The 113,024-nt window shown below is 74.3% G+C and carries 97 protein-coding genes (2 of these 97 cut by a window edge); 42 read left to right on the top strand and 55 right to left on the bottom strand.

From position 1 onward, the window contains the following. Both ACGFSC_RS06050 and ACGFSC_RS06045 read left to right on the top strand, forming a co-directional pair. Positions 1-1,035 carry the 3' portion of an Ig-like domain repeat protein gene (locus ACGFSC_RS06050; RefSeq protein WP_359898378.1) on the top strand. The gene continues 156 nt to the left of window position 1, outside the view, so 1,035 of the gene's 1,191 nt are visible here — the last part of the coding sequence; its start codon lies off the left edge, out of view; it ends in the stop codon at positions 1,033-1,035. Positions 1,036-1,396: 361 nt separating this feature from the next. Next, positions 1,397-2,125 carry a prolyl oligopeptidase family serine peptidase gene (locus tag ACGFSC_RS06045; RefSeq protein ID WP_359898442.1) on the top strand — a complete coding sequence of 243 codons (729 nt, stop codon included), beginning with the start codon at positions 1,397-1,399 and terminating at the stop codon, positions 2,123-2,125. Here the strand turns inward: ACGFSC_RS06045 and ACGFSC_RS06040 are convergent. Further along, positions 2,103-2,654, bottom strand: a complete 552-nt coding sequence (locus ACGFSC_RS06040) for a hypothetical protein (RefSeq protein ID WP_359898377.1) — start codon at positions 2,652-2,654, stop codon at positions 2,103-2,105. The two genes, ACGFSC_RS06045 and ACGFSC_RS06040, sit on opposite strands and share 23 nt — an antisense overlap. Positions 2,655-3,204: 550 nt before the next feature. Between ACGFSC_RS06040 and ACGFSC_RS06035 the strand changes: the two genes are divergently transcribed. The 4 genes from ACGFSC_RS06035 (at position 3,205) to ACGFSC_RS06020 (ending at position 7,380) form a co-directional block, all read left to right on the top strand. Beyond that, on the top strand, positions 3,205-4,749 hold the full coding sequence (locus ACGFSC_RS06035) for an MFS transporter (RefSeq protein ID WP_359898376.1): 1,545 nt from the start codon (positions 3,205-3,207) through the stop codon (positions 4,747-4,749). A 141-nt stretch (positions 4,750-4,890) separates the two neighbouring features. After that, positions 4,891-5,280 (top strand): SCO5389 family protein, encoded by a 390-nt coding sequence (locus ACGFSC_RS06030; RefSeq protein WP_359898375.1) that lies wholly within the window; start codon positions 4,891-4,893, stop codon positions 5,278-5,280. Positions 5,281-5,555: 275 nt separating this feature from the next. Continuing rightward, entirely contained in the window at positions 5,556-6,599 is a 1,044-nt protein-coding gene (locus ACGFSC_RS06025; protein WP_359898374.1) for an LLM class flavin-dependent oxidoreductase, read from the top strand. A gap of 139 nt (positions 6,600-6,738) precedes the next feature. Further along, positions 6,739-7,380, top strand: a complete 642-nt coding sequence (locus ACGFSC_RS06020; protein WP_359898373.1) for a hypothetical protein — start codon at positions 6,739-6,741, stop codon at positions 7,378-7,380. A gap of 1 nt (position 7,381) precedes the next feature. On the opposite strand, the gene ACGFSC_RS06015 is transcribed toward ACGFSC_RS06020, so the two are convergent. Further along, positions 7,382-7,858, bottom strand: coding sequence for a Uma2 family endonuclease (locus ACGFSC_RS06015; protein WP_359898372.1), 477 nt, complete (start codon positions 7,856-7,858; stop codon positions 7,382-7,384). 110 nt (positions 7,859-7,968) lie between these two features. Here ACGFSC_RS06015 and ACGFSC_RS06010 point away from each other — a divergent pair, with 110 nt between their 5' ends. Then, complete coding sequence (locus ACGFSC_RS06010; protein ID WP_359898371.1) at positions 7,969-8,985, top strand: NADP-dependent oxidoreductase; 1,017 nt, start codon at positions 7,969-7,971, stop codon at positions 8,983-8,985. A 145-nt stretch (positions 8,986-9,130) separates the two neighbouring features. Here ACGFSC_RS06010 and ACGFSC_RS06005 read toward each other — a convergent pair whose 3' ends face one another. The 3 genes from ACGFSC_RS06005 to ACGFSC_RS05995 all read right to left on the bottom strand — a co-directional run bounded on the left by ACGFSC_RS06005 (position 9,131) and on the right by ACGFSC_RS05995 (position 14,201). Beyond that, positions 9,131-10,579, bottom strand: a complete 1,449-nt coding sequence (locus ACGFSC_RS06005; RefSeq protein WP_359898370.1) for a WGR domain-containing protein — start codon at positions 10,577-10,579, stop codon at positions 9,131-9,133. Positions 10,580-10,723: 144 nt separating this feature from the next. Next, positions 10,724-12,829: a hypothetical protein gene (locus ACGFSC_RS06000; RefSeq protein ID WP_359898369.1), complete on the bottom strand. Its 2,106-nt coding sequence runs from the start codon at positions 12,827-12,829 to the stop codon at positions 10,724-10,726. A gap of 289 nt (positions 12,830-13,118) precedes the next feature. Beyond that, a complete protein-coding gene (locus tag ACGFSC_RS05995; protein ID WP_359898368.1) occupies positions 13,119-14,201 on the bottom strand; it encodes a WYL domain-containing protein in 1,083 nt (360 codons plus the stop codon). Between the two features lie 169 nt (positions 14,202-14,370). Here ACGFSC_RS05995 and ACGFSC_RS05990 point away from each other — a divergent pair, with 169 nt between their 5' ends. Continuing rightward, positions 14,371-14,769 (top strand): VOC family protein, encoded by a 399-nt coding sequence (locus tag ACGFSC_RS05990; protein WP_359898367.1) that lies wholly within the window; start codon positions 14,371-14,373, stop codon positions 14,767-14,769. A 136-nt stretch (positions 14,770-14,905) separates the two neighbouring features. On the opposite strand, the gene ACGFSC_RS05985 is transcribed toward ACGFSC_RS05990, so the two are convergent. The 10 genes from ACGFSC_RS05985 to ACGFSC_RS05940 all read right to left on the bottom strand — a co-directional run bounded on the left by ACGFSC_RS05985 (position 14,906) and on the right by ACGFSC_RS05940 (position 24,674). Then, positions 14,906-15,523 carry a response regulator transcription factor gene (locus tag ACGFSC_RS05985; RefSeq protein WP_359898366.1) on the bottom strand — a complete coding sequence of 206 codons (618 nt, stop codon included), beginning with the start codon at positions 15,521-15,523 and terminating at the stop codon, positions 14,906-14,908. Next, a complete protein-coding gene (locus ACGFSC_RS05980; protein ID WP_359898365.1) occupies positions 15,520-16,869 on the bottom strand; it encodes a histidine kinase in 1,350 nt (449 codons plus the stop codon). Before ACGFSC_RS05980 ends, ACGFSC_RS05985 begins: the two co-directional genes overlap by 4 nt. A gap of 100 nt (positions 16,870-16,969) precedes the next feature. Further along, on the bottom strand, positions 16,970-17,383 hold the full coding sequence (locus ACGFSC_RS05975; RefSeq protein ID WP_359898364.1) for a hypothetical protein: 414 nt from the start codon (positions 17,381-17,383) through the stop codon (positions 16,970-16,972). A gap of 167 nt (positions 17,384-17,550) precedes the next feature. Beyond that, positions 17,551-18,135: a GNAT family N-acetyltransferase gene (locus ACGFSC_RS05970; protein ID WP_359898363.1), complete on the bottom strand. Its 585-nt coding sequence runs from the start codon at positions 18,133-18,135 to the stop codon at positions 17,551-17,553. Then, on the bottom strand, positions 18,119-19,054 hold the full coding sequence (locus ACGFSC_RS05965) for a methyltransferase domain-containing protein (protein WP_359898362.1): 936 nt from the start codon (positions 19,052-19,054) through the stop codon (positions 18,119-18,121). The genes ACGFSC_RS05970 and ACGFSC_RS05965 overlap by 17 nt, the downstream gene beginning before the upstream one ends. 132 nt (positions 19,055-19,186) lie before the next feature. Beyond that, positions 19,187-19,642, bottom strand: a complete 456-nt coding sequence (locus tag ACGFSC_RS05960; RefSeq protein ID WP_359898361.1) for a Pycsar system effector family protein — start codon at positions 19,640-19,642, stop codon at positions 19,187-19,189. A 170-nt stretch (positions 19,643-19,812) separates the two neighbouring features. After that, a complete protein-coding gene (locus ACGFSC_RS05955; protein WP_359898360.1) occupies positions 19,813-20,769 on the bottom strand; it encodes a hypothetical protein in 957 nt (318 codons plus the stop codon). Then, positions 20,766-22,922: a hypothetical protein gene (locus tag ACGFSC_RS05950; protein WP_359898359.1), complete on the bottom strand. Its 2,157-nt coding sequence runs from the start codon at positions 22,920-22,922 to the stop codon at positions 20,766-20,768. Before ACGFSC_RS05950 ends, ACGFSC_RS05955 begins: the two co-directional genes overlap by 4 nt. Next, a complete protein-coding gene (locus ACGFSC_RS05945) occupies positions 22,919-23,848 on the bottom strand; it encodes a hypothetical protein (RefSeq protein ID WP_359898358.1) in 930 nt (309 codons plus the stop codon). Before ACGFSC_RS05945 ends, ACGFSC_RS05950 begins: the two co-directional genes overlap by 4 nt. A 133-nt stretch (positions 23,849-23,981) precedes the next feature. Further along, a complete protein-coding gene (locus ACGFSC_RS05940) occupies positions 23,982-24,674 on the bottom strand; it encodes a Crp/Fnr family transcriptional regulator (protein WP_359898357.1) in 693 nt (230 codons plus the stop codon). Positions 24,675-25,112: 438 nt separating this feature from the next. On the opposite strand from ACGFSC_RS05940, the gene ACGFSC_RS05935 reads away from it, so the two are divergent. The 5 genes from ACGFSC_RS05935 (at position 25,113) to ACGFSC_RS05915 (ending at position 29,948) form a co-directional block, all read left to right on the top strand. Further along, entirely contained in the window at positions 25,113-26,903 is a 1,791-nt protein-coding gene (locus tag ACGFSC_RS05935) for an ATP-binding protein (protein ID WP_359898356.1), read from the top strand. A 17-nt stretch (positions 26,904-26,920) separates the two neighbouring features. After that, positions 26,921-27,307, top strand: a complete 387-nt coding sequence (locus ACGFSC_RS05930; RefSeq protein ID WP_380551404.1) for a roadblock/LC7 domain-containing protein — start codon at positions 26,921-26,923, stop codon at positions 27,305-27,307. Positions 27,308-27,385: 78 nt separating this feature from the next. Continuing rightward, a complete protein-coding gene (locus tag ACGFSC_RS05925; RefSeq protein WP_359898354.1) occupies positions 27,386-27,748 on the top strand; it encodes a DUF742 domain-containing protein in 363 nt (120 codons plus the stop codon). After that, a complete protein-coding gene (locus tag ACGFSC_RS05920; protein WP_359898353.1) occupies positions 27,729-28,346 on the top strand; it encodes an ATP/GTP-binding protein in 618 nt (205 codons plus the stop codon). Before ACGFSC_RS05925 ends, ACGFSC_RS05920 begins: the two co-directional genes overlap by 20 nt. A 69-nt stretch (positions 28,347-28,415) precedes the next feature. After that, positions 28,416-29,948, top strand: a complete 1,533-nt coding sequence (locus ACGFSC_RS05915) for a cytochrome P450 (RefSeq protein WP_359898352.1) — start codon at positions 28,416-28,418, stop codon at positions 29,946-29,948. 102 nt (positions 29,949-30,050) lie between these two features. Here ACGFSC_RS05915 and ACGFSC_RS05910 read toward each other — a convergent pair whose 3' ends face one another. The 3 genes from ACGFSC_RS05910 to ACGFSC_RS05900 form a co-directional block, all read right to left on the bottom strand. Next, a complete protein-coding gene (locus tag ACGFSC_RS05910; RefSeq protein ID WP_359898351.1) occupies positions 30,051-31,682 on the bottom strand; it encodes a metallophosphoesterase family protein in 1,632 nt (543 codons plus the stop codon). Between the two features lie 93 nt (positions 31,683-31,775). Then, positions 31,776-32,756, bottom strand: a complete 981-nt coding sequence (locus ACGFSC_RS05905; protein ID WP_359898350.1) for an SAM-dependent methyltransferase — start codon at positions 32,754-32,756, stop codon at positions 31,776-31,778. Positions 32,757-32,816: 60 nt separating this feature from the next. Further along, entirely contained in the window at positions 32,817-34,169 is a 1,353-nt protein-coding gene (locus ACGFSC_RS05900; protein ID WP_359898349.1) for an MFS transporter, read from the bottom strand. 159 nt (positions 34,170-34,328) lie between these two features. On the opposite strand from ACGFSC_RS05900, the gene ACGFSC_RS05895 reads away from it, so the two are divergent. Then, the gene (locus ACGFSC_RS05895; protein ID WP_359898348.1) at positions 34,329-35,936 is read left to right on the top strand and encodes an alpha/beta hydrolase; all 1,608 of its coding nucleotides are present in this window, start codon (positions 34,329-34,331) and stop codon (positions 35,934-35,936) included. A gap of 344 nt (positions 35,937-36,280) precedes the next feature. Here the strand turns inward: ACGFSC_RS05895 and ACGFSC_RS05890 are convergent, their stop codons facing one another. The 3 genes from ACGFSC_RS05890 to ACGFSC_RS05880 all read right to left on the bottom strand — a co-directional run bounded on the left by ACGFSC_RS05890 (position 36,281) and on the right by ACGFSC_RS05880 (position 38,367). Next, complete coding sequence (locus ACGFSC_RS05890; protein ID WP_359915600.1) at positions 36,281-36,631, bottom strand: isomerase; 351 nt, start codon at positions 36,629-36,631, stop codon at positions 36,281-36,283. 158 nt (positions 36,632-36,789) lie between these two features. Then, positions 36,790-37,182: a ribonuclease gene (locus ACGFSC_RS05885; protein WP_359915598.1), complete on the bottom strand. Its 393-nt coding sequence runs from the start codon at positions 37,180-37,182 to the stop codon at positions 36,790-36,792. A 114-nt stretch (positions 37,183-37,296) separates the two neighbouring features. Beyond that, positions 37,297-38,367 (bottom strand): phosphatidylinositol-specific phospholipase C domain-containing protein, encoded by a 1,071-nt coding sequence (locus tag ACGFSC_RS05880; protein WP_359915596.1) that lies wholly within the window; start codon positions 38,365-38,367, stop codon positions 37,297-37,299. Between the two features lie 371 nt (positions 38,368-38,738). On the opposite strand from ACGFSC_RS05880, the gene ACGFSC_RS05875 reads away from it, so the two are divergent. Next, complete coding sequence (locus tag ACGFSC_RS05875) at positions 38,739-39,383, top strand: dihydrofolate reductase family protein (RefSeq protein WP_359915594.1); 645 nt, start codon at positions 38,739-38,741, stop codon at positions 39,381-39,383. Positions 39,384-39,521: 138 nt separating this feature from the next. On the opposite strand, the gene ACGFSC_RS05870 is transcribed toward ACGFSC_RS05875, so the two are convergent. Together ACGFSC_RS05870 and ACGFSC_RS05865 are read right to left on the bottom strand one after the other, a co-directional pair. Beyond that, a complete protein-coding gene (locus ACGFSC_RS05870; RefSeq protein WP_359915263.1) occupies positions 39,522-40,400 on the bottom strand; it encodes a geranyl diphosphate 2-C-methyltransferase in 879 nt (292 codons plus the stop codon). A gap of 87 nt (positions 40,401-40,487) precedes the next feature. Further along, entirely contained in the window at positions 40,488-41,864 is a 1,377-nt protein-coding gene (locus tag ACGFSC_RS05865) for a family 2 encapsulin nanocompartment cargo protein terpene cyclase (protein WP_380358799.1), read from the bottom strand. A gap of 593 nt (positions 41,865-42,457) precedes the next feature. On the opposite strand from ACGFSC_RS05865, the gene ACGFSC_RS05860 reads away from it, so the two are divergent. Beyond that, positions 42,458-43,783, top strand: a complete 1,326-nt coding sequence (locus tag ACGFSC_RS05860) for a radical SAM protein (protein ID WP_359915267.1) — start codon at positions 42,458-42,460, stop codon at positions 43,781-43,783. Positions 43,784-43,840: 57 nt separating this feature from the next. Here ACGFSC_RS05860 and ACGFSC_RS05855 read toward each other — a convergent pair whose 3' ends face one another. Further along, positions 43,841-44,659 (bottom strand): thioesterase family protein, encoded by an 819-nt coding sequence (locus tag ACGFSC_RS05855; RefSeq protein ID WP_359915269.1) that lies wholly within the window; start codon positions 44,657-44,659, stop codon positions 43,841-43,843. A gap of 152 nt (positions 44,660-44,811) precedes the next feature. Then, positions 44,812-45,789, bottom strand: a complete 978-nt coding sequence (gene sph, locus ACGFSC_RS05850; RefSeq protein ID WP_359915271.1) for a sphingomyelin phosphodiesterase — start codon at positions 45,787-45,789, stop codon at positions 44,812-44,814. Between the two features lie 255 nt (positions 45,790-46,044). On the opposite strand from sph, the gene ACGFSC_RS05845 reads away from it, so the two are divergent. Beyond that, positions 46,045-46,746 (top strand): hypothetical protein, encoded by a 702-nt coding sequence (locus tag ACGFSC_RS05845; RefSeq protein ID WP_359915273.1) that lies wholly within the window; start codon positions 46,045-46,047, stop codon positions 46,744-46,746. Here the strand turns inward: ACGFSC_RS05845 and ACGFSC_RS05840 are convergent. After that, the gene (locus tag ACGFSC_RS05840; RefSeq protein ID WP_359915275.1) at positions 46,728-48,083 is read right to left on the bottom strand and encodes a hypothetical protein; all 1,356 of its coding nucleotides are present in this window, start codon (positions 48,081-48,083) and stop codon (positions 46,728-46,730) included. The two genes, ACGFSC_RS05845 and ACGFSC_RS05840, sit on opposite strands and share 19 nt — an antisense overlap. Positions 48,084-48,423: 340 nt before the next feature. On the opposite strand from ACGFSC_RS05840, the gene ACGFSC_RS05835 reads away from it, so the two are divergent. The 3 genes from ACGFSC_RS05835 to ACGFSC_RS05825 all read left to right on the top strand — a co-directional run bounded on the left by ACGFSC_RS05835 (position 48,424) and on the right by ACGFSC_RS05825 (position 50,854). Further along, positions 48,424-48,726 (top strand): hypothetical protein, encoded by a 303-nt coding sequence (locus ACGFSC_RS05835; RefSeq protein WP_359915277.1) that lies wholly within the window; start codon positions 48,424-48,426, stop codon positions 48,724-48,726. A gap of 183 nt (positions 48,727-48,909) precedes the next feature. Next, complete coding sequence (locus ACGFSC_RS05830; protein WP_359915636.1) at positions 48,910-50,211, top strand: GNAT family N-acetyltransferase; 1,302 nt, start codon at positions 48,910-48,912, stop codon at positions 50,209-50,211. Between the two features lie 82 nt (positions 50,212-50,293). Continuing rightward, positions 50,294-50,854 carry a hypothetical protein gene (locus ACGFSC_RS05825; protein WP_359915634.1) on the top strand — a complete coding sequence of 187 codons (561 nt, stop codon included), beginning with the start codon at positions 50,294-50,296 and terminating at the stop codon, positions 50,852-50,854. 163 nt (positions 50,855-51,017) lie between these two features. Here the strand turns inward: ACGFSC_RS05825 and ACGFSC_RS05820 are convergent, their stop codons facing one another. Next, entirely contained in the window at positions 51,018-51,743 is a 726-nt protein-coding gene (locus ACGFSC_RS05820; protein ID WP_359912035.1) for a dienelactone hydrolase family protein, read from the bottom strand. Between the two features lie 798 nt (positions 51,744-52,541). On the opposite strand from ACGFSC_RS05820, the gene ACGFSC_RS05815 reads away from it, so the two are divergent. Next, entirely contained in the window at positions 52,542-53,831 is a 1,290-nt protein-coding gene (locus tag ACGFSC_RS05815) for a hypothetical protein (protein WP_359912032.1), read from the top strand. An 82-nt stretch (positions 53,832-53,913) separates the two neighbouring features. Here the strand turns inward: ACGFSC_RS05815 and ACGFSC_RS05810 are convergent, their stop codons facing one another. The 7 genes from ACGFSC_RS05810 to ACGFSC_RS05780 form a co-directional block, all read right to left on the bottom strand. Further along, positions 53,914-54,615: a hypothetical protein gene (locus tag ACGFSC_RS05810; protein ID WP_359912029.1), complete on the bottom strand. Its 702-nt coding sequence runs from the start codon at positions 54,613-54,615 to the stop codon at positions 53,914-53,916. A 94-nt stretch (positions 54,616-54,709) separates the two neighbouring features. Continuing rightward, on the bottom strand, positions 54,710-55,426 hold the full coding sequence (locus ACGFSC_RS05805) for a ribonuclease H (protein WP_359912026.1): 717 nt from the start codon (positions 55,424-55,426) through the stop codon (positions 54,710-54,712). Positions 55,427-55,468: 42 nt separating this feature from the next. After that, the gene (locus ACGFSC_RS05800) at positions 55,469-57,649 is read right to left on the bottom strand and encodes a trehalase family glycosidase (protein ID WP_359912023.1); all 2,181 of its coding nucleotides are present in this window, start codon (positions 57,647-57,649) and stop codon (positions 55,469-55,471) included. Further along, positions 57,646-59,691: a beta-galactosidase gene (locus ACGFSC_RS05795; protein ID WP_359912020.1), complete on the bottom strand. Its 2,046-nt coding sequence runs from the start codon at positions 59,689-59,691 to the stop codon at positions 57,646-57,648. The genes ACGFSC_RS05800 and ACGFSC_RS05795 overlap by 4 nt, the downstream gene beginning before the upstream one ends. Next, complete coding sequence (locus tag ACGFSC_RS05790; protein WP_359912018.1) at positions 59,688-60,548, bottom strand: carbohydrate ABC transporter permease; 861 nt, start codon at positions 60,546-60,548, stop codon at positions 59,688-59,690. Before ACGFSC_RS05790 ends, ACGFSC_RS05795 begins: the two co-directional genes overlap by 4 nt. Then, on the bottom strand, positions 60,545-61,480 hold the full coding sequence (locus ACGFSC_RS05785) for a sugar ABC transporter permease (RefSeq protein WP_359912015.1): 936 nt from the start codon (positions 61,478-61,480) through the stop codon (positions 60,545-60,547). The genes ACGFSC_RS05790 and ACGFSC_RS05785 overlap by 4 nt, the downstream gene beginning before the upstream one ends. An 11-nt stretch (positions 61,481-61,491) precedes the next feature. Next, a complete protein-coding gene (locus tag ACGFSC_RS05780; protein WP_359912013.1) occupies positions 61,492-62,883 on the bottom strand; it encodes a sugar ABC transporter substrate-binding protein in 1,392 nt (463 codons plus the stop codon). 96 nt (positions 62,884-62,979) lie between these two features. Between ACGFSC_RS05780 and gcvPA the strand changes: the two genes are divergently transcribed. The 5 genes from gcvPA (at position 62,980) to ACGFSC_RS05755 (ending at position 68,625) form a co-directional block, all read left to right on the top strand. After that, positions 62,980-64,338 (top strand): aminomethyl-transferring glycine dehydrogenase subunit GcvPA, encoded by a 1,359-nt coding sequence (gcvPA, locus tag ACGFSC_RS05775; protein ID WP_359912010.1) that lies wholly within the window; start codon positions 62,980-62,982, stop codon positions 64,336-64,338. Then, positions 64,335-65,933, top strand: coding sequence for an aminomethyl-transferring glycine dehydrogenase subunit GcvPB (gene gcvPB / locus ACGFSC_RS05770; RefSeq protein WP_359912007.1), 1,599 nt, complete (start codon positions 64,335-64,337; stop codon positions 65,931-65,933). Before gcvPA ends, gcvPB begins: the two co-directional genes overlap by 4 nt. Beyond that, a complete protein-coding gene (locus ACGFSC_RS05765; protein ID WP_359912005.1) occupies positions 65,930-67,105 on the top strand; it encodes an NAD(+)/NADH kinase in 1,176 nt (391 codons plus the stop codon). Before gcvPB ends, ACGFSC_RS05765 begins: the two co-directional genes overlap by 4 nt. A gap of 20 nt (positions 67,106-67,125) precedes the next feature. After that, positions 67,126-67,872 carry a glucose 1-dehydrogenase gene (locus ACGFSC_RS05760; protein WP_359912002.1) on the top strand — a complete coding sequence of 249 codons (747 nt, stop codon included), beginning with the start codon at positions 67,126-67,128 and terminating at the stop codon, positions 67,870-67,872. Positions 67,873-67,971: 99 nt separating this feature from the next. Continuing rightward, positions 67,972-68,625, top strand: coding sequence for a GntR family transcriptional regulator (locus tag ACGFSC_RS05755; protein ID WP_359911999.1), 654 nt, complete (start codon positions 67,972-67,974; stop codon positions 68,623-68,625). 83 nt (positions 68,626-68,708) lie between these two features. On the opposite strand, the gene ACGFSC_RS05750 is transcribed toward ACGFSC_RS05755, so the two are convergent. Further along, positions 68,709-69,461 (bottom strand): MBL fold metallo-hydrolase, encoded by a 753-nt coding sequence (locus ACGFSC_RS05750; RefSeq protein WP_359911997.1) that lies wholly within the window; start codon positions 69,459-69,461, stop codon positions 68,709-68,711. Between the two features lie 34 nt (positions 69,462-69,495). Continuing rightward, on the bottom strand, positions 69,496-70,518 hold the full coding sequence (locus ACGFSC_RS05745) for a helix-turn-helix domain-containing protein (RefSeq protein ID WP_359911995.1): 1,023 nt from the start codon (positions 70,516-70,518) through the stop codon (positions 69,496-69,498). Between the two features lie 222 nt (positions 70,519-70,740). Here ACGFSC_RS05745 and ACGFSC_RS05740 point away from each other — a divergent pair, with 222 nt between their 5' ends. Next, positions 70,741-71,376, top strand: coding sequence for a DUF4937 domain-containing protein (locus ACGFSC_RS05740; RefSeq protein WP_359911993.1), 636 nt, complete (start codon positions 70,741-70,743; stop codon positions 71,374-71,376). Positions 71,377-71,521: 145 nt separating this feature from the next. Here ACGFSC_RS05740 and ACGFSC_RS05735 read toward each other — a convergent pair whose 3' ends face one another. The 4 genes from ACGFSC_RS05735 to ACGFSC_RS05720 form a co-directional block, all read right to left on the bottom strand. Beyond that, positions 71,522-71,821 carry a hypothetical protein gene (locus ACGFSC_RS05735; protein WP_359911990.1) on the bottom strand — a complete coding sequence of 100 codons (300 nt, stop codon included), beginning with the start codon at positions 71,819-71,821 and terminating at the stop codon, positions 71,522-71,524. Between the two features lie 136 nt (positions 71,822-71,957). Then, the gene (locus ACGFSC_RS05730) at positions 71,958-73,499 is read right to left on the bottom strand and encodes an FAD-dependent monooxygenase (protein ID WP_359911988.1); all 1,542 of its coding nucleotides are present in this window, start codon (positions 73,497-73,499) and stop codon (positions 71,958-71,960) included. A 2-nt stretch (positions 73,500-73,501) separates the two neighbouring features. After that, complete coding sequence (locus tag ACGFSC_RS05725; protein WP_359911985.1) at positions 73,502-74,212, bottom strand: TetR family transcriptional regulator; 711 nt, start codon at positions 74,210-74,212, stop codon at positions 73,502-73,504. A 79-nt stretch (positions 74,213-74,291) separates the two neighbouring features. After that, complete coding sequence (locus tag ACGFSC_RS05720) at positions 74,292-75,302, bottom strand: DUF4073 domain-containing protein (protein WP_359911983.1); 1,011 nt, start codon at positions 75,300-75,302, stop codon at positions 74,292-74,294. A gap of 363 nt (positions 75,303-75,665) precedes the next feature. Between ACGFSC_RS05720 and ACGFSC_RS05715 the strand changes: the two genes are divergently transcribed. Further along, positions 75,666-76,409, top strand: a complete 744-nt coding sequence (locus tag ACGFSC_RS05715) for a class I SAM-dependent methyltransferase (protein ID WP_359911980.1) — start codon at positions 75,666-75,668, stop codon at positions 76,407-76,409. A 102-nt stretch (positions 76,410-76,511) separates the two neighbouring features. Here ACGFSC_RS05715 and ACGFSC_RS05710 read toward each other — a convergent pair whose 3' ends face one another. Then, the gene (locus ACGFSC_RS05710; protein WP_359911977.1) at positions 76,512-77,810 is read right to left on the bottom strand and encodes an alpha/beta hydrolase; all 1,299 of its coding nucleotides are present in this window, start codon (positions 77,808-77,810) and stop codon (positions 76,512-76,514) included. 236 nt (positions 77,811-78,046) lie between these two features. Here ACGFSC_RS05710 and ACGFSC_RS05705 point away from each other — a divergent pair, with 236 nt between their 5' ends. Beyond that, a complete protein-coding gene (locus tag ACGFSC_RS05705; RefSeq protein WP_359911974.1) occupies positions 78,047-78,700 on the top strand; it encodes a hypothetical protein in 654 nt (217 codons plus the stop codon). Between the two features lie 106 nt (positions 78,701-78,806). After that, a complete protein-coding gene (locus ACGFSC_RS05700; RefSeq protein WP_359911971.1) occupies positions 78,807-80,648 on the top strand; it encodes a beta-galactosidase family protein in 1,842 nt (613 codons plus the stop codon). 174 nt (positions 80,649-80,822) lie between these two features. On the opposite strand, the gene ACGFSC_RS05695 is transcribed toward ACGFSC_RS05700, so the two are convergent. From ACGFSC_RS05695 to ACGFSC_RS05680, 4 genes are all read right to left on the bottom strand, one after another. Then, positions 80,823-81,803, bottom strand: coding sequence for a hydroxyacid dehydrogenase (locus ACGFSC_RS05695; RefSeq protein WP_359912694.1), 981 nt, complete (start codon positions 81,801-81,803; stop codon positions 80,823-80,825). A 122-nt stretch (positions 81,804-81,925) separates the two neighbouring features. Next, on the bottom strand, positions 81,926-82,840 hold the full coding sequence (locus ACGFSC_RS05690; protein WP_359912686.1) for a carbohydrate ABC transporter permease: 915 nt from the start codon (positions 82,838-82,840) through the stop codon (positions 81,926-81,928). After that, on the bottom strand, positions 82,837-83,796 hold the full coding sequence (locus ACGFSC_RS05685; RefSeq protein ID WP_392862514.1) for a carbohydrate ABC transporter permease: 960 nt from the start codon (positions 83,794-83,796) through the stop codon (positions 82,837-82,839). The genes ACGFSC_RS05690 and ACGFSC_RS05685 overlap by 4 nt, the downstream gene beginning before the upstream one ends. Further along, positions 83,793-85,124 (bottom strand): sugar ABC transporter substrate-binding protein, encoded by a 1,332-nt coding sequence (locus ACGFSC_RS05680; protein WP_359912683.1) that lies wholly within the window; start codon positions 85,122-85,124, stop codon positions 83,793-83,795. The genes ACGFSC_RS05685 and ACGFSC_RS05680 overlap by 4 nt, the downstream gene beginning before the upstream one ends. Before the next feature lie 273 nt (positions 85,125-85,397). Here ACGFSC_RS05680 and ACGFSC_RS05675 point away from each other — a divergent pair, with 273 nt between their 5' ends. Both ACGFSC_RS05675 and ACGFSC_RS05670 read left to right on the top strand, forming a co-directional pair. Continuing rightward, complete coding sequence (locus ACGFSC_RS05675; RefSeq protein WP_359912680.1) at positions 85,398-87,338, top strand: DUF2264 domain-containing protein; 1,941 nt, start codon at positions 85,398-85,400, stop codon at positions 87,336-87,338. Positions 87,339-87,343: 5 nt separating this feature from the next. Continuing rightward, the gene (locus ACGFSC_RS05670; RefSeq protein ID WP_359912677.1) at positions 87,344-88,123 is read left to right on the top strand and encodes a sugar phosphate isomerase/epimerase family protein; all 780 of its coding nucleotides are present in this window, start codon (positions 87,344-87,346) and stop codon (positions 88,121-88,123) included. Between the two features lie 67 nt (positions 88,124-88,190). On the opposite strand, the gene ACGFSC_RS05665 is transcribed toward ACGFSC_RS05670, so the two are convergent. Then, positions 88,191-89,249 carry a substrate-binding domain-containing protein gene (locus tag ACGFSC_RS05665; RefSeq protein WP_359912674.1) on the bottom strand — a complete coding sequence of 353 codons (1,059 nt, stop codon included), beginning with the start codon at positions 89,247-89,249 and terminating at the stop codon, positions 88,191-88,193. Between the two features lie 266 nt (positions 89,250-89,515). Then, entirely contained in the window at positions 89,516-90,553 is a 1,038-nt protein-coding gene (locus tag ACGFSC_RS05660; protein WP_359912671.1) for a LacI family DNA-binding transcriptional regulator, read from the bottom strand. A 118-nt stretch (positions 90,554-90,671) separates the two neighbouring features. Between ACGFSC_RS05660 and ACGFSC_RS05655 the strand changes: the two genes are divergently transcribed. From ACGFSC_RS05655 to ACGFSC_RS05640, 4 genes are read left to right on the top strand one after another with little or no spacing between them, the layout of a single operon-like run. Further along, on the top strand, positions 90,672-91,838 hold the full coding sequence (locus ACGFSC_RS05655; protein ID WP_380632797.1) for a Gfo/Idh/MocA family protein: 1,167 nt from the start codon (positions 90,672-90,674) through the stop codon (positions 91,836-91,838). Continuing rightward, a complete protein-coding gene (locus ACGFSC_RS05650; RefSeq protein ID WP_359912668.1) occupies positions 91,835-92,983 on the top strand; it encodes a dihydrodipicolinate synthase family protein in 1,149 nt (382 codons plus the stop codon). Before ACGFSC_RS05655 ends, ACGFSC_RS05650 begins: the two co-directional genes overlap by 4 nt. Further along, positions 92,980-93,801 (top strand): sugar phosphate isomerase/epimerase, encoded by an 822-nt coding sequence (locus ACGFSC_RS05645; protein WP_359912665.1) that lies wholly within the window; start codon positions 92,980-92,982, stop codon positions 93,799-93,801. The genes ACGFSC_RS05650 and ACGFSC_RS05645 overlap by 4 nt, the downstream gene beginning before the upstream one ends. Then, positions 93,798-94,874, top strand: coding sequence for a glycerate kinase (locus ACGFSC_RS05640; RefSeq protein WP_359912662.1), 1,077 nt, complete (start codon positions 93,798-93,800; stop codon positions 94,872-94,874). The genes ACGFSC_RS05645 and ACGFSC_RS05640 overlap by 4 nt, the downstream gene beginning before the upstream one ends. 56 nt (positions 94,875-94,930) lie before the next feature. Here ACGFSC_RS05640 and ACGFSC_RS05635 read toward each other — a convergent pair whose 3' ends face one another. The 6 genes from ACGFSC_RS05635 to ACGFSC_RS05610 form a co-directional block, all read right to left on the bottom strand. Continuing rightward, on the bottom strand, positions 94,931-95,998 hold the full coding sequence (locus ACGFSC_RS05635) for a polyprenyl synthetase family protein (protein ID WP_359912659.1): 1,068 nt from the start codon (positions 95,996-95,998) through the stop codon (positions 94,931-94,933). Between the two features lie 62 nt (positions 95,999-96,060). After that, positions 96,061-98,457 carry a SpoIIE family protein phosphatase gene (locus ACGFSC_RS05630; protein ID WP_359912656.1) on the bottom strand — a complete coding sequence of 799 codons (2,397 nt, stop codon included), beginning with the start codon at positions 98,455-98,457 and terminating at the stop codon, positions 96,061-96,063. 88 nt (positions 98,458-98,545) lie between these two features. After that, positions 98,546-102,361 (bottom strand): HAMP domain-containing protein, encoded by a 3,816-nt coding sequence (locus ACGFSC_RS05625; RefSeq protein WP_359912653.1) that lies wholly within the window; start codon positions 102,359-102,361, stop codon positions 98,546-98,548. Positions 102,362-102,563: 202 nt separating this feature from the next. Beyond that, entirely contained in the window at positions 102,564-102,935 is a 372-nt protein-coding gene (locus ACGFSC_RS05620) for an STAS domain-containing protein (protein ID WP_359912650.1), read from the bottom strand. 113 nt (positions 102,936-103,048) lie between these two features. Further along, positions 103,049-103,534: an ATP-binding protein gene (locus ACGFSC_RS05615; RefSeq protein WP_359912647.1), complete on the bottom strand. Its 486-nt coding sequence runs from the start codon at positions 103,532-103,534 to the stop codon at positions 103,049-103,051. Positions 103,535-103,545: 11 nt separating this feature from the next. Further along, complete coding sequence (locus tag ACGFSC_RS05610; RefSeq protein ID WP_359912644.1) at positions 103,546-103,980, bottom strand: STAS domain-containing protein; 435 nt, start codon at positions 103,978-103,980, stop codon at positions 103,546-103,548. 375 nt (positions 103,981-104,355) lie between these two features. On the opposite strand from ACGFSC_RS05610, the gene ACGFSC_RS05605 reads away from it, so the two are divergent. The 3 genes from ACGFSC_RS05605 to ACGFSC_RS05595 all read left to right on the top strand — a co-directional run bounded on the left by ACGFSC_RS05605 (position 104,356) and on the right by ACGFSC_RS05595 (position 107,126). Beyond that, positions 104,356-105,027 carry a phosphoribosyltransferase family protein gene (locus ACGFSC_RS05605; RefSeq protein WP_359912641.1) on the top strand — a complete coding sequence of 224 codons (672 nt, stop codon included), beginning with the start codon at positions 104,356-104,358 and terminating at the stop codon, positions 105,025-105,027. A gap of 64 nt (positions 105,028-105,091) precedes the next feature. Then, positions 105,092-105,649: a GNAT family N-acetyltransferase gene (locus ACGFSC_RS05600; RefSeq protein ID WP_359912638.1), complete on the top strand. Its 558-nt coding sequence runs from the start codon at positions 105,092-105,094 to the stop codon at positions 105,647-105,649. A 592-nt stretch (positions 105,650-106,241) separates the two neighbouring features. After that, positions 106,242-107,126, top strand: a complete 885-nt coding sequence (locus ACGFSC_RS05595) for a S1 family peptidase (RefSeq protein ID WP_359912635.1) — start codon at positions 106,242-106,244, stop codon at positions 107,124-107,126. A 215-nt stretch (positions 107,127-107,341) separates the two neighbouring features. On the opposite strand, the gene ACGFSC_RS05590 is transcribed toward ACGFSC_RS05595, so the two are convergent. Next, complete coding sequence (locus ACGFSC_RS05590) at positions 107,342-110,548, bottom strand: cytochrome P450 (protein ID WP_359913551.1); 3,207 nt, start codon at positions 110,546-110,548, stop codon at positions 107,342-107,344. A 160-nt stretch (positions 110,549-110,708) separates the two neighbouring features. Here ACGFSC_RS05590 and ACGFSC_RS05585 point away from each other — a divergent pair, with 160 nt between their 5' ends. Further along, positions 110,709-111,374, top strand: a complete 666-nt coding sequence (locus ACGFSC_RS05585; RefSeq protein ID WP_359913549.1) for a LuxR C-terminal-related transcriptional regulator — start codon at positions 110,709-110,711, stop codon at positions 111,372-111,374. 84 nt (positions 111,375-111,458) lie between these two features. On the opposite strand, the gene ACGFSC_RS05580 is transcribed toward ACGFSC_RS05585, so the two are convergent. Continuing rightward, a complete protein-coding gene (locus tag ACGFSC_RS05580; protein ID WP_359913547.1) occupies positions 111,459-112,271 on the bottom strand; it encodes an SAM-dependent methyltransferase in 813 nt (270 codons plus the stop codon). Positions 112,272-112,324: 53 nt separating this feature from the next. Here ACGFSC_RS05580 and ACGFSC_RS05575 point away from each other — a divergent pair, with 53 nt between their 5' ends. Both ACGFSC_RS05575 and ACGFSC_RS05570 read left to right on the top strand, forming a co-directional pair. Beyond that, positions 112,325-112,738: a helix-turn-helix domain-containing protein gene (locus ACGFSC_RS05575; protein WP_359913545.1), complete on the top strand. Its 414-nt coding sequence runs from the start codon at positions 112,325-112,327 to the stop codon at positions 112,736-112,738. A 163-nt stretch (positions 112,739-112,901) separates the two neighbouring features. Then, a protein-coding gene (locus ACGFSC_RS05570) for a hypothetical protein (RefSeq protein WP_359913542.1) crosses the window boundary here: on the top strand, positions 112,902-113,024 show its beginning. 720 nt of this gene lie beyond the right edge of the window; 123 of the gene's 843 nt are visible here — the first part of the coding sequence; the start codon lies at positions 112,902-112,904; its stop codon lies off the right edge, out of view.

The following is a 113,024-nucleotide window of genomic DNA, read 5'->3' as shown; positions in this document are numbered from 1 at the left end:
ACGCAGGTCGACGTCACGGCGATCGGCGGGGCCGGCGGCGTGGAGGACAACGGCGTCGGCGGCGGCCGTGGCGCCCAGGTGTCCGGCACCCTCACCGGGCTCTCCGGGGGACAAACCCTCTACGTCGAAGTCGGCGGCACCGCCACCGGCGGCGCCCAGTGCGCCGGTAGCGCGCAGTGCACCGGCGGCTTCAACGGCGGCGGCAGCACCCACTTCGGCGGAGGCGGCGGCGGCGCCTCCGACGTCCGTACCCAGCCCAGCACCACGCCCCTCACCACCACCGACTCCCGCCTCATCGTGGCCGCGGGCGGCGGCGGAGCCGGCTGGGCCGGCCAGTGCACCGGAAGCCCGGGCGGAGACGCCGGCCAGCCGGGCACGGACGCGACCTGCAACGGAGGACACGGCGGCGGGGCGGGGACGTCCACCCAGGGCGGGGCCGGCGGCACCGGCGGGGGCGGGTTCTACGGCGGTGGGCCCGGCACGCTCGGTACTGGCGGCACCGGAGGCGGCCCGGGCGCCTCCCTGACCGGCGGTGCCGGCGGCGGCGGCTACTACGGCGGAGGCGGCGGCGGCAACATCAACCCCTTCATCAGTCCGAGCGGCGGCGGGGGCGGAGGCGGCGGAGGCTCGTCGCTCGTCCCCGCCGGCGGCACCGGCCCCACCGCCACCAGCGCCGCCCCGAGCATCACCATCAGCTACACCACCCCGGGCAAGCCCGTGAAGACGGCCCTGACCGCGATGCCCTCCCGCACCCGGGTCGGCGCTCCGGTCGTGCTCAGTGACATCGTCTGCCCGGCCAGTACGACCGCCACGACCAGGCCGACCGGCACGGTCACGTTCACCGACACCACCACCGGCACGACCCTCGGCACCGGACGCCTGTTCCTCTCCCTCGGCAACTGCGCAGCGGCCGGGACCGTCACCGCCTTCCGCACCACCGGCACCCACACCATCACCGCCGTCTACAGCGGCGACACCGTCTACCAGGGCAACAGCACCAACCCCGAGACCACCACGGTGACGGTGACGGCCTGAGAACACCGCAGAGCGCCGGCCCCGCTGCGAGGCGGGGCCACGCACCGCGGTATCGCGCCCAGGTGACAATGATCCGAACAGTCCCAGGTGCCGCGAGCCGGGTATGTCCAGCGAACGACTCTGTCCCGTAATCGGTGGTAACGAAGCGTGACGGATCGCCGCAGCCCGCGCGGCCGACCTGCCTCACCTTCAGAGCTTCTGCAACGGCGTCGACGACGGCCGACTCGCCGTGATCGGATCCACCCCCTCGTCCGCTCCGAGTCTGTGGTCGCTCGACCTCGCGGCGCAAGCCGACGCCCCGGCTGTCCCGATAGGCACTGGGTGCGTGCCCGCCCCGCCCTGGTCGCCCGTCCCGCCGTCGATGGAGGCCGCCCGGGGTGGCGACGACCGTGTGAGCTTCCTGCTCCACCGACCTGCAGGGACGGCAGCACCTGTGCCGCTTCTGGTGCGGGCACACCCCGGCCCGACGGACGATGTGCCCCTGCGGCTGGACTGGACGACCCAGTTCTTCGTCAGTCACGGATTCGCCGTCGCCGACGTCCTCTATCGGGGCAGCACCGGCCGGGGTCGTGCGTTCCGGCAGGCGTTGCACGGCCACTGGGGCGAGTACGACGTCGAGGACTGTGCCGCGGTGGCCGAGCACCTGCGGTCGGCCGGCGTGGCGCTGCCCGGGGCGGTCTTCATCAGCGGCGCGAGCGCCGGTGGGTACACGGCGCTCCAGGCAGCGAGTCGTCCCGGACCATTCGCCGGCGCGACGGCCACCTCTGCGATCATCGACCCCGCACGGTGGGAGCTGTCCGTCCCCGAGTTCCAGCGTCCCCACGCGGCCGTGCTGCGGGGGCCTGCCGGAGCGGTGGCGCCGGAACGGATCCGTTGTCCCGTGCTGGCGATCCACGGAACCGCCGACACGATCACGTCCGCCAAGGAGGCCATGCAGTTCGCCCAGGACCTGGCCGCCCTCGGCGGTGGCCACGACAGCCTGCTGCTGGACGGCGGCGACCACTACCTGTCAGCGCCCGCCGCCCGGGAACAGGCCCTCCGCGCCGAACTCGACTTCTACCGCCGCCTCATGAGCCGCCCGAGAGCGTGACGGCCATACCGTCGGCTTCGGGCAGCACGACCCGGGCGAACTCGCGAAGCTCCCGGGCCGGGGCGTAGTCGTCGTGGGCCCGCAGGTCGGCCAGGACGCCGGCCACCCGCTCGATGCACCGGCCTGACCCTGTCCTGGCGGCATAGGCGACGGCGTCCCGGCCGGCCGCGCACGCCCGGTCGAGGTGCCCGGTACGCAGCCAGGTGGCGGCGAGCAGGGCGGCATCGATCGCTCGCCGGCGGACCCGGTCCTCGCCGACACCGCTGAGGGCCTCGGCGAGTTGACTCCTCGCGGCCGGGGCGCGACCGAGGTAGACAGTGGGCGCGAAGGTCCCGGCCTCCCCGGCGTCACCATCGCCCAACTGCGACTCGACGACGTGCACTTCCCGTGCGACGACGACGTGCTGCGGCGCGCCGTCACCTACCAGGACACCAGGCTGACCCGGCGGGGCAGCTCGCACGAACACGTTCTGGCCCGGCTGCGCAAGGCGCGGGCCGAGATCCACGACGATGTAGTGGGTGATCGGCACCGTCGAAGCCGTCCAGCGCGAACTCGCCACGGCCGAAGGCCTGGTCCGGCGCTACCTGACCCACACCGCCCGCGATGCCAATGCGGACGGCCTCGAAGGGCACGAAGGCGCCTTCCTCCATCCGCACCGTCGAAACCGCCGACGCGGCCGGCTTGGAGGTGCTCACCGGCCGCTCGGCCGACCCGGGGGCGGTACGTCTCGGGGACGGCCGAGCCTTCGGCACACCCGTCCCCAAGACCGCCGAGCTGCTCACCGACCTGCGGGCCGTCGAACACGCGATCACCGCGCACAACCAGGCGGATCAGCCGCTCTCCTGGGCAGCCGGGATCGCCGGAGCTGACCTCGTCGCCGCCGTACCGCTTCCTGAGACCCGCCGAGCTGGAGGGGTGCGGATCACCGTCGGCTCGGCCAGGAAGAACACCGGACCGGGACGCGCGCGATTGTCCGTAATGAACGATTGTGTTCCCTATGCCCCGGGGATACCGTCGGTAGTGGTGAACGAATCCGTCCCCTGCCCGCCGTTCACCCTCGAACCCATTGGGGGACCGCCATGGCCACCTCGCGCGCCCTGGCCGAGGCTTCGCCCGCGACCGCACGTCGGGGCCAGCACCCGGGGATCGCTCTCACCGTCATCGCGGCGACACAGCTGATGGTCGTTCTCGACATCACGATCGTGAACATCGCGCTGCCGCACATCCAGTCGGCGCTGGGGTTCAACACCACCGAACTGTCCTGGGTGATCAACGCCTACACGCTCACCTTCGGCGGGCTGCTGCTGCTCGGCGGGCGCGCCGGCGACATCCTCGGGCGGCGGCGGGTGTTCATGGTCGGCGTGCTGGTGTTCAGCCTGGCCTCGCTGCTGGGCGGCGTCGCGCAGTCCTCGGCCTGGCTGCTGGCGGCCCGGGCGCTCCAGGGCCTGGGCGGCGCCATCGCCTCGCCGACCGCACTGGCGCTGATCGCCACCAACTTCAAGGAGGGCCCGGAGCGCAACCGGGCCTTCGGGGTGTTCTCGGCCGTGGCCGGGGCCGGTGGCGCGATCGGGCTCCTGCTCGGCGGCATGCTGACCTCCTGGCTGTCCTGGCGCTGGGTGTTCTTCGTCAATGTGCCGATCGGCATCGCGATCGCGCTGCTGGCGCCGCTGTACATCAACGAGTCCGAGCGGCACCCCGGGCGTTTCGACCTGACCGGCGCCTTCACCGCCACGGCGGGCATGGTCTCGCTGGTGTACGGCTTCATCCGTGCCTCCGACCACGGCTGGACGGACCCCGTGACGCTGACCGCCTTCAGCCTCGCCGCCGCACTGCTGGTCGCGTTCCTGTTCAACGAGCGGCGGGTGCCGCAGCCGATCACCCCGTTGCACCTGTTCCGCGACCGCAACCGCTCGGGCGCGTACGGGCTGATGCTCTGCGTGGCCGCGACGATGTTCAGCATCTTCTTCTTCATCACCCTGTTCGTGCAGGAGATCCTCGGCTTCAGTCCGCTGCGGGCCGGCTTCGCGTTCCTGCCGATCAGCGTGGCGATCATCGCTGCCGCCCAGTTCGCCGCCCGCAACCAGCTGCGCTGGGGCCCCAAGCCCTTCCTGGTGACCGGCTCGCTGCTGGTGCTGAGCGGGGTGGTCTGGGCGACGCAGATCGACATCGACAGCACCTACGTCGGCGGCATCCTCGGCCCGACCCTGCTGTTCGGCTTCGGCATGGGCTCGATCTTCGTCCCGGTGATGCTGACCGCCGTCTCCCACGTCGCCCCGCACGAGACCGGCGCGGCCACCGGCATGCTCAACACTACCCAGCAGGTGGGCGGCTCGCTCGGCCTGTCGATCCTGATCACGGTGTTCGGTACGGCCAGCCGCAACGAGGCCCGGCAGCAGGCCGGGGCGTTCCTGCGGCAGGCCACCCCGCAGCAGCTCGCCCAGTTCCGGGCCACCGGCCGGCTCCCGGCGCCGTACTCCTCGCAGGTGCTGGTGCACGGCATCGCCAGCGCGTTCCAGATGGGCCTGGTCTTCGCGGCGCTGGCGGTGTTGATCGCGGTGTTCGTGATCAAGGTCGGCCACCTGCCGGTGCCGCCGGCCGTCAGTCCTTCGGGGGGCGGCGCTTGACAGGGCGTCGGGGTGACCGGGAGAGTCGTTCTTGCAATGGTTTTCATCTTCGATAACCGGTGCGGGTGAGCGCTGCCCGTTCCGCCGGTCACCGCTGCCCGCCACCGGTCGAAGCCCACGCATCCCCGAAAGAGGACCTCCATGTCGCTCGACGTCTCCCCCGCCCTCCTCGCCCAGGCCCAGCAGGGCCGCGTCGACGAGGCCGACTTCCTCGAGACCGTCCGCACCTCCCTCCCGTACGCCTACCAGGTCGTGTCCGGGCTCAGCACCGAACTCGCCGCCGGCCAGGAGGAGTTCACCACCGACAACGCCACGCCCAGCGACGAGCAGCGCGCCCAGCTGCTGCGCGCGCTCGCCAGCAACGCGATCCGGGGCAGCCTGGAGAGCCACTTCGGGGTGAAGCTCGCCTTCGTCAACTGCCACCGCGTCGGCGCCTTCCGCCCCGGCACCGAGGACGGCGCGGCGTACCGCGAGTTCACCTCGCTGCACAACCAGATCCGCAACCAGAGCCCGGAACTGCGCAGCTGCTGACAGCCCCCGGAGGCGGCCCGGACGCGGTCCGAGCACAGCCCGGGCAAAGCCCGGGCGCTACCCGAGCCGGCCCGGGCGCGACCCGTATCACGGCGGCTCCCACCCTGCCCACCGGGGTGGGAGCCGCCGCACGTGACACCCGCGTTGCGCCGTGTTGCGGGCCGGTGACCGGATCGTGCGTCGATCTTGTCGGACGGCGCGGCGGCCGCTTACGTTCGAAACGCACCATCTCGACCGGCCCTCACTCGGCCGCCCCTCACCCCGCGGAGCCCACCATGTCGCCGACCCCTCGCCCGCTGCGGAAACTCGGCTTCCTGACCATCGGGCTCTTCGACGAAGCGGACCCCCGCCGCGGCCACGAGTCCACCCTCGACCTCATCACCCTCGGCGAGCGGCTCGGCTTCGACAGCGCCTGGCTGCGCCACCGCCACCTCCAGTACGGCATCTCCTCCCCGATCGCCGTCCTCGCCGCCGCCACCCAGCGCACCAGCCGCATCCAGCTCGGCACCGCCGTCACCCCGCTCGGCTGGGAGAACCCGCTGCGGCTCGCCGAGGACTTGGCCACCGTGGACGTGCTCTCCGGCGGCCGGCTCAACCCCGGCTTCAGCGTCGGCCCGCCCACCCACTACGAGCAGGTGCGCGGCGCGCTCTACCCGGACACCGGCGAGCAGGAGGACTTCAGCCCCCGGCGCGCCGAACGGCTGCTCGCCCTGGTCCGCGGCGAGGACGCCTCCGACTTCGCCGGCACCGAGGGCATCGAGGTGTACTCCCGCCGCGTCCAGCCGCACTCCCCCGGCCTGGCGTCCCGGCTCTGGTACGGCGCCGGCAGCCTGCGCTCGGCCCGCTGGGCCGGCGAGCAGGGGCTCAACCTGCTCACCAGCAGTGTCGTGAAGCCGGAGAGCGAGGAGGGCCCGCTCGACTTCGCCGCCATCCAGGCCGCCCAGATCCGCGCCTTCCGCGAGCGCCACCCCGACGGCGAGCGCGCCCGGGTCTCCCACGGCCTGGTGGTCATCCCCACCGACAGCGCCACCCCCGAACAACGCGCCAAGTACCGGGCGTACGCCCTCGCCCGCACCCCGCGCACCCTCGCCCCGCAGGGCCCGGCCCGGCTGCTGTTCGCCCCCGACCTGGTCGGGACGACCGAGGAACTCGTCGAACGGCTGCACGCCCACGCCGGCTACCGCGAGGTGGACGAGGTCGCCTTCGCCCTGCCGTTCACCTTCGAACACGAGGACTACGTGCAGATCCTCACCGACCTGGCGACCCGGCTCGGGCCCGCCCTCGGCTGGCGTCCGCAGCCGGCGCCCGCCGAGGGCTGACCCGCCCGACCGCTTCCCTGCCACCAACAGGCTTACAGGGAACAGGAGTCGGCCGCAACCACCGCGTCCGGCACGGCGTCCCAAGCCGGTACGGACGGACGGCCGGCCCGGCCGGACGCCACCCCGGGGGGAGACCGCGATGGGGCCCTACCACGCCACACCCGTACCGCCGCCGCCCGCCCTGCACCCCTGCCCGAACTGCGGGCTCACCGACCAGGTCCGCGGCGTCCCGGCCGTGTACCAGGCGGGGAGGACGCGGGTCACCACCCGCCCCTCGCAGGGGAGCGGCGACCACCGGACCCGCGAGGTCGTCTCCGACCTCGCCCGCGCCCTGGCACCCGTCCCGATCCGCGACCAGCCACCCGGCCGCGCGGCGACGGCACTGGGCGCCGTCGCCCTCGTGATCGCCTTCTTCACGTTCTTCGCCGGGAACTTCGCCCGGCAGTTCGACGACGACGCGCCCGCCTTCGCCGCACCGGTCCGGGACCACCACGCCTTCGAGATCCCCGTGGTGATCCCGGTGGTCGCCGTCATCGCCGGAACCGTCCTCCTCGTCACCGCGGCCGCGCTCCGCGCCTCCGCCGACCGCGAACTCGCCGGCCGGCCCCGGGCCGAGCACCTCTGGGCCCAGGCCTGGTACTGCGCCCGCTGCGGCACCGCCCACTTCCCGCCCACCACCGGCTCGCCCACCGGCGTGCCGACGGCCGCCCTCAGCCTCCCGGAGTTCCGCCGCGTCGTCTGGACGGCCGGCGGCTACGGCCACCTCGCGGACCGGTACTGACTCAGAACTCGCTGGTGTCGAGGTTGAGTTCGAACGGCTCGGGCAGTCGCACCGGCACCCCGGACGGGTGCGGCCCCTCGACCCGGGTCCAGCCGAGCGCGCCGGGTTGGGAGAACAGCGTGCAGGCCCGCTCCTGCCGGTCCACCAGGAGGTAGAGCGGCGCACCGAACTGGGCGTAGCGCCGGCGCTTCACCGTCCGGTCGGTGTCGGCACTGGAAGGCTCGGTCGCCTCGACCACCAGCAGCGTCCGGTCAGGCGTCAACGCCCCGCCGTGTACGGCCAGTTCAGTCGGCACGACGGCCAGGTCCGGCACGTAGCGGTCCGCCGTGCCCGGCAGGGCCAGATCACCGGAACCGGAGCACAGGCCGCTCGGCCGCAGGGCCGGGGCGAGCTGCTGCCGGAGCAGGTCGACGGTGCTCTGGTGCGCCCAGGAGTGCGTCACCGGGACGGCGGCCCCCTCGATGATCTCGCTCTCCACGCGGCGAAGCCTATCGGTCTCCACTGATGTCCCGCTCTGGCCAATTGAACAAGCGCTTGCTTAGAATCGGGCGCGTTCAGCCGTCGAGCCCGAGCGCCCCTGGAGACGTCATGGCCGGAGCCACCGGAGTCAACCGTCAGATCCGCCTTGCCAGTCGGCCGGTCGGGGAGGTGCGTCCGGAGGACTGGGCGCACGGGGAGGAGGCGGTGCCGGAGCCGGGCGAGGGCGAGTTCCTCGGGCGGACGCGGTACGTGTCGCTGGATCCGGCGATGCGGGGATGGCTGGACGACCGGCCGTCGTACCTGCCGCCGGTGGGGCTGGGCGAGGTGATGCGGGCCGGCTCGGTGGTGGAGGTCGTGGCGTCGAACCACCCGGGGTTCCGGGTCGGGGACCACGTGGTCGGGGCCTTCGGGGTGCAGGAGTACGCGGTCTCGGACGGGAAGGGCGCGCTCACGGTCGATCCCGCGCTCGCGCCGCTGTCGACGTACCTGGGCGCCCTCGGGATCCCCGGGATGACGGCGTACTTCGGGCTGCTGGAGGTCGGGGCGCTCAAGGAGGGCGAGACCGTCGTCGTCTCCGGCGCCGCCGGGGCGGTCGGCAGCATGGTCGGCCAGATCGCCAAGCTGAAGGGCTGCCGGGTGGTGGGCATCGCCGGCGGCCCGGAGAAGTGCGCACTGCTCACCGGCGAGCTGGGCTTCGACGCCGCGATCGACTACCGCGCCGAGGACGTCCGCAAGGCCCTGCGCACCCACGCCCCGGACGGCATCGACGTCTACTTCGACAACGTCGGCGGCCCCGTCCTGGACGCCGCGCTGACCCGCCTGGCGATGCACGCCCGGGTGGTGGTCTGCGGCGCCATCAGCCAGTACAACAACGAGGGCGCCGTGCAGGGCCCGTCCAACTACCTGTCCCTGCTGGTGCGGCGGGCCCGGATGGAGGGCTTCGTGGTGTTCGACTACGCCCGCCGGTACCCGGAGGCGGCCGCCGAGCTCGCCGGCTGGATCGCGGAGGGCCGGATCAAGGTCAAGGAGCAGGTGGTGGAGGGCACCGTGGACGACTTCCCGGAAACCCTCGGGATGCTCTTCCGGGGCGAGAACACCGGCAAGCTGGTGCTGCGGCTCGTCTGACGCACGGACTCCCCGGGCGGTCGTCACCCCCCTACGGCCGCCCGGGGTCCCGGGGCCCGGGATCGGGGCCCGGGCCCCCGGGGTCGGACACGGGGAGCCCGGGGTCGGACACGGGGAGCCCGGGGTCGGACACGGAAGCCCGGGGTCAGAGCAGTCGCTTGATCTCGCCGCGAGCCCGGTAGAAGCCGCCCGAGGCGGACTCCCGCACCTCGGCGACCAGGTAGCGGGCCCCGGCGATCCGGATGTCCTTGGGGAACTGCACCCGCCACGACGGGTCGTAGCCCTGCGAGACCACCCGCATCCGCAGCCGGACGCCGTCCTGGACGCACTCGACCTCCACCTCCGCGCCGGTCCGGGCGGTGACCACCTCGACCGTCTCCGGCCCGGCGCCGGCCAGCACCGGCTCCCAGCCCGCGCCCTTGATCTCGGCGGTCTCCGGCAGCATGCCGTCCTCCGCCGCCCGCACCGCCTGCTCGCCGGCGTCCAGGCAGGCCAGCGAGCCGTCGGTGGTCACCAGGTAGAGCCGCCCCGCCCGGTACTGCATGCTGTACGCCGAGCCGCAGCCGGTGGCGAGCTTCCACAGCCGGGTGCCGTCGGCGGCGAAGCAGTACACCGAGGAGTGGTTGTCCCCGGCGAAGACGTACTCGCCGTCCGGGGAGGCCGCGCAGGAGAAGACGGCGGCGTCGCAGCGGTAGGCGGCCACCTCGGCGCCGTCCGACTTGCGCAGCCGGTGCACCCAGCCGCGGCCGGTGCCGGCGAACACCTCGTCGGCCTCCTGCCAGCCGAACAGCACCTCGCCGTTGGTCGGGGTGTGCCACCGCTGGTCGCCGCTGCGGTTGTCGTAGCGGGCGACGCCGCGCGAGTGGCCGTGGTAGACGCCGTCGGCGTCGCACCGCACCATCCAGCCGGACCGGCCGTCGGCCTGGCGGCGCCACTGGAACTCGTCCTCGTGGTCCACCGTCGTGAGCCCGCCGCGCTCGTCGGCCACGCCGAGCACGCCGTCGTGGATGTCGAGCCAGAAGATGTCCACGTCCTGGGCGATCTCGTACGCCACCCGCGGGACCTTGCCGCCCAGGTCGTACACCTTGCCGTCGTCGCAGCCGGCGTAGATCCACCAGTCGTCGGCGACGATGCACTTGACGCCGTCCGGCAGGCCGTAGCGGGCCGTCACCTCGCCGTCGTGGGTGAGGGTGTACACGTCGCCGCGCTCGTTGCCGACCCAGGCGTGCTCCTCGCCGACGAAGATCCCGAAGGCGGGCGAGCCGGAGCGGAAGCGCCACAGCAGCGGCGCCTGACGGGCGGTCGAACGGCTGCTGACGATCTGCCGCCTGGTCACCGCCCGGCGCTGGCGCACGCCCCGGACGGCCGGGGCGTAGCCCTTGCGGACCTTCTCGCCGATCTTCTTGGCCGCCGACGCGGCCGCCTTCTCCGGGCTCGGGAACGTCGTCGACTTGCTCTGCCCGGGCTCGCCTATCCGCCCGTAGCGCACCGTCACCACCTGGCCGGCGAGCCGCACCTCGTAGAACTTGTGCGCGCTCCCCTCGTCCTCGGACAGTTCGAGGTACGTGACCTGCTCTTCCACGGCGACGGACACGACGGAGTCCCCTTTCGGGCAACGGAGATGGGGGTCGGTTCGGGACCGGCCCGCCGACACCTCCCAAGCTACGGCCTGGCACTGACAGTCGGCTCCGGCCGGCCCCGGCTCGGCGCAGCTCGGCCCGGCTCGGCGCAGCTCGGCTCAGCGCAGCTCGGCCAGGAGGGCGCGCAGCCGTTCGTCCTCGCGGACGATGTCGTACGCGAGGCCGGAGGTGACGATCCGGCCGTCGCGCTCGACGAGCTCGCCGACGTACCGGAGAAGGCCGCTGTCCCGGGCGGCGGCGCCCAGCGCGTGCAGCGCCTCGCAGCCGCCCGTGACGTCGGCGCCCGTCTCGACCGCGTGGAGCGCGGCCCGGGCGAGGCGGCCGAGGTCGACGGTGTCCGGGTCCGCGATGTCGAGCAGGGCGCGAGCGGCGCCGGCGGCCTTCTCCGGGTCGTCGAGCAGCGCTTTCAGCCGGGGAATCAGGTCCCGGCCGGCCGCCCCGAGGGACGCGGCCGCGCGCAGCGCGCCGACCACCGTCCAGCGGGCCCACAGCCGGCTCCCGGCGGTGCGGTCGAGGACGGACGCCAGGATCCGGACGGCCTCCTCGGCGTCGCCGTCGATCTGCCAGACGGCGCGGGCCGTCGCGACGTCGGCGTCCAGCTGCGGGGCGGTCGGCTCCGGGTCCTCGCTGACCGCGGCGAGCAGGGCCGGGAGCAGCCCGGCGGCGGCCGGGCCCAGGTCGGCGGCCGCCCGGGCCGCCTCGGCCCGCTCGCGCGAGGCCGCCAGCCGTTCGGTGGCGGCGGCGAGCAGGAGGTCGGGTTCGCCGGTGACGTCGTAGTGGGCGCGGGCCGCCTGGAGCTGTCCCGCCTCCGCCCGCAGCGCCTCGGCGGCCCGCTCGCGCGCCTCGGGCGGGCCGCCGGCGACGACGGCCGCGACGGCGGAGGCGGCGTACGGGAAGCGGGGCAGCACCGCGCACAGCTCGGGCAGGCCGGCGACGGCCCGCGGACCCCACCGCCGCAGCAGGTGGACCAGGTCGGCGGTCTCGTTGGTGCCGAGCCCCTCGACGGCCAGCCGGGCGCGCACGGCGGTGAGCAGCTCCGGGTCGAAGGGGAAGGCCGGGGCGCGCGAGTCACCCGCGGCGTTGCGGGCGCGCGGGCGGCGCTCCAGGTCGCGGGCCAGCAGCGGGGCGGCCTGCCGGGGGGCGATCCGGACCAGCGCCGCGAGGGCCTCGTCGGCCACCTCGTCGCCCGGCCCGTCGCCCGGCCCGTCGTCCGGCCGGTCGGCGAGTCCGACGAGCACGGGGGCGGCCTCGGCGGCGAGCGGGCCGAGCTTGGCCAGCAGACTCGCCGCGGTGTCCTGGGCGGCGAGCGGGGCGACGGCCGGGATCAGCCGGGACGGGGCGCCGCGCGAGACGTAGCAGGCGTGGTCGGCCGCCCACAGGGCCTCGGCCTGCACCTCGGGGCGCGGGTCGCGCAGGGCGGCCTCCAGCAGGTCGAGGGCCGCCTCGCGGTCGGCGTCGGTGTCGCGCTCCAGCAGGGTGTCGACGACCGTGTACAGCAGCTCCTCCTGGTCGAGGCTGTAGCGGTCGACGGTGAGCTCGCGGGCGGGCAGCAGGCCGAGCACGGCCGCGTGGTGGACGGCCCCCCAGCGCTCCTCGTTCCGCAGGCAGACCAGGACCGCGGCCAGCCGCAGCGGCACCGGGGTCTCCTCGCCGAGCAGCACCCGGGCCTCCCCGGCCGCCGCGCTCAGGTCCACCCGGCCGAGGGCGACGAGCAGTTCGGCGGCCACCTCCGGATCCTGCTCGGCCGCCCAGCGCTCCCCCAGGGCGGACGGCGCGGCCGCGCCGTCCCGGGTGTGGCCGACGGCCCAGGCGGCGGCCAGCCGGACGGTTTCGTCCGGGTCGGCCAACAGCGGTATCAGGAGCGGCAGTTGGGCAACCACGGCAGCCCGGACCGCGCCCTCGGGGACCTGCCACTCGTCCTCGCTCTCGGCCAGCCCGCCCAGCAGGCACAGCACGTCCACCGTCCGGATCCCGGCGGCGGCGATCCGGGCCAGGTACGGCACGGCGTCCACGCTGGCCGAGTACACGGTGCCCTGGTGGAGGATGCTCCCGTACAGCTCGGAGACCGCCTCCTCGGCCGCCCCGTCGTCGCCCTCGGCGAGCGCGCGCAGCAGGTCGGGCAGGTCCTCGGCGCAGCCGTAGGAGTGCGAGACGGTGGCCCAGGGGTGGTCGTCGAGCCCGGCGAGGGCGGTGGTGAGGTCCATGGCCGCGATCCTGGCAGGCGGGACCGACAACGCCGCCGGGCGGGGAATACCGCAGTGACGGGGGCGACGCCGCTGCCGGTGCGCCCCGGGTCCGGACGACCGCGCGTCAGCCAGTGCCCGAGCCACGACCGCCGGAACCCGGGTATCGGCATCATTGTCAGTGCCCCGCGCTACGCTCCCGGCACCCTGAGGAAACACCGGGGCCCGCCCCCTCGAATTCGCCTACGGGGAGCGGGCCCCGGACTTCGCCGGGGCCTCCCCGGCGGTCCACGCAGACGCTGCGGTCCCGTCAGGTCCGGCGGGCGTGCGAGGCGAGGCGGTCGGCGAGGGCGGTGACGAGGCCTCGAAGCTCCTCGGGCCGTTCGATCACGAAGGGACGGTCGATCGCGGCGAGCACCGGAGGCAGCCAGTCGAGTCGCTCCGCCCGGAGCTCGACACGCAGCCAGCGCTCGGAGCTCTTGTCCGCGTCCGGCTCCGGCTCCAACTCCGGCTCCGGCTCCGGCTCCGGCCGCGGTTCGGGTTCGGGTTCGGGTTCGGGTTCGGGTTCGGGTTCGGGTTCGACCAGGATCGCGACGCTCTCCGGGAGGTGGCGGCGGATCCACTCGGGCGTCGCGCGGATCCGCAGCGTCACCTCGTGCCGGTAGTCGGCCGTGGCCAGGCCCGACACGACGCGCTCGGCCGGCTCCGGTCCGGTCGGTGCCTCGAAGGAGCCGGGCAGGGCCCTCGCGTCCATGACCCGGTCCAGCCGGAGGGTCCGGTCCTGGCCGATCCCCGCGTCCGCGCCGGTGACGTACCACCGGCCCGCGTGGGCGACGATCCCGTACGGATGCAGCGTGCGCTCGCTGGGCCGGCCGTTGCGGTCGGTGTACCGGACCGCGACCGGCCGTCGATGGCGCACCGCGTCGGCGAGGGTGAGCAGGACCCCGGTGTCCGGTGCGGCGGCCTCGCCGGGCCGGTCCGTGGTCCCGAGCGGCCGGTCCGTGAAGGAGAGCGACTCCAGGAGCGTGTCGAGTCGGCCGGCCAGGTGCCGGGGCAGCACCCGCCGGATCTTGGCCGCCGCGGTCTCTCCCGCGGTGCGTTCGGCCGTCGCCAGTCCGGCCCTGGGGCCGGTGAGCAGGCCGAGCAGCACCGCCAGGGCCTCGTCGTCCCCGAGCATGAGCGGGGGCAGGCGGTGTCCGGGTGAGAGCCGGTAGCCGCCGTACCGGCCGCGTACGGACTCCACCGGCACGTCGAGGTCGACCAGGTGGTCCACGTAGCGCCGCACGGTTCGGCCGTCCACGCCGAGCCGGTCGGCGAGCTCGGCCACCGTGCGGGTGCCGCCCGACTGCAGCAGTTCGAGCAGGGTCAGCACGCGGCCGGTGGGTCGGGACATGGCGAAAGTCTAGGACGAATAGGGGACCGATTCTGTCCACTATTCCTCCTAGTCTGCCGAACACACGACCGGATGTCCGGACGACCGCACGACCGCGGCCGTTTCCGCTTCGCATCCGTTTCCGTTTCCGCTTCCGTTTCCGTTCCGGCATGACCGAGGAGAACACCCCATGGACTTCGTTTCGATCCGCATCATCACCGGCGACGTCGCCCGACTGGTCGACTTCTACGAAAGCGCCCTGGCCGTCCGGGCGCAGTGGGCCACCGAGGACTTCGCCGAACTCCGGACGGCGGGCGCGACCCTCGCGATCGCCGGGGTCCGCACCGTACCGCTGTTCGCCCCCGGCTCCGCCCGGCCGGCGGCCAATCAGAGCGTGATCACCGAGTTCCTCGTCGACGACGTGGACCGGGTCCACCGCAGCCTGTCCGGGTTCGTCACGGACTTCGTCAACGAGCCCACCACGATGCCCTGGGGCAACCGCTCGCTGCTGTTCCGCGACCCCGACGGCAACCTCGTCAACTTCTTCACCCCCGTCACCCCGGCGGCCGTCGCGAAGTTCGCCCGCTGACCGGACGCCCCGCGTACCGCCCGCCTCCACCGGGTGGGCGGCACCACGGCCGCGTCCGTGCCGTCGCGGCCGGCGCACGCCGACGGCAGGAGAGAGCCGGAGCCCGGCGGCCGGGCGCTGCCGGCCGGGACGGCGCTCAGAGCCAGCCGCGCTCGTCGGCGACCCGCAGGGCCTCGCTGCGGTTGCGGGTGCCGGTCTTGGCGATGGCCGACGAGGAGTAGTTGCGGACCGTTCCCTCGGACAGGTAGAGCTTGGCGGCGATCTCGGCCACCCCGGCGCCCGAACGGGAGGCGTTCAGCACATCGCGCTCCCGGGCGGTGAGCGGGGAGGCGCCCGCCGCGAGGGTGGCGGCGGCCAGTTCCGGGTCCACCACCCGCTCGCCCGCCGCGACCCGGCGGATCGCGTCGGCCAGCACCTCCGCCGGGGCGTCCTTGACCACGAAGCCGAGCGCGCCCGCCTCCATGGCCCGGCGCAGGTAGCCGGCGCGGCCGAAGGTGGTGAGGATGACGACCCGGCACCACGGCGCCTGCTGGGCCAGCACGGCGGCGGCCGCCAGGCCGTCCAGCCCGGGCATCTCGATGTCGAGCAGGGCGACGTCCGGCCGGTTCTCCCGCGCCGCCTCCGCGACCTGATCGCCGCGGCCGACGGCGGCGACCACGGCGAAGTCGTCCTCCAGGTCGAGCAGGGTGCACAGCGCGGTGCGGACCAGCTCCTGGTCCTCGGCGAGCAGCAGGCGGATCGGGCGGATCGTCATGTCGTCCCTTCGTGGCCGGAGTCGGGGCTGGCGGGATCCGGCCCGGCGGCGTCCGGCCCGGCGGATTCGGGTCCGGCGGGGCCCGCACCGCCCGGCGGGACGGTGACCAGCAGCCGCCACCCGCGCGGGTCGAGCGGGCCGGCCTCGACCGTACCGCCCACCGCGGCGACGCGTTCCCGCAGCCCCGTCAGGCCCTTGCCGTCGCCCGTACCGCTGTTGCCCCGGCCGTCGCCCGTGCCGCCCGTACCGCCCGTGCCGCCTGCACCACCCGGCCCTCCCGGTCCGCTCCGGGCGGCGGCGGCCCCGTCGTCGCGGATCTCCACCGAGGTGGCGGTGAGCAGCACCGAGCAGCGCTCGGCCCGGGCGTGCCGGACCACGTTGGTGATCCCCTCGCGCAGCACCCAGCCGAACAGCTCGCGCTCCCCCGGCGCGACCGCGTCCGCCGCCGTCGGCAGGTCGGCCACCACCCCGGCGGCGCGCAGTAGTTCACGGCCGCGGGCGATCTCGCCGGCCAGCGTCACCTCGCGGTAGCCGCTGACGGCGGCGCGGACGTCGGACAGCGCCTGGCGGGACAGCGTCTCCACCGCCGCCATCTCCGCCACCGCCAGGTCCAGGTCCTTGCCCGCGAGCCGCTGGGCGAGGCGGGACTTGACGGTGATCGCGGTGAGCGAGTGCCCCAGCAGGTCGTGCAGGTCCCGGGCGATCCGGTTGCGCTCGGCCTCCGAGGCGAGCCGTGCCACCTCGGCCCGGGCGGCGACCAGGGCGTCGTTGGTGGCGGCGATCCCGGCGAAGGCACCGCAGGTGAGCGAGGTGAACAGCAGGGCCAGGGCCTGGAATCCGCCCGGACCGGTGTGCCAGGGGCGCACCGCCCAGGGCACCACCAGCGCGGCCAGCGTGCCGGCCGCCACCACCCGGGCGGCGTGCTCGCGCCACTGGATCGCCACCGCGGAGACGACCACGGTGGCGAGGAAGAAGGCGTCCTCGTGGGCGAACGGCAGCGCGGCCAGGAACAGTGCCGTCATCATCGCCAGCAGTGGCACCGTCCAGCGCCGCCGGCCCAGCCCGAGGGCGAGGGCCAGCAGCGCGTAGCAGAGGCAGAACGCGACGACCACGGCGTACCCGGCCACCGCGGCCGCCCCGGAGACGGTGCCGCCGACGGCGACGGCGGTGAGTGCGGGGAAGACCATCATCCCGCTGGCCAGCAGCGGGCGCCGCCAGCCGTGGCCCCAGTGCTGGACGGGACCCGGTGCGGCCCCCGGGCCGGGGGCCGCGGTCGCGCGGTCCGTGCCCGCACGGTCCATGCCTGCGCGGTCCGTGCCCGTACGGTCCGTATCCACGCGGTCCATGCCCGCACGGTCCATGCCTGCGCGGTCGCGGTCTCCCGCGCGGTCGCGCTCGCGGTCGTCGCCCGCGCGGTCGAGGCCGGTCACCCTCGTTTCCCCCTCCTCAGAGCCTGGCGAACAGGCTACGCAGGTGCCGTCCGTTGACCACCGCGGCCACACCCAGCAGGGCGAGCCCGCAGACGCCCTGCTCCACCTTCATCCACACCGGGAAGGTCCCCGGCAGGGCGATGATCGTGGCGATGGCGACCAGCATGACGGCCGAGAGGATCCGCAGCCGCCGGAACGCGCCCCGGGAGCCGTTGGCGGCCCGGACGGTCAGCAGGAGGGTGAGGGCGGCGCTGGCCACGACGATGGTGCCGCGGACCAGCACCGGCGCGTTGACCATCGTGTGGTGGTCACGGAGGGCGACGGCGGCCGCCAGTGTGACGACGCTGAGGCCGAGATAGGCGAGCACGAGTCGCCGGACGGTGCGGAAGGCCCGACGGGTGTCGGGGTGCTGCAGGTCGGTGTCGTTCATGGCATCCATGCTGGTCGTGGACCTGTTTCCGGGGGCAGTGTGTTCGCACACCGGCGCACCGTGACAATTGTCAGCGGGCCGCCGCCGACGAGCCGTTGACGACGGACCGTCGCGGCCCGACCGTCGCCGGCCGAGCGTTCCGGGCCGACCGCCGTCGGCCGCCCCTGTCAGCGCCCGGCCGCCTCCGCCCGGTCCCCGTCCAGCAGACGCACCATGTGCAGCTTCGCGACCGCCCGCCCGTCGACCAGGACGGCCCTCGGCTCGCGCCCCCACACCTCGAAGCCGCAGGCGGTGTAGAGCCGCAGGGCGGGCTCGTTGCCCTCCGAGACGGTCAGCAGCACCTGCCGCAGCCGCCCGTCCCGCGCCGCTGTGCGCAGCACCTCCCGCACCAGGGCGCGGCCGATCCCCCGCCCGGCGGCGCTGCGGGCCACCGCCATGCCGTACAGCGTGCCCTTGTGCCGCTCCTGACCGCGCTGCGGCACCTTCAGCCCGGCGGTGCCGACCAGCGCGCCGGCGTCGTCGAAGGCGCCGATCAGCGCGCCCGGCCCGGCCTCGGCCCCGGCCAGCCGGTGCAGCGTCTCCGACAGTGGCCTGCCGGCCTCCTCGGCGTGGCTGGAGGTGAAGGCGCTCGGCGTCCCGCGCAGCGCCGCCAGCCGGAAGGCCCGGTACGGTTCGGCGTCCGCAACTCCCAGCCGGCGCAGCACCACGGGCCGCGCCCCGGCACGCCGACCGTGCTCAGCCGAGACGGACACGGGTGCACCTCGTCACGTACGGCAGGGCGATCTCCTCGCGGCCGGCCAGGTCCGGGTGGGTGGCCAGCAGCTGCTCGACGTCGGCCAGCAGGCGCACCCGCTGGTCCTCCGGCAGCGCGATCACATAGCTGCGCGAGGCGACCATGTCGACGATCCCGGCCCGGGTGGTGACGTGCTCCCAGCCGATCTCCAGCCGCTCGGGCGCACCGAACGGCGCCGGGAGGACCGGCCTGGTGTCGATCCGCGGCGGCGACGCGCGGTGCATCAGCACGCCCAGGGCGGCCGCCCAGGGTTCGGACTCGTCCCGGACGTTCCACACCAGCGCGAGCGTGCCGCCGGGGGCGAGCACCCGGGCGATCTCCGGCACCGCGACCGCCGGGTCGAACCAGTGCCAGGCCTGCGCCACCACCACGGCGTCCACGCTGCCGTCCGGCAGCGGGATGTGCTCGGCCGAGCCCGCCCGGACGGCCGCCTTCGGCACCGTCGCGGCCAGCCGCGCCCTCATCCCCTCGTCGGGCTCGACCGCCACCACGTCCAGGCCCGCGTCGACCAGCAGACCGGTCAACTTGCCCGTCCCGGCGCCCAGATCGAGCACCCGGCGGGCCTCCCGGGGCACCGCCGAGCCGATCAGCGCCCGCGGATAGCCTGGCCGGCCGTGCTGGTACGCGTCCACCGCTACCCCGAACGACCGCGCCCGCAGCCGTCCGGCCCACCGCCTGGTCGCACCCTGCCGCGTCATTCCGCAGGCCCGCCCGATCTCCTCCCAGGTCGCCTCCCGCCCGCGCCGCAGCTCCTCCACCAGCTCCGTCCGCCGCTCCTCCAGCGCCTCGATCACCCCCGACAGCCGCCGCAGCCCTTCCACCCCACCGCCACCGGCCACATCCTCCGCCACCCGCCGACCAAGATCGCCCGTCTCCATGGCCCGGCACTGTACGGACCCGAGCCGGAAGCCGTCAACCATCATTGCCCTGTGACGCAACATCCGTTGCCTCCGACCGTGCCACCGGCCCCGGCCGTGGTGGTGCGGCCGGGGCCCGTCAGCGGCCCACCGTCACAGCGGCCGGAGCGTGAGCACGAACTGGGGCAGCGCCAGCAGGAGCAGGACGGTGCCCGCCTCGATCCAGCGGTACTTCGCGCGGATGATCGCACTGGTACCGGCCAGCGCCGAGAGCAGCGGGCCCGCCGGATCGCGCCCGGCCCGCTCGAAGGCCCGCCGCAGCCGATCCGGACCCGCACCCGGGGCGATGTGCTCGAAGTACCCCGGACCGGCCGCGGCACCCCGCCGCCCCTTGCGATGACGGGGAACCAGCGCGGAGGCGAAACAGCCCACCGCCAGCAGGGCGCTGGCCACCGCACTCCACCGCAGGAGCGGAACCGTCCACGCCAGGGAGCCGGAACCGGCGCCGCCGTCCAAGGGGACGAAGGTGGCGAGCACCGCACCGGTGAACGCCAGGAAGACGGCGGCCTTGGTGTCGGCCCGGACCAGCTCCGCACTGTTGGCCGCCATCAGGCGCTCCATCGCCGACACCGAGGACGGGGTGGTCACCGCTGTCGGCGCGACGGCCCGGCGGGACCGTCGAACGGCCGGCCGCCGAGGGCTTCCGGCGACGGACCGCCTGCGGGGCGCACGGCGCACCGGCTCGCGGCGCACCGGCTCGCGGCGCACGCCTGCCGGGGTCATCGCGGCACCCCGTTCGGGACGCCGTTCGGGACACCGCCCGCCCAACCGTTGACATGGGTGTGGAGCTTGGTGAAGCCCGGCCCCGGCCCGCCGGGCTGCGGGGCAGGCCCGGGGACCTGCCGCCCGAGGGCGACCAGGCGGTCCCGCAGGATCCCGGACAGCTCCTCCTGCTCCTGCTCCGTCAGCCGGCCCAGCATGAGGGCCATCCTGTCCTGCCAGGTGCTCTCTCCCCGGAGCAGGTCGGAGTGGCCGACCACCCAGTCCAGGACATCGCGCACCTCGTCCGGCTTCCTGGCGAGCCAGAGGGCCGCGAGGGCGACCGGACCGTCCTGCACATAGCGCCGGCAGAACTCGTACTCCTCCTTGCTCTTGGCCGTCCAGTCGAAGGGCACGTCCATCGCGTCCGGCTCCCCGAGGCGCAGTTCGTTGCCGTGCTCGCGCGCGGAGACATCGGTGACGCGGTAACCGAGCCCGTAGTGGGGCAGCACGTACGGCGCCGCCAGGTACTGGATCAGCTCCTCGGGGCCCAGCCTGGTGCCCGCGGCCGCGAACTGCTCCCTGAGCTGGTACAGGCGCCCGTCGAGGTCCTTGCGCACCGGCAGCCATCCCAGGCTGGTCCGGGTCTGCACGGCCCGTGCGGCGTCGTGGACCCACCAGAGGACGTGGACCTCCAGCGAGGCCGTGCCGAACGAGGTGGGAAGGCGGACATCCCGAGTGCCCGGCCGCTCGTTGAGGTCGACCAGGTACGCCTGGTCGAATCCGCGCAGTCCCAGCCGAGCGGCGACCCCGCCACCCGGGTTCGGACGGCCCTTCCCCAGCTGGCGGTACACCCCGTGGCGATCCCCCAGAACCAGGGCGCGGTCGCGCCGCCCGGACCAGCGGTGCCGGAGGATCTCCCGCCAAGGAGCGCGGGTGGCCCGGGTGTAGACGGGCGGGTCGGTGTCGAGGGTCATCGGGGGCCTCCGAAGGCAGGAGCGGAGCGGTAGGGCTGCGGCTCGCCGCGCCGCCAGGCCTCCAGGGCACGGTGGGCGATGTCGCGGCCCGCCAGGTCGGGGTCGTCGCTGCGGTCGATCTCGACCATCAGCCTCAGCTCGCCGGGCCGCATGTCCTCGGCGAGCGCCGCGAGCAGCGTCTCCACGGCGGCCCGGAGGGGTTCGTCCCAGACTGCCCGACGGCACCAGCCGAGCAGCCTCGTGCGCGAGCTGTCGAAAAGGGTCTCGTCATTGAGGCAGCGCCGAACGAAGGCCGTCACCGGTTCGCCGAACTCGCCCTGGAGGAGCAGTTGTTGATGGAACCACGAAGGGTCTCGGAGCAAATCGAGGAAGGCCGTGTGCGCGAGCACGGCGTCACGCTCGGACCGGTCCGCCCACTCGATGAGCTTGCGGAACACCGCCGTCTGGTTTCCGCCCTCGAAGAGGCTCCACAGGGCCCAGCGCACCCTTGCGGCAACGATGCGCTCGCGCTCGTCCTCCCCTCGGTAGCAGCGCCGGAGCAGTGCGAGCGCGAATTCCGGCCGGGCCGCTCCGAAGTCTCCACCGCAGGCACCGGCCGCGGTCGAGCGGAGCTGCCAGCCGCCGCTGTAGCTCCAGCTGTCGAGGCGGTGCTTCACCTCGCCGACGAGAATCGGGTCCTGGGCCGCGATCCCCAGCGCGTACGCGGCGATGCTCTGGCTCTGCGTGTGCTCGGACTTGGCCAACTTGCGGATGTGACGCAATGCCTGACGGCCACCGCTCCAACCCGTGGCGAGCCCCACCACCCGCCCCATGGGCTCGGCCAGGTCGGACTCGGAATCGGAATCGGACACCTTGTCGATCCACTCGGTCAGCAGTCCCGGCACGTCCCCGTACTGCCGCCACACGTGTCGCAGCACCGTCTCCGCCTGGCGGTGCCGCTTGAAGCAGATCGGCTCCACCGTGTAGGTGTAGCTCGACGTCCGCAGGGTCCCACCGGGCGCGTGCTCGGCCCGGACGGTCGCCAGCAGTTCGTCCAGCGAGCGCCGGAGAACGAACCGCGGGTTCGGCCGGGGCGCCTGGCCCTCCCCGTCCGCATTCGGCCGCACGACCGCGTCAAGGCGACCGTCGGCCAGCTTGAGCAACCGGTCGGTCTCGTCCAGGACGATCCGGTGGTCCAGGCCCTCCAGGACACTCGTCACCAGCAGGAACGCCAGCGCGTCCGGGTCCTCACGGAGCTCCTTCAGGAGGTCGGGGACCTCTGTCTCCGCGAGGAAGCTGAGCCGCTGGCCGAGGTCGGCCAGTTCAGGATCGTCCTCGCGCGCCCGCGTCACCTCGTCCACGAGCTCGACGACCTGGGCCGGCACCAGTTGGGGAGCCAGCAACTCGTCGAGGTCCGGCTCCAACCGGTCCAGCAGGTCCCGGCGTCGCCCCTCGTCCGGCAGTACCGCCTCCAGCCGTGCGTCGAAGACCGCTCGCGGTGCCGGAGGCGCATAGGACACCGGGCGGATGTCCATCGCGCGGACGAGACGGCGACACAAGCCCGGGTCGTGCGGCAGCAGCACCACCATGCAGGCGTCGGCCGTCTCCAGCCGGGCGCGCAGCTTGGCGACAGCCGTGGGGCCGAGCTGGACCGCGGGCGACAGGCCGTGCACCAGGTACCCGCGCGCCTCGCTGTGGGTGGGCCGCCAGGACGACAGGTCCGAGTCGCTGTCGAGCGCGCGCAGGGCCATCGTGTTCCCGCCGCCCTCGAACAGCAGGTTGAGCGCAGTTGTGCGGCGTCCGGTACCGGGGTCGCCGGCGAGGAAGAGCAGGCGGGTGCCGAGCGCGCTCAGCCCCTCGGCGAAGCAGTCCGGCTCCGCGAAACCGGTCCGTGCGGCCAGGATCTCCATCGACGAGATGGGTCCGTCCTGTGCCTCCACCCGCTCGCCGCCGCCCGGGGCGGCCCCGACGCCGCCGTTCTCGACGCGCTGGTCCCCGTGCACCGAACCGGTGTTGATGTTGCCACCCGGCGCGAAGATGAAATGCGGGCGGTCCCCTCCCCAACCGGCGAACCGGTCCGCCAGGTCGTCGATCCCGAAGTCGGCGTCGAAGTCGGGATCGAAGTCGTCCGCCGCGCCCGGCCCCTCGATGGCCGGGCGTTCGTCGGGGCTCACCGGTGGTGCTCGTTCTTGTCGCCGTGGACGGTGTCCTTGTTGCCCCGGACGTAGTCGCCGCCGAAGCCTCCGTACGAGTCGCCCCCCGCGTTGGTGACGCTCTGACCGCCGTACACCGTGCCGCTGTTCAGGTTGCTGCCGTCGCCCCGCTGGGTCACGACCGTCCTGGGCGCCCGGCGGCCCTCCGCCGGCCGGTCCGGCTTCCGGCCGTCCCGTCCCTGCTGCTCCTCCACCACGGCGTCGCCGAGGATCCTGCGGTCGTACAGGTTCCCGGACGGCGAGGGCACGTACAGCCATGCCTGCTGGTCGAAGCGCTTGCCCTCGACGGTCGCCGGTACCTCGATGAAGTGGTCGGGGTGGCGCCCGGTGTAGCCGCTCGCCACCGCGTCCTGGTAGCACCGGTCGGACAGGATGGCGGCGACGTGGGTGATGCTCTCGTTGGAGGCGGCGAGCATGGCCTTCACCGGGCGGGAGTCGAGCAGCCGGTGGGTGTCGTTGCGCGGGGTGCCGTTGCCGTCGAACTCACCGCCGGTGTCCGGCAGCGGGCCGATGTTGAGGCTGACCCGCAGCCGGATCCGCACCGTGCCGACCGAGTGCACGTTGAACTCGGTGAGCACCTCCTGGAGGGTGTTCAGCCAGGGGTGGACGAGGAAGGGCATCCAGGCCGGGTCGAAGCCGAACACGTATCCGTCGCCGGTCGAGTTGGGGAACCTCCGGTCCTGCCAGACGTCGCCCAGCCCGGCCCGCTCGAAGGACCACTGGAGCACCTGCGGCACCGACCTGCTGATCACGCCGTGTTCGATCGCCGGGTGTCCGGTGAAGTCCTTGGCGTCCACGGCGACGATGCCCCGGTACGGCGGGAGGTGCCGGCTGCGGCTGTACGGCAGGGCGCTGGCCTCGGGCATCGGCTGGTCGAACTCCGTCATTCTCTGCTCCTTGTGGTTCCCGTGCTGACCTTGCGCCACCAAGCTTCGCGAGGTTGCGTGGCGCGGTGTGCTCACTCGGTGCGGAAAACGAGTGACGGAGGTCACATCGATGGAAGGTTGAGGTGACGGCTCGTCAGTCGCGCAGGGATGCGGCCGCCCGGCGGAGGGCGGGGAGGTCGTGGAGGGCGATGGACTTGCGGCCGGCTTCGACGCGGTGGGCGGCCAGGGACACCAGGGCCGCGGTGACGGTGTTGCGGGAGACTCCGAGGTGTTGGGCCAGTTCGTCCCGGGTCAGGGCGAGTTCGATGCGGCGACCGGCCGTGGGCACCGGCCCTGCGGAGAGGTCGGCCAGGGCGACCAGGGCGGCCGCCAGCCTGGGTACGACGTCGCCTCCGGTCCGGGCCAGGTCGGACTCCCGCAGCCGGCTCATGGCGTAGCGGACCAGCACGGGAAACAGCCCGTGCTCGGCGACGAAGCGCAGGAAGGCCGTCTTGGTGACGACCACGACCGTGCAGTCCGAGATCGCCTGGACGCTGGCCGAGCGGACGCCGTCGTCCAGGACGGCCACTTCCCCGAGGAGTTCGCCGGGGCCGCGGAACGCCAGCAGCCGGACGTCCCCGTTGCGTTCCCGCCGGCTCACCTTGGCCACTCCGGCCAGCAGCGCGAGGACGTGGGTGCCCGGTTCGCCCTGGCGCAGCAGGGTGGTGCCGATGGGGTGCCGGCGCTCGAACGCCTCCGCCAGCATGCCCGTCCAGACGGCGTCGCCCATGAGGTGGCGCAGGGTCCGGCCGGACGGATCCGGTGCTCGGCTGTCGTGATCGTCCATGCGACGAGCCTAGGAGGAATCGGTCACCGCGGGCCGGGGAATCGGGACGTCGCCGTGCGGCTCGCCAGGCCCGGCCGTGAATCCCCTTCCGGGTGATTGCCACCCGCCCGGTTGACCCGGTTCGCCGCGCTTAGCACGAACTCCGCGCGAGGTGGCGGGACTTGGCGAGGAAACCCTTCGCATGAGCGAATCCGGAGCGGGTCGGCGGCGCGCGGGCGGCGGGGCGAGAAGCCTGGTGGGAGGGCGGTGGCCGCTCCGGGTTGCGACTGGTGTGCGAGATGTCGGTGTTGTCCGGCTGGATACGACAAGTCGGTTGCGGGACGGTATTTTTGACTTTCGGTCAGGATGTCCTGAACTTGGCTATGCTGCACCACCACGCCTGCGGAGCCGATCCCCCGCCTGTCCCCCTTTGCTGTTCCGATCGTTTGAGGATGCTGAATGCTTCGAGCTGGATCGTCACTCGCCAGACGGCGCCAAGCGCCCCTGCTCGGCTGGTTGTTGCCGACGGCCGTGATGGCGGTGGCCGTGGCGGTCGCCGCGATGGTGGTGTCCGCCGGGGCCCGGGCCGGGGTGCTGTGGTGCGGGGCGACGGGCACCGTGCTGGTGGCCGTGGTGGCCGCCGAGTCGGCACGCCGCGGGCGGGCGCTGAGTGAGTCGCGCGACCGGCACGCCCGGCAGGTGGAGGAGTTCCAACGCCGGCTGGCCGGTCAGGAGGACGAGCTGGACCGGCTCGCCCGGGGCGAGATGCGCCGGATCGTCGCCGGGGCCCGCTACGGGTACTCCTTCGACGTGCTGACCCGCCCGCTGGAGGAGAGCGACGCCCCCGTGTCGCCGCGGTTCCGCCGCTCCCTGGTGGCCGTCGCCGAGGCCGTCGCCAAGGCCGTCGACGACGAGGTCAGCCGGCGCGACTCGGCCGAGCGGGCCTTCGTCAACATCGCCCGCCGGGTGCAGGCCATCATCCACCGGCAGGCCAAGGACCTGCGGGAGATGGAGGACCGGCACGGCAACGACCCTGCGGTCTTCGACGACCTGCTGCGCCTGGACCACGGCAACGCGCTGACCGGCCGCCTGGCCGACAGCATCGCGGTCCTGTCGGGCGCCCGCCCCGGCCGGCAGTGGACCCGGCCGATCGCGCTCTACAGCGTGCTGCGCGGCGGCATGTCCCGGATCCTGGAGTACCAGCGGGTGGACCTGCACCCGGTGGCGCAGATCTCCGTCACCGGACCGGCCGTCGAGCCGCTGATCCACGCCGTCTCCGAGCTGCTCGACAACGCCACCCGCTACTCGCCGCCGCACACCCACGTGCACCTGAGCGCCTCCGAGGTGCAGAGCGGGATGGCGATCGAGATCGAGGACGGCGGCCTCGGCCTCACCGACGAGGCCCGCTTCCGCGCCGAGCGCTCGATCCGCGAGGCGATGGTCTCCAAGGACTTCGACGACCTCACCGAGTCCCCCCGGCTGGGCTTCGCCATCGTCGGCCGGCTCTGCCAGGCGTACGGCTTCCAGATCTCGCTGCGCCGGTCCGCGTACGGCGGCGTGCGGGCGGTGCTGGTCGTGCCGCAGGAACTGCTCACCACCGCGCCGCCGACCGGGCGGGCGCACGGCATCGGCGCCTTCTCCGGCCCCCGTCCGCTCCCGGCGAACCCGCCCCGGCACGCGGCCCCGGGCCGTCCCTGGGGCACCCGGACGACCTCGGCCGGCGTCGGGCCGTCCTACGGTTCGACCAACCCGTGGGGGCCGTCCGGCCCGGGCGCCGGGGACGACGAGGTGATCGTGACCGAGTGGACGCCCAACGGCCTGCCGCAGCGCCGGCGCAGCCGCCCGATGATGCCGCGGGGCTTCGGCGGGGCCGCGCGCGCCACCGCGCAGCCCGCCGGGCCGGTGGCGCAGCCCGCCGGGCCGGTGGCGGGGCCGCCGGCCCGGGCGACGGGCCCCGCCAAGGAGCCGAAGCAGCCGGGCCTGTGGCTGGAGGCGTTCATGGACGGCATCAAGGGCACCGGACCGGGCCCGTCCGGCCCGGCGGGTGCCGGAGCCGCCACCGACGGCGGGCGCACCACCGACGCCGGACGCACCACGGGCCCCGGACGGACGGACCTCGGACGGACGGGCCCCGGACGGACCGACCCCGGGTGGGCGGGTGCCGGACGGACGGGTACCGGACAGGCGGGTGCCGGACACACGAGCGCCGCGCACACCAGTGAAGACACGGCAGGGAAGGGCGAGCAGTGATTCCGCACCGCAACAACATGGACTGGATCCTCAACGACCTCGCGGACAGCGTCCCGTGCGTGCGCCACGTCATCGTGCTGTCGGCCGACGGCCTGCGGATCGCCCAGTACGGCACCGACCCGGACACCGCCGACCGCCTCGCCGCCGCCTGCGCCGGGCTGCAGAGCCTGGCCGGCGCGATCGGCCACGAGTTCCCGCACGGCGACGGCTCGATGCGGCTGGTGGTGATCGAGGTGGACGGCGGCTACTTCTACCTGATGGCGGCCGGTGACCGCGCCTATCTCGCGGTGCTCGCCGACGAGGGCGTGGACGCCGGGCTGGTGAGCCACCAGATGCGCGACCTGGTCGCCCGGATCGGCGAGCACCTGTCCACCCCGCCGCGCAATCCCGAGGCGGTCGCGTGAACCGGCACCCGGCCCGGCCTGCCGCGGTGGGCTGCCACGGCGGGACGGGCACATGAACGAGCACAGCGAGGCGGTGGCATGACGGCCGAGAAGGGTGGCTGGGACGGCCCCGAGCCCGACCGGCTGTACGTCATCACCCGGGGCCGCAGCGGCCCCTCCGGACCGGGGGTCTTCGACCTGGTCACCCTGATCGTCTCCCGTGCGGAGCCGACCCCCGCCCACCAGCCGGAGCAGGCCGCCATCCTGCGGCTGTGCCGGTCCCCGCTCTCGGTGGCGGAGGTCTCCGCCTACCTGGAGCTGCCCGTCAGCGTGGTCATCGTCCTGCTGGCGGACCTGCTCGACGACGGGCTGATCGAGGCCCGCAGTTCCGCCGTGCCCGCGGCGGAGCTTCCCGACCGTGCCCTGTTGGAGGCGGTGATCCATGGACTTCAGCGGCTCTGACACGGTGGTCGGGCCGGCCGGATCGGACCTGCTGCCGGACACCGTCACCACGGCGGTCAAGGTGGTGGTGGTCGGCGGCTTCGGTGTCGGCAAGACGACGCTGGTCGGCGCGGTCAGCGAGATCCGCCCGCTGACCACCGAGGAGACCATGACCCAGGCCGGGGTCGGGGTGGACGACCCGACCGGGGTCGAGCAGAAGACCTCCACCACCGTGGCCATGGACTTCGGCCGGATCAGCATCAGCGACCGGCTCGTGCTCTACGTCTTCGGCACCCCCGGCCAGGAGCGGTTCTGGTTCCTCTGGAACGGCCTGTTCGAGGGCGCCCTGGGCGCGGTGGTGCTGGTGGACACCCGCCGGCTGGAGGTCAGCTTCGAGGTGATCGGGCGTCTGGAGGAGCGCGGCGTGCCCTTCGTGGTGGCCGTCAACGGCTTCCCGGAGGCGCCGCCCGTCCCGCTCGACGAGGTCCGGGACGCGCTGGACCTGCCGCCCGAGGTGCCGATCGTCGCGTGCGACGCGCGCAGCCGGGAGTCCAGCCGGGACACCCTGATGACCCTGATGCACTACCTGTACGAGCTGGCCGCCCCGTCCACCGGCTGAGCCGACGGTCCGTCCGTAGCACCCCCACCGACCGCCCGTCACCGAACCCACCCGCGACCGGAGACCCCCGTGACCACCCCGTTCCCCGAACCCGCCACCCCCGCCGGCCCCTCGTCGCCCGCCGCCCCGCCGCCCGGCTGCCCGGCCCACGCGGGCGGCGGCATCGCCCCGACCGGCCCCGGCGGCCTGCGCCGCCTGTACGGGCCGGAGGCCGAGACCGACCCGGCGGGCCTGTACGAGAAGCTGCGCGCCGAGTACGGCGAGGTGGCCCCGGTGCTGTTGCACGGCGACCACCGGGCCTGGCTGGTGCTCGGCCACGGCGCCAACATCGCCGCGATGCGCACGCCCTCGCTGTTCTCCCGGGACTCGCGCCTGTGGAGCGCCTTCCGCAACAACGAGGTCCCGCCGGACTCGCCGCTGCTGCCGGTGGTCGCCTGGCAGCCGATCTGCGTGTTCGCGGACGGCGACGAGCACCGCCGGCTGCGCGGCGCGCTGCTGGACGGTCTGAACGGCTTCGACCGGCGCGGCATCCGCCGTCACGTCCGCCGCTTCACCACCGACCTGGTCCAGGTGGTCGGGCCGACCGGCCGGGCCGAACTGATCTCCCAGTTCGCCGAGCACCTGCCGATGCTGGTGATGACCAAGCTGCTCGGCATGCCGGACGAGTACGGGCCGCAGCTGGTGACCGCCGCCCGGGACCTGCTGAAGGGCACCGAGACGGCGATCGCCAGCAACGAGTACGTGGTCGCCGGTCTGCGCCGGACCATCGCCCTCAAGCGCGAAAGCCCCGGTGACGACCTGACCAGCCGCCTGCTGGCGCACCCGGCCGGGCTGACCGAGGACGAGGTGATGGAGCACCTGCGGGTGGTGCTGCTGGCCGCGAACGAGACCACCGTCAACCTGATCGCCGACTCGTTGAAGATGGTGCTCACCGACCCGCGGTTCCGCGCCCACCTCTCCGGCGGCCAGATGACCCTGGGCGAGGCGCTCGACCAGGTGCTCTGGGACTCCCCGCCGATGTCCCTGGTGGCCGGCCGCTGGGCGACCGCCGACACCGAGCTGGGCGGTCAGCGGATCGGTGCCGGGGACCTGCTGCTGCTCGGGCTCGCGGCGGGCAACGTGGACCCGGTGGTCCGGCCCGACCTGGCGGCCCCGCTGTACGGCAACCGCTCCCACCTGTCCTTCGGCGCCGGTCCGCACGAGTGCCCCGGCCAGGACATCGGGCGGCACGTCGCCGAGGCCGGGATCGACATCCTGCTCACCCTGCTGCCGGACGTCCGGCTCGCGGTGGCCGAGGAGGAGCTGACCTGGAGTTCGGCCTGGATCTCCCGTCATCTGACGGCGCTGCCGGTGGAGTTCACCGCCCGCGACATCGAGCCGGACCCGCTCTCGGTGGCGGAGGCCGAGGAGGCGGAGGCGGAGCAGGCGAAGGCCGGGGCCCAGCAGGTGGAGCAGGGCGGCTCGGCGGCTCAGCAGGCCGTTCCGGGCCCCCGGAACGCCGGGCGCGCCGGGACGGCCGGGCCGCAGGCCCCGACGACCCCGACGACCCCGGCGCAGCGCCGCGGCTGGTGGGACGTGCTCACCGGTCTGTTCCGGCGCTGAGCCGCCCTGGGCCGCCCTGGGCCGCCCTGGGCCGCCCGGCACACGGGTGACCGGCACACGGCTGACCTGCGCCGGTCGGCCGTGTGCCGGGCGGCCCGGCCGTCAGCCGTCGCGCCCGTCGGTCCGGCGCCGGTACAGGGTGAAGGTGTCCACCGGGGTGAGGTCCCCGTGCGGTCCGTCGAAGGTGTAGTAGACGACCTTCATGGTGGTCGTGCCGCCGCGCCGGTCGCCCGGGTCGACCTCGAAGGCCGCGAAGCCGTGGGCGTGGGTGCGGTCCTGGACGGCGGCCCAGGGCGCGTCCTCGGTGACCCAGACCGACTCCCGGTACGGCGCGCCCGGCTTCGGGTCCTCCAGCCCGACGACCACCCGGCCCTTGGGCTTCTCGAAGAGGTCGTCCTGCGTGGTGGCGGCGTTGCCGCCGGCCCCGATGATCATGTGGACGGTGCCCCGCCCGGTGTCGACGAGGTCGGTGCGGGTGTCGGTCGGCACCGGGGTGCGGGTGTCGTTGGGCAGGGTGCCGCGGACGGGGTGGGAGCGCTCGTAGTAGTGCTCGTGGCCGCACACCACCAGGTCGACCCCGTAGGCGTCGAACAGCGGGCCCCAGGTCTCGCGGAGGCCGAGGTCGCTGCCGGAGCCGTGCATCGAGCTGGAGATCATCGGGTGGTGCATGCAGACCACGATCCAGTCGATCGCCCGGCTGCTCCGCGCCGCCCGCAACTCCCGCTCCAGCCAGCGCCGTTGGGCGCCTCCGGAGTAGCCGCGCAGGTAGACGTCGCCGGAGTTCTGGATGGCCTCGTCGTCGTTGGCGAGGCTGATGAAGCGCACCGAGCCGACGGTGAAGGCGTACCACATGCCCCGGGTCTCCTCGTCGGAGGAGGCCGAGGAGTCGGGGAGGGTGAAGTAGGCCTGGTAGCCGGTCGCGCCGATCGGGCCGTTGCCGCCCTCGTTCTCGTGGTTGCCGACGCAGGGCATCCAGGGCCGCAGCCGGGTGGAGCGGCTGTTGCTGATGAACCAGTCGGCCCAGGTCGCGGTGCGGCTCTGGCCGTGGCGGCCGGCGTAGGAGGAGTAGCAGAGGTCGCCGTTGATGAGGTTGAACAGCGGCCCGACGCGTTCGACGGCGGCGACGATGTCGGCGGAGGCCGCGGTGCCGACCTGGCTGCTCATGAACACGGGGTACTTGCCGAGCGGGGAGGGCATGCCGTCGGGGAAGGTGATCCGGCGGCGGAGGTTGGGCGCGGCCTGGTCCCCGAAGCTCGTGAAGGTGAAGGGGGTTCGGCCGCGCGGGGCGGTGGTGAAGGTGCCGGTCTCGGCGTTGGCGCCGTCGTGGCCGGCGCTGTAGAGGTAGGTGGTGCCCGGGCGCAGGCCGGTGAGCCGCGCGTGGTGGACGTACACCTCGACCTTGTCGATCGAGTCCCGGTAGGTGCGGGTCTCGGCCTGGACGACCCGGCCGAGGCCGCCGTCCGGCGAGCCGTACCGCACCTGTGGTCGGCGCACGGACTGCGGGGTGAGCCAGGAGACGGTCATCTCCGTACTGGCGTCGGTGCCGAACTGCAGGTGCAGCCCGGTCACCGAGGCCGTTCCGGCGCGGTGCGGGGTGGCCTGCAGGAGAGGACCGGCGGGCGCGTCGTCGGCCGGCTGGGCGGCCGCGGGTTGCGCGGCCGCCGTCCCTGCCGCCACGAGGGCGGCTCCGGCCGCCGAGGTGCCCTTGAGGATGGACCTGCGTGCAATGGTCATGAAATCTCCGCCTGCCGAGTGGGGGGTTCGACGGGCAGTCACTTTAATGACATGAGCACGTAAAGACGATCGTTTTGACGAGGAAGGATCCGACTACGCCTTGCGGCCGACTCCCCCGTACACCGAGACCGTGCCCCCGCCCGGGGCCGGGACCTCGGCGAGCTCCGGGTGCCAGTCGTTGATCAGGACCACCCCAGGATCGTCCAACTCCAGCCCGGCGAAGAAGAGTTCGACGCGCTCGCGCGAGCGGAAGTGAAGCGTGATCCCGGCGTCCTCGTACCGGCGGGCGGCGGCCGCGCTGCGCTCCGGCGCGATGTCGGCCGTCCCCGCGGACAGCGCGAGGAAGCTGCCGGCGGGCAGGGCGTCCAGGATCTTGCGGACGGGCGGGTGCGCGGCCTCGTCGGAGAGGAAGTGGACGATGTTGATGAGCGTCAGGGCGACCGGCTCGCGGAGGTCCAGGGTGCCGGCCACCGCCGGGTCGGCGAGGAACCGCTCCGGTTCGCGCAGGTCGCCCTGGACGTAGGCGGTGCGGCCCTCGGGGGTGCTGGTGAGCAGGGCGCGCGAGTGGGCGAGCACGATCGGGTCGTTGTCGACGTAGACCACGCGGCAGGCCGGGTCGACGGACTGCACGATCTCGTGCAGGTTGGGCGCGGTGGGAATGCCGGTGCCGACGTCCAGGAACTGGCGCACGCCGTGCACCTCGGCGAGCCGGCGCACCATCCGGTGCATCACGGCACGGGCGGCGGTGGCGTCCGCGCGCACGCCGGGCAGGTCGGCCAGGACGCGGTCGCCGACCTCGCGGTCCGCGGGGAAGTTGGTCTTGCCGCCGAGCAGGTAGTCGTAGACCCGGGCCGAGTGCGCCCGGTCGGTGCGCAGGTCCACCTGCGGCGGCTCCTCGAACCCGGGCTCGGTCAGCCAGCTCTCCGACAGGCCGGCGCCCGGCGGACGGTCGTAGGACCCCCAGTCGTCCGAACCCCGGTCGTCCGGACCGCCGACCCCCGGACCGGTGTCCGATGCGCCGCCGCCCCGTCCGGCAGTGTCCGGTATGTCCGCACCCGATGCGTCGGTGCCCATGCTCCGCCCTCCCCGATCAGCAATGGTCCGGACCACTCAACCACAGTGGATGACTGTCCGTCAGGCGGTTCCCGGTGTCCGCTGAACCGAGGCTTCCGCGCCCCGCACGGCCGCGGCGAAGGACGGCACCTTCATCGCCGTCAGCAGCGCGAGGGCCGGGCCGGCCGTGCAGACGGTGACGTATCCGGGGATCAGGCCCAGCAGATGACGGCCGTTCAGCCACTCGGCGAGCAGCGGGAAGGTGCCGCCGAACGCGGCGATGGTGGTCGCGTTGACCACGCCGAGGCCGACCGCCCGCACCTCGGTCGGGAACAGCAGCCCGGTGAAGACGTTGAGCGTGCCGAGCACCGTGGCCACCAGCATCCCCAGCAGCACGGCGACGACCTGGAACGGCAGCCAGCCCTGGCGCAGCCCGGCGAGCAGGATGCCGACCATCGGGATCGGCAGGCCGAAGCCGATCCGGGCGACCGGCAGCAGGCCGAAGCGGTCGGCGGCGACACCGGTGAGCAGCATGGTGGCCAGCACCACGACGAGCACCACCGTCATGAAGGAGGCCGCCTCCTCCTTGCCGACCACGTGGTAGGCGGCGGCGTACTGCGGAAGGTACGCCAGCGCGAAGTAGTAACCGACCGTCCCCCCGAGGGTGTTGAGGAAGACGGTGAGCACCGCCCAGCGGTGCTCGCGCAGCGTCCGCAGGAACGGCGGGCGGGCGGTGCGCCGCGCGCGCTCCCGGGTGCGGCGGAACTCCGCGCTCTCCGGCGCCCACCGCCGCACCCAGACGGCGGCCAGCCCGAGCAGTGCGGCGACCGCGAAACCCAGGCGCCAACCACCGTTCTCCAGACCGGACTTGCCGATGGTGTGGATCAGCACGGTGAGCACCCCGAAGGAGAGCAGCGAGCCGAGGACGATCCCGCCGTAGGAGATCGAGCTGAACGCGAAGCGGTGCCGCGGCGGGGCGGTCTCGGTCACGTACGCGGCCACGCTCGGCGCCTCCCCGCCGAAGGCGAGCCCCTGCACCACCCGGGCGAGCACGGCCAGCAGTGCCGCCCAGACCCCGATGGCCTGTTGGCCGGGGATGACGGCGATGCCCAGGCTGGCGGCGGCGATCACCGCCATGCCGAGGCTCAGCGCGAAGCGCCGTCCCCTGGTGTCGCTGAGGCGCCCGATCAGGTAGGAGCCGACCGGCCGGGCGACGAAGCCCACCGCGAAGGTGACGTACGCGCCGAGCACGCCGCTGACGCCGTGCTTGCCGTGCCCGAAGAGGTCCGCCGCGAAGTAGGGCGCGAGGACGGCGTAGATGCTCCAGTCGAAGGACTCGACCACCGATCCGACCGTCGCCGCGGCCAACTCCCGCCGCCGCCCGCCGGCTTCCGCCTGCTCACGGAGCGGGGCCACCGCACTGCTTTCTGTCATGACCTCAGCATGGCATCGTTCGGCGCCCCGCGGAATCACCCCTCGCGCCCGGCGGACGGCGCCACCCCGGCATCGTGGCGAGAGGCGTCGTGCGGAGAACTCCGAGAATCCCATGTGACCGATGTGACAGGCAGGTGATATTCCTGTGCCGTGCATTTCATGATCACCAGGAATCCGCGGCGCGTCCTGCCCGCCGCCGTCGCAGCCGCCGCCACCGCCGCCCTGCTGGCCGGCTGCGCCGGCGGGAGCGGCACGGCCGCCGCGCCCGCGGCCACCACGGCCCCCGCCGGCGCGACGCCGACGGCCACCCCGACGCCCACCCCGACCGTCAAGCCCACCGGTGCCGCCGACCCGGCGCTCAAGGCCTTCTACGGCCAGCAGCTCGCCTGGGGCCCCTGCGCAAAGGACCCGCAGAACAAGGAGGACGTCTCGGCGCTCCAGTGCGCCGCCCTCAAGGTCCCGCTCGACTACACCGCCCCGGCCGCCGGCACCCTCGACGTCGCCGTGGTCCGCAACCCGGCCACCAAGCCCGACCAGAGGATCGGCTCCCTGCTGCTCAACCCCGGCGGCCCGGGCGGCTCCGGCGTCCAGATGGTCACCTACGACCCCAAGGGCCTCGACGGCCCGCTGCACGACCGCTACGACATCGTCGGCTTCGACCCGCGCGGCACCGGCGGCACCAGCCCGCTCAACTGCCTGGACGACCGGGCCCGGGACGCCTGGCTGAACACCGACCAGGCCGGCGACGACCACGGCAAGCAGCTCGCCGACGCCTGCCAGGCCAAGTACGCACAGGTCCTGCCCTTCGTCGGCACCCGCAACACCGCCCGGGACATGGACGTGCTGCGCGCCACCCTCGGCGACCAGAAGCTCAGCTACCTCGGCATGTCCTACGGCACCTACCTCGGCTCGCTCTACGCCGAGGAGTTCCCGGACCGGGTCGGCCGGCTCGTCCTGGACGGCGCCACCTCGGCCTCCACCTCGCTGATCCAGCACAACATCGAGCAGTCGGCCGGCTTCGAGCGGGCGCTGAAGGCCTTCGCCGCGGACTGCGTCACCAAGGACGCGTGCCCGCTCGGCAAGGACGCCGACCAGGCCCCGCAGAAGCTCGCCGCCTTCCTCGACGGGCTCAAGGACAAGCCGCTCAAGACGGAGAAGGGCCGCACCCTCACCTCCAGCGCGGCCTGGACCGGCGTGCTCAGCCGGCTCTACGGCGGCGAGAAGGCCTGGACCGGCCTGCGCAACTCCATCGGCTGGGCGATGGTGCGCGGCAAGGGCGACTACCTGCTCGACCTCGCCGACGGCTACAACGGCCGCGAAGACGACGGCCGTTACAGCCCGTCCGCGGACGCCTACACCGCCATCCACTGCGCCGACGGCGCCACCGACGCCCCGGCCGGTGAGCAGCTGCAGGCCGCGCTGACCGACCTCGCCGCCAAGGCCCCGCTGGTCGGCAAGCACGACCCGATGGCCTCGCTGTTCGACCCGGACTGCCGGATCTGGCCGTTCCGCGCGACCGAGAAGCCGCACGTGATCAAGTCGGCCGCCACCGCCCCGATCGTGGTCGTCGGCACCACCGGGGACCCGGCCACCCCGTACGCCTGGGCCGAGAAGCTCACCGCCGAACTCGGCAACGCCGTCCTGATCAGCCGCGACGGCGAGGGCCACACCGGCTACGGCGCGAGCAAGTGCGTCCGCGCCTCGGTGGACGCGTTCCTGCTGGACGGCACCGTCCCGGCCGCGGGCATCCACTGCCCGACGGACTGACCGCGGGCCTGCTCCACCGGCGGCGCCGGGCTCACGGGCCCCGCGCCCCCCCCCGTCCCCCGCCCCCCCCCCGCGGGCGGGGCGCGGGGGCGGGGGGCGGGGTTGAAGGGGGGGGGGTTCAGGGTGCCGGGGCGGGGGGGCGGGTGGCGGGGCGGGCGCCGCCCCCCCCCCCCGGCGGGCCCCCCCCCCCCCCCCGCGCGCCGGGGGGCGCCCCCCCCCGGCGGGGGGGGGGGCCCGCGGGCCCCCCCCCCCGCCGCCGTTCCCCGGACCCCGCCCGGCGGACGGGACTCGGCGGCAGGGCTCGGAGTTCACGGCTCGGAGTTCACGGCTCAGTGGCCGGGGTCTCAGTGGCCGGGGTGGTGGACGAACCGGTAGGTGTCCCGGTCGAGTTCGGTGACCTGGACGCCGATGGCGGCGGGCCGGTCGATCCGGGCGCGCAGGGCGGCGAGCACCCGGGCGGTCAGTTCGGCGCGCTGCTCGGTGCTGCGGCCGGCCAGGATCTTCACCTCGACCAGCACCACGGCCTCGCCGCTCGTCCCGTCGCCGACGTGGTGCCGGCCCGCGGGACGGAAGAGCGTCTTGCAGTCCGCCACCGTGGTGTCGATCACCTCGGTGATCGCCTGGTGGACCTCGGCGGCCAGCGCCGCCCGGTCGAAGTCGAGTTCGGCCGAGTGGTCGACCAGGATCTGCGGCACGGGAACCTCCAGGAGTCGTTGCCGGACGCCCCGACGCTATCGGACGCGCCCGGGGCCCCGGCGCGGGGTGCGGCGCCGGGGCCCCGGAGGTGCCCGGTGGAGCGGTGATCGGTGATCGGTGGAGCGGTGGAGCGGTGGAGCGGTGAGCGGTGGCCGGTTCAGCAGCCGAAGTTGATCTTGCGGAAGGTCACGTAGTGGTCGGCGGTGTAGTAGTCCTCGTGGTACTGCTTGCCGGTGACGATGCGACGGGCGCCGCGGGTCGGCGAGCCCGGGGTGACCACGGTGTACTCGTGGTAGTAGCCGGAGGACTGCGCGGGCAGCACGCGCTCCCGGTTCTGGAAGACGACACCGTCCTGGCTGTACGGGAAGGGACCGCCGGAGGCGATCAGGTCGAGGGTGGTGCCGGCCTGGGACGGCAGGGCGGACAGGCACACCGAGCCGCTCACCGCGGCCTGCGCCTCGGTCGCGACGGCGATCGGCGCGAGGGTGACCAGGGCAACGGCGGCGGTGGCGGCGACGCGGGTCTTCCACGCGCGTAGAGTTCGGGTCATGACAACCAGGATGGCGACGGTCGGGAGCCATCGGAAGCCCCGTTCCAACTCTTCACCTCCGGTCAACTCGACGTACCCGTCAGGGCCTCGGCCCGGTCAGCCGCCGGGCCGGCCTCAGCCGCGCGACAGCACCAGCGACTGCACCGCCGGGAGCCTGCGCCAGTCGCTGGAGACGATGCTCGCGTGCGCCTTCGCCAGCTGCTCGGTGCGGGCCCGGGCCTGGTCCGCGGTCGGATCCGTGCCGCTGATCTCCGGCGCGACCAGGTGGGAGTCCGTCATCACCAGCAGGTAGTGGGCGTTGTCGTACCAGGCGGTGTCGACGGTCCTGACGTAGGTGGAGGCGTCACCGTCGAAGACCACGAACCAGGGCCGGATCGAGGCGTCCGCCCCGGTGTACTGGCCGCGCGGGTCGCCGGTGGCGGCGCCGAGCACGGAGGGGAACACCTGCGCCTGGCCGATCCGGCCGGCCGCCGCCAGGTCGCGCAGGTGCCGGCCCTGCTCGACGTCGGTGTGCAGGGTGTCGAAGGGGTTGCCGAGCTCGACCGTGCCCGGGATCGCGTACAGCAGCACCTTCCCGGCCAGCGCCGAGCGGCTCGGCCAGTTGCCCGCCCGCACCGCCTCGTCGACGCTCGCGTACGAGCCGCCGCCGGGCCTGGCCAGCAGGTCGGCCGGGCGCAGCACGGCGGAGCCGAGGTGCTGGGCGATCAGCGCGTCCAGCTGGTCGGGGCCCATTCCGAGGTTGGCCGAGTAGCCCGGCTTGAGCTCCAGCTTGATCACCAGCGGCCCGGCGCCCGGGTGCGCGCCGAGCCAGACCCGGACGTCGTCCAGGCAGCTCTCCAGGTTCTGGTCGGTGCCGCCCGCGTAGAGCTGCGCGGGGGTGCTCGCGGCGGTGCAGTTGTTGGAGTTGCCGAACGGGTTGGAGTGGCTGACCTGCCACGTCTTGGTGAAGACGTTCGGCCAGAGGTCCAGCTCGATCATGCCGGTGCCGGTGTCCAGGCCCTGGGCGAGGTACGGGAACGCGGCCGGGTCGTAGGTGTTGTGCAGGCCGACGGTGGTCGCGGAGCCGAACGGCAGGTCGCCCGACCCGCCCGTGGTGGCGTCCGCCGGGGCGGTCGGGATCAGCGCCGCCGCGGCGGCGATCAGGCCTGCGGCCAGGAATCCGGTCAGGGTGCGGCGTACGGTCATCGGAACGGTCCCCCCAAGTCATGGGATGCCGGCCGCCCTGCTCCCGGGCAGCCTGACGAAGCATCGCCCGCCCGGGCGTGCTCAGGATGAAGAAGGCACGACAATAGCGTGACGGCTGCACCGCTTCTCCCCCGCTCCCCTCCCCTTCCTCCACGCGCTCCACATCCGCCACACCCGTCACCGCACCCCGCCGCCACCGTCACCGCACGCGCCGCCGCCCCGCCATCCGTCACGGCACGCGCCGCGCCACGCCCGGGGGCGGTGATGGTGCGTCAGGCGATAGCCACTCCTGGTTAACGTGGCCCGCGCGCGGGGTGCGGGCGGTCCGCACCCGAGACACGCGCGAGGCGCGCAGAACGGCGGAGGAACCGATGTCCCTGGTCCGGGTCCACAACTTCTCGATCTCCCTGGACGGTTACGGCACGGGCGAGGGGCAGAGCCTCGACGCGCCGTTCGGCCACGCCGGCGACCGGCTGCACAGCTGGTTCTTCCGCACCCGGACGTTCCGGCGGATGAACGGCCAGGAGGGCGGCGACACCGGCGTGGACGACGCGATGGCCCGCACCTGGGGCGACGGCATCGGCGCGGAGATCATGGGCCGCAACAAGTTCGGCCCGCAGCGCGGCCCCTGGCAGGACGAGGACTGGCGGGGCTGGTGGGGGCCGAACCCGCCGTTCCACACCCCGGTCTTCGTGCTCACCCACCACCCGCGCCCCTCCCTGGAGATGGACGGCGGGACGGTCTTCCACTTCCTCGACGCCTCCCCCGAGGAGGCGCTGCGCCGGGCCCGGGAGGCGGCCGGCGGCCTGGACGTGCGGATCGGCGGCGGCCCGGCCACCGTCCGGGCCTTCCTGGAGGCCGATCTGGTCGACCACCTGCACGTGGTCGTGGTGCCGGTGCTGCTCGGCCGGGGGGAGCCGCTCTGGGGCGGGCTCGAAGGGCTGGAGCGGCGCTTCCGCACCGAGGCGGTGACCAGTCCGAGCGGCGTCACCCACTACACCTTCACCAGGCCGTAGCCGGCCCCGGGCCCGGTCCCTCCGGCACGGACGACGGCACGGTCCCTCCGGCACGGACGACGGCGGCCTCCCCGCGGGTGCGGGGAGGCCGCCGTCGTGAGGCGTGGGCCACCGTCCGGAGGCCACGGGATCGGGCGATCAGACCCGGTCGGCCGCGATCAGCACGTACTGGAAGGAGCCGTCCTTGTAGGACTCGATGAACGCCTCCTCGATGCCGGTCACCAGCGAGGTGGTGTTGCGCAGCTCCCAGTAGGGCAGGGTGTCCGGGGTCAGGTCGATGACGGCCTGCGGCACCAGACGGTTGTCGGCCATCGCCCGCAGGTACTCGCGGCGGGAGTGGATGTTGCACTCGAAGTGGGCGTTGATCTGCGAGACCCACTTCGACGGCTGGCCGTAGCGCGGGTTCCAGCAGCCCGTGATGGTCACGTACCGGCCGCCGACGCTCAGCACCCGGGAGTGCTCGGCGAACAGGTCGTGCAGGTCGACGTACATGCTGGACTCGTTGTTCCAGGAGCCCGCGACCGTGCCGGTCTCGACGGGCATGTTCAGCATGTTGGCGACCCGGGAGCGGACGAAGTCGCCGATGCCCAGCTCGGCGGCGCGCTTGTTGCCGAACTCGGCCTGCTGGGTGGAGAGGGTCAGGCCCTCGACCCGGCAGCCGAAGCGCTGGTGGGCCATCACCATCGAGCCGCCGCGGCCGCAGCCCGCGTCGACCAGGGTGTGGTCGGCGCGGATGTCGCCGAGGTGGTCGAGCAGCACGTCGGCCTGGGCGGACTCCAGGCGGTGCAGCTCGGCGATCACCTTCTTCTCGCGCTCGCTGTCGGCCGGGTCGCCGATCGCGGCCCGGTCGATCTCCCCGATCCCGTAGTGGTGGTGGTAGAGGCCGTCGACGTCACCCAGGCGAAGGTTGACCGGACGGGCCTCGTGGTCCCAGTAGCGTGCGATGTCGCCCTGGTACGGGGTCGCCGGGCCGGGAATGGTGTTGCCGGGGGTGGTGATGTCGTCGGTCACGGACATGGGTCAACTCCTAGTGGATGGTCAAGGGGTCGGTCATCAAAGGGGATTCGCTGCCGGTGGGAGGTGGCGCCGCCGGAAGGGCCGGTGTCACCAGAAGTCGGGCAGCGTGTAGCGGTAGGTGTTGGTCTGGTGCCAGTAGTGGTTGCCGTCCACCCACGCGGCCACACCGCGCAGGAACCGTGGGAGGGCCGGCACCGGGCAGGACAGGGCCAGGGCCGCCGCCTCGGCCTCGAAGGCCAGCATCAGTTCGTTGTGGACCTCGACCGCCTTCAGGTAGCCCTCCTTGCGGGAGACGCCCTCGCGCTCGGAGATCACCACCGGCAGGTTCAGGTGCAGTCCGGGGCTGGCCAGCTCCTTCATGTACGAGTAGAGGTCGTTGACGATGGTGGTGGCGTTGGAGGCCAGCGCGATCACCCGCTGCATCGCGGGCAGCGCGTGCAGCTCGGCGGGCAGCTCGTAGCCGCCGACGGTGTCCGTGATCGTCGGGCAGGGGCGGAAGTTGTTGAACTGGCGCATGGCCAGGTACTCCCACACCTCCGGCACGTGGTCCGCCTGGTCCCAGGCGGCCTCGGCCAGGTACCCGAGGTGCAGCCGCGCCATGTCGTGCCGGAACCGGTCCGACTGGGAGGGCGTGGCGGCCCGGGTGAAGTACTCCATCGCCGAGTGGTAGGCGCGCCGGGGCGCGTCCGACGACAGCGAGGCCTCCCACTCCGGGTGGTACTCCGTCGTGGTGTGCAGCGGGTCCAGCGCGGTGTGCGCGAGCAGCAGGCGGCTGCCCAGGCCGATCGGCGACCCGCCGAGGTCCTCGCAGTAGCAGTCGTCCACCGCGTTCTCGGCCACCATCAGGCGGGCCGCGAGCATCAGGTGGTCGACGCTCGGCGCGTCCGGGTGGCAGGCCACCATGTAGCGCCCGGTGGAGAAGCCGTCGAAGTCCTTCTCCCAGTCCGGCGGGTACAGCTCCACCTCCTCCATCGCCCAGACCTTGATCTCCGCGCTGAGCGCCTCCACCCGCACCGGGTCGGGCTCGGCGATCGGGTGGTGGTACAGGCCGGGGATGGGGTCGCCGGCCTTGGGCTTGCCGCCGCTCGGCGCCTCGGCGGCCGGGCTCGCGGCCGCCGAGGTCGTCGCGGCCGCGGCGGGCGGAACGGGCAGGACGTGGACGGGCGGCAGCCGGAACCCGGGGGTCGCCGCCGTGACCTCGGTCGCGGCTTCCGGGACCTCGGGCACCGGGACCTCGGAGGCGGGGGCCTCGGGGGCCTCGACCTCGGGCGCCGACACCTGCGGCCGGAACTGCAGCCCGGAGGTGCCCAGCCCGCTGGGCCCGCGCAGGATCCGGTCGATCGCCGGGGTGCTCATGGGCCCACCGCCGGGGCGGTCACGGGCCCGCATGGTGTCTCCGGTCTGGCACGCAGGGGCATGGAGCCTCCTCTGGGAAGGGGTCGCGCGCATATGACGGATCGTCATTCCGTCAGCCTCGAACGGGAACTCGGGCTTCCGCCCCCGTCCCGTTCGGTTCGGTTCACCACCGTAGGCGCGAAGGCGCGTTCCGCATCGCAACGGACGATCTTCCTCACCCGATAGGGTGAACGTTCGGGCTGACGACGTTTGAGCGGGCCGCAGTCGTGCATTGATCACACCGGTCCCGGGGCCGCCCTGGCCGCGAACCCTCCCGCCCGAGCCGCCCGAGCCGCCCGCCCCCGCGTCAACCCACTGACGCCCACCCGTGTCCCCGGCCGGCCGACCCCGGGTGGCCCCCCTCCGCGGCCGGCACCGGCACCGTTCTGCACGGGTCGGGCGAGCACCGGTGGCCGGCTGGAGGACTTCGGCGTGGCGGCCACCGCGCCGCACCGGCCGGGCGGGCGGGACGTCCCGGGCCACCACCAGGAGCTGCTCGCCGCCGCCGTCACGCTGCTGGATCCGGCACGCCGTCGCGGTAGCGGACGGCGACCGGGCCGGACCGGTCCGTCACCTCCCGGCCCGGTGCACGGCCCCACCGGTAAGGGGGACCAGAATGGCCTGGGCGCCGTGAGGACGGGGCCAGGAAGGAAGACCAGCGCATGGAGAGCCAGGCCCGCAGCCGCACCGCACTCGTCGAGGAGCTCATGGAGCGCTATCCCGACGTGCCCCGGGAGGCGGTGATCAAGGAGGACCTGCTGCGCGGCGGCATGGCCTTCGACGAGTCGGCACTCAGCGGCAGCGCCGGCGCCGACGGGGGCGGCGAGGTCAAGCCGAAGTCGTACTTCATCTTCTCCTTCGACCACCGCACCCTGCCCGAGCTGGGCGCCGCCGCGCTCAACCGGCCGCCGGAGGAGATCGTGCTGACCGGCGGGCCGTACGGGCTGCGCCGCACGGTGGTGTCGGTGCGGGTGAACCCGGACTCGCCCTACCGGGTCGGCGCCGGCGAGGACGGCACCCTCGGCCTCTACCTGGACGGTGCGCGGATCGCCGATGTCGGCCTGCCGCCGATGCCGGACTACTACCGGCACACGCTGGCCAACGGGAAGTCGGTGATGGAGGTCGCCCCGACCATCCAGTGGGGCTACCTGATCTACCTCACGGTGTTCCGGGTCTGCCAGTACTTCGGCGCCAAGGAGGAGTGCCAGTACTGCGACATCAACCACAACTGGCGCCAGCACAAGGCCGCCGGCCGCCCGTACACCGGGGTCAAGCCGGTCGAGGAGGTGCTGGAGGCGCTGGCGCTGATCGACGAGCACGACACCGCCCGCGCCTCCCAGGCGTACACCCTCACCGGCGGGGCGATCACCTCGCGCGTCGGCGGCCGGGACGAGGCCGACTTCTACGGGCAGTACGCCAAGGCCATCGAGGAGCGCTTCCCCGGCCGCTGGATCGGCAAGGTGGTGGCCCAGGCGCTGCCGCGCGAGGACGTCCAGCGCTTCCACGACTACGGCGTGCGGATCTACCACCCCAACTTCGAGGTGTGGGACAAGCGGCTGTTCGAGCTCTACTGCCCGGGCAAGGAGCGCTACGTCGGCCGGGACGAGTGGCACCGCCGGATCCTCGACTCCACCGAGGTGTTCGGCCCGGAGAACGTGATCCCCAACTTCGTCGCGGGCGTGGAGATGGCCGAGCCCTTCGGCTTCACCACGGTGGACGAGGCGATCGCCTCCACCGAGGAGGGCCTGCGCTTCTTCATGTCCCACGGCGTGGTGCCGCGCTTCACCACCTGGTGCCCCGAGCCCACCACCCCGCTCGGCAAGGCCAACCCGCAGGGCGCGCCGCTGGAGTACCACATCCGGCTGCTGCAGACCTACCGGGCGACCCTGGACGAGTTCGGCCTCTCCTCCCCGCCCGGCTACGGCCCGGCGGGCCCGGGCAAGGCGGTCTTCTCGGTGAGCTCCTTCATGGACTCGCTGCAGGGCTGAGCACGGCCCGCCCCGAAGGCGCCGCCGCCCGTCGTCCGGGCGGCGGCGCCCGGCCCGTCAGCTCCCGTTCAGCGGGCGGACGGTGAGGATCTGCTCGGCCCGGCCCAGCGGGCCGTGGACGTCGTGCAGCACGGTGCTGGTGACGCCGTGCCCGGCCGGGCCGAAGCTGACGCTGGTGTCCAGGCCGGTCCAGGGGCCCTCGGGGCGGCGGTGGAAGTGGATCGTCAGGTCGGTGTTGGGGAACATCCACTCGGTGGGGTTCTGCCGCACCGCGATGCCGTTGGCGGTGTCCACCAGCTTGACGAAGGAGGCGTGCGGGCCGCTGGGCTCCCCCGCGACCAGCTCGACCGGGGTGGAGATCCAGGCGGCGGCCCGGCCCGGGGCGGTCTCCCGGCGGCGGACGTCGATCGAGGCGATGTAGCCGCCGCCCCACACCCCGGCCATCGTCCAGGGCTCGAACTCCTCGGGCCCGGGCAGCGGCCGGTCGTGGGTGCCGGCGACGGCGGTGGTGTCCAGCTCGGCGAGGAACCAGGCGCGGGCCCGGACCACGGCCCGCCCGCCGGTCACCACGGTGGCCTCGACCAGCTCGATGGTGCGCCCGGGGCGGACGGTCTCCACCGTGATCTCGAACTCGTCGAGGGCGATCAGGCCGAGTATGTCGTAGCTGATCCGGGCCAGCGCCAGGCCGTCGGCGGGGCGGTCGGCCCGCTGGTGGCCGGCCCGGTGGCGGTCGATGGCGTGCACGATCAGGCCGCCGAGCGGGCTGAAGTGCTGCTCGTCGGGGTGCCAGGCACCCTGCGCCTGCGCGGTGGGCTTGTAGCTGTTCTCGCCGGTGCGCTGGTAGTAGCTGTCGGGCGCGGCGGTGGGGGTGGTCACGTGCGCTTCTCCTCGGGCCGGATCGCTGGCTGCCGGGCGGGCGCCGCCGTGGTACGACGGCGCCCGACCTCGGCGTTCAGGATCGTAAGGGGCCGAACCGCCGGTGGGGCGTCACGGGTGACGCATCCCACACCCCCGGAGGACCCGGAGGGTCAGTGCGCGGCGAGCGGGTAGTGGTCGGAGAGGTCGGTGTAGGTGTAGCTCTTGCCCCAACTGCTCACCGTCCAGGGCGCGCTGTGCACCCGGACCACCTGGTTGGTGTACTCCTGCGGGCGGGCGTGGTCGGCCCGGTAGAGGACGTAGTCGAGGTCCTCCTTGGGCTCGCCCGGGTAGCGGTAGGCGGCGACGGAGTTGTCGGCGGTGTCGAAGGAGTACGGCCAGCCGGTGCGGGCGGAGGCCGGGGCGAGGTTGCCGTTGGTCAGCAGCGCCTGGTACTCGGAGCCGTGCGAGTCGATGTTGAGGTCGCCCGCGACCAGGATCGGCTCGTCGGCCGGGATCCGCTTGGCGTCCAGGAAGGAGCGCATCGCGGTGAGCTGCTTGGCCCGGATGTCCGCCGCCTGGCCGCTCGCGCAGCCCGAGTCGGTGGACTGGAGGTGGGTGCCGACCACGTGGGTACGGCGGCCGTTGACGTCCAGCACCGCGTAGACGAAGCCCTTGTTGGAGAACCAGTCCGAGCCGCAGGCGTCCTTGTAGACGTACTGCTCCTTGCGCAGGATCGGCCACTTGCTGAGCAGGGTGACGCCGCCGTCCTCGGGGGTGGTGGAGCTGTAGCTGCCGGAGGTGGCGTCCCAGCCGCTGGTGGAGCGGCCGACCACCGGCGTGTGGTACGGGTAGGCGGCCGAGGCCTTGGCGGTCAGCGCGTCGGAGGCCGAGTTGTCGAAGGCCTCCTCCAGCACGACCACGTCGTGGCCCTGGAAGAAGTCCGCCGAGGCGATGGCCTGCGCCCGGTACTGCTGGCCCCAGTTGGGGTAGAGCGAGGTGCTCATCAGGAACGTGTTGTAGGTCAGCACGTCGAGCGGCGGTGCGGTCGTGGGGGCGGTCTCGGCCGAGGCCGGGACGGCGCCGAGCACGGCGAGGACGGTGGCGGCGGCGCCGGCGGCGAGGGCGCGGCGGACGGACGACAGGGGCATCGGGCCTCCGTGGGGGGCGTTGTCGTGGACCCGTCGGGTCGAGGGATGTTGTTCATCCAACTTGGCTGTCGGCACGGACCGCAAGACATCGGGCGAGCATTCGGTGAACTCGTCGGTAACACCGTCGGCGAGGGGCCGACGGGCGGTCACGGCCCGCCCCTCCGCACCGCCCCTCCGTACCGCCCCTCCGTACCGCGCGTCAGGAACCGCGGTCAGACTGTCCCCAGCGCGACGAAAGAACGAACGGGGGAAGACATGGCCGGCAGGAAGAAGCGGAAGAGGCCGCTCGCCGAGGGGGTGGTCCCGCCCCCGAAGCGGGTCCGCAGGCGCCCGGAGCCGCAGCTGTCGGCACGAACGGTCCGCCGGACGGCGTGGCTGGTCGGGGCACTCACCCCGGTGCTGATGGTCGGCCTGGCGGCACTGGGCAGCAACCCGGACTACCAGCTGCCCTGCGGCGTCCTGGCGTTCCTGGTGCTCTCGGCGGGAGTCGTCGCGCTCGGCTTCGTCCGGCCCCGCGGCTGGATCATCTGGCCGGCCGTCCTGCTCGGCGTGCTGCTGCTGGTGCTGCCGACGACGAGCATCCGCGCCCAGATCATGGCGCAGCGCGGCGTGGAGACCGCGGTGGTGGTCACCGCGGCCCACAGCGCCAAGGACAAGAACGGCAGGGTGAGCTGGACCTGCGCCATCCGCCGCGCCGACGGGCGGCCGCTCCCGCACGCCGAGGTCGGCGGCTACGGCTGCACGGGCACGCGCGACATCGGCAACACCGAGAACGTGCTGGTCGACCCGGCGGGCTGGGCGCCGCCGGTCCCGCTCGACGAGGACCTCGAATTCCGCCGCGGCGGCGTCCACGTCACCGCGGTGCTGGCCGTCCTGTGGGGCCTGCTCACCCTGGTCGCGGCGCGCCGCACCCTGCGGGAGCCGGGCGCCGCGGCCGGTCAGCGGGGCGGCAGGTAGCGCACCAGGACGTCGGAGCCGGTGCCGTTCAGGGCGCCGAACAGCAGGGTGGTGCCGAACGCGTCCACGGCGGGCGCGAAGGACGGGCCGACGGCCTCGGCGACCCGCTCGACCCGGCCGGTCCGCAGGTCCCGCCGGAAGAGGTCCGGGGCGCCGTTGGTGTCGCCGGGCACCAGGCCGGCGTCGTCCGAGACGAAGTGGACCCAGCGGTTGTCCGCCGTCATGACGGCCGACTGGGCGCCGGCGGGGGCCACCTCCGTCACCGTGCCCGTGTGCAGGTCCCGGGCGTAGAGCGGGACGCGGGTGCCGCCCTGGTCCGGCTGGAACACCCGGAACAGCGCGTACCGGCCGTCGGGGCTCAGCCGGCTCTGCCGCACGGCGTCGCGCAGGGTGCCGCTCGGGTCGATGCTCGCGCCCTCGATCCGGCCGGTGCGGGTGTCGTAGACGTAGAGCGGGAACAGCTGACGGGTGGGCGGCGGCTTCAGGGCGGCCGGGGCGGTCTGCGCGGCCGGGGCGGCCGGGGCGGCCGGGGCGGCCGGGGCGGCCGGGGCGGCCGGCAACAGGTTGGCCGCCTTCGACCGGAAGGCGACGGTCCGGCCGTCGGCGCTGAGCGAGGGCTCCACCGAGCCGCCGTCTGCGGGGGCGCCGCCCTGCCCGGCGGTGACCAGGCGGGTGGTACCGGTCCAGCGGTCCGTCAGGTAGACGTTGGCGGTGCCCGCCCGTGCCCCGGGGGCGAGGTCGGCGCGGTCCGAGGAGTAGGCGACGTACCGGCCGTCGGCGCTGATCGCGGGGCTGACGGAGTTCCCGGCGCCGGTGCCGGCGGTGACCGGCTCGGTCCGGCCGGTGAGGCGGTCGCGGACGTAGACGTCGGTGCGCCCGCCGCCGTTCCCGGGAACGGCGTTGACGGCGTCACTGCTGAAGGCGACGTACCGGCCGTCGCCGCTGATCGCCGCCTGGACGGTGGAACCGTCCAGCTGGGCGCCGCCGTCGGCGAGGCTGACCCGCTCGGTGTGCCGCGTCCACAGGTCGCGGACGAAGACGTCGTAGAGGCGGTTGGTGTCGCCGGGCACCAGGTTGGAGGCCAGCGAGGCGAACAGCGCGTAGCGGCCGTCGGCGCTCAGCCCGAGCGGCTCGGACCAGTCGTCGGCGGGCGTGCCGTCCGGGCTCACGTTCACCCGCACCGTGCCGCCGTCCCTCGCCGCGAACGCGGGCGCGGACGCCGGTGCGGAGGCCGGTTCGGACGCGGGCGTGGTCCGGGCGTGCGCCGCCGGTGTCCCGGCGCCCACCAGCAGCGCGGCCGCCAGGGCGCAGACCACCCGTGCCGTCGTCGTCCTCATGGGCTCCCCTCCCCTTGCGCTCCCCTTCGTTCCGGCCGAGCCAACCGCCCTGCGTGGCCACGGTCAACCCCGCCACCCCGCGATGGACACGATTCCGCCAACTCCCGCACACGACAGGAGCGCACCTGCCGCACGAGCCGATCCACCGGCTCCCGGGACGCATCACCACCCTGGCAAGGGAGGCGAGAGCAGATACCCCGAACCGGCTACATCCTCGCTAAACGCGGACCAATACGGGCATCCCACCCACAGTTGCTTCGCACCGAGGCAGCGCCCGGCCGTCGAGCGCACGGCCGTCAACCGGACGTGACCGGCGGCAGTCGAGCGAAAGGCGGACGCGATGAGCATGATCCAGACCGGCAAGCTGCAGTTGAACTCCACCAGCGCCACGGAGCTGACCGGTGGAGCCACCTCGACCTTCACCCAGGTCACCTTCCCCACGCCCTTCCCCAACGACGCGAACGTGATCGTCGTGCCGTTCGTCCAGACCTTCAACGGCCCCGACACCCCCGGCCTGCGGATCGCCGACGTCACCACCACCGGCTTCAAGATCCGCATCAACGAGCTCGTGGGCAGCGGCCGCGCGCTGTCCGACGGACCGCACACCACCGAGACCATCGGCTGGATCGCCGGCACCGTCTGAGCCCCGGGCTCCTCGCGGCCCCTCGCGGCCCGGGCCGCGAGGGGCCCTTGCCCCGAGCCAGCGGGCCACCGCACCGGCCCGCACCGGCAACGCCCCTGCGCATCGGGCGGGTTCCCCCGCCCCGGCTCGCCGGGTCGGCAAAACCCGTTGGACACGGACGACCACCGGTGCGAAGGTCCGGGAATGACCGTTGACGAAGCCTTTGCCCGGCCCGACGGCCCGCTCCTGGCCGTGTCACCGCCCCTCCCCCTGCCGATGCCCCTGTCCCTCCCCATGCCCCTGCCCGGCGGCCTGCTCCTGCGCGAGTCCCGTCCGGAGGACCTGGAGCAGCTCGGCGCCCTGCTCGCCGAGCGCGGCGACCCGGCGGACGCACTCGACCACCGCCTGGTGGTCGAGGACCCGGACGCCGGCTGGTCGGCCAGCGCGGTGGTGGTCGACGGCGACCGGGTCGTCTCCACGGCCACCCTGCTGGACGAGGAACTGCGCCTCGGCGACGTCCGGCTGCCCGCCGGGCAGGTCGAACTGGTCGCCACCGACGAGGAGTACGAAGGCCGCGGCCTGGTCCGGGCCCTGATGCGGTGGGCGCACGCACGCTCCGCCGCCCGCGGGCACGTGGTCCAGGTGATGATCGGAATCCCGTACTTCTACCGGCTGTTCGGCTACGAGTACGCCATCGACATCCCGGTCTCGCGGCCGCTGCGCTCCACCCCGCCCACCGAGGGCGGCGCGCCCGCGCTGCGCACCGCCCGGGCCACCGACCTGCCCGCCCTGGCCGCGCTCCAGGAGCAGGCGCAGCGCGGCTTCGACCTCGCGATGGGCCACGCCCCCGCCCGCTGGCGCTGGCTGCTGGCACACGACGCGAGCACGCTGCGGGTGGTCGAACGCGCCGGCGAGGTGGTGGCGGTGGGCCGCACCACCCCCGTGGAGGGCGGCGAGTTCCACCTCGCCGAGGCGGCCGCCGCCGACGAACGGGCGGCGCGCGAACTGCTGGCCGGCGTGGCGGCGTTGGCGCCCGAGGCGCGGCTCCACGTGGTGCACCGGCCGGGCACCCTGCCGGCCACCGTCTGGCACGAGCTGCTGGACCGCACGCCGCGCCCCGAGGCGGAGCAGTACTACGTCCGCATCCCCGATCCGGCCGTGCTGCTCGACCGGCTGCGGCCCCTGTTCCACCAGCGCCTCACCGCCGCCGGCCCGGACCGCGCCGACGGCGAACTGCTGCTCACCACCTACCGCGCCCACTACCGCGTCCCGATCGGCGCGCAGGGGCCGGGCGAGGTGGTCACGGGCGGCACGATGCAGCACCTCGGCGCGTCCGGCGGCGTGGGCGTGGCGCCGGACGCGCTGGCGGCGCTGCTCTTCGGGCCCTACGGGATCGAAGGGTTGAGCCGCATCCGGCCGGACGTGTACGGGCGCGGGGACGAGGAACTGCACCGGGCGCTGTTCCCGCCGCTGACGGCCGACCTGCTGACGTACTACCTGCCCTGACGTCCGACCCGCTGCGCCCCTCACGGGAACCCCGGCCGCTTCCCCTTTCGAGGCCCGGCGGCCGGGGCATAGGGTGCGCGGCGTGAACGAAGTGATCTTCCGGGCGAAGGACCTGATCCGCCCCGCCGGCATCGCCGCCCTGGTCCTCGCCCTCGTGCTCGAAACCGCCTTCGGCCTGTTCGCACTCACCGACCTCGGCACGGTGCTGCTGGTCGCGATGACCCTGGCGCTCGCCCTCCCGTTCCTCCTCGTGGCCCTGCGCGCATGGACCGGGGTCGGCACCGAAGGGATCACCGTCAACCGGGGCTTCGGGCCCGGCCGTACCTACTCCTGGCAGCAGATCAGCTGGGTCGAGGTGCGGCGCTACCCGGCCGGGGACTCGTACTCGTACGCGCTGCGGATCCACCTCACGAACGGGCGCAGCCGCCTGCTGCCCGGCCTCGGCACCGACAAGTACCACTCGACGACGGAGTTCCTGGCGAACACCCGGCAGGTCATGGACCGGTGGGAACGGAACACCGCCCCGGACCGTCGCGTCGAGCCGCGACCGCGGCCGCGGCTCTGGGACGTGCTGTCGGTCCCGGTGATCGGATTGGCCCTCGGCGCCGCTTTCGTCGCCGTCGTCCTGACGCAACTGCGGTAGCCCGACGGCCGTCGGAACACGAGGATCACGAGGATCACGAGGATCACGAGGATCACGAGGTCGGCTCCGGCTCCTGGGTGGGAGCCGGAGCCGACGCGCATGCCCCGCGACCGACACGCCGTCGGCGCGGGCAGGCGCGGGTAGGCGCAGGTAGGCGCGCTGGTCAGTCCGGCACGGGCAGGCACTCGGCGAGCAGGCCGACGACGTCGCGCCAGGCCCGCCGGGCGTGCTGCGGATGGTGCGCGACGCCGGGGAGCACGGTGTGACCGACCGTCGGGTGGTGGAAGGCGTGCTGGGCGCCGCCGTAGACCACGAGACGCCAGTCGACGCCCGCCGCCTGCATCTCGGCGGTGAAGGCCTCCCTCCGCTCGGCGGGCATGATCGGGTCCTCCGAGCCGACCCCGGCCCACACCGGGCACCGGATCCGGGCCGCCTCGCCCGGGCGGCCGGTGGTGAATCCGTTGACCGTCCCGATCGCCCGCAGGTCGACACCGGCGCGCCCGAGTTCCACCGCGATGGCACCCCCGGTGCCGTAGCCGATGGCGGCGATCCGGTCCGGGTCGGTCCGCGATTCGGCGCGCAGCACGTCGAGGGCCGCGTGGCCGATGTCCCGCATCCGGTCGGGGTCGGCGAGCAGCGGCATCACCCGCGCCAGCATCTCCTGCGGGTCGCTGATCCAGCGCCCGCCGTGGAGGTCGAAGGCCAGGGCCACGTAGCCCAGTTCGGCGAGGGCGTCGGCCCGGCGGCGCTGGAAGTCGTTCAGGCCCGGTCCCTCGGGCCCGATCAGCACCCCGGGCCGGCGCCCGGCACCGGCCGGGAGCGCGAGGTGCCCGATCATCGTCATTCCGTCGGCCGGGTACTCGACCGTGCGTGTGGTGACCGTTGTCATGGGACCGGACAGTACTGGGGTCCGCGCCCCGGCCGGGCCGGACTTCGCCCTCGGCAGAGCGAGCGGCCCGCCGGCGGCCGCCGCTGCGCTTCGCGTCGGGGTCGTCGAGGGCCAGGACCGACGAGCGGCGGTCCGCGCCGGGGCCGCGGCCTCCTCGGGGGTGTCGGGGGGGCAGGCCGCGCTCGTCGTGACCACCAGCACGACGAATACGGCGTCGACACCCCGCTGTGGCCGGGCCCGTCCGGCAGTCCCGACCTCGACAGCCCGTACGACTACCCCTGCGACCTTGACCGGCTGCCGATCACCCCGGCCACCCGGGCCGAACTGGCGCGGCTCGCCGACCGGTACCAGTCGTCGCTCGACGAGGCGTACCCGCCGGATCCGTCTCCGTGGTCCGAGGAGGAGAAGGAGCTGTTCCGGCAGCAGGCGGCCGCTGCGCTGGAGGCCTTGCGCCGTGATCTGGGCGGCGGTTGGACGGTCGAGGACCTGTCGGGCCCGGTGCGCTGACCCCCGGTCCGCCCCGGAGTGGTGCGGACCGGGGGCCGGGAGCGGGGACCCTCGGGGCATGGTCGGGACGGCTCGTCAGGCCTGGTTTACGACTTTTGGTCATGGTTTTGGCCGAACTGGTTAAAGACCCGGCCAAAAATGCGGATGACCCCTTGCCGATAATGTGATCACATGTGCAGGCGCTGTGACGTTGTGCGTCGCAGGGGAGGGAACGGTCCACTTTGCCGAGCGGGCCCGATCAACAGGAGTCGTACCATCAACACCGCCATCCGCAAGGCCGCCCGTGGGGCGATGCCCGTCGCCGTCACCGCCTCCGTGCTCGCCACCGGCCTCACCGCCTGCGGCACCGTCGAGCAGCTGTCCGCCGCGCAGAAGGTCTCGAAGGCCTTCGACAAGGTCCGTGACGGCAAGTCGGCCGGGTTCACCCTCTCCATCGACGCCACCCCCGAGCAGGTCGCCGCGTTCGCCAACTCCGGCGAGCACAAGGGCAACGGGCTCATCGGCTCCGCCCGGGGCCGCAAGGAGGACATGGACGAGAAGACCGCCAAGGCGATCTCCGGCCTCTCCGTCACGGTCGCGGTCTCCGCCGACAAGCCGCTCAAGGACATCGAGGCCTTCAAGAACGCCGGCCAGGCGGGCAAGAACGCCGACCTGACGCTCGACAAGTCGGTGCGCGTCTCCTACCTGCTCGCCGACCGCAGCGGCACCGCGCTGCTGGAGTACCGCCAGGTCGACGCCACGGGGTACCTGCACGCCGACGCCAAGGGCCTGATGAAGCTGGTCGGCGAGGACCCGTCCACGGTGGACGAGCTCCGCAAGGACCTGCCGGAGGAGATGAAGCCGGTCGGGGACGTGCTGGCCGGCAAGTGGGTGTCCTTCGACCTCCAGGCGCTCGCCGACCAGGCGAAGGAGGCCGACGCCAAGAAGGCCGCGCCGAGCGCCGCCCCCAGCGTCGACCCGGAGCTCGGCAACCAGCTCCTCAACTCGATCAAGGACGTGCTCGGCCGCACCGTCACGTACGAGGACAAGGGCAAGAAGGACGGCACCGAGCACCTCTGGGTGAGCGCCCCGGCCCGCCAGCTGGTGGACGAGATGTACAAGGCCGTCAAGCCGCTGTCCGCCAAGTTCCCCAAGCAGCTGGGCGACTTCCCGGACAAGGCCCCGAGCGACGTGCCGGACCGGAAGATCGGCGTCGACCTCTACCTGAAGAACGGCGCCTTCTCCTCCGCCACCTTCGACCTCGCCCAGCTGGCCGACAAGGTCGAGCCGGGCGTCAACTTCCCGGTGAAGCTCGCCTTCAGCCAGGCGGCCCCGAACGTCCAGGCCCCGGCCGACGCGGTCAAGGTGACCAACGAGCAGCTGATGGACGCGGTGCTCGGCCTGGCCGCCGGGGGCGACGAGGAGGGCCTCGACCCCGAGGACTTCGGCGACCTCCCGCTCGCCCCGCCGCTGACCGACGCCCAGCTCAAGGAGCTCGCCGGACTCGGCGTCTCGGAGGCCGAGGCGCGCGAACTCAACGACGCGGGCCTGAGCTTCGGGAGCATCAAGCAGCTCGCCCAGGCCACCCCGCCCAAGGCCTGACCTCCACCTCCGACCGGCCGACCGCGCACCAGCGGTCGGCCGGTCCTGCGTTTCCGGCCGGGCACACGCTCCCGGCCCGCGGTCACCGGCCGGGCGGCCGCACCGGTGCCGTGCCGGTCGGCAGATCGGCCGGCCTGCCCTCCTGGTCCACCGGTGTGCCGTCGGGGTAGCGGGCGCACTCGCTGCCCGCGCTCACCTCGAGGGTGTGGTACACGGGGTCGAAGCGCAGCGAGGCGCTCTCCGCGAGGGAGCCCGGGCCGGTGACCGGTGGCGTCAGCGTCAGACTGGGGACCGGGGCGGACTCGTCGGAGGAGGCGACCGTCCAGCCCTGGGCGGTCAGGCTCTGCCGGGCCCGTCCCACCGCCTCCTCCCACTCGGACCGGGCGACCCCGGCGAGGGTGAACCGCGCGCGCAGGGCGGCTGTGCGGGGCTGGTCGGCGCCGGTGTCGTTCATGCTCTCCAGGAGGTGGGAGAGGCCCCGGGCGGGGCATGCGTCGTAGATCCGGGCCGTGATCCCGTCGTCCGCGCGGTGCTCGGGTGCCGGCGTCACCTCCGGGCGCAGCGCGAGGGCCTCGTAGACGGTCTGCGTCCGGGCGTCCAGGTGCCGCGCGACGGCGGCCGGGTCCGCCACGGGGTACAGCTTGCCCGTCCAGGCCTCCTCTGCCACCCCGTACGCCGTGTACCCGACCGTTCCGAGCACCAGCACTCCGGCGGCCCCGGCCACCGCCGTGACCCGCACGGCGGTGCGGCGGCCCGGCGCGTTCTTCGTTGCGCGATTCCTCATGATCACCATCGTCCACCGCCGGGCCGGGCCACCGCGTGAGTACGGATACTCACCCGGCAGCGTCGGCGTACTCGTGGTCGGACGGGGCGGCGCTTCAGGCGTGGGCGGCGGCGCACTCCGGGTGGCCCCAGGAGCCGCCGACCTTGGTGATCTTGTCGCCCTTGGCGTACGGGCGGCTGCACGGGCAGGTGCCGGGGAAGCGGGCGTTCAGGGTGCGCGAGCCGCCGCTCCGCTTGGCGGCGCCGCTGCCGGTGCCGCCGGTGCTACCGGCGGAGGCGGCGGGCCGGGCGGTGCGTGCCCTGGGGGCCTTCGTGGCGGCGGCCGGGTCGGGGACCGGCAGGTCGGCGGCGGTGCCGGAGGCGTCCTGCTGGGTGCGGGCGGCGTCGCTGGCGGCCTTGTCGGCGATGGCGTTCAGCGGGTCGCCGTCCACCTGGTGGGCCGGCACGTACACGAAGGTGACGTCCCGGCCCTCCAGCAGGGCGTCGATCGCCTGGATCAGCTCCTGGTTGGCGACCGGCTTGCCGGCCGCCGTCTTCCAGCCGTTGCGCTTCCAGCCCTTCAGCCACTTGGTCACCGAGTCACGGGTGTAGGTGCTGTCCAGCCGAACCTCCAGCGGCGCCGCCGGGTCCGTCGCGGCCAGCAGCTGCCGCAGCGCCGTCAGCTCGCCCACGTTGTTGGTGCTGTACCCGAGCGCGCCGGCCTCCCAGCGCCGGGGCGCCCCGGTGGCGTCCGCGACCACGTACGCCCAGCCCGCCGGCCCGGGGTTGCCCTTGGCTGCTCCGTCACACGCTGCAATGACTCGTTCGACCATGCCCCGATCATGCCTGGTCGGACGGCCCGGAGACAAAGCCGCTCAGGTGCGCAGCAGGGGCAGCAGCAGCGCCGCCGACCAGCTGAAGTTGGTCGAGCTGTGCCCCTCCCCCGTCAGCGGGTCGTAGTTCTCCCGCACCGGGCCGTCCCCGGCCAGTCCGGCGGCGGTGGCCAGCAGCCGCTCGACGGTGCGCCGGGCGTCCTGCTCCCAGCCGTAGCGGCGCAGGCCCTCGATCGCGAAGTAGGTCTGGTCGAGCCAGGCCAGTCCGCGCCAGTAGCCGCCGGGGTCGAAGGAGGGCGAGCTGCGGGCCACGGTCGGGAACGGCATGGCGGTGCCGAACTCGGCCGGGTCGAGCAGCAGCCGGCGGACGGTACGGGCCTGGGCGGCGGTGGCGGTGCCGGACCAGAGCGGGATGGCGCCCTCGATGCCGCGGCCCCGGGCGGTGAGCCGGGCGCCGGTGGCCAGGTCGGTGTCGTGGAACCAGCCGCCGGCCGGGTCGTACATGGTGTCGCGCACGGCGGCGTCGATCCGGTCTGCACGGGTGCGCAGCCGCTGGGCGGCGGGCCGGTCGCCGAGTTCCGCGGCGATCAGCGCCAGGTGGCGGTGGTCGGCGGCCAGGTAGGCGTTGAGGTCGACCGAGCGCTGGTCGAACGACCAGCCGAGCAGCGTCCCGTTCGCGTCCCGGTTCGGGAGGACGCCGGCGGCGTCGAAGCGCGGGGCGTTGTCCATGCCGGACTCCCAGGCCGCCGCCTCCCGGCAGTCATCGGGGCTCGCGTTGGCCGGGTCCACGGTGGCGCCGTACTCGCACAGGCCCTCGCCGAGGTGGTCCCGGGTGCGGTACCACCAGTCCCGGTAGGCGGTCAGCCGGGGCAGCAGCTCCCGCAGGAAAGCGCGGTCGCCGCTGCGCTTGTAGACCTCCCAGACCGCCCAGGCGGCCAGCGGGGGCTTGGAGTTGCGCTCGTTCCAGTTGCCGCCGCCGGTGGCCGGGTCGTTGTAGAAGACGCAGTCGGGGACCATCCCGGCGTCCTGCGGGCGCTCGGCGGAGCCCGCCGGCACCTGGTGGTCGAAGACCGCCCGGATCTGGTCGGCGGCGAGGCCGGGGGCGAAGGCGGCGGTGCCGACGGCCTGCTTCCAGGTGTCCCAGGCCCAGACCCCGCTGAACCACTTGTAGGAGAGCGTGGGGGTGACGGCGTCGTGCCGGATCCTTCCGGCCGGGCTGCGCCAGTTGGTGACCAGGGTCTGCACGCATTTGACGGCGGTGCGCCGGCGGGCGGCGGGGACGCCCTCGGTGGCCCGGGTGACGTACCCGTGCCAGCGGGCGGTGCCCTCCGCCGCGACCCGCTCCGGGGCGCGCAGCGCGGTGTCCGCCTCCTTCGCGGCCCGGGCGTACTCGGCCTCGGTGAAGGTGTAGCTCTCGGTCCAGTCCAGGTGGCGGCTCTCCCCCGGCGCCAGCCGCACCGGCTCGGCGAGTTCGGTGCGGTGCTCGTCGCCGTCGGCGCTCAGTACGACGCGGACGGGCCGGGCGTGGCGGACGGCGAAGCACTCGGTGCCGTCGGTGAGGTAGTCCCAGGTCTGCCGGACCTTGGCGAAGCGCACCTCCACGCCGCGTTCGGCGGCGACGAGTCGCGGCGCCTCGTGCTGGGGGCCGGTGGCGGGGCGCAGCAGCCGGCCGGTCCAGGCGGCGGCCAGGGTCCGTACGGCCGGGCCGGTGTTGGTGAGGCGGGCCCGGAGCAGGGCGGTGCGGTTGCCGGCGAAGCGCAGTTCGAGGGTGAGGGCGAGGCCGCCGCCGAGGTCGTGGGCCAGCCGCAGCAGGCCGGGCAGCGAGGTGCCGCGCGCGGGGGCGCCGGCGCCGAGGTCCAGGGGGCGGCCCTGTTCGGTGAGTTGGAGGCGGGTCAGGCCGTCGCTGAGCCACCACGGGTATTCCTGGGCGAGGTACAGCGGGCCGGTGAAGCCGCCGGGCCGGTCGGCCGGTCGGGGCAGGGCGTAGGCGTGCCAGGCGCCGAGGTCGGCGAAGACGGTGATCGGGTTGTTGCCGCGGGTGTCGCCGGGGTAGGCCTGGGCGGGGGTGCCGTGCAGGTCGAGGACGTCGGCGTAGCGTTCGGCGTCGAATCCTCCCTGTTCTTCCGGTCCTTCCTGGCCGTGGGCGGTGGCCGGGGCGGTCAGGGTGCCGGCGGCGGCGACCGCCGAGGCGGCGAGGAAGTGGCGGCGGGTCAGCGGGTTCACGGGCGCTCCTCGGCGGCGGGGAGTCGGAGGACGGCGGCGCCGAGCGGCGCGAGGGTGACGGCCTCGCCGGTGGCGGTGCCGGTGAGCAGGTCGGTGCCGGGCGCGTCGAGGGGCACCAGGCGCTCGACGGGGCCGTGGTTGAGCAGGAAGAGGTAGTCGGTGCCGTCGGCGGCGTGCCGGCGGGTGGCCTCGACGCCCTCCGGCAGGCCGGGCAGTTCGGCGCCCACCCCGGCGTCGGCGAGCGCCCGGTCGAGCACCGGGCCGGTGTCGGCGCCGAGGTGGCAGCTCAGGTACCAGGCGCTGCCGGTGCCCAGGCGGTTGCGGGTGACGGCCGGGAGGCCCGCCAGCTCGCCGGAGCCGTAGTGGGCGACGGCCTCGGCGGTCCCGGTCTCGATCCATTCGCTCCAGCGTTCGGCCCGCAGCCGGGTGCCGTCCGGGGCGAGGACGACGGCGGTGGTCGCGCCGTCCGGGATCGGCCAGTGCTCGTCGACGACGATCCCGAGCAGCTCGCGCAGCGGCCCGGGGTGGCCGCCGGGGTGGATGTGGTCGTGCCGGTCGGCGATGCCGCTGAACGGGCCGCAGACCAGCCGGCCGCCGTCCCGTACGTAGGTCGTGAGCCGGTCGGCGGTGGCGGTGTCGAGCAGGTACAGGTTGGGGGCGAGCACCAGCGGGTAGCCGTCGAGTCCGGCGGTGGGCGGGACGAAGTCGACGGTGACGCCTCGCTCGTACAGCGCCGCGTACCAGGGGCGGAGCAGCTCGGGCCAGCGCATCCGGGCGGAGGGGTGGTCGTCCAGTTCCAGCGCCCACCAGCTGTCCCAGTCGAGCAGGACGGCGGCCCGCCCGCGCAGCCGGCTGCCGGCGAGTTCGCCGAGGCGGCGCAGTTCGGCGCCGAGGCGCAGGGTCTCCTGCCAGCCGCGCGAGGCGGTGCCCCGGTGCGGGAGCATCGCGCTGTGGAACTTCTCGGCGCCGGCCACCGAGGCGCGCCACTGGAAGTGCAGCACGCCGTCGGCGCCGCGGGCCAGTGCCTGCAGCGACCAGAGGCGGTGGAGGTCGGGGGGTTTGGGCACGTTGACCGGCCGCCAGCTGACCGCGGAGGGGGCCTGTTCCATCAGCAGCCAGGGGCGGCCGCCCTTGAGCGAGCGCATCAGGTCGTAGTTCATCGCGGCGTTGACGTGGGCGCGCGGGTCGGCGGGGTCGGGGTAGGCGTCGTCGGAGACGAAGTCCTCGTGCCGGCTCCACTCCCAGTAGTCCAGGGCCTTGAGCATCGACATGAAGTTGGTGGTGACCGGGACGCCGGGCGAGACCTCGTCCAGGACGGCCTTCTCGGCACGGTGCAGGGCGAGCAGCGCGTCCGAGCAGAACCGGCGCCAGTCCAGCAGCTGGGTGGGGTTGACCGGGCCCGGCGCGGTGCGCGGCGGCTCGATCTGCTCGAAGGAGCCGTAGTGCTGCGACCAGAAGGCGGTGCCCCAGGAGCGGTTCAACTCCTCGATGCCGCCGTGCCGTTCGCGCAGCCAGCGGCGGAAGTCGGCGGCCGAGGCGGGGCAGAAGCACTCCTCGACGTGGTCGCCGTACTCGTTGTGGACGTGCCACAGGGCGAGGGCGGGGTGGTGGCGGTAGCGCTCGGCGAGGGCCCGGGTGAGCCGGGCGGCGGCGTCCCGGTAGGCGGGCGAGGAGGGGCAGTAGTGCTGGCGCGAGCCGAACTCCAGCCGTACGCCGTCGGCGGTGACCGGCAGCAGTTCGGGGTGGGCGCGGACCAGCCAGGCGGGCGGGGAGGCGGTGGCGGTGGCCAGGTCGACGGCGATGCCGTGCCGGTGTACGAGGTCGAGCAGGCGGTCCAGCCAGCCGAAGTCCCAGCTGTGGGCGTCCGGTTGGAGCCGGGCCCAGGAGAACACGCCGACGGTGACCAGGTTGACCCCGGCCTCGGCCATCAGTTTCACGTCCTCGGCCCACACCTGTTCGGGCCACTGCTCGGGGTTCCAGTCCCCGCCGTAGAGCAGTCCTGGCACCCGGGTGAGGCGGTCCTTGGTCACGGTCGTGGTCATCCCTTCAGTGCTCCGCCCAGCAGGCCCGCCACGAACTGCCGCTGGAAGACCAGGAAGAGCACCATCAGCGGGAGGGTGGCGAGGAAGGAGCCGAGCATCAGGCCGGAGTAGTCGACGTGGGTCAGCCCGGTCAGCGTGTTGAGCGCGACCGGCACGGTGTACTTGTCCTCGGTGTTGAGCATCAGCAGCGGCCAGATGAAGCTGTTCCACTGGCCCATGAAGGTGAAGATCACCAGCGCGCCCAGCTGCGGCCGCACGCACGGCAGGACGACCTGGTAGAAGGTGCGCAGCTCGCCGGAGCCGTCGATCCGGGCCGACTCCAGCAGTTCGTCGGGGAAGTCCAGGAAGCCCTGGCGCATCAGCAGGATGCCGAAGGAGTTGGCCAGGAAGGGCACGATCACGGCCTGGTAGCTGTCGATCCAGCCGAGGCTGGCCATCATCTGGAACAGCGGGACGAGCAGCACCTGCAGGGGGATCATCATGGTCGCCAGGACCAGGCCGAGCAGCAGTCCGCGGCCGCGGAAGCGGTACTTGGCCAGTCCGTAGCCGCACATCGCGGACAGCAGCGAGCTGAGCAGGGTGTAGACGACCGCGATTGCGAGGCTGTTGAGCAGCACCCGGCCGAAGCCGATGGTCTCCTGGAGGTGCGCGAGGTTGCGCAGCAGGTTGCCACCGGGCAGGAACGGCGGTGGGGAGTGGAACAGTTCGGAGCTGCTGTGGGTGCTGGCGATCAGCATCCAGGCGAAGGGCACCAGGCTGAGCACAGCGCCGAGGGCGAGGACGGCGAGGACGGCGATCCGGCCGAGCCGGGCGGGCAGCGGGGTGCGGCCGGGCCTGAGCGGCGCGGTGGTGGTCATCGGCGGCGCTCCCTTCCGTAGAGCCGGAACTGGAGCAGCGAGACCGCCGCGATGATCAGCACGACCACCCAGGCGATGGCCGCCGCGTAGCCGAAGTCGAGCTGCTGGAAGCCGACCTTGTAGAGGTAGACCACGGGGGTGAGGGTCGCGTCGCCGGGGCCGCCGCGGGTCAGCACGTAGTTCTCGTCGAAGAGTTGCAGGGTGCCGATGGTGGAGGTGATGACGCAGAACAGCACGACCGGGCGCAGCTGCGGCAGGATCACGCCGGTGTAGGTGCGCACGGCGCCGGCGCCGTCGAGGGCGGCGGCCTCGTACTGGTCGCGGCCGATGGCGTGCAGTCCGGCGAGCAGGATCACCGCGTTGTAGCCGGTCCACCGCCAGGTGACCGAGCCGATCAGCGAGATCCTGGCCCAGGTGGGCGAGTTGAGCCAGTCGACCGGGCCGAGTCCGAACGCCTGGAGGAGCTGGTTGGCGAGGCCGCCGTCGGTGCGCAGCAGGACCTGGAAGACCACGGCGTAGGCGACCAGGGTGGTGATCGCGGGCAGGAAGAACACCGCCCGCCAGCCGGCCCGGAAGCGCAGCCAGGACTGGTTGAGCAGGACGGCGAGCACCAGGGCGACGCCGATCATCACGGGTACCTGGACGGCGAGGATCAGTCCGGTGTTGACCAGGGAGTGCAGGAAGGCGGGGTCGTGCAGCATCCGCCGGTACTGGTCCAGGCCGACCCAGTCGTCGGCGCCGTCGCGGCGGGCGGTGAAGCTCTGGTAGAGGCTGGCGCCGAGCGGGTAGGCGAAGAAGGCGACGAAGAGCGCGGTCGTGGGCCCGGCGAACAGCCAGGCGGCGGCGCGTGGGGAGCGCCGGCGGCGGGCGGGGGCGGGGGCGGCCTGGGCGGGGGCCGCGGGTTCGCGCAGGGACACCGGAGGACTGGTCATCGGGCCCGCCCCTACGCGACCGTTTGGCGGCCGGTCGCGGTGGCGATCTGGCGGGCGGCGGAGCGCAGCACGGTGCCCGGGTCGGCGCCGTTGTGCAGCACCTGGTTGACGGCGCTGGTGACGATGTCGCCGGCCTTGGAGTCGTCGGCGGTGAGCTCGACGGCGGGGATGTCGCGGGTGAGTCCGGCGAACAGCCGCATGGCGGGCTGGCCGCCGTAGTAGGGGGAGGGCTGCTGGAAGTACGGGTCGTCCAGGGCGGGGAGGTAGGCGGGGAAGAGGCCTTCGTGCTGCATCATCGAGGCCTGGTTGGCCTTGTCGGCGAGCAGGAAGGAGAGGAACGCCCAGGCCGTCTCCGGGTTCCGGCTCTGCGCGGTGACGCACAGGGTGGAGCCGCCGCTGTTGGAGGTGCGGGTGCCGCCGGGGGTGAAGGCGGGCAGTGGGACGACGCCGAACTTGCCGTTGAGGTCGGCCATTTCGGTGGTGAGGGTGCCGTCCCACCAGGCGGCGGTGGGGGTGGTGGCGGCCTTGCCGTCGTGGGTGCCGGAGACGAACCCGTCCCAGCCGTTCTCGAAGTCCACCAGGTCGCGGTCGACGAGCTGTTTCAGCAGGGTGAGGGCGCGTTCGGCGGCGGGGGTGGCGACGGCCACCTTGCCGTCGGTGAACCAGCGCTGGCCCTGTTGCTGGAGCAGCATGGCGAAGAGGCTGTCCTGCTTGGCGTCCAGGATGAGCAGCTTCCTGCCGGTGGCGGCCTTGAGGGCGGTGCCGGCGCTGACGTAGTCGTCCCAGGTGGCGAGGCCCGCCGGGTCGATGCCGGCCTGCTGGAAGAGGTCGCGCCGGTAGAACAGGGCGCACGGCCCGCTGTCCCAGGGCAGCGCGAGGACCCGGCCCTCGATGTCCGTCACGGTGCGCCAGGAGGCCTGCGGATACTGGGACTTGAGGTCGGCGGCGCGGCTGGTGAGGTCGACCAGGGCGTTCGGGAAGTTGCCGATGTAGGTGGGGAGTTTGTGGCCCTCGACGGTGAGGATGTCGGGCAGGCCGCTGCCGGCGCCGAGGCCCACGGTGATCTTGTCGTAGGCGTTGTCGTAGCCGATGTCCACCACCTCGACGGTCGTTCCGGGGTGGGCCTGTTCGAAGACCTTGCCGAGCCGCTGCATGGCCTTGGCGGCGACGTCCCAGGACCAGATGGTGACCTTCCCGGCGAGGGTGGCGCCCGGGCTGCCGGTGAGCTGCTTGGCGCTGGTGCCGCCGGCACCGCCGGTCGCGCAGCCGGTGGCGCCGGCCAACAGCAGGGCGCCGCCGGCGAGTCCGGCGGCGAGGATCCGGCGGCGTGCCGGGCCCGACCTGAATCCGCCCTGGTCGAGGGCGAGTTGGGGATGTTTTTCGTGCCGGGTTTCTGCGGACATCTTGCCTCCCGACTGGTGAATGCCGAATGCTGTATACAGAACTCAGCATTCACAACCCCGTCAAGGCTTGTGACTGAAATCGCGGAAGGTGCCAGCATGAGCACACGCGTCCCCCGAACCCACCCGTACATCCCCAACTCCGCCCCGCAGGTGAGGAAAGCGATGCTGGCGGCGGTCGGCGCCCAGGACGTCGAGGAGTTCTACGCCGACATCCCCGCCGCCCTCCGGCTGGACCGCCCGCTGCGACTGCCCGAGCCGCTCGGCTCCGAGGCCCGACTGGTCGCCCACATGGAGGAGCTGCTCTCCCGCAACACCGCCGTCCCGCCGGGCCGCAGCTTCCTCGGCGCCGGCTGCTACCGCCACCACGTACCCGCCGTGGTGGACGAGATCGTCAACCGCAGCGAGTTCCTCACCGCCTACGCGGGCGAGCCGTACGAGGACCACGGCCGCTTCCAGGCGCTGTGGGAGTACCAGTCGCTGATGGCCGAGCTGCTGGCCGTCGACGTCGTCAACGTGCCGACGTACGACGGCTTCCAGGCCGCCGCCACGGCGCTGCGGATGGCCGGACGGGTCACCGGGCGGCGCCGGCTGGTGCTGGTCGGCGCGATCGACCCGGACCGGCTCTCCCGGATCCACGACTACGTCCGGGGCGTCCACGAGCTGGTGCCCGTCCCCGCCCAGCCCGCCGCCGTCCGGGCGGCCCTGGCCGAGGGCGACGCGGCCGCCGTCTACGCCCAACTCACCGACCACGACGGCCTGGTGGACCACGAACTGCCGCAGTACATCGAACTCGCCCACGGCGCCGGGGCGCTGGCCGTCGTCCACGTCAACCCGATCAGCCTCGGCGTGCTCACCCCGCCCGCCGAACTCGGCGCCGACCTCACCTGCGGCGACCTCCAGCCGCTCGGCATCCACCCCGGCTACGGCGGCGGCAACGCGGGCTTCATCGGCAGCCCCGACGACGAACGCCTGGTCGCCGAGTACCCCAGCCGGCTGTTCGGGCTCACCCCCACCGACGTCCCCGGCGAGTACGGCTTCGGCGACGTCGCCTACGAGCGCACCTCCTTCGCGCTGCGCGAGGAGGGCAAGGAGTGGGTCGGCACCGCCGCCGCCCTGCACGGCATCGCCGCCGGGGTCTACCTCGCGCTGATGGGCCCGCACGGCATGCGGGAGGTCGGCGCGACGATCCTCGCCAACACCGCCTACGCCCGCCGGCGCCTCGCCCTCGTCCCCGGCATCGACCTGGCGGACCCGCGGGCCGTGCACTTCGCCGACTTCACCGTCCGCTACACCGGCGAGCGCACCGCCGCCGAGATCTCCGAGGCGCTGCTCGCCCACGGCCTGCACGGCGGCACCCCGGCCGGCCCCCACGAGGGCCGCTACTGCGTGACCGAGCTGCACACCCGGGCCGACATCGACCGCCTCGCCGACGCGCTTGAGGAGATCGTCAAGTGACGAACCACCCGAACACCGGGTCCGTGGACCCGCGGATCGCCCCCAAACCCGCCCTGCGCCGCTTCCACCAGGCCCGCTGGGACGAGAAGCTGATCTTCGAGCTCGGCGCGCCCGGCGAGCGCGGCGTCCTGCCCCCGCTGCCCGAGCCCGCCGTCACCGCCGCCGTCGGCGACCCGGCCGAACGGCTGCCCGCCGCACTGCGCCGCAGCGCCCCGCCCGCCCTGCCCGAACTCGGCCAGCAACAGGTGCTCCGGCACTACCTGCGGCTCTCCCAGGAGAACCTCGGCGCCGACCTCAACGTCGACGTCGGCCAGGGCACCTGCACCATGAAGTACAGCCCCAAGGTCAACGACGCCTTCGTCCGCGACCCCAGGATCGCCGCCCTGCACCCCGCACAGGACGCCTCCACCGTCCAGGGCGTCCTCGAACTCGTCCACCGGCTGGAGCAGCTGCTCAAGGAGATCTCCGGCATGGACCGGGTCAGCCTCCAGCCCGGCGCGGGCTCGGCGGCGATCTGGACCAACGTCTCGGTGATCCGCGCCCACCACGCCGCGCGCGGCGAGCTGGAGCAGCGCGACGAGATCATCACCACCGCCTTCTCCCACCCCTCCAACGCCGCCTGCGCCAAGACCGCCGGCTTCCGGGTGATCACCCTGCACCCCGACGCCGACGGCTACCCCGACATCGAGGCGCTGCGCGCCGCCGTCGGCCCGCGCACCGCCGCACTGCTCATCACCAACCCCGAGGACACCGGCATCTACAACCCCCGGATCGCCGAGTTCGTCCGGATCGTCCACGAGGCCGGCGGCCTGTGCGCCTACGACCAGGCCAACGCCAACGGCATCCTCGGCATCACCCGGGCCCGCGAGGCCGGCTTCGACCTGTGCCACTTCAACCTGCACAAGACCTTCTCCACCCCGCACGCCTGCGGCGGCCCGGCCGCCGGCGCCTGCGGCGTCACCGCCGAGCTGGCGCCCTACCTGCCGCGCCCCACCGTCGAGTTCGACGGCGAGCGGTACGTCCTGGACGACGACCGGCCGGACTCGATCGGCAAGATCCGCCCCTACCTGGGCGTCGTCCCGAACCTGGTGCGCGCCTACGCCTGGATCACGGCCCTGGGCGCCGAAGGGCTGCGCGCGGCCGCCGAGACCGCCGTCCTCAACAACAACTACCTGCTGCACCGGGTCCGGCAGATCCGCGGCGTATCCGTCCCCTACGCCGAGGGGCGCCCCCGGGTCGAACAGGTCCGCTACAGCTGGCAGCAGCTCAACGAGGACACCGGCCTGCACAGCGAGGACCTCGGCTACCGCGCCGCCGACTTCGGCACCCACTACTGGACCAGCCACCACCCGTACGTCGTCCCCGAGCCGATGACCCTGGAGCCCACCGAGTCCTACTCCCGGGCCGACCTCGACGAGTACGCGGCGATCCTCGCCGAGGTCGCCCGCGAGGCGTACGAGGACCCGGAGACCGTGCGCACCGCGCCGCACAACTCCACCGTGCACCGGATCCGGCACGAGCCCCTGGACGACCCGGCGGTCTGGGCGGTCAGCTGGCGCGCCTACCGCCGCAAGGTCCTCGGCGAGCAGCCGTGACCACCGCCCCGAGCGCCCGGATCGGGCTCGTGGTCAACCCGGTCGCCGGTCTCGGCGGCCGGGTCGGCCTCAAGGGCAGCGACGGCGCCGAGGTCCAGCGACGGGCCCTGGCGCTCGGAGCCCGCCCGCAGGCCGTCGCCCGGGCCGCGCTGACCCTCCGGCGGCTGCCGCCCGACGTGGAGCTGATCACGGCCGACGGCACGATGGGCGCCGACGCCGCCCGGGCCGCCGGCCGCACCGCACGCGTCGTCCACCGGCCCGGCGCGGCGGACACCACCGCCGGCGACACCCGGGCCGCGGTGCGCGCCCTCGTCGCGGCCGGCGCCGGACTGCTGCTGTTCTGCGGCGGCGACGGCACCGCCCGCGACGTCCTGGACGCCCTCGGGCCCGAGCCCCGCCTGCCCGTGCTCGGCATCCCGGCCGGGGTCAAGATGCACTCCGCCGTGTTCGCCGTCCACCCCCGGGCCGCCGCCGAGGTCGCGGCGGCCTGGGCCACCGGCCGGGGCGTGCGCCTGGAGGACGCCGAGGTGGTGGACCGGGACGAGGCCGCGCTGCGGGCCGGCCGGGTCTCCGCCCGGCTCCACGGCCGGCTGACCGTCCCGGTGCTGCCCGCCCGGGTGCAGCAGCGCAAGACCGGCAGCTCCGGACCCGACCCGGGGACACCCGCCGGCCTCGCCGCCGAGGTCGCCGAACGGGTCGGCCCCGGCGGGCTGCTGCTCCTCGGACCCGGCAGCACCACCCACGCGGTGGCCACCGCGCTCGGCGCGCCCGGCGCCAGCCTGACCGGCGTCGACCTGCTGCGGCTCGGCCCCGGCAGCGCCCTCGGGCCCGGCCGCTCCGACGGCCTCGCCACCGCCGCCCGGATCCTGATCCGCGACGCCCGGGCCGACCAGCTGCGCGCCCTGCCCACCACCCCCCACATCGTCCTCTCCCCGATCGGCGGCCAGGGCTTCCTGCTCGGCCGCGGCAACCAGCAGCTCACCCCCGAACTGCTGCGCGCCGCGGGCCGGGAGAGGCTGCTGGTGCTCGCCACCGAGGCGAAGCTCGCCGCCCTGGCCGGGCGCCCGCTGCTGCTCGACACCGGCGACCCCGACCTGGACGACGCCCTCGCCGGCCACGTCCGGGTGATCACCGGCCGCCGCTCCGGCGCCGTGTACCGCCTCTCCGCCTGACCCCTGTAGAGGAGTTCCCCATGATCGACCTGCACGGCAAGCGCGCGATCGTCACCGGCGCCGCCTCCGGCATCGGCCGGGCCACCGCCGCCCTGCTCGCCGAACTCGGCGCGGCCGTCGTCCTCGCCGACCTCGACACCGAACGCGGCGAACGGGCCGCCGCGGAGATCGGCGGCACCTTCGTCCGCTGCGACGTCTCCCGGCGCGCCGACTGCGAGCAGGCCGTGCGCACCGCCGTCGAACAGCACGGCGGCGTCGACGTGCTGTTCAACAACGCCGGCATCATCCGCCGCTCCACTGTCACCGGGATCAGCGACGAGGACTGGGACCTGGTGATGGCCGTCAACGTCCGCTCGATCATGCTGCTCAGCGGACTCGTGGTGCCGCTGATGGCCGCGAACGGCGGCGGCAGCATCGTCAACACCGGCTCCGGCTGGGGCATCAGGGGCGGCGGCCGGGCCGTCTCCTACTGCGCCTCCAAGGGCGCCGTGGTCAACATGACCCGGGCGATGGCCATCGACCACGGCCCGGACAACATCCGGGTCAACTGCGTCTGCCCGGGCGACACCGACACCGGCATGCTCGCCGAGGAGGCCCGCCAGCTGGGCGAGAACCCGGACGCCTTCTACACCGACGCCGCCGACCGCCCGCTCGGCCGGATCGGCCAACCCCGGGACATCGCCCAGACCGTGGCCTTCCTGGCCAGCGACGCCGCCGCCTTCGTCAGCGGCGCGGTCATCGCCGTGGACGGCGCCGGCACCGCCTGACGCCCGCGACCGTACAGCACCGCAACCCCGTACGACGGCCGGGCGACGGCACGCGTCGCCCGGCCGGTACGCTACGGACCGAGGAAGAAGGGACGTTTGATGGCGATCGAGCGGCGGCCGCTGCGCGAGCAGGTGAAGGACGAACTCCTGGAGCAGCTCGGCCGCGGCCGGTTCACCCCCGGCGAGTCGATCAACGAGGTCCAGCTCGCCGAGGAACTGGGCGTCAGCCGAACCCCCCTGCGCGAGGCCCTGATCAGCCTGGAACGCGAGGGCATCATCACCAGCGAGCGCGGCAAGGGCTTCCGCTTCGCCCCGACCGGCAAACAGGAGTTCCTCGACCTCACCGCGATCGTGATCGCCCTGGAGTCGCTGGCCCTGCGCACCTCCGACCCGGCCCACCTGGCCGAGATCGCCCCCAGGCTGCTCGCCGAGGCCCGCGCCTTCTCCGCCCCCCAGGCCACGCACGGCACCATAGAGCGCCACGACGACGCCTGGCACGCCCTGCTGCTCTCCGGCTGCGCCAACGCCCGGCTGCGCGAGATGATCGAGTCGCTGAAACTCACCCTGCACCGCTACGAGCGGGTGGTGGTCGGCGACCACGAGATCCTGGAACGCGCCGCCGAGGAGCACGAGCGGATCGCCCAGTGCCTGCTCGAAGGCGACGTCGACCAGGCCGTCACCGCGCTGGAGGCCAACTGGACCAGCGGCATGGAACGCATCCTGGACCGCCTGCCCCCGGTCGCCGCGCTCTGAACCCGGCGCCCTCAACCCGGGGCTCCCAACCGGGCGCCCTGAACCCGCTGCTCTGAACCCGGCGCCCTGAACCGGTCCGCTCGTCAGTCGAGCACCTCGGCGACGCCCGGGGTGAGCCAGTGCAGCCGGTCGGCCAGGCCCGCCGCCGCGAACCGTGCGGCGGTCTCCGTCCGCCCCTCGGTGAAGTGCTGCCACGAGGTGTAGTGGACGGGCACGACCCGGCGGGCTCCGAGCGAGGCGGTGAGCGCGGCGGCCTGCGCCGCGTTCATGGTGATCAGCTCGCCGCCGCCGAAGGCCTCGATCCGGGCGGCGCCGAGGTGCAGCAGCGCCGTGCCGATCCGGAACCTCCGCCCCACCTCGTCCAGTTCGGGGATGTGGACGGTGTCGCCCGAGACGTACAGCGCCTCCGGCTCGCCCGGCACCTCGACCACGAACCCGGTGACCTCCCCGACCGGTCCGTGCACACCGGGCGTCCCGGTCACCCGCAGGGTGCGGCCGCCCACGGTGAGGTCGCGGGTCTGCCACGGCGCCAGCCCGAGCGCGCCGCCACCGAGCCGGGCCGCCCCGCCGACCGTGGTCAGCACCGGGCGCCCGGCGAGCAGGGTACGGCCGGTGGCGTCCAGGTTGTCGGGGTGCTCGTCGTGGCTGAGCAGCACGGCGTCCACCGGCGGCAGCTCGTGCACACCCGTCGCCGGGCCCCGGGTGCTGCGCAGGACCACCGGATCGTGCCGGTACTCGGCGGGGGCCGGGTCGAAGACCGGATCGGTGAGCAGCCGCAGACCGCCGACCTCCAGCAGGACCGTCGCGGTTCCGATGTGCGTGGCCTTGATCCTCACAGTGTTCCTTCCCTCATGGTGAATTGACGCTCAGTCAGTCATTAGGTCGATCGGTATTCGTCGCCGGGATCCGGAACCGGCGCCGGTACTCCCCCGGAGTGGTGGACAGCCGGTCCCTGAACACCCGGTGCAAGGTCTCCACGGAACCGAAGCCGCAGGACCGGGCGACCCCGGGCAGCGGATGGTCACTGCGCTCCAGCAGCCGGCGGGCCGCCTCCAGGCGCAGCTCCTCCACGTAGGAGCCGGGGGTGGTACCGGTCTCCGCACGGAAGACCCGGGCGAAATGCCGTTCGCTCATGGCGAGTCGCCCGGCGAGCACGGACACCGACAGATCGGCGTCCAGGTGCTCGGCGATCCAGCGGCGCAGGCCGCCCAGGTCCGCCCGGCCGCCCGTACGGTGCGCCAGGGGCACGCTGAACTGGCTCTGTCCGCCCGGGCGTTGGAGGTACATGACCATGATCCGCGCGATCTGCAGGGCCAGGTCGTCGCCGTGGTCCTCGGCGACCAGGGCGAGGGTGAGGTCCATGGAGGTGGTCAGGCCCGCGCTGGTCCACAACCGTCCGGAGCGGATGAACACCGGGTCGGCGTCCACCTCGACGGCCGGATGGTCGGCGGCCAGCCGCTCGGCGGTCGCCCAGTGGGTGGTCGCGCGATGCCCGTCCAGCAGTCCGGCCGCCGCCGCCACGTGCGCGCCCGCACACACCGAGGCGATCCGCCCGGCCCGAGGACCGGCCTCCCTCAGCCAGGCGACCACCGCCGGGTCCACCCGCGGCACCGGCCCGTCCCGGCCCAGGTCCACCCGCCCCGGTACCAGCACCGTGTCCGGCCGCACCCGCTGCTCGGCCAGGGTGTCGGTCACGTACAGCGGCACCCCGGAGAAGGTCTCCACCGGCCCGCTCCGCTCCGCGCACACCCGCACCTCGTACCCCGGCCGCCCGGGCGGCAGCAGCCGCCCGGCCAGCGCGAGGATCTCGGCGGGCCCGGTCACGTCCAGCGCGTTCACTCCGGGGAACACCGGGATCACGACCAGATGCGGCAGGCGGGGTGCGTCGTTCATGCCCACACTCTCGCCCGGCGGCAGTGATGGCGGCAATGACGGGACTCTGCAACATCCGGACAGCACGGGCATCCGGACACCACCGCATCCGGCCAGCGCCGCATCCCGTCAGCGCCGCATCAGGACACGGCCCCCGGCGAGGCCCTACGCCCCTGGTCCGACCACCCCCGGGACCAACGCCCGATTGCCTCTCCGCCGCCTCCCCGAAGCATGATGGCCCGCATGATCGGCAAGTGGATCGACTGCCGGGTTCGACCCGGAGCACGCGAGGCGTTCGCCGCCGGACAGCGCCGCTGGTCGGCGATCTCCGACCAGCCGGGCCTGGTCGGCCAGACCGGCGGCTGGGCACCCGGCGCCGACCGCGCCCTGCTGCTCGCCCTGTGGAGCGACGAGCCCGCGTACACCCGCTTCATGCGCGAGCGCCACGACCGGGCCGCCGCCCACGCCGACCAGCGCTCCAGCTGCACGGGGATCGAGATCGCCACCGGCCCGGTCGTCCTCACCATGCCGGGCGCGGCCCCCTCCCTCCCCGCCGCCCTCGCCCGCGCCACCGTCCTGCGCGCCGCCGACTGCCGGCTCCACCCCGGCCGCGCCGACCACTTCCTCGACGTCCAGCGCGAGCTCTGGGCCCCGGGCATGGCGGCGGCGGACGGCATGCTGGGCGGCACCGTCACCCGCCTCACCCCCGAGCGCCACCTCGTCACCACCCTCTGGACCACCCCCGCCGCCCACCACGCCTACACCACCCACCACCTCCCGGCCCTGCTCGCCCGCGCCGGCGTCCCCACCGACGTCCACACCCTGACGGGCCACCTGCTCCCCCTCGAACCGTCCTGGCACATCGGGGCCGACGCCTGAACCACCGCCATGTCCGGCAACAACGCGCCGGTCGGGCTGATCGACACGCGGGCGCGGCGGACGTGCCGGCCGGGGCCGCCCGGCGGGGCGGGTGGAGTCGGTGGCCGGGGCCGACGGGAGCGCCCCCGTCGGCCCCGGCGGGTGCTCAGTGCCCCGGCGGGTGCCGCATCCCGCCGCCCGGTGCGGCGGTCCGCCGCTCCGGATCGGTGGGGGCCGGCCGGGCCCGTCGCGGGGCCCGCCGGGACAGCCGCATCAACGCGAGGCCGAGGCAGAAGAGCAGCGCCAGCGCCACCCCGGCCAGGAAGATGCTCAGGCTGTTCAGCGCCACCAGGTTGTTGCCCAGGATCGTCACCTGGTAGTCGGGCCCACCGGAGAGGTTGCCCGCGATCAGCAGTCCGACGAACGCGCCGGACGCCGCCATCAGCAGAAGTCCCAGCAGCAGCATGGGGACCCCCTTCGTCCTGGTCTCGGCCCCCCTCGCCCGGTCGCGCCTACCCACCCCGGGCGGCCCGTAACGGCGGCCGGCGAATCGCTGGGGAACCCCGGCAGCGCCGGGCGGCTGCGGCTGCTGCCGCTGCTGGTCAGACCGTGAACCAGCGCCCGACGGCCGCCCGCAGCTCGGCCTGTTCGGCCGGGGCGGGGCGGGGTGAGCCGCCGGCCCAGGCCACGTAGCCGTCGGGTCGGATCAGCAGACCGGTGAGGCCGGCCGGGCCGCCCTTCGCGACGACGACCTCGACGGCGTCCTGGTCCTCCGCCAGTGCGGCTGCCAGCGACTGGTCCTCGGTCAGGTCGATCAGCAACGGCCGTGCGCTTCGGGCGAGTTCGGCGATCCTGGCCTTCCCCGTCCCGGTGGTCAGCTCCAGGTCCGGTGCGAACCGGCCGACTGCGGGGTGGGGATCGGTGATGCCCATGTCGTAGCGCACGTCGGTGCCCGCGGTGAGGTCGGCGAGGTGCTGGACGACCTCCTTGTGGGCGAGCAGCTCGGCGAAGAGTTCGCGCAGGGCGGTCGTGTCGCTTCCCGGTGCGGTGAGCGCGGACTGCGCCTCGGCGTTGAGCACCATGCGGCGGGCGGCCTGGCGGCGCTCGGTGTCGTAGCTGTCGAGCAGACCGGTCGGGGCGGTGTCGCGCAGCACGGCGGCGAGTTTCCAGCCGAGGTTGGCGGCGTCCTGCAGGCCGAGGTTCAGCCCGGGGCCGCCGCCGGAGGTGTAGACGTGGGCGGCGTCGCCGATCAGCAGGACCCGGCCGTCGCGGAACCGGTCGGCGACCCGGGTGTTGCCGCCGGTCAACCGCCGCAGCACGTGCGGGCCGGCGCCGTCCGGCGGGCCGAGCGGCAGGTCGACGCCGAGGACCCGGCGGATGCTCGACTCCATTTCGGCCAGGGTCATCGGCTCGTCCGTCGCGACCTGGTCCCACTCGGTGGTGCTGATCAGCGGCGGCTGCCCGGGGAACGGCGCGTAGGAGAAGCCGCCCCGTTCGGCGCGGTGGGGCAGGAAGGGCAGGACGGGTCCGTGGCCGGGGATGGTGAGGGCGCCGTTGACGGGGTCGATCCAGTCACTGGGGACGGTGGCGTGGACGGTGCGGTTGGTGCGGCGGTCGTAGCTGGCTCCGGGGAACCCGATGCCGCTCCCCTTGCGGATCACGCTGTGCGCGCCGTCCGCGCCGACCACCCAGCGGGCGCGCATCCGCTGGTCGCCGTCGGGACCGGTGACGTCGAGGGTGACGGCCTCCTCGTCCTGGGCGACGGCGCCGACCCGGTACCCGCGCCGCAGGTCGACGCCGAGGGCGCGGGCGCGTTCCTCCAGGACCTCGACGATGCGGTGCTGCGGGGCGGCCAGGCCGAAGACCGGGCTGGCGTCCAACCGGCCGAGGTCGAGGCCCATGGCGGCGAACATGAAGTACGCGGAGTTCGGCCGCGGAGGCTCCGGGCTGCCGCTGAGCGGCTCGTACAGGCCGCGGTGGTCGGCCAGGCGGACCACCTGGCCGAGCAGGCCGTTGGCCTTGGGTTCGGTGCTGGGCTGCGGGAGCTGCTCCAGCACGATCGGGCGAATGCCGGCCAGGCTCAGTTCGCAGGCCAGCATCAGCCCGTTCGGGCCGCCACCCACGATGATCACGTCGGCTGTCACGGTCACGTCTCCTTGGTGCGAACGGGAAGAGGTGGCACCGCGGGCGAGTCGGTCGCCGCCGCTCGCCACGGGACGGGCAGGCCGGCGGCGACCTGCTCGAAGACCTGGGCCAGGACCGTGCCGAGCGGCACGGGATCGTCGGCGCGAAGGCTGTGCTCGACGGCCACCGCGCTGGCGGCCCCGATCACGGCCGCCACCAGCTTCGGGTAGACGTCGCGTTCGGCGTCGGTCCCGGTGCGCCGCGCGACGGCCTCGGCCAGCTCCTGCTGGGCGGCGGCGTTGGCCTTGACGATCTCGCCGGCCAGCGCCGGTTCGGCCAGCATCAGCCGCACCCCCTCGCGCCAACGCTCGCTCTGCGCGGCGGAGTTGTCGGCACCGGAGGTTTCCGGCGGCGCGAACTGGCCCAGCACGGCCCGGAGCAGCGAGTCCCAGAGCGGCTCGTCGGCCGGGCGGGCGAGCAGGTCGTCGGCGACCCGGAGCATCCGCTCCAGGTGACTGGCGGCGATCGCCTCGGCCTTGCCGGCGAAGTAGTTGCGGAAGGTGCGCACCGAGACGTCGGCCTCGGCGGCGATCTGATCGACCGTCACGGCGTCCCAGCCGTGCAGGACGCAGAGCCGGATCGCCGCCCGGCTCAGCGCGACCCGGGTCTCCCGCTTCTTGCGCTCGCGGAGTCCGGGCTGCCCGGTGGTACGGGCCTCAGGTGCAGGTGCCATGCGAGCAGCGTAGGACGAAATTTGCCGCCACGGCAATGTTTCCGCAGCGGCAAGTTTTTCGGGCCCGAGGGCCCGCGGGTCAGATCCGCGTGGACAGCGGCACGGATATCCGCTTCATCCAGGCGCCCGTCGCGAAGTCGCGCGCCCTGATGACGACCCGGTCCCGGTACACGTCCACCTGGAGCCCCTGGTTGAAGTGCCCGGGGACGGTGACCTCGCCGCCCTGCCCGTTGTCGGCGAAACCGGTCTGCACCGCGCCGGTGTTGACCACCGAGAAGCCGTCGAGGTTGGCGGTGCCCGGCACGACGCGGCGCACGTACCAGTCGGAGAGGGTCAGGTCCCAGTGGGTGTGGCCGCTGAAGAGGAACACGTCGCGGTGGCGCCCGAGGAGGCCGAGGAGGCGGTCGGGCTGGAGGTAGTCGCCCATGTAGATCTTGCTCCGGGTACCGGAGACGGTGTCGGGCAGCGGGTGGTGGGTGATCACCATGACCGGCTTCCGGCGCCTCGCCCAGTACTGCAGGCGCTCCTCCAGCCACTGGAACTGCGCGTCGCTGATCCACACCTCGTCCCACAGGGAGTTGTCGTGGTACTTCATGTAGCGCTCGGTGCCGAGGGTCAGGACCGGGATGCCGCCGAAGGTGGTCTCCGCGTAGATCGTGGACCGCTCGGCGAAGCGGTAGAAGCCGCGGAAGAGGGACTCCTCGGTGGTGCCGTTGGGCCAGGTGCTCTGGGCGAGCGTGTTCGGGTCGGCCCACTTGGGGACGTAGAACTCGTGGTTGCCGATGGCCCAGGCGACCTCGCGGGGCTTGGGCCCCTGCTCCAGCACCTTCCGCACGTCGGCGTACTCGAAGTCGTAGCCGCGCGGCGTGATGTCCCCGGCGACGGCCAGGCCCGACGCGTGCGGGTTGGTGGCCCGGATGTCCTTCAGCGCCTGGGCGAAGTCGCCGAGGTCGCCCTGAATGTCACTGATGACGTTGAAGGTGCTCACCAGGCCGCCGCCGTCGGCGGGTTCCGCCTCGGCGATCCCCTGGGCGAGGCCTCCGAGCACCAGTGCCCCGGCGGTCGCGCCGAGCAGGGTCCTGCGTTCCATGGTCTTTCCTTTCGGGCGTCGCACGGGATCGAGGGACCTCGGCCGCGCGCTTCGGACCAGACCCGTTATCAATAGGCGACCAAGTGGGCGGCCAGGTGAACGGGCACTGTCGGGCAGGCCCTGCGCGGGCCGTCCGGGGCCGAGCGGCCGGGCCCGACCCGGCGAACCGGGTCGCCCGCTCCTGTGAACCCCGCCGCCCGGCCGACTTCTTTGTGTCATCCGCCAGTACGGCCGCGGACGGGCGCGGAGGAGACTTTCCGCCGGGACCGCGGCCCGGCAGGCAGGGCCTCCGAGCCCGGAGGCCGTGTTCGGCCGCGCGCGGGACGACGTACGGACAGGACGACGCACCGGAGGGGGCGGCACATGGGCGTGCAGCAGTACGACGGGATCGGCGAGGCGTTCGAGGGGTTCAAGGCCCTGCCGTTGACGCGCTACGGGGAGGTGCCGAGCTTCCTCGGCCTGGTCGGGGACGTGAGCGGCCGGTCGATCCTCGACCTGGCGTGCGGCACCGGCTTCTACAGCAGGGAGTTCAAGCGACGCGGCGCCACCGACGTCCTCGGTGTCGACATTTCCGTCGAGATGATCGCCGCCGCGCGGGCGATCGAGCGGCGCGACCCGCCGGACGTGCGCTACGAGGTCGGCGACGTGGCCGAACTACGCCAGCTCGACCGGCAGTTCGACATCGCCCTGGCGGTGCAGTGCCTCAACTACGCCGAGGACATCGCGGCGATGGAGCGGATGTGCCGCGCCATCCACCGGAGCCTGGTGCCGGGCGGGGAACTCTTCGTCCTCGCCCAGAAGCCGGACTACCGGTTCGACTGTCCGTCCCTGGAGGAGTACGGGTTCCGCTGCGAGCCGATCGGCGGGGAGATCGAGACGGGTCCGCGGGTGCGGGTCACGGCGCTCCTCGACCCGCGGCCGATCAGCATCGTGTGCGCGGCCCCCCGCCGCGAGGTGTACGAGGAGAGCCTGCGGGCGGCCGGGTTCACCGCCCTGGAGTGGGTGCCGCTGGGCGTGTCCGAGGCCGGCATCCGCGCGTTCGGCAGGGAGTTCTGGGCGGACCTCCTCGCACACCCGCCACTGGAGATGCTGCGCTGCCGCGCCTGACCCGGCCGCACCGGCCCCACGGCCGCCCCCCGGCCCCACCGGCCGCCACCGGCAGGCGGGCCGGCGGCGGCCGCCATGGGTCCAACCCGTCGGGGCCGTGCCCTACTTGGCGAAGCGGACCTCCGGGAAGGCCGCCGAGGGTCCGTCCAGCAGTCGGCCCGGGCGGTCGAGCAGGTGCCGGTCGAAGAACGCGCCGAGGTACGCCCGGGTGGCGGCGAGCGCGCGGGCACCCTTGATGCTGCCGTACTGCCCCGGAGCGGTGTCGGGCGGCACCTGGTCACGGATGCCGAGGGCGTCCACCAGCCAGTGCACGTCGCAGAACGACAGATGCCCGCCCTCCGGCAGGTCCAGCCAGCGCTTCCACCCGGTCAGGTGCTGCCAGGTCTCGTCCCAGTTCGCCGTCGGGGTCTCGCCGGCGTGACGCTGCGCACCGAGCAGCAGCACCGGGCGGGAGAGGCCCTCGGCCGGCAGCGGGGCGAAGAAGTCGCCGTCCAGGTTGGCGGCGGCGCGGATCCGGCCGTCCACCCGCATCGCCTCGACGGCGCTCGCGCCGCCGATGGAGTGGCCGGCCGCGCCGATCCGGGAGGCGTCGATCCGCAGCCCGCGGACGAGCCCCGGGCCGGGCGCGGTCAGCCGGTCGATCAGGAAGGCGATGTCCTTCGCCCGGCTGCGGATGACCTCGGCCGCCAGTCGGTCGTCCACCTTGTCGCAGATCAGGCAGGACTCCATCCGCCCGTCGGGGAACTGCACGGCCGTCTCGTAGGTGTGGTCCAGCGCGGCCACCGCGTAACCCCGGGCCGCGAGGTCCTCGGCGAGGGCGGTGAGCGAGGAGCGGTCGAAGCCGAAGCCGGGCGAGAGCACCACCAACGGGTGCCGCCCGGGCGCGGGCACCGTGCGGACCCGCACCCCCGTCCCGACGGCGCCGAGGTCCGGAGTGCCGTACCGGGCGGTGGACATCTCCGGGGAGAGGTAGGGCAGTTGCCCGCCGCGCGCGGACTGCGCCGGGTACCAGAAGGTGGCCATCAGTTCGCGGGTGGCGGCGTCCGGCCGCCAGGGGTCGTGCCGGCCGGTGTCCACCAGGCGGACCGAGGCGGCACCGATCAGCCGGTGCGTGGTGGGCGCGGGCACCTGCGGCGCCCCGGCCTTCGCGTCCGTGTCCGCCTGCGCGTCCGCGCCCAGGCCCGCGCCCGCGCCCGCGCCGACGCCCACGTCCGCCCCCGCCTCCACGGGCACGGACACGTCCACGGGCACGGACACGGGCGGGCGCGACGAGGTGGCGACGGAAGGCGGTCCGACGGTCGGGGAGGCGGCCGAAGCGGCCTGTGGGCCGGTCAGCGGGAGGAGGACGGCGATGGGCACGGCGAGCAGCGCGGCGCTCCGCCACCGGGGAGTTGTCGACATGACGCCACGTTAGGTTCGCCGCCGGCGCCGGCGCGTCCTGCCCGCGGCGTAGCCCGCTCAGCCGCAGGTCGGAGCCGCCACGCCGGGCGGACCCGCCGCTCGGACGAGCCGGCCTCCACCCTGAGCGGCGGGCGGGCCGCGAGTGGCGACCCGGATCGCCCCCCGGCCCGCGCCGGGCGGGGTGTCGGCGGCACGCTCTACGCTCCCCCTCACCTACGAGTTCTGGGGAAGACCGGATGTCCTACGACGATGTCGAGTACCTGCCCGCACTGATCACGGCCCTGGCCGATCCGTCCGAGGAGAGGTGGAGCGTCGACGGCTGGCGGATCGAGCGGATCGGCCCGGTCCGGGGGACCGCCGACCACGGCACGATCTACGACCCGCTGGGCCCGGAGGGCACGGGCTTCCCGATGCGGCCCGGCGGCACGCCGGTCTACCTGGTCTCGCGCAAGGACGCGCCCGAGCTCCCGGTGGCCGCCCTGGTGCACCCCTGCGGGACCGTCCCGGTCCGGACGGAGGAATGGGGCGACCGGGTGGCGACGCCCTCCGGCCTGGCCGTGCTGCACGCCGACCCCGGCACCACCTGGATCGGACCGTCCACCCCGATGCTCCGGCGCGCCTGGGCCGCCCTGCACGCGCGCGCCGCCGGGGGCGACGGCCGGCCGCTGGAGAACCTCCGCGAGGTCCTCCGGGGCGCCTCGATCGACCCGGCGGACTGGCCGGTGGAGCCGGTCGAGGGCGACTTCGCGCACGGCTGGCTGATGCTCCCGGACGAGGCCGGCACCGGCACCGTGCTGGGCGTCCTGGCGAACCCGGACGGGTCGAACACGACCGCGTGCCTGGACGCCGAGGGCAACACGGTGGCGACCCTGCTCACCTTCGAGGAGTGACCCCGGCCCCGCTCGCCTCCTCCCCCGCACCTACCGCGCGGGCAACCGGCAAGCCCTGAGGGAAAGCGCTTTCCAAGTGTCCTCGAACTGGGTACGCTCGATCATCGTGGCAGCCACCCTGCCTCCCCTCCCGCAGCCCTCAGAAAGCTGGCCCCTGATGCTCGACCACGACGAAACCGGGTACGTCCGGGACGGGGCGCCGCACCGCGTCGTCTCCGGTGCCCTGCACTACTTCCGCGTCCATCCCGACCTCTGGGAGGACCGCCTGCGCCGGCTGCGCGCGATGGGCGCCAACACCGTCGACACCTACGTCCCCTGGAACTTCCACGAACTGCCCTCCGGCGCCTTCGACTTCACCGGCTGGCGCGACATCGCCCGCTTCAGCCGCCTCGCCCGGCAGCAGGGCCTCGACGTCATCCTGCGGCCCGGCCCCTACATCTGCGCGGAGTGGGAGTTCGGTGGCCTGCCGGCCCGGCTGCTCGCCGCCGACGGGATGCGACTGCGCTGCGCCGACCCGGCCTACCTGGCCGAGGTGGACGGCTGGTTCGACGCCGTCGTGCCCGAGATCCTGCCGCTGCTGGCGAGCCGGGGCGGCCCGGTGGTGGCCGTGCAGATCGAGAACGAGTACGGCAGTTTCGGCAACGACCGCGCGTACCTCCTCCACCTGCGCGACGGCCTGCTCGAACGCGGCGTCGACTGCCTGCTGTTCACGGCGGACGGCGCGGAGGACGCGATGCAGCAGGGCGGCGGCGTTCCGGGCCACCTCGCCACGGCGACCTTCGGCTCCCGGCCCGCCGAGCGGTTCGAGGTGCTGCGGCGCTACCAGCCCGAGGGCCCGCTGACGGCCATGGAGTTCTGGATCGGCTGGTTCGACCACTGGGGCGAGCCGCACCACGTGCGCGACGCCGCCGAGTCCGCCCGGGCACTGGACGACCTCCTCGCCACCGGGGCCTCCGTCAACCTCTACATGGCCCACGGCGGCACCAACTTCGGTTTCTGGGCCGGCGCCAACCACACCGGCACCCGCCCGTTCGACACCGGGTACCAGCCGACCGTCACCAGCTACGACTACGACGCCCCGATCGGCGAGGCCGGCGAACTCACCGAGAAGTTCCACGCCTTCCGCGCCGTCATCGGCAAGTACCTCCCCCTGCCCGAGGGCGAGCTGCCCGGGCCGGTCCCGCGCGCCGCTCCGCAGCGCGTCCGGCGCCGCGCCGCCTCCGCGCGGCTCCTGGCGAACCTCGACGCCCTGTCCGAGCCGGTGCGCCGCCCCGTCCCCGAGCCCATGGAGAAGGTCGGCCAGTCCCTCGGCCTCATCCACTACCGCACCCGGATCTCCGGCCCCCGGCCGTCCATGCCGCTGCGCATCGACGGCATCGGCGACCGCGCCCACGTGTTCGCGGACGGCCGGCCGCTCGGCGTCCTGCACCGCGACGCCCCGGCGGACACCCTGCCGCTGGAGGTCGGGCCGCAGGGCGTCGTGCTGGACATCCTGGTCGAGGCGCTCGGCCGGGTGAACTACGGCCCCCTGCTGGACGACCGCAAGGGCATCGGCCGCGGCGTCTCCCACGGCCACCAGCGGCTGTTCGACTGGGAGATCCGCCCCCTGCCGCTCTCCGACCTGGGCCGCCTGCGCTACGAGGAGGCGGATGCGGCCGTCGACGCGGACCCGGCCTTCCACCGCTTCGAGGCCTCGCTCACCGAGCCCGCCGACGCCTTCGTCGCCCTGCCCGGCTGGGGCCGCGGACTCCTGTGGCTCAACGGCTTCCTGCTCGGCCGCTACTCCGCGCAGGGCCCGCAGCGGACCCTCTACGCCCCGGCTCCGCTGTGGCGGGCGGGCGTCAACGAGCTCGTGCTGCTCGAACTGGACGGCCACGGCGAGGAGATCGAGCTCCGCGACCGGCCCGACCTCGGGCCGCTCGCCGCCGCTCCCAGCTCCGAGTACTGAGCCTGCGGGCTCCGGCCCGCTCCACCGGCCCGTCGGCGGCCGTTCCCCACCGGAGGGGAACGGCCGCCGACTGCCGTTCCGGGCACGGGACTCGGCAACGGAACGCCGAGGGCCGCAGGAGTCGGGGGACTCCTGCGGCCCTCGGCGCACGGCCGGACGGGGGTCGTCACCCGGTCAGGCGGTGCGCTCCAGGTCGCCGCGCAGCACCGGGTGGGCGAAGGGGGTGCCGTCCGCGTAGCGGGCCAGCTCGTCCGCCGCCGCGGCCGCCATCCGCCGCAGCTCGCCGCCGAGCGAGCCGGCGACGTGCGGGGTGAGCAGGACGTTGGGCAGGTCGTAGAGCGGCGAGTCGGCGGGCAGCACCTCCGGGACGGTGACGTCCAGGACCGCGTGGAGGCGGCCCGAGACCAGCTCCTCGACCAGGGCGTCCTGGTCGATCAGCGACCCGCGGGAGGTGTTCACCAGCGTCGCCCCGTCGCGCATCAGGGCGAGCCTGCGGCGGTCGATCATGTGCCGGGTGCCGGGCAGTTCGGGCGCGTGCACGCTCACCACGTCGCTGCGCCCGCACAGTTCGTCGAGCGTCACCGAGCGGGCGCCCAGCGCGGCCGCCTCGGCCTCGTCCACGTACGGGTCGTGGAGCAGCAGCTCCAGGTCGAAGGGGCGGAGCAGTTCGAGGACCCGCCGACCGATCCGGGAGGCGCCGACGATGCCCGTGGTGCGCCGGTAGTTGCCGGCTCCGGGGTAGGCGGCCTGCCAGTCGTGCGGGGCCCGCCGTTCGCGGTAGTCGGCGCTGAGCCTCAGCACCTGCTTGTTGGCGAACAGCACGTTGGCGACGGTGTACTCGGCGACGGGCAGGGCGTTGGCCCAGGCGGCCGAGGAGACCTGGATGCCGCGCTCCCAACAGGCCTCGGTGACATGGTGCTTGACCGATCCGGCGGCGTGGACGACGGCGCGCAGCCGGGGCGCGGCGGCGAGGACGGCCTCGTCGAGCGGGGGGCAGCCCCAGCTGCTGACGATCACCTCGGTCTCGGCGAGGACGGCGGCCGCCTCGGGGCCGGTGAAGTCGTCGACGACGAACACGGGGTCGAGTCGGGCGAGGGTGGTGAGCCGGTCCATGGTCTCGTCGTCGACCAGCCGGTCGACGAGGTCCGGGGTCATGGCCAGCAGGGCGCGCGGGCGCCGGCGCGGCGAGGCGGGTGAACTCCCGTTCGCATCGGTCGGGTTCGGCGGATTGGACACGTGGTTCTCCGGCGCGGTCGTGGAGTTGGCGGTCTGGTGGGTCACTTGACGCTTCCCGCGGTCAGGCCGGCCTTCCAGTGGCGCTGGAGGGCGACGAACGCGACGACCAGCGGCACGACGGCCAGCAGCGAGCCGGTGACGACCAGCGGGTAGAACTCGGGGAACGCGTGGGTCTGGGTGTTCCACGCGTAGAGGCCGAGGCTGACCGGGAAGAGCCGGTTGTCGGAGAGCATCACCAGCGGCAGAAAGAAGTTGTTCCAGATCGCGGTGAACTGGAACAGGAACACCGTGACGAAGCCGGGCATGACCATCCTGAGCCCGATCGACCAGAAGGCGCGCAGCTCGCCCGCACCGTCCGTACGGGCGGCCTCCAGCACCTCGCCGGGGATGTAGCCGGCGCAGAACACCCGGGCGAGGTAGACGCCGAAGGGGTTCACCAGGGAGGGCAGGAAGACCGCCCAGAAGGTGTTGGCGAGGCCGAGTTCGGAGGCGAGCAGGTACATCGGCAGGGCCAGGGCCGTGGTCGGCACCAGCACGCCGAGCAGGACCAGCCCGAACAGCTTCTCCTTGCCGGGGAAGGCGTACACGTGGAAGGCGTAGCCGGCGCCGACGCAGACGAGGGCGCAGAGCAGGGCCCCGACGCCCGCGTAGAGCAGCGAGTTGAGGTACCAGCGGAAGTAGATGCCGTCGCCGGTGGTGGCGAGGGCGTGCAGGTTGGCGCCGAGGTTCCAGTTGGACGGGGTGAGGCCGTGGCCGCCGAGGAGGTCGCCGGTGTTCTTGGCGGCGGCGGTGAGCAGCCAGCCGAGCGGCAGCAGCGTGTAGGCGGCCGCCAGCACGAGGGCGCCGTTGACGGCGGCCCTGGACAGCGTCCAGGGCGTGCGCGGGGTGCGGTCGCGGCCGGCCCGGGGGGCGCGCGGGCGCCGGCGGGTGTCGCGTTCGGGGGCGAGGGTGGTCATGCCGAGTCCTCCGTCCGGCGCGCGGGGCGGGTGCGGGTCGCCCAGGTGACGAGGAAGGACAGGACGGCCGCGGTGATGGCGAGCAGCACCGAGGAGGCGGCGGCGAGGCCGTAGTCGCCGCGGTCGAAGGCGGCGGTGTAGGCGTACATGTTGGGGGTCCAGGTGCTGATGACGCCGGGTGAGGCGCCGTGCAGGATCATCGGTTCGGTGAACAGCTGGAGGGAGCCGATCACGGTGAACAGGCCGACCATCACGATCGAGGCGCGGATCAGCGGGATCTTGATGCTGAGGACGGTGCGCAGCGGGCCGGCGCCGTCCACGATCGCGGCCTCCAGCACCTCGCGGGGGACGGCCTGGAGCGCGGCGTAGAAGATGACGGTGTTGTAACCGACCCACTCCCAGAGCGCGATGTTGACCACGGCGGGCAGCGGGTTGCCGAGCAGGTCGGGGCTGCTCCCGGCGGAGTTCAGCGCCTCGATGACCGGGCTGATGCCGGGGGTGTACAGGTACATCCAGATCAGGGCGGCGATGATGCCGGGCACCGCGTGCGGCAGGAACAGCGCGAGCTGGAAGAAGCGGCGGGCGCGGGCCAGCGTGGAGTCCAGGAGCAGCGCGAGCGCCAGGGACAGGCCGACCATCAGCGGTATGTACAGCAGGCAGTACAGGGCCGTGGTCCAGAAGCCGTCGAGGAAGGCCGGGTCGCCGAGGGCGCGGGTGTAGTTGCCGAGGCCGGTGAAGACCGTCTCGACGCCGCCGAAGCCGAGGCCGGAGCGGTGCTCCGTGTAGAGGCTGAGGTAGAGGGCGTACCCGATCGGGACGAGCGTGCAGGCGGTGAAGAGGATCAGGAACGGCGCGAGGAGCACGGCCGGCGCGCCGTACCGCCCGGACCGGCGCCGCCCGCCGGTGGGGCGGGCGGGCGCGGTGCGGACGGCGCGGTCGGTCGGGGCGGTGGTCACTGGGCGACCTTGATTCCGCGGTTCTTCAGCTCGGCGACGGTGGCCTGCTGCGCGGCGTCCACGGCGGACTGGACGGTGCCGCCCTGGGTGAGCTTTCCGAAGGCGTCCTTGAGGGAGGTGTTGGTGGCGCCCATGGCCGGGCCCCACTGCCAGCCGGGCTTGATGGACTTGGCGGCGTCGGCGTAGATCGCGTAGACGTCCTGGCCGCCGTAGAAGTCCGTCTTGAAGGCGGCCTGGGCGACGGACACCAGGGCCGGGGCGGCCGGGTAGGCCGAGGAGGTGCCGGAGGCGATGCGGGCGTTGAAGCCCTCGGGCGTGCTGGTGGCCCAGGTGGCGAACTCCACCGCGGCCTTGGCCTTCCTGCTGTTCTTGGAGACCGCGAAGGTGGTGCCGCCGACCATGCCGCTGGCGGGGTTGCCGTCCCAGGTGGGGACGGGGGCGACGGCCCACTTGCCGGAGGCGTCGGGGACGGTGCCCTTGAGCACGCCGCCGCCCCAGGAGGCGCCGAGGTAGCCGGCCGTCTCGCCCTTCTGCAGGGAGGCCGTCCACTGCTGGCTGAAGGACGGCATGACCCGGACGAGGTCGTCGTTGATCAGCTGCTGCCAGTAGTCGCCGACCTTCCTGCTCTCCGGGCCGGTGGCGTCGACCTTCCAGGCGTCGCCCGAGCTCTTGAACCAGTGGGCGTCGGCCTGCCAGGCCATGGCCTCGAAGGTGGTCGGGTCGTCGGGGAAGAAGGTGGCGATCCGGGCGTCCGGCTGGGCCTCCTTCAGCTTCCGGGCGGCGGTGCGGAATTCGTCCCAGGTCTTCGGCGCGGTGATGCCGGCCTGGTCGAAGAGGTCCTTGCGGTAGTAGAAGGCCTGCGGGGAGGCGTCCAGCGGCAGGGCCCACGTGGTGCCGCCGAGCGTGGTCAGCTCCAGGGCCTGGTTCAGGTACTTGGCCTTGACGCCGTCCGTGACGAGCTTGCCGATGTCCTGCACGGCGCCCTGGCTGACGAAGTCCGGCAGCTGCGAGTACTCGACGTTGAACACGTCGGGCGCGTTGCCCGCCTTGACCGCGTTGGAGATCTTGGCGTAGCCGCCGGCGACGCCGGAGGGGATCTCCTCGTAGGTCACCTGGATGTTCGGGTGGGTGGCGTTGAAGGCGGCCACGACCTCCTTGGTGCCCTTGGCCCAGCCCCAGAAGGTGAGGGCGACGGGCTTGCCGTCCTCGGAGCCACCGCTCGACGAGTCGCTGCCGCAGGCCGCGAGGGACGTCATGCCGAGGGCGGACGCGACGAGGGCGGCGGCCAGACGGGGGGCTCTGCGGACGCGGGTGGGGGTGGTGGACATGGCTCGTCTCCCGGTGGAGGGGGTGTGCGGGGTGGGGCCATCCTGGGACCGCGCTTCGATCGAAGTCAAGGGTTCTGGATCAAATGATCCGCTTCGATCTGGCGCACCCCGCAATGTTCGGGCTTCTTTACGGAAAAGCACCCTTTCCGTGATGTTTTCCCCTGTCATCTCGGATCATTTGATCAATATCATGGACGATCGATCTGGGTTCTGCCCGGATCCGATCCCCGCCACCGACCGACGATCCCCCGCCACCGACCGAGGAGCCCCGGCATGCCCCCGATCGAGCTACCCCCCGAAGACCGCTCGCTCAGCCCCCTCACCGGCTGGACCAGGGCCCACTGGGAGGCCGCCGCGGACGGCCTGCTGGCCGCCGTCCGCCGCCACGCGGGCCCCGAACACGCCCTGATCGCACTGCCCGGCGACCGCCCCAGCTGGTCGGGGCCCCGCTCGGACGGACTGGAGGGGTACGCCCGGACGTTCCTGCTGGCCGCCCTCCGCGTCGCGGGGGCCCGCGGCGACGACCCCCACGGACTGCTCCCGGCCTACGCCGAAGGGCTCGCCGCCGGCACCCGCCGCCCCACCACCGAACGCGACCTCACCGACGCCGACCCGGTCTCCTGGCCGGTGATCACCGACCGGGGCCAGGCCATGGTCGAGGCCGCCTCGATCGCCCTGGCCCTGCGGATCACCCGCCCCTGGCTCTGGGACCGCCTGGACGAGGACGTGCGCGCCCGGGCCGGTGCCTGGCTGGCCCAGGCCCTCCACCGGGCCCCGGTGGACAACAACTGGTGGCTCTTCCCGCTGACCGTCGGCGGCTTCCTCGCCGAGGCGGGCATCAACGCCGCGGCCGCGGAGCGGGCCGTGGAACGCGGCCTGGCGAGGATCGAGACCTGGTACCGGGGCGACGGCTGGTACACCGACGGGCGCCCGCGCGCCTTCGACCACTACAACGGCTGGGCCTTCCACCTCTACCCCGTCCTCCACGCCCACCTGGGCGGCGACCGGCACCTGCTCGACCTGTACGGCGGCCGGCTCGCCGCCCACCTCGACGCCTGCGCGCACGCCTTCGGCGCCGACGGCGCCCCCGTCCACCAGGGCCGCTCGCTCACCTACCGCTTCGCCGCCGCGGCCCCGCTGTGGGCCGGAGCCCTGTGCGGGAACACCCCGCTGTCCGCGGGCACCACCCGCCGCCTCGCCTCCGGCGCCCTGCGGTACTTCCTCGACCGCGGCGCACTCGACGCCGAGGGCCTGCTCACCTCCGGCTGGCACGGGCCGTACCCGCCGATGGTCCAGCCGTACTCCGGGCCCGCCTCCCCGTACTGGGCGGCCAAGGGCTTCCTCGGGCTGCTGCTGCCGCCGGAGCACCCGGTCTGGACGGCCGTCGAACAGCCCGGACCCACCGAACTCGGAGACGCCGTCCGGCCGCTCCCCCGGCCCGGCCGGCTGATCCAGTCCACCGCCGCCGACGGCCTCGTCCGGGTGCACAACCACGGCAGCGACGACCAGCCCGCGGACGAGGTGCTGCCCGACGACCCGCTCTACGCGCGCCTCGCCCACTCCACCGCGACCGGGCCGGTACTGGACGGACCGCCGGACAACCACCTCGGCCTGGTGGTCGGCGGCACGCTCACCGAGCGCGGCCGGATCCGGCCGCTCGGCGCCGGCGACGGCTGGGCCGCCTCCGAGCACCGGCCCCGGGCGGGCGGCGCGGAACTCCCCGGGGTCGTCGTGACCTCGCTCGTCCTGGCCGCCGGGGCCGACGAGGTGCACGCCCACCTGGTCGCCGGGGCCGAGCCGGGCACCGAGGTCCGGCACAGCGGCTGGGCGGTCGCCGGCGGCTCCGCCGAGACCGCCGTGGACGGGCCGCTCGCCACCGCCACCGCCACCGGGCCGGACGGCCTGCGGCTCGTCTCGCTGCTGCGCTGCGCGAGCGGCTTCACCAGCGCCGGCACCGACCCGCTGCCCTCGGGCACCGCGTTCGGCGCCGTCGGCGCGGTACCCCGGGTCACCGGGCGGACCACCGACCCGGCCGCGCTGTTCGTCAGCACCGCACGGCTCTCCCGCGGCCCGGTGCGGCCGCCCCGCGCGGCCGTCGAGGTCCGCACCGAACCGGCCCCGCGGGGCCACCTGCTCCACGTCCGCTGGCCGGACGGAGGGCGGCACACCGCCCTGCTCGCCACCGGCTCCGTCACCGTCCGCCGGGAGGACTGACCACCGTGCGACTCGCCCTCTCCACCCTGGGCCTGCCCGGCCGCCCGCTCACCGAGGTCCTCCGGCTGGCCGCCGAACACCACTGGCAGGGACTCGAACTGCGGTGCGCGCCCGGCGAACCGGTGCACCCCGGCCTGACGGCCGGGGAACGGCGAAGCGCCCGACGGGAGTTCACCGCCCACGGGATCACCCCGCTCGCCGTGGCCTGCTACCTCGGCGTCGCCGCGCCGGGCGAGGACGACCGGCCGGCCGCCGCCCTGGTCGACCACCTGCGGCTGACCGCCGACCTCGGGGCGCGCCACCTGCGCGTCTTCCCGCACGGCGCGCGGTCCGCGCCGGGCGAGGACGACCGGCGGGCCGCCCGGCGGCTGGCCGCGGCGGCCGACACCGCCCGCTCCCTCGGCGTCCGCATCCTGCTGGAGACCCACGACTCGCACCGCTCCGGGCGCGACGTGGCGCGCGTGCTCGACCTCGTCGGGCATCCGGCCGTCGGCGCGCTGTGGGACCTGCTGCACACCCGGCTGGCCGGCGAGAGCCCGGCGCAGAGCCTGGCCGCGCTCGCGCCCCACCTCGGCTACGTCCAGGTCAAGGACGTCGCGAGCGACGACGACCTCACCCCGGTCGCGCTCGGGGCGGGCGTGCTGCCGATCGCCGAGTGCGTGCGCGCCCTGCCGGCGGACTGCTGGGTGTCATGGGAGTACGAGGCGCCCTGGTACCCGGCCGCCGCCCCGCTGCCCGGGCTGCTGGGCCCCGGCGCGGCCTACCTCACCCGGCTCGCGGCCTGAGAGCGGGGCGGGCCGGGCGGAGCGGCCGGAGTGGCCGGAACACCCCGGGGCTCCGCCCGGCCGCGCCTCAGCCGGCCGCGCCCGCGCCCCCGCAGGAGGTGCGGATCTCCAGTGAGGGCAGCAGTTCGAGGCGGTGCACGGGCAGCGAGCCGCCGAGGTCCAGGCGGCGCAGCAGCAGCTCCACGGCGGCCGCGCCCACGGCCCGCTTCGGCGGCGCGACAGCGGTCAGCGGCGGCGCGGCGAGGGCCGCGAACACGTCGTCGTACGCGATCAGCGCCACGTCGTCCGGCACCTGGAGGCCCCGGGCCCGCAGCAGCGGCGGCAGCTGGATGGCGTCCTGGTCGTTGTGGACCAGCACGGCCCGCACGCCCCGGGCGGCGGCCTCGGCGATCCGCTCGGCGACGGCCTCGGAGTCGACGCCGGGGCGGCGGATGTCGATCACCGGTTGCGGCTCCAGCCCCAGCAGCGCCGTCCCCTCGGCGTAGCCGGCCCGGACCTGGTGCGCCGTCCAGGTGTCCTCCCGGGCGACCAGCAGCACCGAGCCGTGCCCGAGCGCGACCAGGTGGCGCAGGGCGAGCAGGACGCCGTGCCGGTGGTCCGAGCCGACGGAGTCCAGCGGCGCGCCCTCGCCGTCGGCGGGCGGGCGGCGCTCGACGAGCACGGCGGGCACCGGGAGCCCCCCGGTCCACAGCCGGTCCTCGCCGCCGGCCGGACGCCAGTTGGGGGTGAGGAGCAGGCCGTCCACCCCGGAGTCGAGCAGCTGCCCGACCTGGGCGCGGTCGTCGGCCGACTCGTACGGGGCGATGGCGAGCACCAGGCGCGCACCGGCGTCCGCGGCGGCCGAGCGGGCGCCGCCGACCACCTCGTCGAAGTACGAGCCGACGGTGGGGACGAGCATGCCCAGGACCCGGTCGGCGCCCTCGGTCGCGGTGGGCTTGGCGCGCGGCAGCGAGACGGCGCCGTGCGAGCGCTGGAGCAGCCCGTCGTCGGCGAGCACCGCGACGTCGCGTCGGACGGTGACGGCCGAGAGGCCCATCCGGGCGGCGAGGTCCACCACGCGTACCGTCCTGAGGTCGCGCACGACCTCAAGGATCCGGGACCGACGCTCCTCGGCCGTGATGGTCATGGCTTCCTCCTGCGTGCCCCGTGCCCCGTGCCGCACGGCATCTGATCAATCTGGCTCGTTCAATCGAAATTCGATCGAACGAACACAGATGTGCCGAGTCGATCAGACCCACCGTACCGGTCGGCCGATCGTCCGGTCAGGCCATCCCGCGTTCCCGGCCTGCGAAAACCCGCCCGAACCGCCCGAACCGCCCGAACCGCCCGGACCGCCCGGACCGCCCGCTCACCGGGCGTCCGGCACCGTCGCCCGGCCGACCGCTCCCCCGTTCACCGGCCCCGCGCAGGCGCCGCCCCGGTGCTCCCCCGCAGCACGACCTCGGTCGGCAGGGCCTGCCGGACGGGCCGCCCGCCCCCGTCGGACTCCAGCGCCAGGGTGACGGCACTCGCGCCGAGCCGCTCCAGCGGCATCCGCACCGTCGAGAGCGCCGGCGCCACGTCCGCGGCGAACGGGATGTCGTCGAAGCCGGCCACGGACATCCGGCCGGGCACGTCGACCCCCCGCGCGCGCAGTTCGCCGAGCACACCGATCGCGCAGACGTCGGACAGCGCCAGCACGGCGGTCGGCCACTCGGCCTGCGGGCGGTCGAGCAGCCGCCGCACCGCCTCGCGGCCCCCGGCGCGGGTGAACTCCACGTGCTGGACGGCCCCTTCGGCCGGCTCGACGCCCGCCTCGGCGAGCGCCTCGCGCACCCCGGCGAGCCGCTCCATCGGCACCCGCAGCCGCTCCGGCCCGGTGATCACCGCGAACTCGCGGTGCCCCAGGCCCAGCAGAGCCCGGGTCAGGTCGGCCGCGCCCCCGCGGTTGTCCGGCAGGACGGCGTCGTAGCCGGGGCCGTGGTCGGTGATGGTGGCGATCCGCCCGCCGTCCGCCCGGTAGTCGGCGAGCGCCGCGTCGACGGCCCGGACGGCGGCCGGGTCGGTGTGGGCGGAGCCGGCCAGGACGATGGCCCGCACGCGCTGGCCGTGCAGCATGCGGATGCCCCGCACCTGCGTCTCCGGCTCCCCGTCCGTGTTGATCACCAGCGGGAGCAGCCCGGCCCGCCCGGCGGCGTCGGAGACCCCGCGGGCGATGGCCGCGAAGTACGGGTCGGCCACGTCGTGCAGGAGCACGCCGACGTTGGCCGTGGCGGCCCGGGCGAGCGCCTGGGCGGGGGCGTTCGGCAGGTACCCGAGGGCGTCGGCGCTGGCCCGGACCTTCGCGGCCAGTTCCCCGCCGACCGTCCGGGCCGAGCCGTTGAGCGCCCGGGAGGCCGTCGCGAGCGAGACCCCGGCGTGACGGGCGACCTCACTGAGGGTGACACCCATCGACCGTTCCCCGCTTTCCTCCACCACCTGCATTGACGTGCGAAGCATATCTCCATAACCTCCGGGAAAGCGCTTTCCCCTTGCCGGCACTGACCGCACAGGACGCGGAGGACCACGCATGACCCAGAGAGTGACGCAGAGAGTGATCGGCGTCGTGATGAACGGCGTCACCGGCCGGATGGGCTACCGCCAGCACCTGGTGCGCTCGATCCTGGCCATCCGCGAGCAGGGCGGACTCCCCCTGGAGGGCGGCGACACACTGTGGCCCGAACCGATCCTGGTCGGCCGCGACGCCCGCAAGCTCAGGGAACTGGCGGACCGCCACGGCCTGACGCACTGGACCACCTCGCTGGACGAGGCGCTGGCCCACCCGCTCGCCGAGATCTACTTCGACGCCCAGATCACCCGGGCCCGCGAGCCGGCCCTGCGCACCGCCATCGCGGCCGGCAAGCACGTCTACACCGAGAAGCCGACCGCGGAGTCCCTCGACGCCGCACTCGAACTGGCCCGGCTGGCCCGGGAGGCCGGGGTGTGCAACGGCGCCGTGCAGGACAAGCTCTTCCTGCCCGGCCTGCTCAAGCTCAAGCGACTGGTGGACGGCGGCTTCTTCGGCCGCATCCTGTCGGTGCGCGGCGAGTTCGGCTACTGGGTGTTCGAGGGCGACTGGCAGGACGCGCAGCGCCCCTCCTGGAACTACCGCGCCCAGGACGGCGGCGGCATGATCCTCGACATGTTCCCGCACTGGCGGTACGTGCTGGACCAGGTCATCGCACCCGTCCGCTCGGTGTACGCGCACACCGCCACCCACATTCCCGAGCGGGTCGACGAGCAGGGCCGGACCTACCCGGCGACGGCCGACGACGCCGCCTACGGCGTCTTCGAGCTGGAGGGCGGGATCACCGCCCAGATCAACTCCTCCTGGGCCGTCCGGGTCGACCGCGACGAGCTGGTGGAGTTCCAGGTCGACGGCACCGAGGGCAGCGCCGTCGCCGGGCTGCGCAACTGCCGGATCCAGCACCGGGCCACCACCCCGAAGCCGGTGTGGAACCCGGACCTGCCGGCCACCGAGCGGTTCCGCGAGCAGTGGCAGCAGGTCCCGGACAACCGCGAGTTCGACAACGGCTTCAAGGCCCAGTGGGAGCTCTTCCTGCGACACGTCGTCACCGGCTCCCCGTACACCTGGGACCTGCTGGAGGGCGCCAAGGGCGTCCAGCTGGCCGAACTCGGCCTGCGCTCCGCCCGCGAGGGCCGCCGCCTGAACGTTCCCGAGCTGGAGATCCGATGACCGAGCTGAACCTTCCCGGCCACGGCCGCCACCGGCTGAGCACCCCCGAGCCGCTGGACATCCCGGCGCACCCGCCGAAGGAGCGCACGGCCTTCGCCGCCGCGCACGTCGTCGCCGACCCGCTCGGCGGCAACGCCCCCGGCGCCCCGGCCGCCGTCGACTGGGACGCCACCCTCGCCTTCCGCCACCACCTCTGGTCCCTCGGCCTCGGCGTCGCCGACGCCATGGACACCGCCCAACGCGGCATGGGCCTGGACTGGGCCGCCACCCGGGAGCTGATCGTCCGCTCCGGCGCGGAGGCCCGCGCCGTCGGCGGCCGGCTCGCCTGCGGCGTCGGCACGGACCAGCTCACCGGCCCGGCCACGGGCCTCGCCGACATCACGGCCGCCTACGAGGAGCAGCTCGCGGTGGTCGAGGAGGCCGACGCGCAGCCCGTCCTGATGGCCAGCCGCGCCCTGGCCGCGCGGGCCCGCGGGCCGGAGGACTACCTCCGGGTCTACGGCCGGCTGATCTCCCAGGCCGGTCGGCCGGTGATCCTGCACTGGCTCGGCGAGATGTTCGACCCGGCGCTGGCCGGCTACTGGGGCTCCGCCGACCCGGACACGGCCACCGGGACGGTGCTCGCGCTGATCCGGGAGCACCGCGCCGGCATCGACGGCATCAAGGTCTCCCTGCTCGACGCCGAGCGGGAGATCGCCCTGCGCCGCGCCCTGCCCGAGGGCGTCCGGCTCTACACCGGCGACGACTTCGACTACCCGCGGCTCGTCCGCGGCGACGAACTCGGCCACAGCCACGCGCTGCTGGGCGTCTTCGACCCGATCGCCACCCGCGCCGCGGCCGCGCTGCACGCCCTGGACGCCGGCGACCTCGACCGGTACGACGCGCTGCTCGCCCCCACCCTCCCGCTGGCCCGCCACCTGTTCGCGGCGCCGACGTACCACTACAAGACGGGCATCGTGTTCCTCGCCTGGCTGGCCGGCCACCAGAGCCACTTCACCATGGTCGGCGGGGCGCAGAGCGGCCGTTCCGTCGTCCACCTGGTGGAGCTGTTCCGGCTGGCGGACGCCGCCGGGGTGCTGCCCGATCCGGAGCTGGCGGCGCACCGGATGCGGCGGTTCCTCGCGGTGGCGGGGGTGGAGGCGTGAACCGGCTCTCGCTGAACCAGATCACCACCAAGGGCTGGAGCCTGCCGGAGGCGGTGCGCGGCTGCGTGGCGGCCGGCGTCCCGGCGATCGGGCTCTGGCGCGACAAGGTGGAGGAGGTCGGCGTCGCCTCCGCGGCCAGGCTGGTCCGCGAGGCGGGACTGGCCGTCAGCAGCCTGTGCCGGGGCGGCTTCCTCACGGCCGAGGGGCCGGACGCCCACCGGGCGGCGCTCGCCGACAACCTCCGCGCCCTGGAGGAGGCGGCCGAACTCGGCACCGACACCCTGGTGATGGTCGTCGGCGGGGTGCCCGCGGGCAGCCGCGACCTGGCCGGGGCCCGGGAGCGGGTCGCCGACCGGCTGGCCGAACTCGCCCCGTACGCCGGTGACCTGGGCGTACGGCTGGCGATCGAACCGCTGCACCCGATGTTCTGCGCCGACCGGGCCGTGGTCTCCACCCTCGGCCAGGCCCTCGACCTGGCCGAGCGCCACCCCGTCGAGCAGGTCGGCGTCGTCGTCGACAGCTACCACGTGTGGTGGGACCCGGACCTCGCCGCGCAGGTCGCCCGGGCGGGTGCCCGGATCGCCTCGTACCAGGTCTGCGACTGGACGCTGCCGCTGCCCGCCGACACCCTGCTCGGCCGGGGGCACGTGGGCGACGGCCACATCGACTTCGGCGCGCTGACGGCCATGGTCACGGCCGCCGGCTACACCGGCTGGATCGAGACCGAGATCTTCAACCAGGAGATCTGGGACACCCCCGGGGAGCAGACCCTCGCGACGGTGGTCGAGCGCCACCGGGCCCACGTGGCGGGCGCATGAGGGTCGTCCTCGCCCCGGACTCCTTCAAGGGGACGGTCACGGCGACCGACGCCGCCCGGGCGCTGGCCGACGGCTGGCGCTCGGTGCGGCCGGGCGACGAGCTGATCGCGCGTCCGATGGCCGACGGCGGCGAGGGCACCATCGCCGCCGTCGCGGCCGCCCTGCCCGGCACCACCGAGCACGAGGTCCCCGGCTGCACCGGCCCCGACGGGCGGCCGGTCGCCGGGCGGTACGCCCTCCTGCCCGACGGCACCGCGCTGGTGGAACTCGCCGTCGCCAGCGGGCTGCCCCTGGTGTCCCGCCCCGCGCCGCTCACCGCGACCACGCGGGGCACCGGCGAGACCGTCGCGGCGGCCCTCGACGCGGGCGCGCGCCGGCTGGCGGTCGCCCTCGGCGGCTCCGCCTCCACCGACGGCGGCAGCGGCCTGCTCGCGGCGCTCGGCCTGCGGCTGACCGACGCGCGGGGCCGGGAGCTCCCCGACGGCGGCGGAGCACTGCCGCGGGCCCACCGGGTCGACGCCACGGGCCTGCGCCCGGCGCCGCCCGACGGCGTGGTGCTGCTCACCGACGTCACGAATCCGCTGCTCGGCCCGGACGGCGCCGCCGCCGTCTACGGCCCGCAGAAGGGCGCGGACCCGAGCGAGGTCGCCCTGCTCGACCAGGGCCTCACCCGGCTCGCCGCGCTCCTCGGCGCGGACCCGGCGCGGCCCGGCGCCGGTGCGGCGGGCGGCACCGCCTACGGCCTCGCGGCCGCCTGGGGCGCCGTCATCCGCCCCGGCGCGGCCGCCGTCGCCGACCTCCTCCGCCTCGACCGGGACATCGCCGCGGCGGATCTGGTGATCACCGGTGAGGGCCGGTACGACGCGACCAGCCTGCGCGGCAAGGCGGTCGGCGAGGTCCTCGCCCGGGCCGCCCGGGCCGGCGTCCCCGCCCGGATCGTCGCGGGTGAGTCGGCCGACGACCGGGTGCTGACCCTCGCCGCGCTCGCGGGCGACCCGGCCTCCGCCCGGGAGCACGCCCGCCAGTGGCTGGTCCGCGCCGGCGCCCGCCTCGCCCACGACGCGGCGGGCTGACCCCCCGCCGTCCGGGCCCGGTCCCCACGCGCTCGGCGCGGACCGGGCCGCCCGGGTCACCCGCCCGGCACCACGTTCGCCGGCGGCAGGCCCTCGAAGAAGGCCACCGCCTCCTCCCGCCAGTGCGGGCGCCAGCTCTCGGCTTCGGCGTGGGCCGCGTCGGCGCAGCGGCGCATGTCGGCGCGGAGCTTCCGGTCCACGCCCAGCCGCCGGGCCAGCTCGCGGACCCGCTCGACCGCGTCGGCCGGGCAGTGCGGGTCACCGAGCGCGGACTCCACCACGGCCCGCTGCGCCTCGTCCGCGCGGGCGAGCAGGGCGCTCACGGCGTAGCTGCGGCGTCCCGCGCGGAGGTCGGCGCCGGTGGACTTGCCGGTGGCGTCCTCGTCGCCGAACAGGTCGAGGTAGTCGTCGCGCAGCTGGCCGCCGATGCCGACCGGGGTCGCGTAGCGGCGCAGCCGTGCGTCGTGTTCGGCCACGTCCTCGCCGGCGGCCAGCAGCCCCAGCCGCAGCGGGGCGAGGACGGAGTAGCGGGTCGACTTGTACTCGCAGACGGTGTGCAGGAACTCCTCGTCCGGGAGCGGCAGGAAGTCGCGTTCGAGGTCGAGGATCTGGCCGGCGACCGTCTCGGCACCGGCGTTCAGCTGCACCTCCAGCATCGCCCGGCGCAGCTCGGCGGGGACGTCCGCCTCCAGCAGGACCCGCATCGAGAGGAAGGCGGCGAGGTCCCCGGCCAGGACGGCCAGGCCGAGCGCGGTGCGGTCCGCCTCCGGGAACTCCCGGCGGTACGCGTAGTAGGTGGAGGGGCCGCCGCGGCGTACGGGCGCGTCGTCGATGATGTCGTCGTGGACGAGCCCGTGCGTCTGGAGCAGCTCGATGCTCAGCGCGGCCTCCGCCAGGCCGGGCACCGGGTCGGTGGTCACCAGGCGGGCCGCCTCGTACAGCAGGGCGACCCGCAGCCGCTTGCCGCCGCGCAGTGAGAGGTCCCGCAGCAGCTCCAGGCAGCGCGGGGTGAAGCGGCTGAGCGACGGCGTGTCGAGGCGCTCCGGCAGGGCCGCGAAGTAGGCCTCGAAGCGGAGGTCGAACCGGCGCCGGTGTCCGGCGGCTCGTTCGCGGGCGGCTGCCATGATCGTCTCATTCACGAGGCCCACCCTCGCATCCGGCGTACGGGACCGCGCAGCCGCCCTGCCTACTCGGTCTGGACGGCGATCAGGCAGGTGTCGTCGTCGGTGTCGGCGGGGCTGAGTTCGAGCAGCCGGTCCAGGTACTGCTCCAGGTCCGGGCCGGGGGCGCCGGCCGCCCGGAGCAGCTGTTCCACCGACTCCTCCACCGGACGGTCCCGGCGTTCGACCAGCCCGTCGGTGTAGAGCAGCAGGACGTCACCCGGGTCGAGCCTGGCGGTGCGCTCCTCGTACTCGGCGTCGTCCAGCGCGCCGAGCAGCACGCCGTGCGGCAGCGGCAGCACCTGGGCGCCGTCCGCGCCGAGCCGGATCGGCGGCAGGTGGCCGGCCCGGGCCCAGCGCAGTTCGCCGCCGACCGGGTCCACCAGCACGCAGACGGCCGTCGCGGTGACCTGGCCCGGTTCGCGCAGGGCCACGGTGTTGGCCCACTCCAGCAGCCGGCCCGGGCCGGCCCCGGTGACGGCGAGGCCGCGCAGCGCGTGCCGCAGCGCGACCATCCCGGTGGCCGCGCCGACGCCGTGCCCGGCCACGTCGCCGACCGCGAGCAGCACCCGCCGGTCGGGCAGCACCAGCACGTCGTACCAGTCGCCACCGACCCGGTCGCGCTGGGCGGCGGGCCGGTAGCGGACGGCGGCGTGCAGGCCGGTGACGGCGAGCGGGGGCGGGGCGGCGGGCAGGATCGCCTGCTGCAGCCGCAGTGCCAGCTGCGCCCGTTCGGCCGACTCCTGCTCGCTGTCGGCCAGCCGCTCCCGGGTGGCGCCGAGCGCGACCTCCGTCCAGTGCTGGGCGGAGACGTCGTGGTAGGCGCCGCGGACGGCGACGAGCCGGCCGGTCTCGTCCACCACCGGCTCCGCGATCACCCGGGTGAAGCGGTGGGTGCCGTCCGGGCGGTCCAGCCGGACCACCGCGGAGGCGGTGCGGTGGTGGTGCCGGACGGTGTCCAGCAGCCGCCGGACCGCCGGCCGGTCGTCCGGGTGGGTGTGCCGCACGAGCCGGTCCAGCGGTACGGGCGAGGCGTCCGGCGGCAGCCCGTACAGCTCGCGCAGCCCGTCGCTCCAGCGGATCCGGCCCTCGGCGGGGCGCTCCTCGAACCCGGCCACCCGGGCCAGCCGCTGGGCCTGGCGCAGCAGGGCGGCGTGCTCGTCCTCCTCCCGCTCGTCGTCCAGCCGCCAGCAGACCAGCACCCGGCCGCCGAGCGGGACGACCGAGAGCAGCACGGCCACCGGGACGGCGGGCCCCTGCTCCCGGAAGGCCAGCCGGACCCGCTCGGCGGTCGACGGCACGCCCGTCTCGTACGCGCGCAGCAGCCGGTCGAGCAGCCCGGCGGCCGAGGCGACCGGGTAGGTCTCCAGCAGCGAGGCGCCCTCCAGTGCCTCCCGGGGCCGGCCGAGCGGGTCGCGGAACCGGGCGTTGACCCGGACCACCGTGAAGTCGGCGATCCGCTCGGCCCGCAGGACGGGGGCCAGCAGCAGCGCGGGGGTGAGCAGACCGTCCAGGAGGTCGTCGGCCCGCTCGGGAGGCACGGGCTCCGGGGGTGGGCCGAGCAGGGTCGCGCAGAGGTCGGCGAGGGCGTACAGCCCCCGGCGCCGGGCCGGGCCGAGCACCGGGGCGGAATCGGGGCCGGTGGCCGGCCAGAGCAGCTCCAGCGCGCCCGTGCGGCGGCGCCGGTCGAGCAGCGGGACGACCGCCCGGTCGGCGGCGCCGCCGACCGAGGGACCGTCCGCCCCCGGTTCACCGGGCCACAGCTCGGCTCCCCCGCCGACGACCAGCTGCGCCGGGGTGGGGACGCCGGGCGGCACCCGGGACCAGCCGGCCGCCTCCTCGGCACGGAGCCCGGCGTGCGCGGCGAGGGCGAGCGCGCCGCCGGGCAGCCGCTGCCAGACGGCCACGGCGCGGACGCCGAACGCCGCCGCGGCCTGGTCCAGCACGGCCCGGGCGGCGTGCTCCAGGTCGGGCGCGGAGGCGAGTGCGGGCGCGACGGGCGGGCCGGCCTCGGGCGGTTCGGCGGCGGGGAGGCCGAAGGCCGCCGGTCCGGGTCCGCCGTCCGGGTCCGTTCGCGGGCCCTGTCCCGGTTCCAGTTCCGGTTCCGTTCCCGGCTCCGTTCCCGGCTCCGGGAGGCGCGCGATGTCCGTCGCCAGGACGAGCACCGGCACGCCCGACTCCCGGGCCAGCCGGGCGAGGTGCGCGGCGGCCTCGGCGACGGGCAGGCCGAGCCGCTCGGCCAGGATGCCGGTGGCGAGGTCGACGGCTGCCCTGGTCCGCGCCTCGGCGTGCGCCCGGGCGGCGGCCGCCCGGAGACGACGGACGGTCTCGGCCAGGGCCCGGGCGGTGCGCTCCGCGGCCTCCTGTGCCGAGGGCTCCTGCCCCGAGGGCTCCTGCTCGGCGGACTCGGGCCCGGCGGTCACGGCGCGCCCCGGGGCCGGGGCGCGGTGCCGGCCCGACGAGCCGCGGTGCCCGAGTGCCGGGCCGCGGTTCCCCCGCGCCGGGGAGCCGTCATGACGCGTCCAGCCATTCCCGCATCCGCTCCAGCAGCCGGCCGGTGTCGACCGGCTTGGTGATGTGGTCGTCCGCCCCGGCGGCCAGGCTGCGGTCCCGGTCGCCGGGCATGGCCTTGGCGGTGACGGCGACGACCGGCAGCCGCTCGAAGCGGGCGTCGGCGCGGATCTCCGCGATGGCGGCGTAGCCGTCCAGTTCGGGCATCATGACGTCCATCAGCACCAGGTCGGTCTCCGGGTGGGCGCGCAGCAGGTCGAGCCCGGCGCGGCCGTCGGCGGCGTGCAGTATGGTCAGCCCGTGCCGTTCCAGGGCGGCGGTGAGCGCGAAGACGTTGCGGATGTCGTCGTCGACGATCAGTACGGTCCGTCCGACGAGCGGTCCCGCCACGGCCGGGGGCGCGTCGCTCTCCTCGCTCTCCCCGGTCTCCTCCACCGCCGAGGGGCTCTCGACCGCCGGGGGGCTCTCGTCGCCCCCGTTCCCGAGCACCGGCGTGTCGCCCGTCGTCACCGCCGCCGCCTGATCGCCCAGCGGCAGGTACAGGGTGAACCGGCTGCCCTGCCCCGCCGCGGAGCGGACGGTGATGGTGCCGCCGAGCAGCCGGGCGAGCTCCCGGCTGATCGACAGGCCGAGGCCGGTGCCGCCGTAGCGCCGCGCGGTGGAGCCGTCGGCCTGCTGGAATGCTCCGAAGATGGTGTCCAGGTGGGCCGGGTCGATGCCGATCCCGCTGTCGTCGACGTGGAAGGCCACCGCGGCGGGCGCGCTCCCGAGTCCGGGCGGCAGCTCGGCCTCCTCGACGCGTTCGATCCGCAGCTCGACCCGGCCGGTGTCGGTGAACTTGACGGCGTTGGAGAGCAGGTTGTGCAGCACCTGGCGCAGCCGCGCCTGATCGGTGACGATCCGTTCCGGCACGGCCCGGTCGACGGCCACCTCGAAGGCGAGCCCCTTCTGGTCGGCCAGCGGCCGGAAGCCGGACTCCACGTACTCCAGCAGTTCGCGCACCGCGAAGGGCTCGATGGACAGGTCCATCTTCCCGGCCTCCACCTTGGAGAGGTCCAGGATGTCGTTGATGAGCTGGAGCAGGTCGGTGCCGGCCGAGTGGATGACGCCCGCGTACTCGACCTGTTTGGGGGTGAGGTTGCCGCCGCTGTTCTCGGCGAGCAGCTGGGCGAGGATGAGCAGGCTGTTCAGCGGGGTGCGCAGCTCGTGGCTCATGTTGGCCAGGAACTCCGACTTGTACATCGAGGTCCGGGTCAACTCCTGTGCCCTTTCCTCCAGTTCCTGGCGGGCCTGCTCGATCTCCAGGTTCTTCGCCTCGATGTCCCGGTTGCGCTGGGCGAGCAGCGCGGCCTTGTCCTCCAGTTCGGCGTTGGAGCGGCGCAGTTCCTCCTGTCCTTCCTGCAACTCCTTCGACTGGGACTGGAGTTCGGCGGTGAGCCGCTGGGACTCGCCGAGCAGCTCGTCGGTGCGCGCGTTGGCCAGCAGGTTGCCGAGGTTGACCCCGCAGGCCTCGGCGAACTGGGTCAGGAAGTCGCGGTGGACCTGGGTGAACGGGTGGACCGAGGCGAACTCCAGCACGCCGATGAGCCACTCCTCCAGGGCGATCGGCAGGACGACGAGCGAGCGGGCGTCGGCGCCGCCCGCTCCGGAGGAGACGGTGGCGTAGCCGGGCGGCAGGTCGTCCACGGCGACGGTCCGCCGGGTCCGGGCGGCCTGGCCGACCAGGGACTCCCCCAGCCGCAGCCGCCGCTGCTCCCCGGCCGGGCGGCCGTAGGCGCTGATCAGGGCCAGTTCGGTGCCGTCCGCGCCCTCCTCGGCGAGGAAGAACGCGCCGTACTGGGCGCCGACCAGCGGGGTCAGCTCGTCGGTGATCATCCCGGCGACGGCGCGGATGTCCCGCCGGGCCTGGATGGCGGCGGAGAAGCGGGCCAGGTTGCTCTTGAGCCAGTCCTGCTCCTGGTTGGCCAGGGTGGTCTCGCGCAGCGATCCGACCATCGCGTTGATGTTGTCCTTGAGGTCGGCGACCTCGCCGGAGGCGTCCACGCTGATCGAGCGGGTCAGGTCTCCGGCCGCGACGGCGCTGGTGACCTCGGCGATGGCGCGGACCTGCCGGGTGAGGTTGCCGGCCAGCTCGTTGACGTTCTCGGTGAGCCGCTTCCAGGTGCCGGAGACGCCCTCCACCCGGGCCTGCCCGCCGAGCCGGCCCTCGCTGCCGACCTCCCTGGCCACCCTGGTCACCTCGGCGGCGAACGAGGACAGCTGGTCGACCATCGTGTTGACGGTGGTCTTGAGCTCCAGGATCTCGCCGCGCGCGTCCACGTCGATCTTGCGGGTCAGGTCGCCGTCGGCGACGGCGGTGGTGACCTGGGCGATGTTGCGCACCTGGCTGGTCAGGTTGTGCGCCATGAAGTTGACGTTGTCGGTGAGGTCCTTCCAGGTCCCGGCGACGTTGGGCACCCGGGCCTGGCCGCCCAGGATGCCCTCGATGCCGACCTCGCGGGCGACCCTGGTGACCTCGTCGGCGAAGGCGGACAGCGTGTCCACCATGGTGTTGATGGCGGCGGCGAGGGCCGCGACCTCGCCCTCGGCCTCGACGGTGATCTTCCGGGAGAGGTCGCCGCGCGCCACCGCGGTCGCCACCTCGGACATCGAGCGGACCTGGCCGGTCAGGTTGGAGGCCATCACGTTGACGTTGTCGGTGAGGTCCTTCCACGTCCCGGAGACTCCCCGCACGGTGGCCTGGCCGCCCAGGTTCCCGGCGGTGCCGACCTCCCGGGCGACCCTGGTGACCTCGTCCGCGAAGGAGGACAGCTGGTCGACCATCGTGTTGATGGTCTCCTTCAGCTCCAGGATCTCGCCGCGCGCGTCGACCCGGATCTTCTGGGTCAGATCGCCCTCCGCGACGGCGGTGGTCACCTCGGCGATCGAACGGACCTGGGCGGTGAGGTTGTCGGCCATGACGTTGACGGACTCGGTGAGCGCCCGCCAGGTGCCGGAGACGTCCCGGACGTCCGCCTGGCCGCCGAGCCGGCCCTCGGTGCCCACTTCCCGGGCCACCCTGGTCACCTCGTCCGCGAACGAGGAGAGCTGGTCGACCATCGTGTTGATGGTCGTCTTGAGTTCCAGGATCTCCCCGCGGGCGGCGACCGAGATCTTCTGGGTGAGGTCCCCCTCGGCCACGGCGGTCGCCACCTGGGCGATGTTGCGCACCTGCCAGGTCAGGTTGCCCGCCATCGCGTTCACCGAGTCGGTCAGGTCGCGCCACGTCCCGGCGACGCCCGGCACCTGCGCCTGGCCGCCGAGCCGGCCCTCGGTGCCCACCTCCCGGGCCACCCTGGTCACCTCGTCCGCGAACGAGGACAGGGTGTCCACCATGGTGTTGACGGTGCTCTTGAGCTCCAGGATCTCGCCGCGCGCGTCCACCTCGATCTTCTGGGTGAGGTCGCCGCGCGCGACCGCCGTGGTGACCTGGGCGATGTTGCGCACCTGCCAGGTCAGGTTGCCGGCCATCGCGTTCACCGAGTCGGTCAGCTCCAGCCAGGTCCCGGTCGCGTCCGGTACCTGCGCCTGGCCGCCGAGCCGCCCGTCGCTGCCGACCTCCCGGGCCACCCTGGTCACCTCGGAGGTCACCCGGGCCAGCTGGTCGGCCATGCCGTTGAAGACCTCGGCGATCTCCCCCAGCACCCCCGGCCGGTCCGGGGCGAGCCGGGTCCGGAAGTCCCCGTCGCGCACGGCCGTCAGCCCGGCGAGCAGCTGCCGCAGTGCCTGCTCGGCCGGGTCGGCCGCGGGGGCTGCGGCTACCGGGTGCTCGTCCATCCGCCCACCGTCCGGATCGCTCGCACGGCCGGGGTGCGCCGTCCGGGCACCTCGGACCCGAGGGCGACGGGCTGCCGCCCTGCTCCCACTGTGCCACCGCGGGCCGGGGGCGACACTCGGGGCGGACGCGCCCGGGGCCGGGGGGCGGCACTCGGGGCGGACGGGCCCGGGCGGGGGGCAGGCCCCAGCGGCCCCACCGGCCTCAGCCCGGTACGGTCTCGCGGATCGGAAAGGCGTCGGTGGCGCCGGTGAGTTCGAGCATCCGCAGGATCAGCGGCCGGGGCCGGGCCAGCTCGATCCGGCTGCCGTCCACCGCCGCCCGGGCCTTGGCCCGCAGCAGGGCGTTGAGCCCGGTGGAGTCGCAGAACTCCAGTCCGGCGCAGTCCATCACGACCACGCCGGCCGGCTCGGCGAAGGTCCGGTTCAGCGCGGCCCGCAGGTCCGCGCTGGAGTCGAGGTCCAGTTCGCCGAGCAGCACCAGGACGGTGCCCAGGGCCCACGGCCGGATCTCGACCGTCAGCCCCTCGGCCCGGTCGACGGTCGGACTGCCGCACTTCGACGGGCGCCGCGTCATGGCTCGGGCTCCTCTCGCTCGGTGAGGACCGGGCTCGGGTCGATGCCGGCGCTCACATCCATGCGGCTGTCCGCTGCGGAGCGCCGGAAACCCCCGGGCGGGGAAGGGGGCGGTCATTCGGGCCGCTGCGGCTCCCCGTCCGAACCGGCCGCCGTCAGGGCCGGCGGGCGCGGCACCTCCAGCCAGACCAGCTTCCCGCCGTCGTCGGGCCGGAAGCCCCAGGCGTCGGCGAGCCGGTCCACCACCCGCAGCCCGTGCCCGCCCGGTCGGCCGGCGCCGGCGAACGGGCGCAGCCGCGGCGGTACGGGGCTGGCGTCCGCGACCTCCACCCGCAGCCGGGCGCCGTCCCAGTGGAGCCGCAGTTCGCGCGGGCCGCCGGAGGCGTGCAGGCAGGCGTTGGTGACCAGCTCGGAGACCATCAGCAGGACGTCCTCGGCCGCGGCCCTCCGGTCCTCGTCGGGGGCCGGCAGCCAGTGCCAGGACACCAGCGCCCGCCGGCTGAACTCCCGGCTGCGCTGCACCGCGCCGGCACTGCCCTCCAGCACCAGCCGCCTGGTCTGGTCCCGACTCGGCGGCCCACCGTTCCCGGGGCGGTCCACGGTCTGCCTCCTCACCTCGGCTCGGGCGGTGCGGCGGGCCCGGCCGGGCCCTCGCCGGGCGCCTCCAGCGCCGTGCGGAGGTCGGGGTGGACCCGCAGCACGCCGTCGGCCCCGGTGATCGCGAGCAGCCGCACCACCAGCGGGCCGGCGCCTGCCAGCTCCAGCCGCACGCCGTCCCCCTGGGCGTCCAGCCGGGCGCGCAGCAGGACGTTCAACCCGGTCGAGTCGCAGAACCGCAGGCCGGCGAGGTCGACGACGATCCGCTCGATGCCCGCCGCCGACGGCGGCCGGGCGAGGGCGGTCCGCAGGTTGTCCGCCGTGTCGTGGTCCAGTTCCCCGGTGACGGTGACGATCCGTACCGGCCCCCGGTCCCCGACCTCGACCCACAGGTCGCCGGACTCGTGCTCCCCGGTGGGCTCGCAGGGTTGCTCGGATGGCCGTGGCATGGCTCGCTCCCGGTCCGGTGGGGACGGCGGGGCGCCGTCCCGACCATCATCGCGCGCGCCGTGCCGGGCCGCGCGGACGGCCGTACCCGCGAGTATCCCGGGTACGGGCTGGAGCACCGTCGGTCGGTCGTCCATGCCCCGCGTCTGCCCGAACCCGGCCGGGACACACGTACCGCCGCCGGCCCGGGAGCACGTCCGGGTCGCCCGCGCAGGCCGGCGTGCGAGGACGTTTCGCGCGCAGACGTTTCGCGCGAGGACGTTAGAGCCCGCCGTGGCGGGGAAGTCGCCTTGGTGGCGGGGCCGCGGGACGCTCGCCGGTTCGTGCCGCCCCGGGGCCCGGCAGGGGCACGAACGCAGGAGAACAAGGACGGACCCGTGAGATTCCTCGACCGCAGCACCGCCGGACACCAGCTGGCCCGCAGGCTCGCCCCGCTGCTGAGCGGCCGGGCCGGTACCGGGGTGGTGGTTCTCGGGCTCGCCCCCGGCGGGCTGCCGGTGGCGGCGGAGGTCGCCGAGGCCCTGGACGCCCCGCTCGACGCCACGGTGGTCCGGTCACTGGCCGTCCGTGGCCACGACCGCCCGATCGGCGCGATCGCCGACGGCGACGCGCCGCTGGTCGACCGGCACACCCTGAGGAACCTCGGCGTCACCGCGGCCGAGCTGGGCGCGAGCGTCAAGCGGGAGCGGGTGGAGGTCCACCGCCGCGAGGCGCTCTACCGCCCGGGCCGGGACCGGCTGCCGTTGGACGGGCGCACCGTCGTCCTGGTCTCCGACGGCCTGACCGACGCCCTCACCGCCCGGGCGGCCGTCCACGCCCTCGCCGCCGACCACCCGGCGCGGCTGATCCTCGCGGCGCCGGTCTGCGACGCCCGGATCGCGGCCGACCTGGGCCGGGACGTGGACGCGGTGGTCTGCCTCCACCTGCCCCGCTACGCGCACGCCGCCGGGCCCTGGTACGGCGAGTTCCACGAGGTCACCGACCGCGAGGCGGCCGTCCTGCTGCAGCGGCGCACCCCGGCGGGCCGCGCCGGGGCCGGCCGGGGCTGAGCCGCCTGCGGCCCCCGCCAAAACCCGTTGCCGGGCAGAGGGTGCACGGACCATCCTCCTGCTCATGAACCATCCCCAGCACGTCATCGCCCTGGACGGGGCCGTCCTTCGCCGCTTCGACGGCGAGTCGGACCTGCCCGAGTTCTTCGCGGTCATCGAGGAGTCGTTGGAGCACTTGCGGCCCTGGATGCCCTGGGTGGCCGAGCACAGCCGGGCCAAGACCGCCGAGTTCCTCACCGGCCGGGCGGAACTCTGGGCGAGCGGGCAGGAATTCACGTACGCGATCGTGCTCGACGGCGCGATCGTCGGCGCCTGCGGGCTGTTCCGGCGCGAGGACACCCCGGCCGGGGTCCGCGAGATCGGCTACTGGCTGCACCCCGCCGCCACCGGGCGCGGGCTGGCCACCCGGAGCGTGCGGGCCCTGGCCGGTGAGGCCTTCCGGCTCCCCGGGGTGGAGTACGTCGAGATCGTCCACGACCCGGCCAACCGGGCCAGCGGCGCCGTCCCGGCCCGGCTCGGCTTCACCGAGTACCTGCGCCGACCGGCGGAGGCGCTCGCCCCGGCCGAGACCGGGGAGGAACTGGTCTGGCGGCTGCCCCGGGGGCAGGCCCCGGCCCGGTGAGCCCGGCGGTCCGCAGCCAGGGGGGAGAGCATGCGGACCGCCGGGTGCGTCGGCCGGGTCGCAACGATCCGGCCGACGCGTCGGGAGCGGACGCGGTCGGAGCCTTCCGGCTCCCCGCGCAGTGCCCCATCTCGAACTCCGCGGTCCCGCCGTGGACCTCACCCACGGCGTCGCGCGTTCGCTCCCGTGCCCAGGAGACCCTCCCCGTCCACGCCGATAACACTTTCTTCCGATCGCTTCTCCGGGACATTCGGCCGACGGTTCATCACCTCGACCGAGGCACGCCATGGCCGGCACCTCACCAGCGCCTCACCGGCACCTCACCGGGCCCGCACCGGTGCCCGCCGGGCAGGAACCGCACGGCAGCCGCCGAACGGCGGACCCGCAGGCTCACTCCCGGACCTGCGGGTCCGCCGACACCCCCTCGGGAAGCTTGTACCGAACGGTCCGTTTCCTCATACTTCCGGTCAGCGCCGATCAGGAGCTGATCATCCGCCGTGCTTCCGGAGAGCAACGACCGGGGTCCGCCCATCCCCTGACCGCGCTTCACGGCCCCAACCCTCAGGGCCGTAACCCCCTCAGGAGGAGATCGGTGAGGACCACGCGCACCACGCCCCGCACCGGCAGCACACGCCGCTTCCGCCTGCTCGCCGCGGCCCTCGGCCTGCTGACCGCGACCGCGGTCGCCGCGCCGGGCGCCGCCGCCGCTCCCACCCGCACCGCCGAACCGGAACAGCTCTCGGCGATCAGCGACGCCATTCTGAACGCCGAGGTCGACGGCACGGCCTGGTACGTCGACGAAGCCGCCGGACGCGTCGTGGTGACCGCCGACAGCACCGTCTCCCCGTCCTCGCTCGCCCGGCTGATGAAGGCCGCCGGCCCCTCCGCGCCCAACCTCGACGTCCACCGCGTCCCCGGCGTGTTCACCCCGCTGCTCGCGGCCGGCGACGCCATCTACGGCGGCGAGTACCGCTGCTCGCTCGGCTTCAACGTGGTGAGCGGCAGCACCTACTACTTCCTCACCGCCGGGCACTGCGGCAACGTCGCGGCCAACTGGTACACCGACGTCGCCCACAGCACCCTGATCGGCCCCACCATCGGCTCGACCTTCCCCGGCCACGACTACGCGCTGGTCCGCTACGACAACAGCGCCCTCAGCCACCCGGGCGGCTTCACCTCCGCCCCGAACGCCGTCGTCGGCGAGGCGGTGAAGCGCACCGGCTCGACCACCGGCACCCACGGCGGCACCGTCACCGGGCTCAACGCCACCGTGCGCTACAGCGACGGCAGCACCGTCCGCGGCCTGATCCAGACCAACGTCTGCGCCGAGGCCGGCGACTCGGGCGGCCCGCTGTACGACGGCGCCAAGGCGCTCGGCCTCACCTCGGGCGGCAGCGGCGACTGCACCTCCGGCGGGACGACCTTCTACCAGCCGGTCAACGCGGCGCTCTCCGCGTACAACGTCAGCGTCTACTGACCCGAGCCCTTCCGCCCGAGCCGTGGGGGCGCCCCCCCCGCCCCGCCGGGCCCCCCGCCGCCCCCCCCCCGGGGGGGGGGCCCCCCCCCCCCCCCCCCCCCCAACCCCCCCCCCCCCCCCCCCCCCCCCCCCCCCCACCCCCCCCCCCCCCCCCCGGGGCGGGGGCCCCCCCCCCGGGGGGGGGGCCCCCCACGGCCGTCCCCGGCGCGGGAGGGTCAGCCCGCGTACACGTCCTCGACGTACCGCCCGGCCTCGATCAGCCCCTGCAGCCAGGCCTGCGCCCGCTGCTCGTCGGCGCCCGGGGTGCGCTCCCGGTACAGCGCCCGGAAGGCCGCCCGGACGCCCGGCGCCATCCGGGCCCCGTCGCCGCACACGTACACCTCGGCGCCGGATTCCAGCAGCTCCCGGACCTCGGCCGCCTCGGCGGCGATCCGGTCCTGCACGTAGCGCCGCCCCTGCTGGGGCCGCTCGCTGAAGGCGGGCCGCAGCGAGACCGCGCCGGCCCGCTCGGCGGCCTCCAGCTCGCCGCGGTGCAGGTAGTCCGCCGCCTCGTCGTCGCAGCCGAAGTACAGCAGCGCCGGGGCGAGGACGGCGCCCCGCGCGAGCAGCGCCCGGCGGTCGGCGACGGCACCCCGGAAGGGTGCCAGGCCGGTGCCGGCCGCGATCATGACCACCGGGGTGCGGTGGCCGATCCGGAACGCCTCCCGGCAGGGCTGGACCCGGGCCAGCACGGTGTCGCCGACGGCGACCCGGTCGAGGTAGCCGGATCCGGCGCCCCGGAACGTCCCCCGGCCGGAGCGGGCCGGGGCGCTGAGCACCGAGACCATCAGCTCCACCTGACCGGGGTCGCCGGTGGGCGAGGAGGAGATCGAGTAGTGCCGCGGCCGGATCGGCGGCAGCAGCTCCAGCAGCACCGGCCAGCTCAGCCGCTCCCGCAGCGCCGGGTGGTCCTCGATCAGGTCCAGCAGGGTGCGTGGGTCGTCGTCGGACAGGGCCCGCAGGGCGGCCTGCTCGGGCGGGCAGGGGTTGAGCGCCGCCAGCGCGGCGCGCTGCTCGGCGTTCGGCCGGTCCTGCAGCTCGACGTGACGGGTGAGCAGTTCGCGGACGGTCAGCGGGCGGTCGACGGCCAGTCCGGTGCGCCGGTGCGCCACGATGTTCAGCACCGTGTCCGGGTCGGCGCCGAACAGCTTGGCGGCGCGCTCGACCAGCACCGGGTCGTTGGCCGGGAGCACGGTGAGGTGGTCGGCGGTCCGGTAGCCGGTGCCCTCCGGCAGGGCCAGCCGGACCAGCCGCTTGACCCGGTGGTAGGCCGGGTCGGTCAGGCTGCCGACGGCGGTGACGGTCAGCTCCACCGTGTCGTGCCGGGCGGCGAGCGCGGCCAGCGGGCCGCCGGTCACCTCGGTCACCGTGTACGCGGCCACCGGCGGCTCCCCGGCGGGGGCGTCGGCGTCCCCGTAGCGCGCCAGCAGGGCCTCGCGCAGCGCCCCGGTGAACTGCCGCACGGTGCCCTCCAGGTCGCCGGAGGCGTCGGCCTCGGCGCGGGCCAGCAGCCGGGTGCCGCCGAGCTCGGCGAGCCGGTCGTCGATCAGCGCAGGGACGCGCTGGTAGGTCGCGGCGTAGGTGCGGTCGCCGATGCCGAGCACCGCGTACTCGACGCCCTCGGCCCCGCCGCCCTCCCGGGACTCCTGGAGCCCGCGGACGAACCGGGCCGCGTCGTCGGTCGGCTGCCCGTTGTACGAGGCGGCGGTGATCACCACCGGCCGGTCGGTGGGCAGGCCGTCCGCGTACGCGTCCAGCGGGGCGGTCGCGGTCTCGCAGCCGAGGTCGGCGGCGGCCTCCGCGAGCTGCCGGGTGAACTCCCGGCAGGCACCGTAGTTGGAGCCGTGCAGGAGCAGCAGCCCGGTGCCCCGCCGGACCCGTCCGGGACGCCCGGCGGCCGGTCCGCCCTGCCGGCCGACCGCCGTCGGCGCGGCGGTGGCGAGGGAGTCCGCGCGGGAGGCGTCGACGGCCGGGGCGGGCGTGCGCCGGGCGAGGCCGAGGGTGAACCCGTCGGGCTTGATGGTGAGCGTCTGCTTGAGGGTCAGCCGGTAGTCGGCGTGGTCGATCAGCCGGTAGCGGTGCACCAGCATGCCGAGCAGCATGACGGCCTCGTGCAGCGCGAACTGCCGCCCGATGCAGGCGCGTTCGCCGGTGCCGAAGGGCTTGAAGGCGTGCGGGGAGCGGCTCTCCTCGTACTCCGGGTCGAACCGGGACGGGTCGAACAGCTCCGGGTTGTCGCCCCACGCCGGGTCGCGGTGCAGCAGCGGCGTGCTGACGAGGACGGTCTCCCCGGCGCGCAGCGGGATGCGTCCGCCGAGCAGGGTGTCCGCGCGCGCCTCCCGGCTGAACGCGGGCGCCGTCGGCCACAGTCGCAGCGCCTCGTTGAGCACCTGGCGGGTGTGGCGCAGCCGTCCGACGTCCTCGTAGGAGGGCTCGGGATCGGCCCGGTCGCCCCAGAGTTCGTCCACCTCCCGCTGCACCTCGCGCAGCACGGCCGGGTGCTTGGCCAGGTAGTACAGCGCGAAGGAGAGCGCGCCGGAGGTGGTCTCGTGGCCGGCGATCAGGAAGGTGATCACCTGGTTGCGGATGTTCTCGGCGTCCAGCCGGGTGCCGTCCGCGGGGCGGACGGCACCGAGCATCAGACCGAGCAGGTCCTCGGCCGGGCCCTGGACGTCCTCCTCGGCGCGGGCGGCGATCACCTCGTCCACCACGGCGGCCAGGTAGTCGGAGTCGGCGCGGAAGGCCGCGTCGCGCTCGCGGTGGTCCGCCTCCGGGTCGCGGGTGAGGCTGGTCATCGCCCATTCCAGGCAGCGCACCATCGCCTCGACGAAGGGGTGCGGCTCGTCCCGCTCGAAGGAACCGAAGTCGAAGCCGAACCCGGCCAGGCCGATGGTGTCCAGGGTCATCCGGGTCATGTCGCCGGGCACGTCCACCGGCTGTCCGGCGGCCTCCCGGCGGTCCCAGGAGTCGACCAGCCGGCGGGCCACCCGCAGCATCACCGGGTGGTAGGTGCGCATCGAGCCGAGCGCGAAGGCGGGCATCAGGATGTCGTGCGCCCGGGCCCAGTTGGGCTCCTCGTTGTAGGCGGTGAACAGGCCGTCTCCGGTGAACTGCCGGACGTTCTCCAGGGCCGGGCCGATCGACTTGGTGAACCGGGTCTCGTCGGCCAGCTCGGTGACCAGCTCCAGGCCGCTGACGACCAGGGTGTCCCGGCCGTGCAGTCGCTGGACGAAGGCCGGGCCGTGCTCTCTGGCCAGTTCCATGATGCGCAGCACCGGGGCGGCGGCCGGCGGCATCGCCGAGATGTCCACCAGGGGGACGGCCCGGCTCTCGCCCCCGGCCGCCCGCTCGTCCTCGGTCGTGCGCTCCACGGTCTCGGTCATCGGTGTGCCCCTCCCACGGCAGGAAACTTTCGTCTCCCACCACTGTGCGCCCACCGGGAGGGGGTGCGGGCCGCGGTCACTACATGATTGTGTAGTGCCCGGGTCGGTTACGGGCTTGCTACGGACCGTCAGCGTAGGCCCCGGGGAAGGAGAATGACGGATGCGGACGACCGAGGGCTGCGGCCCGGTACCGGACAGCCCGCGGGAAGCGGCGGTGATCTGGCGCAACCGGGCACTGCGGCTGCTGGACCACGTGCCGCTGCCGATCGCGGTGTGCGAGTTCGGCGGGCGCATCCTGATCGTCAACCGCGCCATGGCCGTCGAATTCGGCCGTTTGCCAGGTCAGTTGCACAACCGTAGGATCCTGGAGTTCTTCACCCTGCGGGACACCGGCACCCTTGAGGCGCTCACCGAGGCCGTCCGGCTGCACCGCCGCTCGCAGTACCCGGCGCGGGTCTCCTGGACGTCCGCCGACGGCCGCGAGCGGCACGGCGAGATGACCGTCGACCTGGTCGGCGACACCCCGGAGCAGACCCCGAGCCTGCTGCTGTCGCTGCGGGCGGCGCAGCCCGCGGCCGCCGCCCCGGCTCCCGGCCCGCAGGTCGAGGTCAGCCCGGTCGAGGCCCGGATCCTGGCCGCGGCGGCCCGGGGCGACACCACGGCGCAGATCGCCCGGGAGATCGGTGTCACCCCGGACGGGGTCAACTACCACCTGGCCCGGCTCACCCGGCGCTGGCGCGTCCCCAACCGCACCGCCCTGGTCGCCCGCGCCTACGCCACCGGCGTCCTGGCCCCGGCCGCCTGGCCGCCGCGGCCGGCCCGCTGAGCGGGCGAGGGCCCGGGCGCGCCCGGCCCGGTCCGCCGGGCGTGCCCGGGTGGTTCCCCGGCACGGCCCCGCGGCCCCGGGAGGTCAGTCCGCCGGGCGCCGTACGGCCTCGATGAAGGCCGTCGTGGTGGAGGGGTCCGGCAGCGGGCGCCCGTAGGCCTCCCCGAGCCGGACCAGGGTGGTGATGCCGACGGTCCAGCCGTTCCGGTCGAGCCATCCGTCGGTGTCCGGGCCGAGGCCGCCGCGCCACAGCCCGGTCACGTGGGCGAGCGCCGGGTCGTGCGGTGTGCGGCTCACGTCCCGGCCCTGCTCCAGCAGCAGCCGGCTGCCCGGGGCCGCCAGCCCGCCCACCGCCGTGAGCAGTCCGGCCGCCTCCTCGGCCGTGAGGTAGACCAGCAGCCCCTCGGCCAGCCAGACCGAGCGCCGCGCCGGGTCGAACCCGGCCGCGACCAGCCGCTCGGGCCAGCCCGGGTCCTGCAGGTCGGCGGCCAGGGCGGTGCGCCCGGCCCGCGGCACGGCGCCGAGCCCGTCCAGGACCTGCTCCTTGAAGGCCAGCACCGGGCTCAGGTCGAGCTCGAACACCCGGGTTCCGGCCGGCCAGTCCAGCCGGTACGCCCGGGTGTCCAGGCCGGCCGCCAGCAGCACCACCTGGTCGGCGCCGGCGGCGGGCAGCCGGTCGTCGTAGAAGCGGGTGCGCAGGATGCCGTGGGTGACCAGGCCCCTGGCGAGGCTGCTGACCGGGCCGGACAGGGCCGGTTCGAGGCCGGCGGCGGTGACGAACGCCAGGGCGTACGGGTCGACGAAGAGCGGGTCGGGGCGGGAGCTCTCGTAGGCCCGCACCCGGGCGACGGACAGGGCGGTGCGGGAGACCGGGCTGAGCGGTTCGGAGGTCGTCATGCCCGCAATCTACATCGCCACCGATGCATCGGTGAAGATGTATTCTGTCCGGCATGGACGGCGTGCAACTCCTCAGACTCGGCAAGCGGTTGACCGAACTCGGCCGCGCCCTGATCACCGACCCGGCCTCCGAGCACCTCACCCCCGGGGAGATCGCCGTGATCGCCGACGTGTACCGGCACCCCGCCACCTCCGTCCAGGAGATCCGGGTCCGGACCGGCTTCGCCCAGAGCCACGTCTCGGTCTCCGTCGCCCGGCTGCGCGAACAGGGCCTGCTCGACGCCGCGCCCGACCCGGCCGACGGGCGCCGCACCCTGCTGACCGTCTCCGACCACGCCCGACGAGCCATCCGCGCCCACGTCGCCCGGCCCGCCGAACCGGTCATCACCAAGGCCGTCCCGGACCCGGCGAAGGCCCGCAGGGTCGCCGAACTGCTGGACGAGCTCGCCGGCCTGCTGCTGCCCTGACCGTCCCCGCCCCCGTCCCGTTCCGTTCCCCGGCCGCCTGCTCCTGACCGGCCGAGTTCGACAAGTCGGTGACAAACTCCTCCGGTTGCTCCCTCGCGACGATCGATCCCTGCCATCATCCCGGCTGAACCCGGGAACCGCCCGGGAGGGCCGAGGGAGAGCGATGGACGCGCGGATCGAGGTCGCCGGCGGCGACGAGCCACGGGAGCCGGCCCCCGCCCCCTCCCCCGTCGACGGAACCCCGGCCGTGGCCGACCGCGTCCCGGCACCGCCCGTACGAACGCCA

The organism is Kitasatospora sp. NPDC048715, from assembly GCF_043198905.1.
Lineage (GTDB): Bacteria > Actinomycetota > Actinomycetes > Streptomycetales > Streptomycetaceae > Kitasatospora > Kitasatospora lactacystinica.
The sequence above is the reverse complement of the archived record's forward strand: the minus strand, read 5'-3'. Positions and strand labels throughout refer to the sequence as shown.

Coding starts and splice junctions, on each gene's coding strand:
- ACGFSC_RS06045 (WP_359898442.1), top strand. CDS start 1,397: ATGGAGGCCGCCCGGGGTGGCGACGACCGTGTGAGCTTCCTGCTCCAC.
- ACGFSC_RS06035 (WP_359898376.1), top strand. CDS start 3,205: ATGGCCACCTCGCGCGCCCTGGCCGAGGCTTCGCCCGCGACCGCACGT.
- ACGFSC_RS06030 (WP_359898375.1), top strand. CDS start 4,891: ATGTCGCTCGACGTCTCCCCCGCCCTCCTCGCCCAGGCCCAGCAGGGC.
- ACGFSC_RS06025 (WP_359898374.1), top strand. CDS start 5,556: ATGTCGCCGACCCCTCGCCCGCTGCGGAAACTCGGCTTCCTGACCATC.
- ACGFSC_RS06020 (WP_359898373.1), top strand. CDS start 6,739: ATGGGGCCCTACCACGCCACACCCGTACCGCCGCCGCCCGCCCTGCAC.
- ACGFSC_RS06010 (WP_359898371.1), top strand. CDS start 7,969: ATGGCCGGAGCCACCGGAGTCAACCGTCAGATCCGCCTTGCCAGTCGG.
- ACGFSC_RS06000 (WP_359898369.1), bottom strand. CDS start 12,829: ATGGACCTCACCACCGCCCTCGCCGGGCTCGACGACCACCCCTGGGCC.
- ACGFSC_RS05995 (WP_359898368.1), bottom strand. CDS start 14,201: ATGTCCCGACCCACCGGCCGCGTGCTGACCCTGCTCGAACTGCTGCAG.
- ACGFSC_RS05990 (WP_359898367.1), top strand. CDS start 14,371: ATGGACTTCGTTTCGATCCGCATCATCACCGGCGACGTCGCCCGACTG.
- ACGFSC_RS05985 (WP_359898366.1), bottom strand. CDS start 15,523: ATGACGATCCGCCCGATCCGCCTGCTGCTCGCCGAGGACCAGGAGCTG.
- ACGFSC_RS05980 (WP_359898365.1), bottom strand. CDS start 16,869: ATGGACCGCGTGGATACGGACCGTACGGGCACGGACCGCGCAGGCATG.
- ACGFSC_RS05975 (WP_359898364.1), bottom strand. CDS start 17,383: ATGAACGACACCGACCTGCAGCACCCCGACACCCGTCGGGCCTTCCGC.
- ACGFSC_RS05965 (WP_359898362.1), bottom strand. CDS start 19,054: ATGGAGACGGGCGATCTTGGTCGGCGGGTGGCGGAGGATGTGGCCGGT.
- ACGFSC_RS05960 (WP_359898361.1), bottom strand. CDS start 19,642: ATGGCGGCCAACAGTGCGGAGCTGGTCCGGGCCGACACCAAGGCCGCC.
- ACGFSC_RS05955 (WP_359898360.1), bottom strand. CDS start 20,769: ATGACCCTCGACACCGACCCGCCCGTCTACACCCGGGCCACCCGCGCT.
- ACGFSC_RS05945 (WP_359898358.1), bottom strand. CDS start 23,848: ATGACGGAGTTCGACCAGCCGATGCCCGAGGCCAGCGCCCTGCCGTAC.
- ACGFSC_RS05940 (WP_359898357.1), bottom strand. CDS start 24,674: ATGGACGATCACGACAGCCGAGCACCGGATCCGTCCGGCCGGACCCTG.
- ACGFSC_RS05935 (WP_359898356.1), top strand. CDS start 25,113: ATGCTTCGAGCTGGATCGTCACTCGCCAGACGGCGCCAAGCGCCCCTG.
- ACGFSC_RS05930 (WP_380551404.1), top strand. CDS start 26,921: ATGGACTGGATCCTCAACGACCTCGCGGACAGCGTCCCGTGCGTGCGC.
- ACGFSC_RS05925 (WP_359898354.1), top strand. CDS start 27,386: ATGACGGCCGAGAAGGGTGGCTGGGACGGCCCCGAGCCCGACCGGCTG.
- ACGFSC_RS05920 (WP_359898353.1), top strand. CDS start 27,729: ATGGACTTCAGCGGCTCTGACACGGTGGTCGGGCCGGCCGGATCGGAC.
- ACGFSC_RS05910 (WP_359898351.1), bottom strand. CDS start 31,682: ATGACCATTGCACGCAGGTCCATCCTCAAGGGCACCTCGGCGGCCGGA.
- ACGFSC_RS05905 (WP_359898350.1), bottom strand. CDS start 32,756: ATGGGCACCGACGCATCGGGTGCGGACATACCGGACACTGCCGGACGG.
- ACGFSC_RS05900 (WP_359898349.1), bottom strand. CDS start 34,169: ATGACAGAAAGCAGTGCGGTGGCCCCGCTCCGTGAGCAGGCGGAAGCC.
- ACGFSC_RS05895 (WP_359898348.1), top strand. CDS start 34,329: ATGATCACCAGGAATCCGCGGCGCGTCCTGCCCGCCGCCGTCGCAGCC.
- ACGFSC_RS05885 (WP_359915598.1), bottom strand. CDS start 37,182: ATGACCCGAACTCTACGCGCGTGGAAGACCCGCGTCGCCGCCACCGCC.
- ACGFSC_RS05880 (WP_359915596.1), bottom strand. CDS start 38,367: ATGACCGTACGCCGCACCCTGACCGGATTCCTGGCCGCAGGCCTGATC.
- ACGFSC_RS05875 (WP_359915594.1), top strand. CDS start 38,739: ATGTCCCTGGTCCGGGTCCACAACTTCTCGATCTCCCTGGACGGTTAC.
- ACGFSC_RS05870 (WP_359915263.1), bottom strand. CDS start 40,400: ATGTCCGTGACCGACGACATCACCACCCCCGGCAACACCATTCCCGGC.
- ACGFSC_RS05865 (WP_380358799.1), bottom strand. CDS start 41,864: ATGACGATCCGTCATATGCGCGCGACCCCTTCCCAGAGGAGGCTCCAT.
- ACGFSC_RS05860 (WP_359915267.1), top strand. CDS start 42,458: ATGGAGAGCCAGGCCCGCAGCCGCACCGCACTCGTCGAGGAGCTCATG.
- sph (WP_359915271.1), bottom strand. CDS start 45,789: ATGCCCCTGTCGTCCGTCCGCCGCGCCCTCGCCGCCGGCGCCGCCGCC.
- ACGFSC_RS05845 (WP_359915273.1), top strand. CDS start 46,045: ATGGCCGGCAGGAAGAAGCGGAAGAGGCCGCTCGCCGAGGGGGTGGTC.
- ACGFSC_RS05840 (WP_359915275.1), bottom strand. CDS start 48,083: ATGAGGACGACGACGGCACGGGTGGTCTGCGCCCTGGCGGCCGCGCTG.
- ACGFSC_RS05835 (WP_359915277.1), top strand. CDS start 48,424: ATGAGCATGATCCAGACCGGCAAGCTGCAGTTGAACTCCACCAGCGCC.
- ACGFSC_RS05830 (WP_359915636.1), top strand. CDS start 48,910: ATGACCGTTGACGAAGCCTTTGCCCGGCCCGACGGCCCGCTCCTGGCC.
- ACGFSC_RS05820 (WP_359912035.1), bottom strand. CDS start 51,743: ATGACAACGGTCACCACACGCACGGTCGAGTACCCGGCCGACGGAATG.
- ACGFSC_RS05815 (WP_359912032.1), top strand. CDS start 52,542: ATGCCCGTCGCCGTCACCGCCTCCGTGCTCGCCACCGGCCTCACCGCC.
- ACGFSC_RS05810 (WP_359912029.1), bottom strand. CDS start 54,615: ATGAGGAATCGCGCAACGAAGAACGCGCCGGGCCGCCGCACCGCCGTG.
- ACGFSC_RS05805 (WP_359912026.1), bottom strand. CDS start 55,426: ATGGTCGAACGAGTCATTGCAGCGTGTGACGGAGCAGCCAAGGGCAAC.
- ACGFSC_RS05795 (WP_359912020.1), bottom strand. CDS start 59,691: ATGACCACGACCGTGACCAAGGACCGCCTCACCCGGGTGCCAGGACTG.
- ACGFSC_RS05790 (WP_359912018.1), bottom strand. CDS start 60,548: ATGACCACCACCGCGCCGCTCAGGCCCGGCCGCACCCCGCTGCCCGCC.
- ACGFSC_RS05785 (WP_359912015.1), bottom strand. CDS start 61,480: ATGACCAGTCCTCCGGTGTCCCTGCGCGAACCCGCGGCCCCCGCCCAG.
- ACGFSC_RS05780 (WP_359912013.1), bottom strand. CDS start 62,883: ATGTCCGCAGAAACCCGGCACGAAAAACATCCCCAACTCGCCCTCGAC.
- gcvPA (WP_359912010.1), top strand. CDS start 62,980: ATGAGCACACGCGTCCCCCGAACCCACCCGTACATCCCCAACTCCGCC.
- ACGFSC_RS05760 (WP_359912002.1), top strand. CDS start 67,126: ATGATCGACCTGCACGGCAAGCGCGCGATCGTCACCGGCGCCGCCTCC.
- ACGFSC_RS05755 (WP_359911999.1), top strand. CDS start 67,972: ATGGCGATCGAGCGGCGGCCGCTGCGCGAGCAGGTGAAGGACGAACTC.
- ACGFSC_RS05745 (WP_359911995.1), bottom strand. CDS start 70,518: ATGAACGACGCACCCCGCCTGCCGCATCTGGTCGTGATCCCGGTGTTC.
- ACGFSC_RS05740 (WP_359911993.1), top strand. CDS start 70,741: ATGATCGGCAAGTGGATCGACTGCCGGGTTCGACCCGGAGCACGCGAG.
- ACGFSC_RS05735 (WP_359911990.1), bottom strand. CDS start 71,821: ATGCTGCTGCTGGGACTTCTGCTGATGGCGGCGTCCGGCGCGTTCGTC.
- ACGFSC_RS05725 (WP_359911985.1), bottom strand. CDS start 74,212: ATGGCACCTGCACCTGAGGCCCGTACCACCGGGCAGCCCGGACTCCGC.
- ACGFSC_RS05720 (WP_359911983.1), bottom strand. CDS start 75,302: ATGGAACGCAGGACCCTGCTCGGCGCGACCGCCGGGGCACTGGTGCTC.
- ACGFSC_RS05715 (WP_359911980.1), top strand. CDS start 75,666: ATGGGCGTGCAGCAGTACGACGGGATCGGCGAGGCGTTCGAGGGGTTC.
- ACGFSC_RS05710 (WP_359911977.1), bottom strand. CDS start 77,810: ATGTCGACAACTCCCCGGTGGCGGAGCGCCGCGCTGCTCGCCGTGCCC.
- ACGFSC_RS05705 (WP_359911974.1), top strand. CDS start 78,047: ATGTCCTACGACGATGTCGAGTACCTGCCCGCACTGATCACGGCCCTG.
- ACGFSC_RS05695 (WP_359912694.1), bottom strand. CDS start 81,803: ATGACCCCGGACCTCGTCGACCGGCTGGTCGACGACGAGACCATGGAC.
- ACGFSC_RS05690 (WP_359912686.1), bottom strand. CDS start 82,840: ATGACCACCCTCGCCCCCGAACGCGACACCCGCCGGCGCCCGCGCGCC.
- ACGFSC_RS05680 (WP_359912683.1), bottom strand. CDS start 85,124: ATGTCCACCACCCCCACCCGCGTCCGCAGAGCCCCCCGTCTGGCCGCC.
- ACGFSC_RS05675 (WP_359912680.1), top strand. CDS start 85,398: ATGCCCCCGATCGAGCTACCCCCCGAAGACCGCTCGCTCAGCCCCCTC.
- ACGFSC_RS05665 (WP_359912674.1), bottom strand. CDS start 89,249: ATGACCATCACGGCCGAGGAGCGTCGGTCCCGGATCCTTGAGGTCGTG.
- ACGFSC_RS05660 (WP_359912671.1), bottom strand. CDS start 90,553: ATGGGTGTCACCCTCAGTGAGGTCGCCCGTCACGCCGGGGTCTCGCTC.
- ACGFSC_RS05655 (WP_380632797.1), top strand. CDS start 90,672: ATGACCCAGAGAGTGACGCAGAGAGTGATCGGCGTCGTGATGAACGGC.
- ACGFSC_RS05650 (WP_359912668.1), top strand. CDS start 91,835: ATGACCGAGCTGAACCTTCCCGGCCACGGCCGCCACCGGCTGAGCACC.
- ACGFSC_RS05640 (WP_359912662.1), top strand. CDS start 93,798: ATGAGGGTCGTCCTCGCCCCGGACTCCTTCAAGGGGACGGTCACGGCG.
- ACGFSC_RS05635 (WP_359912659.1), bottom strand. CDS start 95,998: ATGGCAGCCGCCCGCGAACGAGCCGCCGGACACCGGCGCCGGTTCGAC.
- ACGFSC_RS05625 (WP_359912653.1), bottom strand. CDS start 102,361: ATGGACGAGCACCCGGTAGCCGCAGCCCCCGCGGCCGACCCGGCCGAG.
- ACGFSC_RS05620 (WP_359912650.1), bottom strand. CDS start 102,935: ATGACGCGGCGCCCGTCGAAGTGCGGCAGTCCGACCGTCGACCGGGCC.
- ACGFSC_RS05610 (WP_359912644.1), bottom strand. CDS start 103,980: ATGCCACGGCCATCCGAGCAACCCTGCGAGCCCACCGGGGAGCACGAG.
- ACGFSC_RS05600 (WP_359912638.1), top strand. CDS start 105,092: ATGAACCATCCCCAGCACGTCATCGCCCTGGACGGGGCCGTCCTTCGC.
- ACGFSC_RS05590 (WP_359913551.1), bottom strand. CDS start 110,548: ATGACCGAGACCGTGGAGCGCACGACCGAGGACGAGCGGGCGGCCGGG.
- ACGFSC_RS05585 (WP_359913549.1), top strand. CDS start 110,709: ATGCGGACGACCGAGGGCTGCGGCCCGGTACCGGACAGCCCGCGGGAA.
- ACGFSC_RS05580 (WP_359913547.1), bottom strand. CDS start 112,271: ATGACGACCTCCGAACCGCTCAGCCCGGTCTCCCGCACCGCCCTGTCC.
- ACGFSC_RS05575 (WP_359913545.1), top strand. CDS start 112,325: ATGGACGGCGTGCAACTCCTCAGACTCGGCAAGCGGTTGACCGAACTC.